The sequence below is a fragment of the Flavobacterium franklandianum genome (assembly GCF_007097365.1).
Classification (GTDB): Bacteria; Bacteroidota; Bacteroidia; order Flavobacteriales; family Flavobacteriaceae; genus Flavobacterium; species Flavobacterium franklandianum.
In genome coordinates this window covers 230,686-318,932 of record NZ_VJZR01000004.1, presented here as the reverse complement: position 1 = coordinate 318,932, position 88,247 = coordinate 230,686, and the positions used below count along the sequence as shown (strand labels likewise).

The following is an 88,247-nucleotide window of genomic DNA, read 5'->3' as shown; positions in this document are numbered from 1 at the left end:
TGTTCGCTCATCAAACAAATGTACTAATCTTTTTTACTTATGACCCCGAGGCAGAGCCTCGAGGAATTCTTTTGATTTACTTATGACCCCGAGGCAGAGCCTCGAGGAATTCTTTTGATTAAAAAGCCCGGTGATTATAAAACCACCGAGCTTCTCCCAACAAAAAACAGTGACTCCAACTATCAAATGAAGTCGCTGTTTTCAAACAAAAAAAACAAGTTAAATCAAAATCTATACGTCACTTTTGCTTTTAAAAAGAAAGGAATTCCCGGTGTAAAGTGAATTTCTTCGACACTTTGGGATTCATTTTTCAGTCTAGATTCGGTTGCAAATTGCGTTTCATTCCATTTAGTATTGAAAATATTTTCGGCAGTAATGCCAATTGTACCCTTTTTATACTCATAATTAATGTTCAAATCAGAAACCATATACCCTTTAGCCACAATCGAATTGTTTTCATTTGCAGGACGTGCTTTTAAATACCGGTAATGAAAACCACCCGAAAATCCTTTGTATTGACTACTATTTAATCCCGCTGTTGCGGTAAAATCTGGAGCCAAAGGAATATAATTTTTCCCATCGGGAGCATCGATACTTCTAGCATAAGTATAATTCAAATCGGTGTCCAAAAACAAATAATAGGATAGTTGATAGCGCAATCCGAAATCAATTCCCATCCTTTTGGTTCGACCCGAAATTTCTACCGTTGCCGCATCGCCTACATAAACCAATTCTTCTTGTAACTGCAAATACCACAAAGCCGTATTTACAACCAATCGTCGAAAGGGTTTAAAAATTGTTCCAAAATCTATCCCAATTGCCGTTGGAAGTATTTGCTTCGCCTGTTCGAGCAAAGCTCTCGGGTCTTTTCCAACATTATCAACCACAACTCGAGTATCGTTAGAATGGAAACCCAATCCTGATTTTAGGTACAATTGAAAATTAGCATTTTGTGAATATATAAAATTCAGCTTTGGAGAAAATTTAACCTTATTTTCAGTTTGTGTTTTATAAGTCGCTACCAATTTATCTTGGTAATTGAACTTGAAATAATCCATTCGAATGGCTGGATTAATTTTCAGTTTCCCAAATTCCAACTCTGCATTCAAATACGAAAAAATATTAGTTTGGTCGATATCGCCTAATTTCATTCTGTCTAATGTTGTACTTCTATTCAGGGTATGCGACAATTCTGTATCGGTTGTTTCATCGGCACGAAAGCCAAATCCCAATTGAAATAAGGCATTAGTTTCATTGAATTTTACTTTTTTGTTGATTTCAGTATTCAACCCATAAATATTTCTATTTTCTTTTTGGCGAATTTGGTCTCCATTTATAGGATCATCCAAGAAAAAGGTAAAATTAGAATACAATTCAAACTGATAATTTGAGTAAAAAACATTCGATTTTATAAAAGTGTTTTCGTCAATGGGTTTTATATGCGCAATATTAAAATTAGTTCTTGAGGTAATTCCGCCCTCGGTATCATAGACTGAACCGAATCTTGAAATAGTTCCGTTATCAATTAGTCGCTGTGGAATTTGTCCAGAAGCATCCCATTTACTACTAAACCGAGATACAATTATGGAAAACTTACTTTTATCACTCAAAATGTTGGTGTATTTCCCAAACAAATTGATTCTTTTAAAATTTTGTGGCGAATCGAACGGACCATCTGTCAAAACATATTCAGTTGCGAAATAGGCATTTTGATTCTTTTTGTTTTCCAATAAATTAAAAATTCCGACAGTTCTAAAGGTATTAAATTGCCCCATTTCAACACTAATGATACTTTTATCTACAGCTTCCTTGGTTTGAAAAGCAACATAACCCGCAGTGGCAAAATCGCCTTTATTTGCATAATAGGTTCCTTTACCAAAATCGATTTTCTCAATGGTTTCTGGTATCACAAAATGTAAATCGGCATAGCCTTGTCCGTGAGCGTGAGAGACCATATTCACAGGTATTCCATCAACAGAAATCGCCAAATCTGTGCCGTGGTCAATATCAAAACCGCGTAGAAAAATTTGCTCTGCCTTTCCTCCTCCTGCGTGCTGACCAATAAATAATCCAGGTATTTTTCGCAATACTTCTTGCGAAGAATTTACGGGAGCTGTTAGTAAATCTATCTTAGAAATCGCATTCATAGCATTCAATTTTGGAAGTATCACAACTTGGTCTAGGCTATAAACATCATTTTCTAGGATGAATATAAAATCATTTGAATTCACAGTAAAATTGGTTTTTTTGAAACCCAATGATGCAATTTCAAATACGTCTCCCGCGTTCGTTTTATCAATAGTAAAGTTTCCAAACTCGTTCGAATGCGCGTGACTTTGAGAATTTGTATTAATAATGTAAGCGTTTTCAATTGGATTTCCCATAACATCTTTGACACTTCCTTTTTGAATTTGGCTATATCCAGAAAATAATGATAATAAAAAACACAGGATCAAAAATATCTTCATTACAAATTGCTTATTTTTTGTTCCAAATTTGGACCTAGTTCATACATACTATTTAGCAATTCCTTTTTGATAGGAACTATTTTTGCCTGTTTGTTGTTGGCTTTATAAATCGTGGCCAAATGATAATTTAACTTGGGTTCGAATGATTTTCCCACCACATATTTTTTAGCTATTTCCAAGGCTTTTTTGGAATCGCCAAGATTGTAATACGACCAAGCTAATAAATCATACGAGTCTGGTGTAGGTCTGTGAGCGATTTCTTTTTTGGCAATTTCCAGCGCTTTTGAGGCCGTACTTTTATCGTCTGCATAAACTAAAATATTGTATTTATTGTACATTGCACCATAGTCAATCGAGTCCAACATTTGGAAATAAGCAGTTAAATATTCATTTTTAGCCACTGTATTATTTTCATATTCTGCAATTTGTGCTTTTAGCAAATAAAAATCTGGGGTGTGATGTCTTTTTGAAATGTTCTCAATAATCCTTTTTGCTTCAACGGTATTTCTTTCGTGTGAAAATGATATCCAAGCAATTCCTTTCAAGGCATAGGAATTATTAGGTTCCAATTCCAAAGTTTTTAAATAGTAATCGTACGATTTTTTAATATTTCCAGCGTGACCGTTCAAGTCTCCCAGATTTGAAAAAGTCCACACCTGCAGGTGTTTGTTTTCATTTAGGATGGCAATATATTTGGCTTTTTCCATTAATGAAATTGCCGTTTTTAAATCGCCCAAATGGTCGTTCCATTTTGAAATTCGAATGAGATAATCAAAATCAGAACTGTCATTTATCGCTTTTAAATTTTGCTCTGCTTGACTATAACTCCCTAATTCCATATTGATGTCAAAAAGCAATTTTTGAGTCTCTTTCATTCCTTCGCCAATAGCCAATGCTTTGTTTGCCAACACCAATGCTTCCTTAAAACGATGTTGCGAGATATAATTTCTTCCTAATGAACGAATCGTTCCTACTACAGAATAGTTGTAGGCTTCATTGGATTTCAACAATAGTTCTTCGGCTTTGTACAAATATTTTACTTTTCCTGTGTTTTCAAAAAGTTTGGAATAATTAGATGCCAAAAGACTTAAATAACTAATCTGATTGGGTGCTGCATCGAATTTTTTTTGCCAAAAATCAATTTCGCTTTGAACAAAATCTCTTGATTTATTGTCTTTAATTTCTAAATATTTAGAATACTCTTTTTGAGAAGTAACTGTATTTGATTTTTGATTACAACTTAGCAACACTGCAGCTGCCAGTAGTAAAGTTGATAGTTTTTTTATAGTTCTCATTTTTTTGTTTTTTTGTTGGTTAAAAATCAGGGCGCATAAAAAAATACGCCCTGAATTCTATTTATATATTACCAAGCCGCAGCCAAGTAAGGAAATGAAGCTGTGAAAGCTTTATCATTGGCGTTTACATTATCTTTTGTCAATCTAGGATTTGAAGTACCCGATGGTCCACCAAAAATCAGTAATAATTCTACATCAATCACATCATCGGCAAGTGCACGACCTGTCAAAACATTTGTTCCATCAAAAAATGTGGTTGTTCCTGTTTTCTTAACTCCTAAAACATCGGTTGCCAATAATCCTGTCAATTGAGCCGCAGTTTGACCTAGAGCATTAGTGGTATATCCAGAATTTAAAGCCAACAATCTAGACTGAAAAACAGATTGGTATGATGCTCCCATTGCGGAAGGAATTGCAGTGTTGAAAGCATCTTTTGGTGCACCTGAAGCAATAAATACTGTGTTTATTGCTGGTCTTGCCATTTGATCTTGCTGTACGTAAGTTCCAGAAAAGTCAAGGCTTGCTGCTGGAGAATCCCCATTGTTATCGCAACTTACAAGTAAAGTTGCAGCAAAAAGTAAAGACATTGTTACTATTGAAATTTTATATGTTTTCATGTTTGTAATGTTTTAAAAATTAAATTATTGTTTTTTCTTAGTTTCTGCCCATACATTAATTGTAGAAGAAGTACCTAATAAAGATTTTGGAACTTCAACAATAGTTGACAAGACGTTTGTACCCGCAAAAGTGTCGGTTCCTGGACTGTTAAAACCTGTTGCAGTACCACCCAAAATAGCTTTGAATTGACCCAAATCAAAGAAAAACGGATCATCTCTTGGACCAGCAAAAAATTTCATTCCGTTTGCAGTTGCAATAATTGGAGTACTTCCGTATTGTGAAATGTCAACACTTCCAGCCATTGCATTAGTTTTAACCATACTGTTAACTCCTGTAGTTCCGGGAGCAACCGGACCAAAGAAATACATCTTGTTGTCTCGTTTGATGGCTTGAATAACCAAATCTTCCACATTATCCCCTGTGTTGTCAATGTTGATTTCTACCATTACATTTTCATTAAATGCAGCCATAGCAGTTGCACCTGGTGTCAACAAACCTTGTGTGTTTACCACAAATACCATATTGTTTGTATCTTGCCCTTGAAAAGCATATACATCTGTAATGTCCGAAGCATTACCTGTTACAGCTGGAGCATCTGCGTGATCCGCTGCCATAAAAACTAGACCTGAAATCGCTACCAGCGACAGACCTACAACCATTCTTGTTTTTTTCATTTGTTTGAAATTTAATTGTTACTGAATGGATTTACGAGAATGGATTTCTTTTGGTTTTAAAAAAAGTTAAAAAAATTAAATATTATTTTTAAAATACTGATTTTAAGTGATTTAAATAATAAGTTTTTTTTGCATTTTATATTTAAACAGAAAAAATAAAACCATTTGAAAAATAAATTACTTTTATAAATCCAAAAATGGAGTTCTGTCGTATATGTTCATAACAAAAACAAAAAAACAATGACACAAGAAGAATTAATTCCGTTAATCCTTAAGAAGGATGAGCGAGCGTTTACGATTATGTATGATATGTATTCGAAAAGTTTATTTTCGGTTATTTCCAATCTTTTAAAAGAAACAGAAGATGCCGAAGATACTTTGCAAGAAGTATTTGTAAAAATCTGGAAAAGCATTGATAGTTATGCTGAAAGTAAAGGAAGATTATACACTTGGATGTTAAACATTGCCCGAAACACAGCCATCGATAAATTGAGATCTAAAGGATATAACAACAGTCAAAAAAACCTATCAGCCGATAATTTCGTACATCTATTGGACGACAGCAATAAAATGACGAATAGAATTGACACCATTGGAATTCTTGAATTTGTAAAGAAGTTAAAACCCAAGTGTATTGCCATTATCGAATTGTTATTCTTTCAAGGTTATACGCAACAAGAAGCCTCAGACGAACTTGCTATACCGCTTGGAACTGTCAAAACACAAAATAGAAATTGCATCAATGATTTAAGAACTTATTTAAAAGTATAATGGATACAAAACAATATATCGAAAGCGGGATTTTAGAACTCTATGTTTATGGTTTGCTCTCAGAAACCGAAAACAGTGAAGTGAGCCAAATGGCGAAAGAACATCAGGAAATCGAAGCCGAAATTATTTCAATTGAAAAAGCAATTGTGAATTTATCGACCAGTTTTTCTCCGTTTTTATCTGCCGATAATTTTGAAAAAATCAAAGCTAAATTAGACTTGAAATATTCAAAAGTGATTGATTTGAAACCACGAAATAATTGGTCGCAATATGTGGGTTGGGCTGCTGCTGTAACTCTTTTGGTGGGTATTGGCTATCAATACACCCAATTATCTGAAACTCAAAATCAGGTGGCAAATGTTGAAAAAGAGAAAACAAACCTGCAAGATACTTTAGTAGGTTTGCAATTGAAAAACAAACAAACATTAACCGCTTTGACTGTTATTCGTGATGCCAAAAACACGGTAATCAACCTAGGTGGTCAAGCCGTTTCTCCTAAATCGTATGCCAAAATTTATTGGAACAAAGAAACCGAAGTGGTTTATGTTGATGCCGCAGGTTTACCAGAACCACCAGAAGGAATGGTGTACCAAATTTGGTCTTTAAAATTACTACCACAATTGACTCCAACAAGTATTGGTTTACTGTCTGACTTTAGCAGCAATACCGAAAAAATATTCGCTGTCGAAAAAACGGGTGATGCAGAAGCTTTTGGTATCACACTGGAACCAGCTGGCGGAAGTAAATCGCCTACAATGGAACAATTGTATACTCTAGGAAAAGTATAAATCAATTCTGTTTTTATATAGAAAAGTCCAACGAAAATGTTGGACTTTTTTTTGTGACTGTATTTTTTTGAGCAAGTATCAACTACATCACCTGTCTTTCAAAATTTAGTTTGATTTTGTAACTTTTAATTCTCCGTTTGCACCTACTCCACTACTGGTACCAATAGCTCCATTTTTATTAACGTAACTAGGATTGGAGTTTGTTTTTTCACCTTTTTTAGTGAAAACTGTAACGGTACTTTCGATTAAATTAGCACCTATACTATTCGCAATAAGCAACTTGTATCGAGATTATATTAAAACATTATTATTTCAAATAACATTATTTTCTAAGGAACTAGAATACAATTGGTTTGAATTATTTGTTGCTGTTGATTTCCATAACCAGTGCCTCCATAAAATATGGTTTCTATCGGAGGCGCTAAACAAACATTCTGCACAATTATTTCTTGTTGGGAACCATAACCAGTGCCTCCATAATAAATGGAAACAATAGGTACAGGAGCACAAATCGTTTGGACTATTGTTTTTTCTTGTTCACCATAACCCATACCTCCAGAATAAATATTTTCAATTGGAGGAAGCAAACATATACTTTGCATCACTACTTGCATATTGGTATTGGATTCAATCCCACCATAATATATAGATTGAATAGTTTCTGGAGTACAAGTCATCTGCGAAATGATTTGATCTATTGCACCATATCCTTTTCCTCCAGAATACATTGTAGTGGGGATTTTAGCACTAAAAACTGCTCTCATACTTGGTAAAACAATTTGAGAATTAACTGTAATAGTTGCTGCAAATAGAATAAAAAGTGTTAGAATTAATTTATTCATCATATTTTTTTTAATTTGAGCGAACACCACGTCCACCTTGGAAAAATCCGTAGTTATCAAAGCTTGTCCAATTTCTAGCTGAAATAGTGGCCCATTCTCCTCCAACCCAATTTGCTCCACCACCTTTTACAATTATTTTATTACTAGCCCAACCTGCAACATCAGCCGAGCCATTATTGCTAGAATCTCCACTTTCAAATAAATTCCCATCTCCATTTGCTGCGGTAAAATCAGAAAAATCATTTCCCCAACCACCAATGCAGGATTCCCATAAGTTTCCAGTCATATCTAATACACCATAATAAGACGCACCAGCAGTACTTCTGTTAGAAGTTGCTTTGGCGTTTATTCCAGCCCTAAAAATTCTATTCGTTCCTAAATTCCCCATTCCTAATCCTGAAGAGGTATTAGAAGCGGAAGGAGAACCATAATTATTAACATTGTATCCATTGTATAAATCGGTTGAGCCCCAAGAATATTCTGATGCAACCGGATTTAAAGGACCTCTACAAACTTTTTCATATTCAAATTCCGTCATTGGTCTAATGGCAGCCCAATCTAAAAAAGCAAAAAAGTTTTTCATGTTTAATGTAATTCCTAATGCAGCTCCATCTTCATCTTCGTTGAAAGTTCCATTTCCGTTTAAATCATTTGCATAAACAGCTGGAGAAATTTGAGTTGTATTTTGACCAGAAGTTGCAATTACAACGTTAGGTGAATTATTTCCACATGGCCAACAATGAAAGATCGTTCCAACAGGAGAATCAGGAGGAGTTGTATTTGGCTGGTTATCTCTTTGCATTCTTATTTGTTGTGCAAAACTTAATGTATTTAAAAAAGCAACATACTGTCCAGCGGTAATTTCATATTTCATGCAATAAAATTTATCGTATCCTAATGGAAAAGTGCCAGGAAGGCTTACTGAGGACCCCAAGTTTTGATTTTGATAATTACTAACAGTCCCCAATCCAGCACTTTGTACTGAAGCATCTATTAATTTAGGATTTGAAGTTGCCCCATCTGTAAAAGCTTTATAATTCGGTGTTCCATCACCTATATAAAATTGTCCTTCTGGAATATTTACCATTTCCATACCATAAACTCCGACGTTATCGCCGTTAATTGCACTTGCAAGGGTTAAGGTGATCGTAGCTTGAGTAATATTTCCCATCCCTGCAGCCGATCTTCTAATAAAGACACCCTTATTATCAGATGCCAAATCTATTTGAAGTTCAGAACCTGTAACCGATTGTCCACTTGCTGCCAATTGACCGTGTATCCAAGGACTTGATCCTCCGCTTACACAGGATTGTCTTTTAACAAAAATCCAAACGGCATCCCAATTTGATGGACCAGTAGTAACGTACCAACTATTATCCCATTTAATAGTAAATGTAAGTGTGTTTCCACTAATTATTGGTGTTCCCACAATTAAATTATTTGCATAGCTTTGAAAACTAAAGGCTAGAAATAGAAACGTAATTAAAGTTGTTTTTTTCATTTTAGTATTGATTTATTGGGTGTGTTATTCTTTTTAAATTTATTTTATTTATTGCATATCTCCAGCAGTAACGATTATACTTCCACCAATATTTACAATAGTGGCAATAGCATAATTCCCTGCTGTAGCAGTAAAGTTATTTCTGTTTTTCATACTTACTCCAGAACCTCCAACAAAATTAATTTTATTGGCATCACTACTTTTTTGGAGTACCATACAATTGAATCCTAATGGTAAATCGTTGCTGAAAGTAATTGTAATTTCATTACTTGGATTACAAATCAATACTTTACCTTTAAACTGTTCCGCATTAGAACTATCAATAGTAAAACCTGATGTTATTTCTGAACTAATTTCTGCATTTGCAGTAATGGAACCGCTAGTATTTACGTTGGTAACCGAAGTGTTTCCTAATTGAATAGTATTACTAGCGCCAACAATTGATCCATTACCAATTGCTGTAGCATTTGTTAAATTACCTGCTGAAACATTTGCGCCATAACCTATACCAGTATTTTGGCTTCCAGTGGTGTTTGAAGCCAATGAATAAAATCCGTTTGCGGTATTTTGAAATCCTGTGGTATTTGAATAAAGTGCTTCACTACCACCACCAGTATTTTCATAACCAGATGAATTGGTATATAATGAATTCAATCCAGTCGCAGTGTTTCCATATCCAACATTATTTAGCCTCAAAGCATAGGCACCAATGCTTGTGTTTCCTTCACCACTTGTGTTTTTAGATAATGCGTTAGTTCCGGTTGCGGTGTTACGACTTCCGCTTTCATTGTAAAAAAGAGAATATCGCCCATTTGCGGTATTTTCTGTTCCTGTTGTATTCATATTAAGAGCTTCGCTACCAACAGCGGTATTGTCAGCACCCGTAGTATTATTATACAAAGAAGATTTTCCAACCGCCGTATTATTACCTCCTGATGAATTACGATATAATGAGCCACGTCCATTTGCCGTATTATCATTTCCGTCTGCGTTATTAGCTAATGCCCCATCTCCATTTGCAGTATTAGAATTCCCTGTAGTGTTGTAATAAAGAGCACTTGAGCCGATCGCCGTATTGTTATTTCCTGAAATATTATTTAATAAAGCCCCTGCCCCATTGGCAGTATTATTATCGCCTGTAGTATTTGTTGTTAAGGCTTCTGCACCACTTGCAGTATTAAAACTACCTGTTATATTGTTTTGGAGAGCCTGTTTACCATTGGCTGTATTTGCATAACCTGTTGTGTTACTCATCAAAGCATTTGCACCATTGGCTGTATTTGATATTATGTTACCCGCTCCTCGACCTATAATTACCCCGTTCACTATTGCATCGGCACTGAAAGTTTTAACGCCTTCTATGTTTTGATTAGTTGACAAATCCACAAAAGAGCCTCCAGAAGAAGGGTTTGCCCAAGTAGGTACGCCACTTGCTAAAGTTAATACTTGTGTATCTGTACCTACAGGCAATCGTGTTCCAGCTCCTGAAGCTTCGCCATAAATTAAATCACCTGCTGCTGTCATAGGCGATAAAGCGTTAAAAGCTGCTGTTTTAGTGGTAGCACCTGTACCGCCGTTAGCCAGAGCTACGGTGCCAGATACATTAGTGGCAGTTGTTGCATTACCGGTTAATGCACCCACAAATTCGGTGGCGTTAACTTTTCCTTGCATGGTCCAGTTTGTTCCATCATTTTGTGCCTTTATATCCCCTACACTGTTTGCTAAAATAATATTGTTGGTAAGCCCTTCGGCTAAACCTGTTACCTCAGCTCCAAGGATAGTGTTGCCTGAACCCGTTGTTATCCCTCTACCTGTATTGTAACCTAAGGCGGTGTTGTTGTTACCTGTGGTGTTGGTAAAAAGGGAAAGAAGACCTAAGGCGGTGTTGCTGTTTCCAGTGGTGTTATTTGGAAGAGCTTGCATTCCGCTGGCGGTGTTTGAGGATCCTGTCGTGTTATTTTGAAGGGCTTGCATTCCGCTGGCGGTGTTTTGGGATCCTGTAGTGTTTTTTTGAAGGGCTTGCTGTCCGCTGGCGGTGTTATAGGATCCTATAATGTTAGAATAAAGCGCAACACTTCCACTGGCGGTGTTGTAGTTTCCTGTGGTGTTGGAGTAAAGGGCAGCAGTGCCATTGGCGGTGTTGTTGCTGCCTGTGGTGTTGGAGAAAAGAGAACTCAATCCGATGGCGGTATTACTTCCAACGCTACCTGTACCTCGGCCTACTGTTATACTATTTATATTCAAATCGGAACTAAAAATTTTAGTTCCAGCAATGGTTTGATCGTTAGTTAAATCAACAAAAATTTGAGTAGCAGAGCCGGTACCGCCATTTGCAATAGGTACAACACCACTTACGGTTGGACTGACCCAATTTAAGTTGCCACTACCGTCAGTTTGTAAAACTTGATTAGCTGTGCCATCTGTATTGGGATAAATTACAGCGCCGGCAGTTAAAGTACCGCTAGTTTGGACATTAGTAATACTTGTATTTCCTAATTGTATGGTGTTCGATTCTGTAACAATAGCATTTGACCCCAGAGCCACAGCATTAGAAATGCCATCAATACTAACATCTGCATTTTGACCGATAGCTATATTTTGAGAGCCAGAAATATTTGTATCTAATGCTTGGCTTCCTATAGCTACATTATCATTGCCACTCATATTATTTACCAATGCAGTATATCCAACACCTGTATTTCCATTGCCATTAATATTTGCTGCTACTGCTGCTCGGCCAATACCTGTGTTTGCATAACCTTCATTGAATTCTAACGGTCCTAGACCGACAGCAGTATTAGAATTTTCATTGAATTTACCCCTTCCTACAGTTATGCCATTAATAATTGCATCAGCAGTGAACGTTTTAATACCACCAATTGTTTGATCGTTAGTCAAGTCTACAAAATTTCCTGCTATGGCAGAATTTAGAGCATTGCTAACAAATTGCGTAGTGGCTAAAGCTGAAGAATTATCACCGTTTATTTGTGTAACAGCAACTGTACTTGTTGGTAATGAAGGTATTCCGGTGAAAGTTGGTGAATTCAATGGCGCTTTTAAATCTAAAGCCGTTTGCATCTCTACTGAAACAGGTTTGTTCACATCACTAGTATTATCCACATTGCTCAATCCAACCATTGTCGCTGTGACACCCGTTACCGTTCCGGTGAATGTTGGGGATGCCAAAGGCGCTTTTAAATCTAAATCTGCATTCGAAGCTTTTGAATTTAATGCTGTTTGTGTATCTGTCGAGACTGGTTTATTCGCGTCGCTGGTATTATCTATATTGCTCAATCCAACCATAGTTTTATCGATTCCAGAAACAGTTCCTGTGAATATAGGCGAAGCTAAATTAGCTTTCAAATTTAAAGCTGTAGTTGTAGCAAAACTACTCAAATCTTGATCGCCTGTATTTGTTCCTATTATCGCAGCTAATTTTGTTTTTTCTGTATTTGTAAAATCATTTGTCGACAGTTCTTTTCCCGATACTTTGTCCACTTTCAAATTTAAGGCCGTTGCTATTGCCGAGGTTGTTGCCAATGCACTCAAATCCTGATCGCCTGTATTTGTTCCCGATTGATTCGAAAGTTTTATTTGCTCGGCAGTGGTGTAGTCATTTGTAGACAAACCTTTACCCGCTTCCTTGTCAACTTTTAAATTTAAGGAGGAATTAAGTGCAGTTTCTACTGTAGTTGCTCTTATTGTTTCTGTAGTTATTGCATTAGTATTAGAAGCTATCTCATTGGCATTTGCCAATTCGGCTGTTCTTGCTGTTGTAGCTTCCGATGAAATTGCATTCGTGTTAGCTGTTTCTGCTGCTGTGGCTCTTACTATTTCTGCTGCCAAATTGGTAGTCAAAGTTGCGTCGGCTGTTCCTCTTGTGCTAGCTTCGGTTGTGATACTTACGGTCAAAACTCCTTCGGCGGCTTTGGCTCTGTTGATTTCTGTGGTTAATCCAGACGAACTGAATGATTCGCTTGCATCCACATAAGTTTTTACTGCTTTTACCGTAGGATACTTGAAATTAGAAGTTCCATCAGTCGCAACATTAACACTTTTATTTACAGCATCCTCTTTCAGGTTTAATGCAGTTTGGGCTGCCAAGCCAATTGGTTTATTCAAATCATTTGTATTGTCAACATTTTCAAGGGCCAAATTTTTCTTTGCCCCAAGAACTGTAATGGCATTAGTACCACCGCTTTCAATTGGCACGACACCTGTAACGTTTTCAGCATTTTGAGCAGAAAAAGCCGAAGGTACCGAAGTAAAAAGTTGGTTGCTAATTTCAACAAAATTGGAGCATTTCCCATTTATGTCCAATGCCACTTTCAGGCTTTTTTGATTGCCCCCCCAATATATATCTGAAAAAGATAAGGCATAACCCGCCGATTGATTTCCAGAACCAATAATGGTATTTACCATTCCAAATTCGTCCGTTGTTGTATTGATGGTTTCTTGGTATTCCGTCTTTGAAGTAGTATCGACAATCGTGAATTGCAAACAAATATTTTTATTTGCCAATGAAGCATTGGTGTTGTTTACTCCCGGTACTTTTTCACCATTAGGATTAAAAATAATTGCTTGATAAGTAATCCCGTTTTTCTGGGAATAAATTGCCGATGAAACCAATAAAAGTAAAAGTAAAGTTATCTTTTTCATAATTAATTTTCATTGATGTTAAAATGGATACCGAACAGAATTTGATTTGTATTAAATGATAATTTTTCTTCGGAAGTGTTGAATGGATTTAGACTTTTAGAAAATGTATATCCAAGACTTAAATAACCCAAGTCATTCAATCGATATCTGGTTTGAATCCCAGCAAAAGGCGAAAGGAATAGCCCCGAAAATTCATCTTGTCCCTTCAAATCATACACAGCTCCATTGATGTTTTGCTTACCGTAAAGTAGTGTCGAAAGATTTACTCCCCCTTTTACAGCCAATTGAAAATTATTTGAAAGAGTAAAATTATAACTTACCGCATTTTGGGCTCCAATATATTTTGTTTCCCACTGATAACTTTCAGACTGGGAACCCGCCACAGCGTTGTAGTCGTTCAAAGTTAGGCCTATCGAATAATAGATTTTTTCGTTCTTGACAGGAAATGAATATCCCATTTCAAAGGCTGAACCGGTGCCGCTTTGAAGTTGAGTGGTCATCACTCCTTCTGAGCTTTTAAAAACATATTTGGTAAAATTATTCCCCACCAAAAAATAGGTCTCTTGGGAAAACAATTGGAAGGAAACGGCGAGAAAGGCAATTAGTAGGTAGTTTTTTATCATTTTTTGATAATTTTAGTATAATAATTGAGGCTGTTGGTTTTTAGATGTATTAGGTATTCTGAAGTGGGTAATCCCATCAAATCGATGGTCAGGATATCGTTGACCGATTTTGTATTTTTTTGAAAAATCAACCTTCCCAAAAAATCAAAAATTGAAATGGATATCATATCAGTGACTGGCCTTGAAAACTGAAAATTGATAGTTTGGGTAAAAGGGTTCGGATAGGTTGTGGTTGTAATCCCTTGGAAAGCATCAACATTATTTGAGGCAATATATTTACCCCACATACTTTGCTGAAATCCTTGCATTACAACATACTCCTTATTTGTGGAAGTTCCCGTCAAACTTTGTTGGCCTACAGTTTGTCTTATTAAAAAGCCATCGGGTGTTTTTGTGGAAATTCCTTGGGAAGAAAGCATTTGATGGTGGAGGACTTGACCTTGAAAAGTTATACTGAAAAGTAAAAGTAAATATTTCATAGGACTCTAGTTTTCAACAATATTAAGCTAAAAAATAGATAATTGAATCATTAAGTCCGACAAACTACACAAAACAGTTAAAATAGTAAGATTTTTTAAGTTTTTAGTAACTATTAAATCTTGAAATAGCACCCTAAAATCAATTTTAAGAATAGGAAAAAGAATTATTCTACTATTGATACTCAAACAAATTAGTTAATTTCCAAATTTTTTGAACCTAAACAGATTGAATTACTAACATATATATCTATATTTTTGTGCTCTGGAAAACTTTGCTGAGAATTGTTTTTTAATTTCTTTCAAAAAACACAACCCTTGATTATTAATTTACTTTTCATCATTACTGGATTATTTGGGTTTTTGACTGTAATTATTACAATGTCAAACTATATTATTAATAGAATGATGAACCGCTATTTAATCTTTATTTTTCTTTTAATTGCAATTCGTTTTTTATTATTTGGTATTTTCCCTTTTGGCTATTTAGGTTTTCTACAAGATTATTATGTTAATTACAGTAAATTTTTAATACTGATTATTCCGAGTTTTTATTTGTGTTTTAAAAATTTGATTGCCGACGAGAAGCTATTCTTAAAATCAGACCTAGCCCATTTTATATTTCCCGTAGTTTTTTTGGCATTAAATATATCCATCGTCAGTACCTATAATTTTCTAACTAACGCCTTTTATTTTTCGTCTTACTCCGTCTTGTTTCTTTACAATATAGTCTACTGTTTTTTGGCTTACGATATGCTTAACAAAAATATATGGGCAAAAAGAGAAGTATCCCAAGTCGTAAATAAACACAATAGATTAATTAAATACTGGACTATTTTATTATTTTCACTATTAATAATCAATTCTTTAAAACTTTTTACGGCTCTTTTTCTAGACGACAATAATCATCACGGTTTTATTGCAGGCGAACGTTTTCAGTGGATCGGTGCCATTGTCTGGATATCCACTTTTATTAAAATTCTAATATCTCCAGAAATACTCTATGGTTATCCGATTTTTAATAATACTCTAAAGGAAGAAAAAAAACCTATTAAGGTAATGGAATCCGATTGGATTGTTGAAATTAATAAAGACTTCATTAATCTTCAAGACCGCAAACTAAAAGAAAAAATAGACAAAAATATTGTGCAATATATTGTTCAAATTGAGAAAGTATCCAAAGAATTTGAATTCTTCAAGGATTCAAGATTTTCAATTTCCGATTTAGCAGTAAAACTAAACATCCCAAAGAGCAATTTAAATTATCTTTTTAAATACCATTCGAAAATCTCGTTTTCGGATTATAAAAAGAAAATTCGAATTCATCATTCCATTCGACTAATTGAATCCAATTATTTAAAAACGAATACTCTGGATACCTTAGCAAAAGAAGTTGGATTTGCCTCCTACAATCCTTTTTTCACGAGTTTTAAAAACATAACTGGGAATTCACCACAAAAACACATTGCCCAACAAAATGAAATTCCATAAAAAAAGGTCCAACATTAAGTTGAACCTTTTTTATGGAATTTATAATTTTCTCTTCGTATAATATTTTCTAGCTTTTGGATAGGTAATAGCACCAATAAGTGTAATTGCTCCCATTGAATACCAAATCCAGTTTAACGAATGTGCTTCGCCACTGGCGTAGGAATGCAATCCAACCAAGTGAAAATTCACTCCAAAGTAAGTAAACAAAATAGACAAGAACGCAAAAACACTCATTAAGCTGAATATCCATTTACCTCTTAGCGCCGGAACAAAACGAGCGTGAATCACAAAAGCATAGACCATAATACTAATCAATGCCCAAGTTTCTTTTGGATCCCAACCCCAGTAACGACCCCAGCTTTCGTTGGCCCATTGTCCACCAAGAAAATTTCCGATCGTAAGCATTATCAATCCAATAGTCAATGACATTTCGTTGATGTATTTTATTTCTTTGATATTCAATTCCATTTTTTCCTTGTTCTTTTCATTGGTAAACAAAATCAGAAGTAAAGAAACCAATCCTAGAATCATTCCCAAGGCAAATGGTCCGTAACTCGCCACGATAATTGCCACGTGAATCATTAACCAATAGGAATTCAAAACGGGTTGTAAATTACCTATTTCTGGATCTATCCAATTCATATAAGCAGCAGTCAAAATCATTGCAGCCACGAAGGCAGAGGAAGCCACAGTAAGTTTGGATTTTCTGTCGAAAGCCAAGCCAAAAAACATCGTTGCCCACGCTACATAAATAATAGATTCATAGGCATTACTCCAAGGTGCGTGACCCGAAATGTACCAACGAGCAATTAATGCGAGCGTATGCAAACCAAAAAGTAAACCGATGATAATGTGCATCGTATTAATAGCATAATCGAGAAATTTTCTTTCTTTGAATATTTTTAGAATAGTGAATAAGAGCATCAAAATGGCCGCATAAATATACCAATACGGTAATTTCTGGAACACATCATATTTGTTATACAAGATTTCAGATGTGATTTTTTGGTCACTTGGCAACACCTTACTACCATATTTCTTTTGGAAACCGTTAATGCTTTCTAATAATCCATCTGCATCTTTGTAATCTTTAGAAATGGATGCTTTTTCTAATGCTGTAAAATACATTTGAAGAATATTTTGAGTATAAGTTGCTGCCATTCCTTTTAACCCCGAATTGGTCAATTCAGGAAAGGAAACCCATTTGTTATTGGGATCATTAGGAATAGGGAAAATTTTCATGATAGTTCCACTCAGCGCCGATTCCATCAAATTTACTTTTTTGTCGGTTTCTATAAAGTCCTTTTCAAATTGGTTCGGATTGGCCGCTTTGTAGGCTGCATCCAGGTAAGGCATCAATTTATAATTTCCCTTACTATCAAAAAAGTCTATAAACGAAGCGTATTTTTTTTCAGCATCGATTCCGATAATCTTACGAATACTATCATTTCCTGATTTTATATAAATCAGGGGCACTTGAATCCAAATGTTTCCTCCTTGCGTCATCGACAAAAACACTTGGTCAGAATTCATTCCTTTGTACGTATTTTGATGGCTTACTTTTCGCAATAATTCAGATGAGAAAGTGTTTATTGGTTTCATTCTACCACCAGCATCCTGAACAATTAATCTTCCGAATTTGGCAGCGTGTTCTTCAGAAACTTTGCGTTTTTCGATAATAGAATCTAATTGTTTTTCGGATAAAAACTGAGCTGAATTATGATTTTGGGCAAATGCACCAAAACTCAAAAATAAAAGTAGTAGCGTTAGAAATTTTGCTTTTTTAGTTTTCACTACTTCTAGTTTTCTTTTTAAATCGGCAAAGCGAGAATGTTTGGTAAACATAATAGCCATTAGTGCAAAATACAACATAAAATATCCAAAATAAGTAATCATAGTTCCCCAATAATCGTGGCTTACAGACAATACCGTTCCCATTTCATCTGGGTCGAACGAGGATTGAAAAAAGCGATAGCCTTCATAATCTAAAATATTATTCATAAAGATTCGAGCATCAAAAACGTCATTTTTGTTTTGAACAGTCACTTTACTTTCATAAGAAGAATAACTACGTTCCGTTCCAGGATATTTCTGAGCAATAAAATCATTCAATTTTATGCTAAAAGGTAAAGTATAGACTTTATTTCCGTAGAAAAAAGTGTAGTCTAATTTTCCAATTTTTACGGTTTGAGATTGTCCAACTAAGCCTTTGGTTCCAATTAATGTTATCGTTTTTTCTTGACCATCCGCGGTTAATTTGACTGTTAGGGCATCGTTATGTTCTTTGGCTTTAAAATCATTTGTCGCATCATATCCAATAACTCCTTTTATGGCTGGCTCTGGAAACACAATTCTCATATCGCCAATGCTGTACAAGGAACGCATCATTAATGGTTGTACAATATCTTTGGCTACTTTGCCTTGCAATTTGTCGGCCATTCGCATATACTCGCCAGCAAATGGGGTTTGAATCGTAGAAATACTATCGTTAATGGTTATATTTATGGCACCTTGTGTGAATTTATTTAAGGCAAAAAGGGTGTTGTGAACGTTTTGAACTTCGCCTTCTTTCAAGAAATGTTCTTCACGTCCCCCTTCGCCAGCTTCGACCAATTTAAAAAGCAAACTGCCTTTGGCATCAGGTTTAATCACTTGTTTGACTCCCATCTGGAAGCTGACATAATCCACGTCAAATTTGGTTTCTGCAAATTGGTCTGAAATAGAAAAATTATTATTGGTTACAGGCGAAAGCAATAATGTTTTTTCGAAAACCCTACGTTTCATTCCACCTTGATACTCTCCATCAACATATACGGAAAGGTACATTTTATCTGAATAAAATACATTTTCGGTATTGCCTTCGCGAATTGGCATCATTCCTTCATAACTAATGTAGCGAGTGATAAAAGCACCAGCAATGATAATAACAAAAGACAAATGTAGCATAAGAGTTGCCCATTTTTCTTTTCTTAATAGATTATAACGCTTGATGTTTCCAATGAAATTGATCATAAAAATCAACATAATTCCCTCGAACCACCAGGCATTATAAACCCAAATTCGAGCTGTGTCGGTATTGTATTTACTTTCTATAAAAGTTCCCGCTCCCATTGCAATTGCAAAAGTCAGGAAGAGTATAGCCATCAACCGTGTGGAAAATAAAATGGAAGTTAATTTATTAATCATCTGTAGGAATTTACGTTTTTTAAAAATCTTGTCAAAAGTAACTAAAATAGTTGAATAGTCCCTTTGAGCATTTGTTAATTTAATCCAAATTTAAGGCATTGATACTTGTATAAAAATGATATTTGACAGGTTTTTATTTAAAAATCAATTGACATAGAATGTATCGACTTTTATTTTTTTTTTGATTAATTTTGCCAAATGATTAAAGTTGTACTAATTGGTTCTGGAAATGTGTCTCATCATTTGATTGAGGCTTTCGCCAAAAGCAAAAAAGTGGAAGTGACACAAGTGTTTTCAAGGCAAAAAGATGCGGTAACTCACCTACTCGATTCCAATAAAATTACGGATGATTATAACAATTTGGCCCAAGCCGATTTATACATTATTGCCGTTTCAGACGATGCTATTGCAAAAGTATTGTCGCAACTTCCTTTCGAGAATCGTCTAGTTGTGCATACTTCGGGCAGTGTTGCATTAGATGCATTGGACAAAAAGAACAGAAAAGGAAGTTTTTATCCCCTACAAACTTTTTCAAAAAACAAAACCGTTAATTTTAGCCAAATCCCCATTTGTTTAGAAAGCGAAAATGAAACCGATTTTGAATTATTGGAAAAAGTGGCACAATCCATTTCTGATACTGTTTTCAAAATCAATTCCGAACAACGAAAAGCGCTACATGTTTCGGCCGTTTTTGTCAATAACTTCGTGAATCATCTGTACCAAATGGGTAATGAAATTTGTGAAGCAAATAAAGTTCCTTTTGAAATTCTAAAGCCCTTAATTTTGGAAACGGCAAACAAGGTTATGAGTCTTTCGCCAAAAGAAGCGCAAACAGGCCCAGCAATCAGAAACGATATGCAAACTATTGCCAGTCATATAGCTTTTTTATTGGACGAAAATCAAAATAATATATATAAAACACTAACCCAATCAATACAAAATAATGGCAAAAAGTTATAAAGAAATAATGAACGAAATCACCACCTTCATTTTTGACATAGATGGTGTTCTGACGGATGGATCTGTTTTTGTGACCAATGAAGGCGAAATGCTACGAACAATGAATATTCGCGATGGTTTTGCCTTGAAAGCTGCCGTAGAAAGTGGTTATAATGTATGTGTGATTTCGGGTGGTAGCAACGAAGGTGTTCGGGTCCGTTTGCGAAATTTGGGTATTACCGATATTCATCTTGGTTGTCCTGATAAAGTCGAAACTTATAAAGAATATATCGAACTTTACAATATAAAACCGGAAACAGTATTGTATATGGGAGATGATATTCCTGATTTTCACGTGATGAAATTAGTTGGATTACCAACTTGTCCGCAAGATGCAAGCCCTGAAATCAAAGCTATTTCTAAATACATTTCTCATAAAAATGGAGGAAAAGGTGCCGCTCGCGAAGTCATTGAACAAGTGATGAAAGTGCACGGAAAATGGAATCTCCATTTTGATGGAAAACTGGATTAGTTTTTAGATAGCAGGTTGCAGATTTCAGGTTGCAGGTTGCAGATTTAAACTCCTAATTTCTATACTCTAACTTCTTAACTTCTAACCTCTAACTTCTAACCTCTAACTTACAATGATACAAACAGTAATTTTTGATATGGACGGCGTAATCGTCGACACGGAACCCGTACACAGCTATGCTTATTTTCAACACTTTGCCGAATTAAATATTGATGTTTCGGCAACTATGTTTACTTCCTTTATGGGAAATTCGACCCGAAATACGTTTCAGAAACTAAAAGAAATATTCCCGATTGATGGTGAAGTAGAAGATTTAATTCAAAGAAAACGCACCCTTTTTAATGATGCTTTCGACAGCAAAGAAGATTTGTATTTGATTGAAGGCGTCGAGCAATTAATTCAGGATTTACACCAAAATGGAATGCAATTAATTCTGGCTTCTTCGGCAGCGAAAGTAACGATTGAAAGAGTCTTCAAGCGATTTAATTTGCATCAATATTTCACGCATATTGTAAGCGGAGAAGATTTTCCCAATTCAAAACCGCATCCAGCCATCTTTGAATATGCAGCTAGCTTATCAACTGCTCCAAAAGAAAATTGCATCGTAATCGAAGATAGTACTAATGGTATTAGGGCTGCAAAAGCGGCTGGTATTTTTTGTGTGGGTTACAATAGCGAAAATTCGAAACTACAAGATTTGTCTTTAGCAGATGTTGTTGTAGAACATTTAAACGAATTGAGTTTTGAAATCATCTCTAAATACAACTATTCGAATTAAGGAATATTTAACATTTTTAAATCCTTGAATTTGTAATTTTGAACAAATCTAAATTAAACACTATGAAAAAGATTATTTTTGTTTTGGCAATGATTATTGCCAATTATGTGACCGAGGCTCAAGTAAAAACACCGCAACCAAGTCCAAAATCGACAGTAATACAAGTAGTTGGTTTGACCAATGTTGAAATCGTTTATTCAAGACCTAGTGCAAAAGGAAGAGATGTATTCAATAACTTAGTTCCTTTTGGTAAATTATGGAGAACTGGAGCTAATGAAAACACCACTATTTCTTTTAGCGACGATGTAGTCATTGAAGGAAAAACATTGGCAAAAGGGAAATATGCTTTATACACTACTCCCAGAGCTGATAATTGGGAAATCATCTTCTACACTGCAACAGACAATTGGGGAAATCCAGAAAATTGGGACGAAACAAAAGTGGCTTTGAAAGCCACTGTAAAGTCAGAGCATATCGATAGGTTAGTCGAAAGTTTTACTATTGGAATTAATAATTTAGACAATAATTTTGCTCATCTTGAATTATCTTGGGAGAAAACGATAGTAGCTGTTAAGTTTGAAGTGCCCTCCGCAAAAATGGCTATGGCGAGTATTGATAAAGTTTTGGCAGGACCAGGAGCTGGTGATTATTTTTCATCAGCGCAGTATTTATTTCAGTCAAATGGAGATTTGACCAAAGCTTTGTCTTATGTAAATAAAGCCTTGGAAATGAGCAAAGACAAACCTTTTTGGTTTAATCGTTTAAAATCGTTGATTCAAGCCAAACAAGGCGACAAAAATGGAGCCATTGAAACGGCTAAAATTTCACTTGCAAGCGCAGAATCCGCCAAGAATCAAGACTATGTAAAAATGAATAAAGATAGTATTGCTGAGTGGAGCAAAAAATAATTATTACAAATTCATTACAAATGAAATCCTGTTTGAATATTCAAACAGGATTTTTTGTTACATTAAATTACCATTAAATTAAACCAAAAAAAAAGGGTTAGATTGCTCAAACCCTAATTCTATTATAAATTATTTAAAGTATTATTTCATTGTTCTCATATAGGCCACTAATTGCCATATTTCAGAATCACTTAATTTTTCTTTATAAGAAGGCATTGGTTTTCTACCAATTTTTGTGTAGTAAAACAATGATCCATCAGATTTAGATTGGAAGTCTTTAGAAGAAAAATCACCACTAGAAATGTCAATTTTTTCTGCTTTAGGACCGTCACCCAATCCTTTTGTACCGTGACATGATTTACAATTGGTTCCCCACAATGCTTTACCAGCAGCAGCCTCAACACCAGCTGGGCTTTTTTTACCAGCATCTGCAGCAGGAACTTTCCATTCTTTTCCTTTTGGTTTTGCTTGAGCATTAGAAGTTTGGGCGAACATAAAGGCTGCCATAATAGCTAGCCCAAAAAAGATTTTTTTCATTTTTTTGAATTTTAATATTAATACTTGTTATAAATGTTACTCTTTAATTTCTTGAATTTTTCCTAATTTTTTTATTTTGAAAACCTGCAAAACTGCAAACAATAAAGTTCCCCATATCAAGCCTAAAATTAACAGTGAAATCGTTATAAAATATATTGGTGCTCTATCTCGTCCTGCAGAAAAAGAACGTTCATCTATATTGGAGTTATCAGTTACAACTACTGTGCCCCAATTCACTTCTCCACTAGTTTCAGAGTTCATATAGTTTTCGTCATCTACTATACTAGCAAATAGGGTTAATTTGCCGTTTTTAGAGGGTATATCATTAGGAAATTCGAAAGTCGCAACCCCTGTAGAATCTGTAGCAATGGCATCTCCAATAGGCAACTTAGCAAACAATCGTTTGACCGATAAATTTACCGGTACTTCAATTACGGGTTGTCCTTCTGAAGTCACAAAAGCTTTGCAAACGTTGACTGAATCTATTTTTTTAAAGGTTAAGGTAATTTTTGCTTCTTTATCTTGTGCGTAGGAAGTTGTAATCGAAAACAAAATTACTAAGCAAGATATTAAGAAATAGGTATGCTTTTTCATCTGTAAATTATTTATAATTAAATATTTCTTCTTTTCCTTCTAATTCACCTTCTGCTACTTCCCATACAGAAATAATAGGAAAATATCTTGAGAACAAAGTCACTATTAATAGTACGCCAGCAAATGTTGCAGCAACAACGGTCATTTCTACCACACTAGGAAAATAATGTGTCCACGATTCAGGTACGTCTTGTATTGGAAGATAAGGATGAAGTAATCCTGGAATTACAATTAAATAAAGTCTAAACCAGCCTGCAATTAATACTACAATTGAAATAATTGTCAAAGGAAGTGGTTTTCGCATTTTTGGAAATAGGGGCAATAAAATGGGTACAATTATACCAAAAATTACTACTGACCAATAAAAAGCGGCTTCTTTGCCTGTAAATAAGTTTAGCAGTGTGTTTTCGTGTAATCCCGACATTTTATAAGCGGGAATCAAATATTCGTTGACATTAAAATAGCCGTGAATTAAAGCCATTAATACCAAAGCTTGTCCCAATTTATCGAAGTGCATTTCGGTTAAATATTTTTCAAAATTATAAGCTTTTCTAAAAACAAAAGTGGCTAAAGTCATTACAGCTACACTCAATAAAAAGGCATTTGAAACAAAATAGGCTCCAAAATTTGTACTATCCCATTCTGGTCTTAGCGTTGTTGCAAACAACCAAGCCGTAATCGTGCAAATCACAACTCCCAACGGAATTACCAAAGCCGTCAATACTTTCATAGTTTTTTTTAATATTTCCCATTGTTCGGGAGTGCCTTGCCATCCAAAAGAAAGCATATTGTACATTTTTAATTGCCATTTAGGTAAATTTTTCAAATGGTTTTTACAGGTCACCAATGAAGGAATTAATGGAATAAAAAGCAAAATAATGCAAGCTGCAAGATCTGTTGAAATTCCGATAACATCCCAAATAATAGGCGACTGAATTCTACCATGAATGAATAAATTTAATAATCTATCGGGTCTTCCCATTGCCACAACAATACTTATCCCACCAAACATTATGGCACCAATAGCAATAACTTCGGCTATTCTGGAAAGGGGTCTGTACCATTCAAAATTAGTAAGTTTAAGTACAGCCGACATTAGCACGCCTACTAAACCGATGGCGACCATAAACAAAAAGTTAGAAATGTATATTCCCCACATTGTATAATCTCTTAAACTAGTAGTAACATATTTGCTTTTAGTTTCTTGTATAATATAGGCAACAATTCCAGCTAATAATACGACCACTAGAAATGCAATCCATATTTTACCGGCTTTTCCAATTTTTGCTATTGGACGAAGCAGGTCGTTTTTCATCACCATATACTCTTCTTGAGTAAAGGTTTCGTGTTTATTTATATTTTTAGACATTTTTTATTTTTTAAAAAGATTACTCCTTTGTATTTTGAGCTTGGGTTGCATCTTCAAACGGAAAATCACGTTTCACTGGTGGTAAATAATAGACCCTTGGTTTTGTTCCCAATTCTTCAAATTGGCGATATCCTGCTCTGTCTTGTAATAATTTTTTTAATCTAACGGTATCTTCTCCGTTAGAGACAACATCTTCTAATTCATCACCGTGATAAATGGCACCGTTTGGACATTCAATAACACAAGCTGGTAATAATCCTTGAGCTGAACGATCTGTGCAGAAATCACATTTTGCCACCGTTCCTTCCTGAGCGTAAGGCGTTCTACAGTGATTTGGATCGGAAGTATCGTTTTTATGTTCTTCGGTAAATTTTACTTGTTCAGGTCTTCCAAAATTGAATGTACGAGCTGAATATGGACAAGCAGCTATACAAAATTTACAACCTATACAACGTTCGTAATCCATAGCCACAATTCCGTCAGAACGTTTGAATGTTGCATCTACAGGGCAAACTTTTGTACAAGGAGGATTGTCGCAATGGTAACACATAGTTGGAAACCAATATGGAGATTCTAAAGGCGAATTTTGCATTTTTTTTACCTTTATATACTCCACTGGTGCTAAAACATTATGTGCTTTTTGACATCCTGTAATACATTTTCTCTCATTGGCACATTTGCCTAAATCGATCACACGAATAAATTTTTTCCCTTCCACTCCTTGACGAAGTTCTGCATTCGAAAAATCATCATTGGATGCGTGGTGATCAACCAGAGAGCTATCAATTTCTACTAATTTTCCATCAGCAGTAAGTACTTTTACTTTTTTTTCTGTAATTTTTGGACTTTCATCAATAACGGCGTTTGCAATTGCAGTTCCTGCCAAAGCTATTCCTCCTAAAGCACCCAATTTTAGAAAATTCCTTCTGGATGAATTGTTATTTTCTTTTTCCATATTGTTATATATTACCTTTTAGAAATTCATAAAACAATAACTATTCTTATAGTATTATTTGTGTTTTGAATTAGAATTCTCTTGTAAATTTCTATCAATTTTATCTTAATTTCAATGATATTTATCATACTTTTAAATTTTTAAACTAAATTCAACTACTTTAAAATCAAATATTTGAATAAAAAAAATTAGCAAAATACCTAAAACTATTCTTTATAAATGCAAAAAAAAGAGGATAAACTTATCCTTTTATGGAGTCAGAATCCTCTTTTTTTATTGAAGTGTTACACAGTATTGTGGTTAACACAAATGGGATTAATAGACTATTACCAAGTTCTTCCTATATTAAATCCAATAGCAAAATCACCTTTGAAGAAGTCATTTTGATTGAACATATTACTAGTTTGATTTATTATTCCTCTGTAATTGCTTACGAAAATTTGAAAGGTATGTCCAACGGTCGAAAATTCTGTTCCAACAGAAAATCCAGATTTAGGCAAAGCTTCTTGAGAACTAATTGGCTGATTCACATCCAATAGAATAGAGATTCCTGATGTCACTTTGGCTCGACCACCAAACTGAATGGCAAATAAATCATTATACATTCCAGCTTCGACTACATTGTAGTGGGAATAACTTGGCCCAATTTGTAACGAAAACATTTTACTCAAACGTTTTGCAATTATGATTTGGTTATAAAATGACCAACGATCTGACGTGTTATAAAAATTCTCTTTTGGCAAAGCACTAAGCGATGCATTTCCATAATAAGTAACACTCACTGGCATTTTTCCATTGACTGTTTGGCGTAAAATAGCTGCTTTCAAACTAAAATCTTGCAATCTAAAGTCTTTGGTAGTTCCGTATCCAACAGTAATTCTATCGGTAATCGAATAATTTACGGCTAAACGAATATTGGCTGGTGCCCAAATTCCAATTAAATCATTTGTTCCGGTCACTAAACCAAAACGGTGATTCATGATCATTTCGATAGTACCCTTTGAATACACACGATTGGTTTGGTTTTCGATCAATGAAGTACTTTCGAAAGCGGCTCGCTCCAATTCTACTTCTATAACTGGTGCAACGCTGTCAACAACAACGGCGGTAGTGTCTTTTTGCTCTTGAGCCAATAACATCGTTGGCAAAGCAAACACAACTATAAATAGTGTTTTTAATAATTTCATGATTTTCAATTTATAGTTAATTATTAAGCGCTCCATTGTTGATCCATTTGTCCACCAAAGCAATTTTTGAATCGCTCCATTTTCCTGCAGTTGGCATAATTGCTGCACCATCTCCAACTAGAGATTTGTGCAAACTACTTGCAGCCGCATTTCCTGGAATAACATATTTGTTATTTTTCGTTAACGCTAAATAGGAATTGGCCGTTATTAAATCAGGGGCAGTCGCTCCCGTTTTATGACAACTTACGCAATCTTGATCCCATAATGGTTGAATATCTTTTGAGTAAGAAACTACTTCTGGAATAACAATTTCAGCTTCTGGTGGCATCTCGTCATAATAACAGGATGTAGCCATCAAAATCACTGTTAACATCATTAAGTATTGAAATATTTTTTTCATCTTTTATTTTTTTATTGAATAATTGCTATAGAGTCTTATGCAACAATTTTCATTGCCAAAAGATTTAAAGTTATGTGAGCAATTGTTGTATTGTTAAAAAATAATTTCTATTCTTTAACAATTTAAAATAAATACCTCTGAGACTAAGCCCAGAGGTATTCTATTTTTTATTTTATAGCTTCAATTGAGTTTTTCAATAAAGCTTTTGCGTAGGCTGGATTATGAACCCCATTACTCTTATCTTGTTTTAACATAACATAATTCCAAGCTGCTTGTGCCACTTTAATAGGAACTGTAGCTGTAGTTAAAGAGTTCGTAGTAGTACTATAAGCTCCTTTTGCAACTAATAACTCTTCTAATGTTGCCATATCAGCAGCATAACCAGTAACAGAAGTTGGAGTACCTCCTGCATGACAAGTAGTACAAGCATTTGGAGTCGGCTTCCATGTATGGGCTCCGTTTGTAGCTTCACTATCTTTACCCATATGACAAGTTACACAAGATGCGCCTGTTCTATGTTTAGCAGACTTAGGTGCTGGATAAGGAGTTGATCCAACAATTAAAGCTCCTTGAATACCTTCTAATAAGGTAGATTGTGGACCATAATGAGGTCCAAAACGATTACTCAATTTAATGTCCCCTGTTGTAGGTACTATAGCTCTTGGTTGGTGACAGTTGACACAAGTATTACTTGTACCCATTTCAATTTTATAAGAAGCATCTGTAGCTAAAACAACTGGGGTAAACCCTTGTCTAAGAGCAAAATCATTACCATCATTTTTAAAATCAAAACTAGAATGTTTATCATGGCATGTTGTACAAGAAATTGCTTGTTTACCTCCTGGATAAGCAGGAAAACCTAAGGCTGTTCCAGTCCCAGTTTTAAGAACATCGCCATTTACTTTATCTATATAACCTTGACTGGTATGACACTGAACACAACCCGTCCTGTTTGTATATTCTGAAGTCTTTAGAGTAATTGTGGCTCCACTTGCATTTGTAGTTTCATGTAAGGTTTCAATTGCATGAACAGACAAAGCATAAGAAGCTTTAATTGGACCTGTGTGTGCTTTAGAGTGACAAGTAGCACATTCTGTAGTTCCATCAATTCCATTTGTTCCATTTGTTCCATCTGCACCCGCTGGACCAGGAACTGGAATATAGTCTTCGTGAGAACACCCTTGTAAGGCGAAAAAAAATAGCCCCAAAACAACTAACATAATTTGTTTAACTGCTTTCATAATTTTGTTTGTTTTTTTTAATTTATTTTATTTTTTTGGAAATCTTAACATAATATTAAGATGTGTTTATGATGTAAATTTATTCGATATTTGAGTCCAATAATATGACAAATATCATATAACGAAATAAAAACACGAATTCATCTTGTTTAATTAAAACACTAAACATTAAACAATTTAAATGTTAATTTTATTAAATTAATGGTTAAATTTGACTCAAATACTAAAAAAAATAATAATTAAAATGAAATAAAAACAGGACTAAAGTGTGTTATTTATTAAAATAAAAAAAAAGAGAATCTTAAAAAGATTCTCTTTTAAAATAAAATTTACAATAGTTTTTCCTATAATTGAATTATAATTGCTTTACAAATTTATTATTCGTGTTGTTTTCCTTCGACCACTCTAAAAATATGCAAAAGAGAGGGAAACAAAGCGTCCATAGATTCCTGAGCTCCTTTGGTTGAACCAGGCAAAGTCATAATTAGTGTTTTGCCTATCATTCCAGCAATCCCACGTGACAACATAGAAAAAGGGGTGCGATCTTGCCCATAATTGCGTGCGGCTTCCATAATACCTGGAATTTCTCTATCTAAAAGCGGTTTTATGGCTTCTGGCGAATTATCTCTTGGCGAAATCCCTGTTCCACCAGTCAATATTATAAGGTCTATATTTTGCGCATACAAATCCAAAACTTTTTCTTGAATCCCAACTGTATCGTCCGAAATAATCGAATAATCGCTAATACTAACATTACAGGTTTCTAATTTTTGGATAATGGCTTTTCCAGCCATGTCAATTTTTTTCCCAGCCGAAATACTGTCGGAACATACAATGACGGCTGCTTTCAAATCGGTGCGGAATTTATCGGTAAAATCGGATTTGCCTCCTCTTTTTTCCAATAATTTTATAGAATGAATTTCGATTCCTTTGTCGATAGGTTTCAGCATATCATACATCGTCAACGCCACAACCGAGGCTCCGTGCATTGCTTCGACTTCAACTCCTGTTTTGTAAATAGTATGTACTTCGATTTCGATAGCGATTTCCAACTCGTTTATAGTATATCGAACAGCGGTAAATTCTACAGGAATGGGATGACAATCCGGAATCATATCACTGGTGCGTTTTACGGCAAAGAGTCCTGCGGTTTTGGCCATCTCGAAAACATCTCCTTTAGGAACTGTTTTATTGACAATGGCATCAATAGTTTCTTTTTTGCTGACTCTTACAACGGCTTGCGCTTTGGCAATCCGAAGGGTATTGGATTTGAATGTTATATTGACCATTTGAGGTTTGAGGTTAGAGGTTAGAGGTTAGAGGTTAGAGGTTAGAGGTTGGAAGTTAGAAGTTAGAAGTTAGAAGTTAGAAGTTAGAAGTTAGAAGTTAGAAGTTAGAGGTTAGAGGTTGGAAGTTAGAAGTTAGAGGTTGGAAGTTGGAAGTTGGAAATAATTGTTTTTGACATTGACATTGACATTGTTATTGACATTGACATTAATATTGTTATTGCCATTGATATTGCCATTACTAAAGTTGATTTTCTTTCCATACAAAAGAATCATCTTCGAAAATTTCTTTTCCCCAGATGGGAGTCATCGCCTTTATTTGTTCGACAATATCCTGACAAGCGTCAAAAGCTTCTTTGCGGTGTTTGGATGAAACAAATACAAACAGGCATATTTCACCCGCTTTTACCGCTCCAAGGCTATGATAAATGTGCATACACACTAAATTGTATTTGGCAAACGCAGCTTCACGGATTTCGTGGAAAAGTTCGTCCGCCATTTCCTGATAGGCTTCGTAGTTGATAGCAACCACTGTTTTGCCTTCAATTATATCGCTTCGGACTTGTCCTAAAAATATATCGTGTGCTCCAATGTCGGTTTTGGTGCTGTGTTTGGCAATGCTATTAGCAATAAACTCGGGCGTTATTGGTCCATTGATAAATACGTTGTGTGTGTTTTTCTCTTTCATTATCTGTTTTTTAAATTTTTTATTTTCCATTCATCGATTCCACCAGCCAAACTATAAGCGCTGCAATTAGGAAATTTTTCTTTTAGTATTTTTACGGCTTTTGCGCTTCGTTGACCCGATTTGCAAAAAACTACTATTCTATTTTGAGTTGAAATGGTCAAAACCCTATTTTCAAATTCACTCAATGGAATTAAAATAAAAGTAAACCCATCTACCACCGGAAGTTCTCCTTTTTCCCGAACATCAATAATGGTTATTTTCTCTTGCTTTCTAAGACTGTCAAATTCTTCAACAGAAAGGCTTTCATTAACTGAATTTGAATTGCAAAAACATTGATAATTATAGTCTAAAAATGCAGCTTTGCTTTTCGGGAAATCGAAGGATTGGTTAGCATTTGCAATAATTTCAAAATCGTAGAAAGAATTTTCTAATGCGTTGTACGAAATTATTTTATTAGCCAATGGCTTGCCAACACCTGTGATAATTTTTAAGGCTTCCGTGGCTTGCATTGTTCCAATAATCCCCGGAATCACGCCAAAAACACCCACATCATTACACGAAATAGCAGAATCCAAACTGGGAGGTTTTGGAAATAAATCACGATAATTGGTTTTGATATTTGTTATTTTATCTGCCAAATTAAAAATCCCAATTTGTCCTTCAAAACGCAAAACAGCCCCATAAATCAGAGGTTTGTTGAGAAGTACACAAGCATCATTAATGAGATATCGTGTGGCAAAATTATCGGAACCATCGATTATAATATCATAGTTTTCCAGAATTTCAAGTGCATTTTCATTAGTAATTTGTAAATTATAAATATCAATTGTAATTTCCGGGTTGAGTAAATTGAGTTTTTTTGAAGCCATAATAGCTTTCGATTGACCAATATCATCCACCGCATACAGAACTTGGCGTTGTAAATTTGACATTTCGACCACATCAAAATCAACAACACCAATCTTCCCCACACCAGCGGCAGCAAGGTATTGCAAAGCAGGGCAACCCAAACCGCCAGCTCCAATTACCAGCACTTTTGCTTGTGCAATTTTGTCCTGACCCTCTTGCCCAATTTCCTTGAGTTGTATTTGTCTTTGGTATCTATTATGACTAACTATTGTCTTCATATATTCTTTACAAGTATCCGTTACTTATTTCAATCATTAAGAAAATTAAGTTTTTTGCTGAATGAACCTTAAATTACTTAATGGTTCATAAGAACATTTTATCCGCCTGAAAATGGGGGAAGCAAAGCTATTGTATCATTCTCGTTAAATATTATATTGTCCTGAATTACTTTTCTATTTACAGCAATAGAAAAACTTGTTGTGGACAATGCAGGGAATTGTGTTTCCAAGTTATTTATCAACTCATTGGTATCTTTTATCCCAGCCATTTTCCACGCTGATTTGCCTGTTATTTCGGCAATTATTCCAAACGCCAGTAAGTTTATGTCCATTTTAAATTAGTTTAGATACGTTGTTAAAATCCTCCTTTGTATTGATGTTTTTGAAAAAGGTTGCTGCAAAAATTTCGTTATTTTCAACTGGAATCGTCTTCAATCTAAAGTGCAAAACCATGTCTTGTAATTTAACCTTTTCTTGCCCGATGAGTTGCAACCAAATCTCCTCACACTCTTTAGAATATATTCCAAACAAGGGTTCTATTTTTCCTTGATTTTCCAATAAAACAATTTGGTTTTCCTGAGCATTTTTTAAAATAAATTCAATCGCTGCTGCAGTCACAAAAGGCATATCGCAACTCACCATAAAATTCAATTGACAATCCGAATGATTTAAAGCGGTGTAAATTCCACCTGCAGGTCCAATCGCTTTTATCAAATCGGGAATCACTTCCAATCCAAATTTTTCGTATTCGAGATTATTAGAAACGATAACTATTTTGTCAAAAATGGGTTGCATTTGCTCCATTACATATTGAATCATTGGTTTTCCTTCAAAGAGAAGCAAACCTTTGTCAGTGCCCATTCTTGAGCTTTTGCCACCTGCCAAAATATAAGCATTTATGTGTTTTATTTTAGTATCCATTATCAGGTAAAAATTAATTTTATGGAAGCTATAATCAAGACGATGGCTAATAATTTATTCAAAAAATCACTTTTAAATTTATTAGCTCCAAAATAAGATCCTGCAATTCCGCCAATTAATGCAAGAACAATCATCCATCCCATTTCTGTTTTAAATTCAAACCCTTTGGTAAAAAGCCCTGCAAATCCAGCAATTGAATTTACAAAAATGAATAAAGACGAAACTGCGGCAGTTTTTTTCATATCTGCCCAATGCATCAGTAAAATAATTGGAGTCAAAATAATGCCACCACCTATTCCTATCATTCCTGAAAATAATCCGATGATTGCCCCTATTAAAAGCGCGAGGAAGACGTTTTGCCTTAGATCGAATGTTGCAGTTTTGAATTTAATTCCCAACAATTTTACCACCGAAAACAGCAAAAGTACCGCTAGAATTTTTTTATACAAACCAACATCAACTGTAATCATTCCACCGATAAATGCCGCTGGAAAAGAAGCAAGTGCAAATGGCCAAAACAAATTCCATTTAAAAAATCCGCCACGATAATATTGAATAAAAGCAATTAATGAAACAAAAATATTCAGCAATAAAGCCGTTGATCGCATTGTCTCGGGGGCAAATGAAAAAAATGCCATTAACGCCAAATAGCCACTTGCTCCACCGTGACCCACAGAAGAATAAAGAAAAGCGACCAGCACCAGCAACACATAAAATAAAATTTCTTGGTACATACGTTTAAATAGTTTTACAGATTTGCTCTTTAAATTCTTCGAAAGCAGCGTTCAATTTGATGTAACAAGCTATCAGTTCCTCACCTTCTTTTGTAACAATAGTACCACCTCCGCTGGAACCGCCCGTGTTTTTTATAACCAGAGGAGCATCTGAAATAGTGTTCATTTTTTTTATCATTTCCCAAGCGTGCCGATAGGAAATTTTCATTTCGATTGCAGCCGCTTTGATAGAACCCGTTTCTTTGATTTTTTCGAGCAATTCTTTTTTTCCCATTCCCATCAAATGGCCTTTGCTATTTTCAATCGAAAGATGTCCTTTGATTATTAAATTTTTCATTTTTTTTAGTTTAAAAAAGCATAACTATTCAGCCTATCAATAATTTTCTATTGCCTTCAGCTTTAGCTGGAGGAATAGGTAATCAATGTAACATTGGCTTTAGCCAAAAACAATACTATTTTGGCTAAAGCCATATTAATCATCTAAATTTTATTCTCCAGCTAAAGCTTGAGGCTATTAATGTTTTGAAAAGAGGCAACAAAATATTATGACAAAAAAGCTTTACAAAATCATTCTAACATTTACCAAATCCCCTTTTTTGAAAATCTCTTTCTCTTCATCAAATTCAATCAGGCAATCCGCCACAGCAAAAGAATTGAGCTTATAACTTTCTTGATTGTTCAAAACAGTCACCGCTTTTTCACCCATTTTTCCTTTCAGAAAAAAGGTTAAACCAGCATTCTTATTAAAATCGTCTGCCAATGGAAATGCCATTTTCTTGAAATATTCTTTCTGTGTAAAACTGCTAATTACCTGAGCCACATATTCATAAAAACAGCTCATTACCGCCGCTGGATTTCCAGGCAAAGCAAATACCAAGGTTTGGTTGTGACGCCCAAAATAAAAGGGTTTTCCTGGTTTTTGTTTGATTTTGTGAAATATTTTTTGAACCCCACATTTTTCTAATGAATCGGGAACTAAATCATAATCACCCACCGAAACTCCACCCGTAAGAATCAGAATATCGGAACTCAATTGATTGGAAATGGCTTTTTCAATTTCTTCTTCGACATCATCGACCACTTCGACGGAAACTGGATTTATTCCTAATTGGTGGAGTGCTGCAATCAGACCAATGGAATTGGATTCGAAAATTTTTCCTTCTGAGATTTCGTCATTTGCAGCAGCAAGTTCTTTGCCCGTTACAATAATACTCACAGTTGGTTTCGAAAAAACATTCACTTTACTGATACCAATTCCTGCTAAAAAAGAAATCGCAACTGGTGTCAACAACTGTCTTTCTTGCAACGCCATTTCTCCTTTTTGTGTCTGAGAACCTTGAGGACGAACATTCGTACCTTTGACCAAAAAAGGATCCAGAATTTGAATCGTATTTCCGTCTTTACTAATTTTTTCCTGCATTACAACAGTATCTGTACCCGGAGGAATTGGAGCTCCAGTATATATCCTTACAACTTCATTCGATTGTACTATTTTGTTTGAATAATTACCCGTTTGAATTTCGCCAATGACCGTTAAATCACTTTTTTTGTCCCAATTTTCAAAGGAAAAAGCATATCCATCCATTGCCGATTGGTGGAACGGTGGCGTGTCTATTACGGCATAAATAGGCTCCGCCAAAATGCTTCCGTTGGCTTCAAGCAAGGTCAAGGTTTCTACTCTCAATGTACAGCAATTCTCTTCGATTAGCTTTTTGGCTTCTTTTACATTTATCATTTTTATATTTATTTTCGATATGCCAAAAAAGGAATAACGGTATTCAAAAAAAAGGGTTATCCTCCAATGTTTATCATGCTTCTGTTGGCGATTTTTGTAGCATCAATTTTTTTATAATCGCCTTGAAATTGTCCGCCCAATGCTTCTTCTTTGCTTGCCACACATTGTTTTATAATTGGAACAATATCTTCTGAATTTCGTAAAGCGGTCAAAATATCGGCTTCGCCTTTTGAAAATAAACAATTCTTCATTTTACCATCGGCGGTTAATCGCATTCGGTTACAATTGCTGCAAAACGGAGCGCTCATTGTGCTGATAACTGCAAAAGTACCTTCGTGACCCAAGGGTTTGAATTTTTTGGCAGTTTCATTCAAACCATCTTTCATTCGGATGAAACTGTATTTTGTTGCCGCAACATCCATAATTTCCTGATAACTAAATACTTTCTGAGTGTTCCATTGGTTTTTATCAAAAGGCATAAACTCAATAAATCTGATGTGAACGGGCTGTTCTTTTGTCCATTGGATAAAATCGAGAATTTCAGAATCATTAAAATCACGCATTACAACTGTATTAATTTTAACATGAAATCCTTCGTCTATAAGTTGCTGAATGTTATCCCAAACTTTATCAAAAACATTGCGCTTGGTAATGGTAAAAAACTGGTCTTTATCTAATGTATCAAGACTGACATTGATCGATTTTATTCCTGCTTTTTTAAAAACATCAATAAACTCATTGGTTCGGAGGCCATTTGTTGTTAAAGTAAGTTCAACAGGATATTTGGAAAGTGCTAATATAATTTTTTCAGCATCTTTTCTGACCAAAGGTTCTCCTCCGGTAAGGCGTATTTTTTTGACCCCCAATTTCACAAATTCTTGGGCTATAGTATCAATTTCATCGACCGTCATCAAACGAGAAGAAGGCATAAAAGAAGTATTTTCGTCTGGAATGCAATACTGACATCTAAAATTGCAAACATCGGTAAGCGAGATCCGAAGATAATCGTGTGCTCTTCCAAAATTATCTTTCAACATAATTTATTATTTTTTGTGTATTTTTCAGTCAATTTATGATTAAAACTAGTTGAGTCTATTTAATTTTATTTCAAAATTAGGCATTCTTTTTAAAATCAGTAGGCGTTTTTATAATTTTTCAAACATATTCAATTTATCCTAAAAAAAAAGCACAAATAAGTAATATTTACTTCTGTTTTTGCAATTTCGATAAAAAAACCAGATAGAAATTTTTAACTTTATGGTTAAAAAGATTGTAAACCAAAAAAGGCAATAACTTTTGTATAGCCATTGCCTTTTAACCAATATTCAATATAAACTAGATAAATATAATCTGGGTTCCTTGACCCTCAGCTCGACCATAAAAATCTCCAACCGTCAGAATATCTTCTACATCATCTATTAAATCCTCTCTTTTCAAATCGAACATTTCCATGGCTAGTTTACAAGCCCATATTTTCACACCCGATGCGACCATTATTTCTAAAAATTCACCTACGGGTGGAATGTCTAATTTTTCCATTTTAGATTTCATCATTTTGGTAGCTAAGGCTTCCATTCCTGGCAAACCTCCTATCATTGTTGGCATATGCATGGCTGGATTACCAACGGTAGCTACATGCAAATGGTCTAATTTATTTTTTTGAATAGCCTCTAATCCAAAAAAAGTAAAAAATATTTCAGATTCTATGCCTTCCATTCTTGCGCCATTGGCCATTATAAAGCAAGCATAAACACTTTCTAAAGTAGCTTTAGAACAAATAAATAATACTTTTTTTACGGGAAATTTACTTTTATCTTCCATGATTAATTAATTTAAATACAGCTTTTAGGTTTTGGAATTCCAGCCATTTTGCTTGCTATTTTTAATGGCCCCTTAGGAAACAATTCATAAAATTGTTTAATGTCAACAACACCACTTTTTCCAATACTTCTTATAGACAACGCCACTTCTTTTCGTTGTTGGTCTTGTAAATAAGAGAGTACTTCAAAATGTTTGGCCGTAAGTTCCACTCCTTCTTCTTTAGCAATTTCCATCGCAATTGCTGCATTCCATTGGGATAAATCTGTCAAATAACCCTCTTTATCTACACCAACAGTTTTTCCTGCATATACTTTTTCCATCTTTTATTTATTTTATATTAAACATTATTTTTAGTTAAAATTTTTTCCTGATTTGCTCATTTTTGGAGTAATAAAAGGCAATTTTCTTGCTGGTAATAGCATATTCCAATAAATCCATCTAAAAGCTAATTTACCCCAATGATTCAAACGGGATTCCGTAAGCAAATTCAAAGGACCAATTCCTGCAAATGGAAATTTCCCTTTAACGGGTTCGAATTCGTAATTAAAATCTATCAAGAGCGCTTTTCCGTGACCAGTTTCAATAAAACAATTGGCGTGACCATCAAAATCAGGTTTTAATTCCTTACCTTTTATATAAAGTAGAATGTTTTCAGTCAATATTTCAGCTTGAAAGTGAGCCACAGAACCTGCTTTGGACGCAGGAACATCAGTACAGTCGCCCAATGCAAAAATGTTTTCCTTCACTTTGGTTTGCAACGTATTTTTATCTGTTGGAACATAATTTAATTCGTTTCCGATTCCAGAACGAGCCATTAATTCATCACCCATATTGGTTGGGATAGTAACCAATAAATCAAAAGGGACTTCCTCTCCCCCATAATCTACAATTTTTCCATTGGCTCCATCGATGTGTTCAACGGCAAAATCAGGTACAATTTTGATGTTTTTATCGTTTAATAAATAGGTTAATGCTGTAGTACATTTTTCTTTTGTAAATGCTCCAGAAAGTGGTGTAACATAAGTAATGTCCACTTTATCACGCATTCCCTTTTTTATAAAGAATGAATCGGCAAGAAAAGCAAATTCTAGCGGAGCAACAGGACATTTAATAGGCATTTCGGTAATATGAACTACTAGTTTTCCGCCTTTCCAAAGTCTTAATTTGTCTCGCAGTGCCAATGCCCCTTCATAAGTATAAAAGTCAAAAATCGATTTGTACCAATACTCTCCTAACATTCCCGCGACTTCTCCGGGAGCAGTCTTTGTTCCTGTGGCTAGGATTAAAATATTGTATTTAAATTTTTTGCCGTCATCTAATACAACAGTATCTGAATCTTTGTCTATAACGTCAATTTTTTCTCGAATCAGTTTCACTCCTTTTGGAATGAATTCGTCAATAGACTTTTTTACATCTTCGGGTTTATAAGTATCAAATGGTAAAAACAAAAATCCCGGTTGATAATAATGGGGCTTGCATTGGTCAATAATCGTTATTTCCCAGTCCGATTTGCTTAATTTTTTTCTCAGGTGACTTGCCATCATAGTTCCAGCGGTTCCTGCTCCAAGTATCACTAACTTTTTCATAAATAAATATTTTAAACTTAACAGCTATGACCTATTTATTAAAATCATAACTATTTATAGCTATTTAACAGGTTAAAGATAGCTAGCAAAAATAATTTCGAAAGTAACAAATGTTACAAAACTCTCTATTTTTGAAAATAATAATTATAATTTTATTAAAAATAGTTACTAAGATAACTTTTACAAAAGAGGATGTTTTTGTCTTGTTTAAAATTGATTCATTTGTAAGAAAAATGAAGTGTCGAAGTATTGAAGTTAATTGTACCTGAAGTTGGTAATTTTTAAAACAAAAAAAACTGCCTTAAAAGACAGTTTAATTATTTTTAAATTCCAAAAAAAATAATTTAAGCAATACTCACTTTTTCCTTTCTAAAAAGCGCCTGCATAATAATTGACAATACAATTGTTAACATTGCACCAATGAAATTGAGCCATAAATACCCTAATTTTTCTTCGCCACTTGGATAAATATATATGGCAAAATAGTAAATAATAAATATGGTAATTTGGCTAATTACAGCACTATAAAAAATAGCCTTGGCGTGAACAAATTTGATGTAAAAACCAACGAGGAAAATCCCCAAAACCGTTCCGTAGAAAATGGAACCCACAATGTTCACCAATTGAATCAAATTTTCAAAAAGAGTTCCAATGCTGGCAAAAAGGATGGCAATTATTCCCCAAAACAAGGTGAAAAATTTAGTAACATTAACATAATGTTTTTCGCTTTTTTCTTCTTTAATATTTCTCTTATATATATCGATCGCCGTGGTCGAAGCGAGTGCATTTAATCCGGAAGCCGTTGATGACATTGCCGCAGAAATAATCACTGCAAGTAGTAAACCTATTAACCCTTTGGGCAAATAATTCAGAATAAAATGAAAGAAAACATAGTCTTTATCATTGGTTTCACTGCGGTCATCTGCCTTTTGAATAAGGTCTTTGGCGTGATCTCTCAAATCTTTTTCTTTACTCGATAGAGCAACTAATTCTTTTCGGAGTATTGGATTGTCATAATCTTGATTGAGCTGGTCTATATACAATAAGTTAATCACTTTCTTATCTTCTGAAAGTGCTTCCAATTTTTTTTCTAATACATGGTATTCATTTTTATATTTGGATTTCTCAATAATGATTTTATTATTGGGGTTAAAATTTAAAGGAACGGGATTGAATTGGAAAAACACAAAAACCATCACTCCAGTAAGCAAAATAAAGAATTGCATGGGTACTTTTAGCAATCCATTCATAATCAAACCCATTTGACTTTCACGAACAGATTTTCCAGATAAATAACGTCCCACCTGTGATTGATCGGTACCAAAATAAGCCAATGCTAAGAAAAAACCTCCCGTTATTCCGCTCCAAAACGTATATTTCTCCTCTGGATTAAACGAAAAATCAACGATATTCATTTTGTCATTTGCCCCTGCAATATGCAAAGCACTAGTAAAAGTCATATCATTGGGCAAATAATTTAAAATCAAGAAAAACGTGATAAACATTCCCGACATAATGACAAACATTTGCTGTTTTTGGGTCACATTTACAGCTTTTGTTCCTCCTGAAAAAGTATAAATTATTACAAGAACACCTATTGCAATATTCATTGCCGTTAAATTCCAACCCAACAAAGCCGACAAAATTATTGCGGGTGCATAAATTGTCAATCCAGTTCCTAAACCTCTTTGAACCAAAAAAAGAATCGCGGCAAGAGAACGCGTTTTTAAATCGAAACGTTTTTCGAGGTATTCATAAGCGGTAAAAACCTTGTATTTGTGGTACAATGGTATAAAAGTCACGCAAATAACTACCATTGCAATGGGCAAACCAAAATAGAATTGTAAAAATCCCATTCCGTCGTGATAGGCCTGACCCGGTGTCGAAAGAAAAGTAATCGCGCTGGCTTGAGTCGCCATAACCGATAGTCCTACAGTGTACCAAGGCGTTTCGTTACTGCCCAAAATATACTCTTCTACATTTTTACTTCCCTTCGTTTTCCATACGCCGTAAATCACTATAAAAAGTAAGGTTACAACAAGAACAATCCAATCAAATAGTTGCATAGGCTAAGAATATAATTTCATTAATAAACAAAAAATCAAAATATAAAAAGCATTCGCTACCAGAACCCAAGTGTAGCTTTTTTTCCAAACTTTATTTTTTTTCGTTTCCATAATTTGAGTAGTTAAGGTTTCACTTTTTCAGCAGGAATAGTCACAGGATTTTGCAAAGAAATGATATTGGCTAACAATTTATAAGCTCCAGAAATTCCTTCGGGTAATTCTCTAAAGAGACTTAAACCAGTGTAAATATAGTATCCTTTTCCGTAGGGAGCGATTAACAAGGCTCCATTTTTAGGTGTTTCCCCTTTATCGTTCGATGATAAAATGGGTGTAAACGCTTTGTCAAAAGTATTGGGATAATACAATCCTTGTTCTTGTTTCCAACCTTGAAAATCTTTGGCAGTAATTTTATTTGGCGAATTTAAAACGGGATGATTAGGCGCTAAAAAACGAACTTCAGCGTTTTCCTCCGTAACTCTGTCACGGGATATTTTCATTGGAAATGGAGCAATATTTTCGGTTACCAAATCATTTGGTGTATTGTATTGTACGAGCATTGTTTTTCCTCCTTTTACAAAATCAAAAAGGAAATTTTGCTTGTTTGCCAATGCTTGCAACGTATTATAAGCGCGAATTCCTGTTATGACCATATCAAAATTAGCCATTTTTTCAGGTGAAATTTCTTCGGGATTGAGCAGAGTTACTTTGTACCCCATTTGCATCAGACTATTGGGAACTTCATCGCCGGCTCCCATAATATACCCAATTCTTTGGTTATTCGTTTTCAAATCCAATCGGATGAACTTGGATTCCGAGGGTTTCAAGACTTGTTGTTTGGTTATATGGTCAAAATCAATGGTAATTTGCTCCTTGTCATAGCGCTTTCCGTCAATAATAGCAACACTTTGGGCTATAGCTTCTTCTTGTGAATTGGGTGGTGTCACCTCAAAATAAAGGGTTTGTTCTAGACCTTTTTTATCTAAATTAAAAGGAATAGATTTGGGTTGAACAATCCAACTATTAGGCAATTCCAATTGTAAATCACCTTTTACAGCCTCTTTTCCGGCCTTGATTTTCACCCCAATATATTTCTTTTTGTTGTCTTTGAAAAGAGAAACTTTATCAAGAATACTTGTCGTTACTTCGGGAACAACATCCAAATAATTATACATTTCGCCCTTAACATCGTCATTGTATTTATAAACTACAATTCTTTCAAAGGGAATTTCGATTTCTTTAATATTAATATTGAAAACCACTTTCGCTTCCCGAATTACATCAGGAATTCCTATGTTTTTCTGGTCGGGAACTGTGTACATTCCTTCGGTTCCTTTGTCTTTAAGCCAATACGGTTGTGTGAATTCGATAGTAGAAGGCAGCTGTAAATCGATAGAACTATTTTGTAAAATATTATTTTTAAGCACTACATTTTGAATGGTATTTTTTTGATCCGGCAAAGTGGTGACACTTAACAATTGCATTTCGATTGGGCTTCTATTAATCGCTTCGAGTTTCAATTTAATAAGACTCCCTGGAGTTGCTTCCTGATTTTGCGCTACAGCTTCAAGATACAATCCTGCGCAAGCGGCAATGACATTTTTTATTTCTTCAGATTTCAGGGTTTTCCAATGATTGTCGTCCAAAGATTGTATCATAGAATAGGCTTTCACCAAATCCGGAATACTTGCAGAAGGATTGATAAAATCAAATTCTGCAGCAATTTTTGAAAGCATTTCGCCAATGGGTTTTCCGCCATTTACTCGATTCCAAGTGGTATCAATACCATCAAAAACATTTGCTTTATCTTTCGGTAATTCTCCGTTTATCAATTCTAAATATTCGGTTTCTTCTCCCCTATTTCCGGTGCTTCCGAAGCCTTGCGACTGATGGCAACTGCGACTCAAGGCAGCGATTTCCTGATTTGATTTCCCTGTAGCGGTGTAATAAACACCCGTTTGCATTGAAATAAAATTGGTTTTATCGGCTGCATCAAATTTTGCTTGACTTCCGTAAAACCACCAAGAAGGATTAAAAAACTGGCGTTTAGTTTGCCAAGGTTTTACTAAACTCAATTGCTCAGGAAAAACCTTTGGATCATTAGTTTTATTAAAACTTTCGGCACTCAAAATAGCAGATGCAGAATGATGGCCGTGGGTGTTTCCTGATGTTCGATGGTCAAAACGGTTGATAATAATATCCGGTTGAAATTTTCGAATGGCAAAAACAATATCCGATAGAACCTTCTCTTTGTCCCAAATTTGAACTGTTTCCTCAGCATTTTTGGAATAGCCAAAATCATTGGCACGGGTAAATAATTGTTCACTACCATCAATTTTTCGAGCTTCAATCAATTCTTGAGTTCTGATAACCCCTAATAATTCTCGAAGTTGTGGGCCAATTAAATTTTGTCCGCCATCGCCACGAGTTAAGGATAAATAAGCAGTTCTTGCTTTAGTTTCATTAGAGAAATAGGAAATTAATCGAGTATTTTCGTCATCGGGATGCGCTGCAATATAAAGCACTGAACCCAAGAAACTCAATTTCTGAATTTGATTGTAAATTGCTACCGAATTTGGTTTATGGGGTTGTTGTGCATTAATAATTGAAGAGAAAAGAAGGAAAATTATAAAATATGAAGTTAAAGCTTTCTGCATTTTTCTGTAGTTTGTTTTGCTATAAGTCCAAATGTAGTAATTTATTGAATTTCTAAATAGTATTTTATATTTTCTTTGGGAAAATGAAATGATTAACAATAAACCCAATAATAAAAATAATTCAAAATGAGGAAAACCGTAAGGAATCGATTTTTATTATTTGTAAGTTTGGAGTTTTATATTAAACACCTATGAAGAAGCTTTATAAGATTCTGTTTTTATTGGTTTTAGCGCATTTTAGTTGTTTTTTGAATGCTAAAAACAATAGTGGAGACATTAATTTGCTATTACCAACGGCTACTATTTCTGGGACAGCGACAGTATGCCAAAATGCAACGGCTCCACAAATCACTTTTTCAGGTTCGGGAGGAACTGCTCCATATACTTTTGTTTATAAAATAGGAACGGGTGCAAATATTAATATTGTTTCGACAGGTGATATTGCTAAAGTTAATGTACCAACAACTACTGCTGGAGTTTATGTTTATACATTAGTAAGTGTTACAGATTCATCAGGAACGCAAACCCAAACTGGTAGTGCAACGGTTACGGTAAATTCTTTGCCAACAATCACAGGAAGTTTAAATACTTGTATTGGTTCAACTTCAAACTTGAATGGCTCTGGAACGGCAAATTCGTGGGTTTCTTCAAATACCTCTGTTGCAACTGTTGACAACACAGGATTAGTAAAAGGGATTACCGAAGGCACATCCAATATTACCTATAAAGATAGTAACGGATGTGAAAAAACAATCCTATTTAAAGTCAACCCACTTCCTATTATTGATTTTTCAACAAATGCAACCGCTTCTACCTGTTCAGGAAGCCCAATTCAATTTACATCAAATATCACAATAGGTACAGCTCCTTATACTTATGCTTGGGATTTTGGAGATGGAACAACTTCAACAATTGCGAATCCAATCCATTCACTAACCTCTTTGGGATGTGGAACTGGCAGTATTACAGTAAAATTGACTGTTACAGATTCTAATGGTTGTACTTCTTCTCAGGTGAGTCATACACTAACAGTCAATCAAAAACCTGATATTAATTTTCAAGATACAAATCCTAGTGCTACACCATCAACTCAATTTAATAATTGTGCTACAGCATCAATTTCAAATACTTCTTATACAATAACTGTTGGCAATCTTTCTGTTACACCGTGTATTACTTCTTATTCTATAAACTGGGGAGATGGCTCAACCGAAAATAATGTTAGTTTTCCCAAATCACATACTTATCCACAATTAGGTGTATATAATATGGTAATTAGTGCTTCAGGTAATGGATGTAGTAATTCTAAAACATATATTGTAAAAAACGTATCAAATCCATCTGGAGGGATTCTTAACCCAGGCGGATCTAAAGATATGTGTATTCCTAGTCCTACTATTCAATATACTATTGGAAATTGGGCTTTAAACTCTCCAGGAACAACTTATGCTATAGATTATGGAGATGGTTCTGCTATATTAAATTTGAATCAGGACGATATGATAAAAACTACATATTATAAACCTTTAAACCCTATATCTTCCGAAAATTATCCAGTACCTTATTCTTATAAAACAAACAGTTGCCCAAATAAAAATTTCATCATAAAGTTGACGGTATCAAATGCTTGCGATTCTACTGAAGGCACAGTTGATGGAGGGAATACAATATCTACTGCAAAACCAAATTTCACAGCTCCTTCATCAGCCTGTAGTACAACAAATGTTTTATTTACCAATACTTCTATTTTAGGCTATTCTGCTAATTGCGCTAGAGATACGAAATTTACTTGGGACTTTGGAGACCCGGCAAGTGGAGCTTCAAACACCATTAATTCTGGATTTGTAACAACTACTCCAAATGTTAATCATATCTTTTCTGGACCAGGTATCTACACAGTTACAATGACAGCTAATACAGGAGGGAGTTGTAGTATTTCATCACCAAAAAATCAACAAATCTGCATAGAAGCCCCACTAGTTCCAAATTTCACCTTGAACAACAGCTCTGGTTGCTCACCGCAAGCTATTACCGCAACGAATACCACTGTTACGACCAATTCTTGTTCTCCACCCACTTATGTTTGGAATGTTACCTATGTTCCTGCTTATTGCGGAACAAGTATTGCAACAATTCCAAATCAAACCACAACAAACGCATCGTATAATTTTACAGAACCCGGAACTTACACCATTACACTTACGGCAACTAATTCTTGTGGAAGTTTCCCCTCTTCGCAAATCGTTACGATAAAGAAACCGCCAACGGTAACCCTAAATCCGATTGCATCTCTTTGTCAAATTTTGCCCAGTACCACCATTAGTCCAACGGCAGTTGTTACAAATTGCGGAACACAATCGCCTCTGACTTATGAATGGAGTTTCCCTGGTGGAACACCACCAACATCAACAGCTATCAATCCATCCGTAAGTTATAGTGCCTCTGGAACTATCTCTTATTCATTAAAAGTTACCAATGAATGTGGCCCTACTACTGTAAATGGTTCGTTTATAATCAAACCCACACCACAGGTAAATGATGTCCTGAGTCAACAAAAATGTAAAGGTCAGTTGTCTAATCTCATAACTTTTGTAGGGTCTGAATCTGGTACAATTTTTAGTTGGAAAAATTCAAATATAAGTATCGGGCTTCCTGCCACAGGTTCTGGCAACATTAATCCATTTACACTTACAAATACAGGAACTACTATTTTAACAGCAACTATAGAAGTAATACCTTCTCTAAATGGTTGTTCTGGAACTCCAAAAACATTTACTATTACCGTAAATCCAGAAGCAACTGTAAATGCTGTAAGTAACTTATCGTTATGCCATAATGCTATACAAAATGGGATAGCTTTTGCAAGTGCAACTGCAGGAACTACTTTTTCGTGGAACAACGACAATCCTTCCATTGGATTGGCTGCAAGCGGAACAGGTAATATCCCAATTTTTACAGCAATAAATACTGGGAATTCTCCTGTTGTGGCTACCGTAACGGTTACCCCATCAAATGCATTGGGCTGCAATGGAGTTCCAAAAACATTTTCTATCACTGTCAATCCTACGCCAAGTGCTGTGGTAGTGACCAATAAAGATTATTGTAATGAAGTGATAACAACTCCCATTATCTTCAGTAATACAGTTGTGGGAACTACTTATTTGTGGACAAATTCAAATTCTGCTATTGGTTTAGCCCTTAACGGAACGGGGAATATACCAGCATTTACACCAAAAAACACAACTACAGCACCGATTACGGCAACAATAAGTGTCACTCCAACAGCCAATGGATGTCCAGGAGCAACCCAAACTTTTATGATTACTGTAAACCCAACTCCAGTAGTAAGCTTTTCACCTATTAATCAAACCATTTGTTCTGGAGATACTTCGACTGTAGTTACCTTAAGCAGTGTTGCGGGAGCTACTTTTAATTGGACAGCCGTTCAGCCCGCTGGAATATCTGGAGTTGTAACAAGTGGAAATAATAATACAATCCCTGCCCAAACTTTAACAAATAGCACCAATTCCAACATCGTTGTAACCTACAATGCTACGGCAACATTGGCCAGTGGTACTACTTGTTCAGGAGCAGTATTTCCTTATACCATAACCGTAAAACCGAAACCATTTATTGCCGCAAATATGACTGCAACTAGTTGTAGTGGTGTCTTATTTACAGTTACACCAACGAATGGTTCTGGAAATTTGATCCCTACAGGAACTACTTATTCTTGGAGTAATCCTACAGTAACGGGAGGTTTGACCAATGGAAATACAGGTTTAGATCAAACCACTATATCTGGCACTTTGACCAATCCAACCAATGTTGTTCAAACAGCAACTTACACTGTTACCCCATCATTCAATGGTTGTTCTGGTTCGCCATTTGATGTGGTTGTATCGGTAAATCCAAAACCCGATGTCAATGCAACTACAAACGTTGTTCTTTGTGCTGGAGAAACAAGTTCACAAATCGATTTTACTGGATCTATTTTGGGCACCACTTATACTTGGTCGTCTAGTATTACAAGCATAGGAGTTGCAGCTTCTGGAGCCAATTCAATTCCAAGCTTTACTGCTATAAATTCAGGAACGACACCCGTGATTGCTACAATTACTGTAACACCATCGGCTAATAGTTGTCCCGGTTCATCCAAAACATTTACCATCACCGTCAATCCAAAACCAACGATAAACACGATATCTAATCTCGTCAGATGCAATGGTGTTGCGAGTAGTATTATAACATTTACCGGAAGCGTTACCGGAACTACTTTTGATTGGACAAATGATACTACTTCAATAGGTCTAGCAGCAACAGGAAGTGGAAACATACCCAGTTTTACTACAACCAATATTGGAACATCGCCAATAATAGCGAACATAACCGTTACGCCAAAAGCAAATGGTTGTATTGGAACACCCACAAATTTTACGATCACCGTTAATCCATCACCAACAGTGGATGTCCTTTCGAATCAAACGGTTTGCAACGGACAATCTACTAGCGCTATTGTATTTTCGGGAGCAATTCCAAATACAATTTATAACTGGACTAACACTAATTCGACCATTGGATTAGGAGCCAATGGTGTAGGCGATATTCCAGCATTTACAGCTATCAATAATGGAAACAGTCCTATTGTTGCCACTATCACAGTAACTCCAAATTTGAATGGTTGCTCAGGATTATCAAAAACGCTTACCATCACGATAAACCCATCACCATCTGTCAGCTTTACACCAACAAATCAAACTTTATGTTCCGGTTCATCCTCTAATTTAGTTACTTTAAGTAGTACAGCTACAGGAGCAACTTTTGCTTGGACAGCAGTGCAAACAGCAGGAATTTCAGGAGTTATTGCGAGTGGCACCAATACAATTCCAGTTCAAACATTAATCAATACGACCAATCTTCCCATCGTGGTTACCTATTTGGCAACAGCCGAATCGAATAGTGGCGTTAGCTGTCAAGGAATTACATATCCTTATACGATAACGGTTAATCCAGTTCCATCAATTACCACTGCCCAGTTGCAAACTATTTGTTCCAACACCTCTTTTTCGATAATTCCTTTGGACGGAGGTGGAAATATCGTCCCGACAGGAACCACTTATTCTTGGGGAATTCCAGTGGTTACAGGAGGAGTTTTGGGTGGTGCAGCATTAACAAACCAAACTACAATTAAAGGAACACTAACTAATCCAACCGATTCGGTTCAAAGTGCCACCTATACCGTTACCCCTAAATCAGGAAGTTGTACAGGAAATACATTTACCGTCGTTGTTACTGTCAATCCATCACCAAAAGTTGTTTTTTCGGGAGCCAATCAAACACTATGTTCTGGTAGCAACAGTTTGCCAATTTCATTATCAAGTCTAACTACTGGAAATGTTACTTTCAAATGGATAGCAACTATTCCTTCGGGAATTACGGGTGCAGCTGCTTCGGGAACGGACACCATTTTAGCGCAAACATTAACCAATACTACCACTAGCCCACTTACAATAATTTATACTGCGACTGCTACTTTCGATAATAATGGTGTTTCGTGTACGGGTCAGCCTTTCGATTATAAAATAACGGTGAATCCAGCCATTATAACTTCCAGTATTTTATCGAATTATAGTGGTTTTAATGTGAGTTCTGTTGGAGCCAATGATGGTTCCATTAATGTTACAGTAACAGGCGGATCGGGTATTTACAATTATTTGTGGTCAGGACCGAATAGTTTTTCGGCTACGAGCCAAGGTATTGCAAATGTTCCTGCCGGAAATTATTCGCTCACTATCAATGATGGACTTTGTAGTCCAATAGTATTAGATTTTACTTTGACTTCGCCTTTACCGTTGATTATCCAAGAGGATTTGGTAGCACACAGTGATATTAAATGTTTTGGTTATTCGACTGGAGTTATTAAAGTGGATATTACCCAGCAATCTGTTGGTCCTTATGATTATGTACTGACCTTGCAAGGAGGAGGAATGATAAGTACTATGACTGATTCAGCTGCTACAAATCATACTTTTACAGCCTTAGCAGCAGGCACTTATGACATCAAAGTTACGGATGCCAATGGGAGTGTTAAGACGCTACTTGGAATAATTATTACACAGCCAAGTGGCATAACGGCAACTATATCATCTCAAACGAATGTGAGTTGTGCTGGTGATGCAACGGGATCGGCAACGGTAACAGCAACTGGTGGAATTGGAACTTTAACCTATTCTTGGAATACCATTCCCGTTCAAACCACGGCCACAGCCACAGGATTGAAAGCAGGAACTTATACTGTCACCATTACCGATGCCAATACTTGTTCGATACAAAAACAAGCTATAATTACGGAACCAAACGCGATTGTGACATCAATTGCTTCTCAAACGAATGTATTGTGTTTTGGAAATAATACGGGTTCGGCTACAGTTTTTGTTAGTGGAGGCACAGGAATTTTAAGCTATTCTTGGGATACCGTTCCTGTTCAAACAACAGCCACTGCTACTGGATTAGTAGCCGGTACTTTTACTTTAACCGTAACCGATGCGAATGGGTGTTCCAAAGTGCAACAAGTAATTATTACGCAACCTTCAGGAGGATTGAGCTCGACCATTTCCAATTCGACAAATGTGAGTTGTTTTGGCGGAAATAACGGAAGTGCCACTGTAACAGTAATCGGAGGAACAGCGCCTTACTCCTATTCTTGGAATACGGTTCCGGTTCAAACATCGGCAACAGCCACAGGATTAAAAGCGGGTAATTATAGTGTTTTGATTTCTGATCTAAATGGTTGTAGCACCTCGACAGCTGTTACTATCACCGAACCTATTGGGATGACGGCAAGCATTACGGCGCAAACGAATGTTTTTTGTTCTGGAAACAGTACTGGTTCGGCAACAGTCACTGCAAATGGAGGAACATTTCCTTATACTTATTCTTGGAACACAACACCTGTTCAAACTTCGGATGTTGCCGTAAATTTACCCACAGGAACTTATACTGTTACTATTACAGATGCCAAAGGTTGTTCTACCACAACCCAAGCCACCATAACAGAACCCAATGGAATTGTCACTTCAATAGCTTCTCAAACCAATGTAGATTGTTTTGGAAATAGCACCGGAGCTGTAACTATTTTAGCCAGTGGTGGAGCGGGAACTTTGAATTATTCTTGGGATACAATACCAGTACAAACCACGCCATCATTAACAGGATTGATTACAGGAACGTATCATTTGACGGTAACCGATTCTAATAATTGTACCAAAGTTCAAACAGTAACCATCACACAACCCGCCGAAATTATCATCACCACCGATTTAGAAAAAGATATTTCGTGTTTTAATGCTGCCAATGGCGAAATTAAAATCACAGTAGCTGGCGGCACTTTAAATTATAAAATCGCTTGGACAAAAAATGGAATTCCGTATGCCACCACCGAAGATTTATCTAATTTAAGTCCCGGAACTTATGTAGTTTCTGTTTCTGACGCCAATAATTGTGGTCCCAAAACGGCGACTTTTACCATAACCGAGCCTCCTATTTTGGCGGTAACTTTGGGAAGTAAAACCAACATTTTTTGTTTTGGAGATTCAACGGGAATGATAAACGTAAATGTTGTTGGAGGAACTGCTCCTTATACTTTTGCTTGGACAGGGGCAAATGGTTTCACTAGTTCCAATCAAAACTTAACGAATCTTTTTGCCGGAACTTATACTTTAATCGTTACTGATAATTTGGGTTGTGTCAAAAACTTGTCTGTAATCCTAACACAAAATTCAGAAATAAAAATAACTGCAACCACGACTCCTATTGTTTGTTATGGCGACAATAATGCATCCATAAACCTTGTAGTTACTGGTGGTGTTTCGCCTTATCAAATTACTTGGAGCAATTTGGGAACTGGCACTTCTCAAAGCAATCTTTCGGCTGGTGACTACACCATTACCGTTACCGATGCCTTGAATTGTACCAAAACAGTAACCGTCAACATTCCCGAAGCTCCCATTTTTACTGTTAATCCAGTGGTAAAAAACATCAGTTGTTTTGGAGCGAATAATGGCAGTATAACGCTCAATTTTGTTGGAGGAATTGCACCTGTAACCTTGACTTGGAGTGATGGAGCTGTAACAGGAACGACTCGAAATAATCTAAAACCAGGTTCTTACACTGTAACCATTGTTGATAGCAAGCCTTGTACAATTACCCGAACTTTTATCATTCTCGAACCGCAACAATTAGTACTTTCAGCCAATTTGACTAATGCTTTGGACTGTAATAATGCCAATACCGGAGCCATCAATCTCCTCGTTTCTGGTGGTTCTGCTCCTTTTACTTATGCTTGGTCAAACGGAGCAACAACCGAGGATTTAGTCAACATTCCCGCAGGAAATTATTTGGTTACTGTAACCGATGTCAACGGTTGTTCCAAACAAGCGCAATACAGCATCAATCGTCCACCACCTATTGTGACTGGAGTGGTTACCAAAACAGATTTTGACTGTGATACTAAATCCGTAAAACAAACTTTTGTAGCTCAAGTTTCGGGTGGAGTTCCGCCTTATCAATTGGTTTGGTCCAGCGGAACGGTTAGCGGTGCCAATAATGAAATGATGAATACTACCCAAAACGGAACGGTGATTCTGACTGCTACCGATGCCATTGGATGTAAATCGAATTATACTTTTACTGTTGCAATTCCAACGCTTGGATCTCCTTCTTTTACTGTTAGTTCTTATGCCTATTCGACCTATGGTACTTATTCCATCAATGATCCCATACAGTTTACCAATACGGCAACTGGCGATTACATCGGTGTGGTTTGGGATTTTGGTGATGGAACTTTTTCTACAGAACTCAATCCGATGCATACTTTTGTGAATCCAAAAGACTATGTAGTGACACAAACGGTCACTTATCCTTTTGGATGCGTTTATATTCAAAAAATTACTCTAATTGTTGGAAAAGGCTATGTATTGGTCGTTCCCAATGCTTTCACTCCCAACAATGATACCCTGAATGATACTTTTAGACCGGTAACCAAGGCTTTGAAAAACGTCAGAATGGACATTTACGATACTTGGGGTTCGATGATTTATTCCGAATCAGGAGATGTTTTGCGAGGTTGGGACGGGAAAATAAAAGACATCAATGCTGAAAATGGTAATTACTATTGTAAAGTGAGCGGAGAAACCTTTTATGGCACTGTTGTCAATGACAATCACCCTTTTGTATTAATAAAATAAGAAACTAAATAATGAAACTAAAACTTGTTTTATACATACTATTAACCACCTTATCAATTGCTGAGGTTAAAGCGCAAGACCCCATATTTACGCAATATTTTTTGGTTCCTGAATCTTTAAATCCTGCCTTTACGGGAACTTTGGTCACAGGATACACAGGGCTAATCCACCGATCACAATGGCCTAATGAAAATAGAAGAATTGACACCGAATATGCTTTTGTCAATAGTCCCATTGGTCGTGAAAGAGAAATGGGTTTGGGTTTAACGATTTTAAATCAAAGAGAAGTTTTTACCAAATACAACTACACTCAAATCAACGGCGTGTATTCGTATAATGTCAATTTGAATGATGAATGGCGATTCCGATTGGGCATAGAAGCGGGTTATGGACACAAAAATTTCAACTTTAGCAATCTTTTATTGGAAGATCAAATTAATCCCAATGACGGCTCAATTAATGGCGAAACTACCGATCCGGGAGTTTTGAACGCTAACGACAAAATTGGTTTTTTTGACTTTTCATCGGGTATATTATTATACAGTGACAAAGCTTGGTTTGGTGCTTCTTTGAAACACCTGAACAAACCCAATATTGCCTTTACGGATTATGCAGCCGTTCCGTTGGAATTATTTTTAAGTGTTCACAGCGGCTATTCCTTGAGCTTGGATGACAGTCCAATGTCCTTTTTTCCAGAGGAAACCAATGTGTTAGTGACAGCCAATTATATCCGTCAAGCTCAATACAATCGCTTGGATTTTGGCACCGCTTTAGAGTTAAAACCTTTTATCGTTGGAATCCTCGCAGCGACTAATCCGGAAGAAAAAAGCAACAATAGTCATTTATTAACTTCCCTCAATCTTTTTGGATCCATCCAGTTGGATCGCTTTGTTTTTGGTTATTCCTATGACATCAATACTTCAAAAATGGGCAATACCCAAGGTGTTCACGAAATTTCGCTTACTTGGCAAATAGGTCGCGAATGCGAAAGCTGTAATAATTATTTGGTGAAACATCCTTGGGGAAGGAATTATTAACCAGATTCAATTCTAATTGATTATTGATATACATTTTTGCTTGACTTGACAAAAAATTTAGGATTGATAGATGCTCATTTTATAAATCTGTTAAATAATTTCAATTTCTAAAATTGTAAAACCTTATTTATAAATCACGGTTCTTGGTTTGTCTAATCCAAAATCTTGAAACCCAAAATCAGAAGTTTCAAAAGAATTTGTTTTTAAAACATTATTGCCATTGCTTGGAATTGTAGGATAATATGCTAGCGAAATCTGGAAAGTACGAAACACCAAATAATCATTTGTGATTTGGAATCCAATACCAATTTTTGAAAAAACTTGATTATCTCGCAAGCTAGTTTTTTCATTTCCAAGCATGGCGATGGTGTAATTAAAATATGGATTTAATCGAAAACCAAAAACTTTCCAAGGGGAATAAGTTTGCGTTTGAAAAGTCAATATCATTTTTTGATTGCCATAAATAGCACTTTTGAAACCTTTAATACCATTATTTTCGTTGATGGTGAGTTGGTCTCCAATAGAATTCTGTCTGTTAATCCCAATAGTCAATTGTGGTTTAATGAACTGTCGTACTTTCCATTTTCCAATATCAATCAAATTGGTAAAATAATTGGCCTGGAAAGAAAATGCTGTCTGATTGGTAACCAATTTGTTAAAGAATGTTCCCAGTTCAAAGTTGAGACTTAAAAATCCCCATTTAAAATAATTTCCAAAAGATGCTTGTCCACCCAAATAAAAACGTTGATTATTATTTTTAGATTGATACCCCGCTGTTATTCCATATATTTTTCCAATGGGAACATCCTCGATAATTCCGTTCTTAAAAACATACCTATCTTCAACGTATTTCCTAGTTGAAATCCCAATTCCGGAAAGAAAAAATTGTTCTGACGAATAAAAATCGATGGGATCATAGGCGATAGTTGGGCTTTCTATATAGTTGACATTAAAAAACCTGCCCGAGACAATTAAGTTTGTAATCCTACTATTTTCGGTACTATCTTTAGAAATTCTAAAAGCATAACCACCCCAAAATTCCTGCGAATTGTATTTGAAACGTTGCTTGGCATACACTAAATTAGAGTCTGTGAGAGTATCACTTCTAAATTGTTGATTCAAATTTATTCCTCCAGCCCACTTTGCAAAAGGCGAATAAAAAGGACGATCGATGGTTATGGATTTTCCATAATTATCATCCAAATCCTTATTATAAAGTACTGCCGTTTTAATGAAGGTGTTTTTGATATTTGGGATAATATATTCTAGATTAGAGGCATTATTACCATCATCATATCTTTTTTGATATTGACTGTTTAGTGTATGACCTAAACCAAAAAAATTTCGCTCATTCAATTGAATTTTCCCCTTTGAATTCGAGAACGAAGCCTTTGGAAGAAAACTCCAAGTATCTAAAACTCGAATATAAATATCAACTGAATCTCCATTTTTAGTAATTAATTGGGGTGTAATGACAACTCTGTTAATATAACTTTGTGTTCTTATCAAACGAACCGATTCTTTTACTAATAAGGAATCAAAAGGTTTGTTTTCTCGAATAAGCAATACATTTTGTATGGCTAATTTTTTGGTTTTTATGTGAATGGAATTTCCGTTTTTTTCGACCCAATTTCGAGGTTTTTTGGTTGAATCAATCTCGGAATAACCAAAAGGGTCCAGTGTTATAATATTGATATTTCGAATAATCTTACCCTCAAAGGCTTGATAATTTTGCCTAACAACTTTTTTTCTAAGTATTTGTTTGGGATTGATGGGTTTAAAAACCAACTTGTGCACAAACTTAGTGAATTTGTGTTTTTTTGAATAGTTTTGTATGTTCTTGTATACTTCTAAACTATCTTTTTGGGCAACTTTTTCTTGAGAAAAAGACAGTTGAAAGCAAAAAATTATAAAAATTAGGCAATTCGTTTTTTGTATTTGAAGCATTCAAAAAGATTAATAGGAGCTGTTTAAAATTAATAAATAAGCAAATTGGTGGAACAAGTAAATATTAGATTCATATACTTCCAAAGTGCTGTATTATTCTTTGAAATTCTTATATGATTAACACTAAAAACTAATCCGTAAACTCTTTTTCTTCATCAGGATGTTTTAAAATTGTTATTCCTATTTGCAACATTAAATTATTAGGATAGACCATAATTTCACCTTTTGGGGTTTTCAAATACACGTGAAATGCGCCAATGTCTTCGATTTCGGCTTCGATGGGAAAATCTTTGTCATGAATGAAAATATAATCCCCAATTTTATACGGAAATGAAAAGAACAAGATAATTCCTGAAGTGATATTACTCAAAATCGACCATTGTGCAAACATTGCTACTCCAACAACCGTTGCAATAGAAGAAAATACTATAAAAATATCTTTTGTCTGAACTCCCCAAATTATAATTAAACCTATCACTGCAATTATATTCATCAGCAAATGAATGTATTTGAGTACTAATCGGGTTCGTTTTTCTATAGTTTGACTTCTTTTGGCAAAACTCCTTATCAATTTTGAAACGATTAGACGCGACAAAATAACCAAGATTAATAAAATTCCAGTTGCAATTAATTCTTTTGTAAAATCATTTAGGTAGTCCATAACTCTATTTTTATGCTAAATTACTCAAATATTCATAAACTTTATCCGTAGGCATTCCCATTACATTCGCATACGAACCTTCAATTTTTGAAACGCCCACAAAACCAATCCATTCCTGAATGCCATAAGCTCCCGCTTTGTCGAAGGGTTTGTAGTTTTCTATGTAATAGTGAATAGCTTCATCACTCAATTCATTAAAAGTTACTTTGGTCACTTCAAACATTATAGTTGAATCTACATTGGTTTTAAAACAAACCGAGGTAATTACTTCGTGAGTCGCATTCGATAATGATTTTAGAATATCAAAGGCATCTTGTGCATCTTTTGGTTTACCCAAAGCTATATTTTCGTGCCAAACAATCGTATCGCTGGTAATCAGGATTTCGTTGTCGTTCAATTCTCCTTCGAAAGCGCTGGCTTTGAGTACTGCCAAATAATTGGTGATTTCTTCGGCTTTTAGTTCTGGTGGAAAAATTTCTTCGATTTCTTTCAATCGAATTTCAAAATCGAGGTCTAAATCTTTGAAGAATTGCTGACGTCTTGGCGAACCCGAAGCCAAAATCAGTTTGTATTTTTGTAATTTATTTTTAAGCATTGTATTTAATGTTTAGGCTGATAACCACAATTGAAAGGATTCCGAAAAACAGAATCCATTTTAGAACGGTACTCAAATGATGAAAATCTTGTGTTGTTGTTGCTAACCAAATTTTTACTATAAAGTATAGTAACGGAGCCAATATAAAAACCAATCCGTAAAGCGTTCCAAAAAGCAATTCCGACGAAAATAAGTTGGTATTAATATAATTCAGGATTAAAATTACTGGAATAAAACTCAATACAAAAACCAATTTTGCTGTTCTATTTATGCCCAAAACAATGGGCAAAGTACTCATTTCTTGAATCGAATCGCCTTCAACATCTTGTAAATCTTTAACAATTTCTCGGATGAAATTAATGATGAAAGCAAAGATTGCATAATCCAAAAGAATACCAAAAAGCAATCCCATAACAGGTCGATTTTCTTCATTGGTTAGAGGAAATAAATCGAAAATACCAATGATAATCACGCTAAACGCAAGCAATAATGCCACAATAAAATTGCCTATGAGCAAGCTTTGTTTCAAACTCGTGGCATAAAAATAAAGCGTAGCAGCAATGACTATAAAAATGGATGCAAAACTGGGTTTGCCAATTACATTCGACAAATAAAAGCCCATCGCCACACCAATTACGGTAAAACCAATATACAGATTATATGCCTTGGTTTCAGAAATAAACTTGCTAACAACCACATTTTCGGGTTTATTTTCCGTGTCGGTTTCCACATCAAATATATTATTGATAATGTAACCCCCAGCTGCAATACACGCCGTTGCCAAAACCAATAATATATATTGCCAATCGGCCAAAGCCAACGGAATATTTTGCAATTCGAGAAAACCATACCTAAAAATAAGCTGCATCAAGGCCAGCATTAACAGGTTTTGGTAACGGATGAGTTTTAGGTAATTCATTTTAGATTTTAGATTGCAGATTTTTTAATTTCTTTTTAGATTCCTTCCTAGAAGCTCAGCTCAGTATTTTTTTGCCACAGATTCACAGATTAAAAAAGATTCTTAAAATCTGTGAATCAGTGGCTATTATTTCCCAACTACCACTGGCAATTTGCCTCGAGTTATTTATTAGGAAACTACTTTTTAAGTAAATAGCGAATCACAGTTTCAGCAGCATACAATCCAAATAATCCTGGCATATAGCTGTTAGTTCCGTAAAAAGATTTCTTGAAATTAGAACCATCGGTCATTTTTAAACTGGAATCATCTTGAATTTCCGACGAAAAAACGACTTTCAATTTATCAATTTTAAATTCTTTCAATCGACGACGAACGGTTTTTGCCAAGAAACAATTCATTGTGTTATTAATATCGGCGACCTTCACTTTTGATGCTTCCATCTTTCCTCCTGCTCCCATCGAAGAAATAATTTTGACTCTTTTTCGCTTGGCGCCAATGATTAAATTCAATTTAGGAGTGATGCTGTCAATGCAATCCAAAACATAATCATATTCGGCTGAAACAATTTCGAAAGCTCGTTCTGGCGATAAAAATTCTTTAATTTTAGTCAATTTCAATTCGGGATTTATATCCATCAATCGATCGCCAACAATAGTTACTTTGGGTTGCCCTACTGTGGAATGCAAAGCTGGCAATTGTCGATTAATATTAGTTATATCTACAATATCACCATCCACAATAGTCATTGTTCCGACTCCGGCTCTTGCCAAAAATTCGGCTGCAAAGGAACCAACTCCACCCAATCCTACTACCAAAACATTGGCGTTTCTTAAATTATCCAATCCTTCTGCTTTAAATAAGAGCTCCGCTCTTTCTGTCCATTCTGCCATAATTTATTGTTTCAAGTTTAATGTTTAAAGTTCCTGAAAATCAAAAATCGTTAATCTACAATCTAAAATCAAAAACTTGATTATAATTTCTATTTACAATTTCTTGTAATTCGTTTAATCCTAATTCTTTATATTTCGCCGCCAAGGCGTAAACATCCTGAATTCCTTCCTCGACCATATCGGTTTCTAATAAGAATCTATCGTTTGGAATACTTTTAAAAACGGATTCTAATTCGGTCCCGACGCTTCGGGATCGCAACAAGTTTTTACCAAACGAAAGATAAAATCCATTGTCAATCAATTGTTTGGCGAGTTCTACTTTCTTTGAAAATCCGTGAACTAGCATTGGAACGCTAACCTTCAATCTTTTCTTGATTTCGATAAGTTCCTGAAAAGAGGCAACACAATGAATCACAACTGGTTTTTGATATTTTTCGGCTAGAGCCAATTGCCTTTCAAAAACGGATAGCTGCAATTCAAACGGAGTTTCGCTTCTTTTATCTAATCCGCATTCGCCAAGAGCCAAACATTCGGGCAAAGCCAATTTTTCGTCCAAAATTTTAAAATCGCTTTCCAATCGGTTTTCGTCAATATATAATGGATGAATTCCGATGGAATAAAACGGAATCGAGGCATCAAATTCCTGTGGATATTGATTGACCAATTCCAACACCTCGGGTTGATTGGTGAATTGATGCGTATGTAGATTAAAGTATTTCATTAGTCATGGAATTTTTTAACACCTGCCTTAATTTCTATGTTCAAATCGTTTTCTAATGGTACTTTAGGGCAGGAATATTTATGATTATAAGCACATAGAGGATTGTATGACGTATTGAAATCAATAACTATTGTGTCTCCTTTTGGGGTTTTCATATCGATATATTTTCCGCCAATATAACTTTCCTTTCCGCAAGTTAAATCGGAAAAAGGCAAGAACAAATAGTCTTTATATTCCTCTTTTTTGGATAATTCAATGTTTTGGTAAATGTTCAATTGTAATGATTTTCCATCCATTTCAAAATGCGCTTCACCGAATTTTACATACATTGGTTTTCTTTCGGTCGAAGTTTTCATTTCGAACGGTTTTTCGTTCTCGGTTCTAACAAATATTGCAGTAACAAAAAACTTTTCGCTTATAGGATAAAAACCCAAGCTTTTGAATGTTGCCAAATCTTCTACTGTCAATGGACTTGTTTTGGCATCGGCATATTCGGAATTTAACTCTTTTTGAAATTTTTCGGCAGCCGCCACATCAAATTTTTCTTGGGCAAAACCAAAATTGAATAGTGTTAAAAATACAAAAGGTAGAATCGTTCTCATCGTATAAATTTTAGCAAAAATAGTTTAAAAGTTAGAAAGCCACAACGTTTATATTTTAGAGAAAATACTATTCCAAGGCATTTCATTTAAAAAAAGTTAGCCACGAATTTACTGCTTGTGGGCGGAACTTGTCAAGCTGTATTTTTTGCCACAGATTACGACAGATTAAAAAAAATTAGCCACGAATTGCACAAATTCACACAAATTACATTCTGTTAATTTTTAAAAAGCAAAATGAATTTCATTTTGAAAGTTATAAAATTAGTACTAATTCTTGAAATTCGTGGTTGAAAATTTTAAATGCGAATGTCTTGTGGAAAAAGCTCCTGAAAATCTTTGTAGCTTTGCCAACAAGAAATTTCCCAATGCTTAGAACAGGACTCCGCAGTTACATCAATAATTTTAGAGGCTTCCGGCGTGAAGTTTGGATTCTGGCGCTCATCACTTTTATCAATCGTGCGGGAACGATGGTTTTGCCTTTTTTATCCCGATATTTAAAGGAAAATCTGCATTTTACCTACGGTCAAGTGGGATGGATTATGGTTGCTTTTGGATTAGGTTCAATGCTTGGTTCGTGGCTTGGCGGCAAATTGACCGATAAAATTGGGTTTTATAAAATAATGGTTTTCAGTCTTTTTACGAGTGGAATTCTATTTTTTATTCTGCAATACATCACTAGTTTTTGGGGTTTGTGTTTGGGAATGTTTGGGATTATGACCATTGCCGATATGTTTCGACCGGCAATGTTTGTGTCATTGAGTGTGTATGCCAAACCCGAAAACAGAGTTCGTGCCCTGTCGTTGGTGCGTTTGTCGGTAAATCTTGGTTTTGCTGCTGGTCCCACTTTGGGCGGTTTAATTATTTTAGGAATGGGCTATCAAGGTTTGTTTTGGGTTGATGGTAGTTCTTGTATCATTGCCATTCTGATTTTTGCTTTGACAGTCAAAGAGAAAAAAAGAATTCCTCTAGCGATAGGCGAAATACCAACGCTAATCAACCGAAAGTCCATTTATAAAGACAAACCATTCTGGTTGTTATTGTTTATTATTTTTATCATTGCGATGGTGTTTTTTCAAATTTTCACCACTCTTCCTTTGTATCATAACGAAAAATTTGGCTTGACCGAGTTTCAAACCGGAATGCTCCTTTCCCTGAACGGACTTTTAGTTTTCTTATTAGAAATGCCTATTGTAAGCCGAATAGAAAGAAAAAAAATCAATAAAATTAAAATCATTGGTTATGGTGCTTTGTGCGTTGCATTAGGATATTATATTTTACTACTCGATTCTTGGGTGTTTATCTTATTAATAAGTATTGTTTTACTATCTCTTGGAGAAATTTTTGCTTTCCCTTTGACAAATGCTGTTGCACTGAACCGAGCTCCAAAAGGGCAAGAAGGACAATATATGGGACTATTTACGATGAGTTTTAGCCTAGCTCACATTGCTTGTTCAAAAACTGGATTGGATATTATTGCACATTTTGGGTATCAAATCAATTGGGTTGTTATGGGAACTTTAGGAATGTTGGCGGCAATTAGCTGCCTTTGGCTGAATCGAATGTTGCGAACTGAAAATAATTAAGCATCTCAAAACCAAATCATTCCACTTAAAACTTAAAATATAGTTAAATAACTATAAAAACAGTTTGATAACTATAAATATAGTTGTACGTTTGTTTCAAGAAAGATAAAAACGATACAATTATGCAAAAACTCACCAACAAAGAAGAGGAAATTATGCAAATTTTATGGAAGCTAGAAAAAGCTTTTGTAAAAGAAGTTCTAGCTGAAATTACTGAAGAACAACCTCATTACAACACACTTTCGACGATTATCAGAAACTTGGAAGAAAAAGGTTTTGTGTCGCACAATGCTTTTGGCAACACCCACCAATACTTCCCTATCGTAAAAATGGAAGACTACAGAAAGCGGTTTATGAACACAGCTATCGATACGTATTTTGATAGTTCTTATAAAAATATGGTATCGTTTTTTGCCAAAGAAGAAAAGATTTCAGCCGAGGAATTACGTGAGATTTTAGAGATGATCGAAAATAAATAATCGTATGGAAACGCTATTTATATACCTCTTCAAATCTAGTGGATTAATAGGCCTATTTTATTTGTCCTATCATATTTTGTTGCGAAAAGAAACTTTTTTCAACAGCAATCGTTGGTTTTTATTGGCGGGATTAATCACATCGGTAGAATTGCCGTTGGTTGTTTTTACAAAAATAGTTTGGGTTGATCCAAGTCCTACAACTATTGATTGGTCGAATATTCCGATGACAACTCCCGTCGAAAATGAAGCGTTTGAAATCAATTGGTATCTTGTTTTAGCTATTGTTTATTCAATTGGAATTCTGGCATTCTTAGTGAAATTCGCTTTTGATTTTTTCAGTCTTTCTATGATTCTCAAAGGAAAAACCATCCAGCATCAAGCCGATTTCAAGTTTATTGACGTCTCCGAAAATGTTTCTCCTTTTTCCTATTTCAATTCTATTGTGTATAATTCATCACTATACAGCGAGACGGAATTGGAAAATATTTTGGAACACGAAAAAGTGCATAGCGCTCAAAATCATACCATTGACGTTTTGATTTCAAGGCTGTTTTGTGTCGTTTTTTGGTTCAATCCGATAGTGTGGTTGTACAAAAATGCCATTGCTCAAAATCTAGAATTCATCGCCGACAGTGAAGCTTCTAAAACCATATCCGACAAAAAAGCCTATCAATTGACGCTTTTAAAAATAACAACACAGGAAAATTGTGTTGCCATTACCAATCATTTTTATCAATCATTAATCAAAAAACGAATCGTTATGTTAAACAAAAATCAATCAAACAAAAGGAATTCTTGGAAGTATGCTTTAATACTTCCAATATTAGGTGCATTTGTGTTCTTCTTTCAGGTGAAAGTCGTTGCGCAAGAAAAAGAACCAGAACTTACAACTATTGATCATGTAAAATCAATTGAAAATGCGGTAGATGTTTACAAAATAAACAAGAATACCACCGATGCTGAATTAAAAGAAAAAACTAAGGCTTTAAAAGAGAATTACGCAATTATTGCTACTTTTTCTAGTATGGAAAGAAATTCAGAAAACGAATTGATTGCCATCAAAGTGAATTTAAAAAAAGGCAAAGATATTTCAAAGAAAATGGCAACCAAAGGAACAGAAGCCATAAAAACATTTGGAATTATAGTTTCTAAAAATATAAACGGAGAACTATCCGCCGATTTCGGAACAGATGATAGAGCGGTTATCAACCAAAAAAGTGTCTTGATTTCACCTAATGCACCTTTAGTATTCACTGAAAAAGAAATTTTTATCGATGGAGCCAAAGTGAGTCAGGAGGATTTAGATAAATTAGATCCAAATGAAATTGAAAGCATCGATGTTAACAAAAAATCAGATATAGGAACTATTAGAGTTGTCACTAAGAAATTCTCTAAAACCATCAATGAAAATGATATTTACATTAATGACGAAAAAGTTGATAAAAACGAACTCTTACTTCTAGATCAGAATACTATTCAGAAAATGGATGTAAATAAAACTGGAAAAACAATAAGAATTACTACCAAAACAATCCATCAATCAGCGGATAATATTGATATTCCTTCGCCACCAACACCTCCAACACCACCTGCATTTACCTTAAAAAACCCAAAACCTCCCGTTTTTCCAAAGGCTCCAAAAGCTCCAAAAGGAGATCCAATAAATGGAGACAAAAAAGCGTGGAAAGAGTTCGAAATCAAAATGGAGGATTTCAATAAAAAAATGGAAGCTTTAGAACCACAAATGAAAGAATTTGATAAACAAATGGAGGAATTTGATAAACAAATGGAACCTTTTAATACCGCAATGGAGGCTTTTGAAAAAAAAATGAAAACCTACGAGTTGCAAATGGAAGAATACGAAACTAAAATGAAAGCGCAAATAGGAAAATAATTTTTCAACTATTACCCTAAAGACGGTCCTTAATCAAGACCGTCTTTTTTTATATCTTTGAAAAAAAAACAGATATGTTCAAAATTCTAGCCAAAATAAACAAGCTTATTCTGCCGAGTTTCACTAAAAGCGGACTGGATTTGTCCAAAACCAAGAAATGGCAAATGGCTATCATTGGTTATAGATATTATGTAACTACAAGAGCATTAGATTGATGAATCCAGATTCTTGATTTGAGAATTTTGATTTAAAAAAAAATCAATATAATTTCATATTTAGGTTTGCAAGATTGCAAAAAATACCTATATTTGCACTCACAAAAATGGCCACGTGGCGCAACTGAATAGCGCACTTGATTACGGCTCAAGAGGTTGCTGGTTTGAATCCAGCCGCGGTCACTAGACGGGACAAAGAAGAAATTTTCTTCCTTGTCCCGTTCTTATTTAATCCTATATCCCAGTTTATTAGATAGATAATACCACTATTTAATTGACTCAAACGGTTTGGAAATCAACACCGTCCGCTTCGACACACATCCAACGCCAAACAGCGTTTAGAACAAGCACACGAAGTAATGGGAATATCCAATATGTGGTCACAGGCTATATTCAAAACGTCCGTTAAGAAGGACATCGAAGCAAAGTTAACCTCTCTTTTGATAAGTGGTATCAGACATTTTCGCGCACATTCTGCATTCAATCTGTGCTTTGATTTTTATCTTAATATTAAGATACACTAACATTAAATTAAGCTCTAAAGACAAGCACTACTCCTGCCGGTATTTTTAAAAATCATACACCATGATAAAGACGGTAAAGAAATTACCGTTACCAATAAAAGAAGCATTGAAACGAGTAGAGTTTCAGACAATCCTTTCACAATGACAAAACTTTTGAAAATTTTGATATGTAACAACAAGTCTATTGGTAAAACCTCTTCGCAAAGTTCAAAAAAACGAACTGATGAGAATCAACCTAAACTTTAAAATAGTGGAAACAAATTTATTTCAATCCATTGTAGCCTTGCAGGTAGCAGGGAACTGAAAAATAAACATAGCCAAATAAACCGCAAGTAGACAATACTTTACTTTTCACTACTTCAGCTTTTTTCTCAACCAAGCTCTTACCGGTTCATCATATAACTTCAAACTTGCATAAGCCAAAACTATGGCTCCTGAAAATGTGAGCAGCGCATACGGCCAAGCCTGAGATAATGTAATACCCTTGTGATTGCTAACCCATGCCACATAAAAATAGTCCAACACATAATGAGTTATATAAAGTGGATAGGAAATGTTGCCGAGGAATTTACAAATTTTATTTTCCGTTTGGTTATGCACCACACCGCTGGCACCGATATATACAATTAGCTGAAACACAATGATAATGCAAAAAACTTCATACAAGCCATTCATCCATAGATGTTCTGAACTACCTATTCTTGGTATAAACAACACCGCAGCTTTGTCACAAATTACTATATTAATTTTTGAGAGCCGAGATTCTAACATTTTTGATCCCAGTTTTTTCAGACCTAAGCAATAGCTTTTCAACTTTCAGGTTTGGCCGGAACACAATCATGGTACGCTGACCTGCAATTTCTGTATCGATCAGTGACCCACCAAATTTATCTACATACTTGACAATCATGCGAACCTTGAAAGGTTTATCTGTACCTGCCATATTATCAATTGCATAATTGCGTGCAGCATTTGTAGACCCGCCCTCCCGCAAGGATTTCTCTGCACCCGAAAAATTTCTGGTCTGCCCGTTACCGTATTGAGCTTTTTTGACGCTGGGACTGATTTGTACTTCACAGGCCTGATCTTCAGCATTCGCACCCAATAAAAGCGCAGCCATTTTTCCGTTTAGATCAGTTCCTGGCTCCACATCAAAGGTTAGCAAAAAAGAAGAAGAAGACCCTGTTGCAAAAGTGGAAGTCTCTTTAATTTCTATCGACAATGATCTTTCTTTTTGTGTCGCAGGTATGATTTCTTCCATCCATTTGGTTCCAATCCTTCCCTCAGGAGACTGAATCATTTCATGGATCGTCAATGCTCCACCCCAACCAGCCATCGGAATCCAGCCCGCCAGTAAGAAACGGCCGTCGTTTATCTCCGTTACCGCTGGCACGTTCATTCCATTGTAAAAGTCTAAACCTGCTTTAACACCATCTACGAATTTGTCTTCAGAGGCACTTGCCAGTTTTGACCAAAAACCGGTAAAACCACCAATCACGTAATCGTAATTCCCCCAGCGGAAGAAGAATGTACAGTCTCCACCCGGCGGAAATGCCTCATTTACAGATTTCCAGCCCCCATCAATGGATTTAGATTCCCAGGTTCCTTTCGCTCCATAGTTGGCCAACATCCGTAAGTGTCCTTCGGGATTGGTATAAACACTTGGGTTTTCACATGGATGAAACAGAATCTTAGTTTTCTTAAACTTGCTGATGCCATCTTCACTGATCGAATAAGTGGATCCGGCAGGATAGCCGGGAATGGTATCATATCGGAAGGAGCCTGTAACGCCATGTTTATTGTAATAATCCCATTGTAAAGGTAACATGGTTTGTTCCTTCGGATAAATTCTTGTCGTATGCAGTCCGTAGCTGAGACAAAGTTTGTTGTCAAAAAGAAAGGGTGTGCCAGTTCCGAATGTTTCCCACTGTTCCTCAATGGGGGTTGCGGCATCATGTTCGGTCCATGTTTTGAAGTCAATTGTTGACAGGTGCTCGAAATAATGTGCCCCTTTTCCAAATTTGCTCTCATGACCCCTGCGGTCAAATAAATAAAAAATATGATAACGTCCCTGATGATAGAAGGTAGCTACATCGCCAACCCATGTATTATGTCCAGCAGGGGTCCAATACTGTATCTCAGGGGATATGCGGGGTGTTTCCAATACTACTTTTTGTGGTTCGATTCCCGGGAAGAAGATTTCAGCTTTAGAAACCAGGGAAGAATCTATTTCCCATGTATTTTGTTTGCCCCATTTAGGGTAGCCCAGGGCAAAATCATTGTCAAGTAGCTCGTTGTCTACATATAAAGTCCATCGAACACCCGAAAAATGAAGAACGACCTCATGCACTCCTTCAGGTTTTTCCAGCATCCCCAGAGGAATGCCTACTGGCATGTCCTTGCCCTGCGGCTCGGCAGGAAAATAAAGCCGCAAAGTAGCTTCCAGTACAGGAACAGAACCATCGGGCATTGGATAAGCCGGATAATTTTGATACTTCCGATCCTTCGCATTGTGTTGAAACGACTTCACACTTAGTATTCCTGGGATGTTGAGTATGGACCTGGCAGACTTTTGGGTTTTGAAATTAACTTTTAGTTTGATCGTAAAACTGCTGCTGTCCGAAGCCCCACTAAACGTAGCTTTTTGATTTTCCGGTGAAAGTGTACTAAGCGCAGGCATTTCCGCAAACTTCCACGGTGATGCGCCTAACAGCAGGTGCGTAGCCTGTCGTTTTTCAGCGCATCCTGTAAATAACATGATGCTGACGATGGTCACAAGTGACAGGGTATAATTGACTATTTTACTTTTCACTACTTCAGCTTTTTTCTCAACCAAGCTCTTACCGGTTCATCGTATAACTTCAAACTTGCATTAGCCAAAACTATGGCTCCTGAAAATGTGAGCAGCGCATACGGCCAAGCCTGAGATAATGTAATACCCTTGTGATTGCTTACCCATGCCACATAAAAATAGACCAATACATAATGAGTTATATAAAGTGGATAGGAAATATTGCCGAGGAATTTACAAATTTTATTTTCCCTTTGGTTATGCACCACACCGCTGGCACCGATATATACAATTAGTGGAAACACAATGATAATGCAAAAAGCTTCATACAAACCATTCATCCAAAGATGTTCTGCACTGCCTATTCTTGGCATAAACAACACTGCAGCAACCAGCAGGCTACACCATAAAAAAGCATTTTTTATATAGGTTGGCCGTGCAACCCGCAATAAAAGCAAACCAGCAAAAAATGGAAATATTGTACGCGTTATCCCCACGCGCATATGTAAAGCATTCAGTGTCCAGCCACCAGCCACATCGCCGTTAGGGTTTGTAACAGCAAAATGCAAAAGTACTGCACCTGCCAATACTACAAAACAAGCTAATGCTTTATTAGATAATTTCCTTATTCCCAGCGCATAAAGAATATTGGCGATGTACTCGAAAAATAATGACCAACCAACACTATTGAGCGGGTGCATTTCTTCCCATCCACGTATATCCAAAGAAAGTGGTATGGGCAAAATTGTATAACCTATCAGCATTACCACAATCAGCTTCCATAAAGGAACCATATGAATAAGCGGCCATATGGTTGAGTCAGTAAAGTAAAAACCGATGGCGCCAAGCGTCATGCCCAATACAACCAATGGTTGCAACCGCTCGAACCGGCGCCTAAGAAAACTGCCTATGGTTAATTTGTTCCATCTGTCATCGTACGCATAACCAATTACATAACCGGATATAAGGAAGAAAAAATCAACAGCCAGGTAACCATGGTTTACAACATTGTCAAAGCGGCTGATGGCAAGTGGCTCAGCAAGATGAAAGAACACCACGATAATAGCTGCTAAACCCCGAAGTCCATCTAAAATTTGATAATGCGGCTTTGTGTAAAGTGTATTATTGTCCATTAATTTAATTCATTATATACAGGTCTTTCTGTTTTTAATTTTCTTCGTACTCTGTATTACGTTGAAAGAAATAGGTCTTTATGTAACCAAAATTTTAGATTGATAAAATGATAAAAAATATAATTTTTTTTATTTTTCGGTTGAAAGAGAATATGGAAAATCTTTTTTTGCAGTTCCTCTATTTTTATTTGGCGTGTTGCTCATTTCAAAATCAATTGTTGCTCCTTTTAATAATTCTGAATGGCTTAACCAGTTATTGGCATCCGCTTTTCCGTTGAATTTCATACTTTTAATGTATTTATTTGCAGCATTATTTTGAGGTGCATTAATAGAAACTTCTTTTCCGTTTTGCAATTTTATTTTAACAGTTTTAAATAAAGGCGTACCAATAACGTACTGATCACTAGCAGGAGTTACGGGATAAAACCCAATAGCAGAGAATACATACCAAGCCGAAGTTTGACCGTTATCCTCGTCTCCACAATAACCATCAGGAGTTGGTTTGTACATTCTGTTCATGGTTTCTCTTACCCAATATTGCGTTTTCCAAGGTTCTCCAGCATAATCGTACAAATACGTCATGTGCTGAATTGGCTGATTTCCATGCGCATATTGTCCCATATTGGCAATTTGCATTTCTCTAATTTCGTGAATCACACTCCCGTAATAACTTTCGTCAAAAACAGGCGCTAACGAAAATACTTTATCCAACTGACTTACAAAAACATCTTTTCCTCCCATCAAATCAATTAAACCCTGCATATCATGAAAAACCGACCAGGAATAATGCCAGCTGTTTCCTTCTGTAAATGCATCACCCCATTTAAAAGGACTAAAAGGAGTTTGAAATTTACCGTCTTTATTTTTTCCTCTCATCAAGTTGTTTTCAGAATCAAACAAATTCTTATAATTCAAACTGCGTTTCTTATACAGATCAGTTTCTGATTTTGGCTTATTTAATGCCAATCCTAATTTATAAATAGCGAAATCGTCGTATGCATACTCTAATGTTCTGGCAGCATTTTCGTTGATTCCTGCATCATAAGGAACATATCCTAAAGAATTATAATAATCAACGCCCAAACGCCCAACTGCTCTTAAAGGACCTTGATTATTCGCTCCGTGAATCAAGGCTTTATATAAATTTTCAATTTCAGGATTCTTTTTGGTTTCGCTTTTTAAATACGCTTCTGCGACAACCGATGCCGAATTATTCCCCACCATAACATCTCTTAAACCAGGACTTGCCCATTCCGGCAACCAGCCGCTTTCATTATAAGCATTTGACAAACCTTCCTGCATTTGCTGATTTAATTCAGGATACATTAAATTTAAAAAAGGAAACAAAGCTCTGAAAGTATCCCAAAAGCCTGTATCTGTAAACATATATCCGGGCAAAACTTTTCCGTTATAAGGACTATAGTGAACTACTTTTCCTTTAGCATCAAACTCATAAAATTTTCTTGGAAAAAGAAGCGAACGGTATAAACTGGAGTAAAAAGTAGTGAATTGCTCTGCTGTTCCTCCCCCTACTTTAATACGGCTTAATTCAGTGTTCCATACGTTTTTACCTTTTTCTTTTATTTGGTCAAAATCATTTTTACCAAGTTCGTTCAAGTTTCTTTCGGCTTGTTCATAACTGATAAATGATGAAGCTACTTTTGCATTTACCTTTTCTCCTTTTACAGTTTTAAAACCAATTATAGCACCAGAATGATCTGCTTGAGTTTCTATTGCATCTAAAAGTTTATCGCCATCAAAAGTTTTGGTTACTGTAAAACTTTTATCAAAAACAATCACAAAATAATTCTTGAAATTATCAGGAACGCCACCACTATTTTTAGTGGTATAACCAATGATTTTATTTTCAGATGGGATGATTTTTACATACGAACCTTTGTCAAAAGCATCAATAACCACATAAGCATCATCTGTTTGTGGGAACGTAAATCTAAATCTTGCGGCTCTTTCTGTTGGCGCAATTTCAGTCGTTACATCATGATCTGCCAGATAAACGCTGTAATAATAAGGCGTTACGGTTTCTGATTTATGCGAAAACCAACTTTCTCTTTCGTCTTCCTTAAAACGCAATTTACCTGTAACCGGCATAATTGAAAATTGTCCGTAATCATTCATCCACGGCGATGGCTGGTGTGTTTGTTTGAATCCTTTTATTTTTTTTGCGCTATAAGTATAAGCCCAGCCGTCTCCCATTTTTCCCGTTTGCGGTGTCCAGAAATTCATAGCCCAGGGCATGGCTATGGCTGGATATGTATTTCCGTTAGAAAGTGTATGATCAGAATCACTACCAATTAAAGGATTTACCCAATCGATAGGTTTTTCAACATTGTTTATAATACCTTCTTGTGCAGTTGTGCATTGAAAGACAAAAAAGAGAGCAACTGATTTAATAAAGAAATTTTTCATGTGCATGATTACTGTTTTACTGAAGATTTAGACACTTTTACGCCTCACGAAAAGAGTCTTGGATATTAATAATAAAAGGGTTTATTTTGAATTAGTCAGAATTTTTAATATATATTTAAGCATCTATATAAATAGAAAAAACAAACATACTAAAACGTTTTAGTTTTACCAAAAATATTTTACTTTTTTATCTTAATTCAATAAAAATCTGAATAATGTTATTTTAACTAAAAAAACATATAGAAAGTTTAACATTCAGAACGAAAATTAAAAACAAACCTATAATTGTTTTACAGAAACGTTTTCGAAAATAATAGTTTCTCCACCATAACCCCTCAAACCAATTAAACCAGTTTGAAAAGCGGTATCAACTGCCTCTAATTTTGCACTATTCATATCATCAACATACACTTTGATTTTTGATCCTTTCGCCACAACTCTTAGATGATAGGCAGTTGCTTTTTTAATTACAGCGTTTTCACTTTTTATCTCAGTCCAGTTATTATCTGATTTTCCCAAAATAATTTGTCCGCTCGTATTCAATCCAACATAATAACCCTGATAAATATCTGCTCCGTCTGATGAATTGCTGATTCTGAACAAAATTCCTGCTTGAGCATTATCATCTAAAATCGAAATTGTAGCATCAAATGTTAAATCTGAAAACTCAGTCGATGTGACAATTGATTTTATACCTTTAATTCCGGAAGAGTGTGCGTAATATTTGCCATTTTGTTGTTGCCAGCTTCCGCCAAAATTAACCCAGTTATTGGCTTCATTGGTTTTAAAGTCATCTTTGAAAGCGTCCGTAATTCTGGCTTTTGGTTTCCCGATAACCGGAAAATAAGTCAACCGAATCCTTTCAGCACCAAACGGAACCAAAGTAATTTCTTCTTCAGGTTCGTTAGACAATAAAGGACTTAAAGGAGGTTCAGAAGCGTGAATTCCGTTTGCATCTAATCCCCAGGATGGTATTTTTTTGGCGCCTATTTTTAAATGAATTGGTGTTTTATCCTGTTCAAAAGGATTTTCGGGCATGGCACTTTTCACAACTTTAAAGGATTTATTCGGGTTTTTGGTATCCAATAATAAACCGTAATTCCAGGCATTTTTAGGGAAAACCTCAAATTCACTAAAATCCTTTCCGTCAAAAATATGCTTGTTGATCTGCTTCCAGTTTTCATCCATTTGAAGAGAATAAACTAAAGGTCCTCTTTCTACTCCAACCGAATTATGAACCCAATTTGAAATTTTAATTTCCATAGGAAGATTAAGCGTTACGGAATCTCCGTTTTTCCACTTACGTGAAATGGAATAATACGTTCCTGCAATTACTTTTTTCTGAACAACGCCATTTACCTTAATAATTGGTTTAGAACACCAAGCAGGAATTCTAAGTTTCAAAGGAAAAATCACTTCGTTTTTAGTTGAAATCGTAAACCTGATTTGCTCTTCAAAAGGATAATTCGTTTCCTCATTGATGGTAATATTTTCACCATTTGCCACTTTTGCATGTACAACCGATGGTGCAAATGCAGTAGCAACAAGACCATTATCAGAAGTTGCCATCCAGCTATATTGTACATATTTTGGCCAACCCATATGCAAATTAAATCTACAACAAGCAAAACCCGAATATGGTCCCGGTAAAATTCCGCTATCATAATCCTGCGCAAATTGATTTCCACCTTTTTTACTCTGAACCTGATTTGGAACCGAGTAATATTGATGCTGATGAATATCATCGCTCAAAGTTCCCGGCAATTGGTTAAAAGCAATTTTTTCGAGTTCATCACCAATACTTGCTTCGCCCAAAATTCTTGTTGCAATTTCATTTGAAAACATTCTTTCTACTGTAGCACAAAGTTCAACTCCCTGAATAGAAGCATTTCCAGATAGCATTTCGGTTCCCGATTCCATTCCCGTAATTTGAGTATGATACGGTTTTAAATTCTTTACACCTTTCAAGAAAGCATCTTTATCTTTTGCGTCGTTTGATTTCTGATAAAACACTGGCGCATATTTGTAAGCCTGAGCCACATTCACACTATGCTTTGGAAGAAAATTATTGGTAAAACCGCTTATAAAAGTATTATTTGTAAAAATATCAGTAAAATCATAAGCTTGACTTTTTATTTTATCTACCAAGTCTAAAAGAAAAGCATCTCCCGTTCTATTGTAAAGCCAAATAATTACATCAACATTATCAGCCGCTCTTGTTTTTGCCCATTCAACTAATGGTTGCTTGTCCAATGCTTCATACTGATAATGAAAATAATGTGTTAGAAACAGAATCACCCTTACATCATTTGTTGCCTCATAATAATCTGCTAGAGCAGTTAACATTGGCATTCTTGGCCACCAATCATTATTGGTTTCAGGTCCAAAACTACCATTTTTTTGCTGACTGTTTAAGGTCCAATCAATCCATTTTTGAGCTTTGGATTTTAACTCATTATCATTCAAAGTATAGGCTAAACCAATTAATCCCTTTACATAGTACGGAGGTCTTTCCCAATTAGAATCTGGCGCATTTCCCCCCAACCAAGCCGAATTACTTCCTAATTCGCTATAAATTATTTCAGAATTGCCTGTAAGTCCTTCTTTTTGCAATTTTAACTGAGTCTCTAACCATCCTTTAGACTGAATTGCCCCTAATGGCAAAGCAATAAAAGGTGTACTCACAAGAGGTTCTTTATTTGATATATAATTAGAATTTTGTGCCGTCAAAGGAATTATATAAATTCCAAGCATTAGAATCAACAATAAATTTCGAAATTGAATTGTGCCTTTTTTAAAAGGATTATTTTGGTATTTCATTTTAATAAGTGTTAGTCGATTTAGAAATATTTATTAAGAATTTATTAGTAAAAAATATAGTATAGAAAAGTTGATATTATTAACCCATTATCCATTTCGCTTTTGATGGCAACAATTTATAAATAAAAACTGTAAACAGCCAAGCAAAACCAAAAGTCATACTTGCAGCCACAGGGATTTGTATAGGAATTGGTATATGCAATAAATCAATAATCATAAAACTAGGCCCCACTAAGAAGTAGTGTACCATATAGATTCCAAAACCACATTTAGTTAAGTTTGCAAATATATTTATCCAAAAGGGACTATCTATTTTAATTTTCTGAGAAATCATGAAAACCGCAATTGTCATCAAAAATACGTTTGGTGTACAATAAAGAAAAAATAATTCGATTTGCTCTTCGGTTGATCTTGGGTCAGCAACCCTATTACCAAAGCCCACATAAGTTACAAAATAACCAATAGCAAACAGAAATGCGCTTATAAGTAATGTTTTAAGAACACTCCAACTATTTCCTTTCGACAAATAATGACCTAAAAGTAAATAACCATTAAATCCCGCGAAATAGTAAAACAAATCGAATCTACCATTCCACGGACAAGCACCGAAAATATAATTAGAGACATATTCATGAATATAGGGCAAAAAGAGCGTGATACCCCAAAAATAAAGATACATTCTTTTCTGTTTGTCAGTAGCCTCTTTTACCCAGGCGGAAAAAATAGGCATAAAAAGATAAAGTCCAATTAGCAAATAAATATACCACATATGCGTACAAAATGCCGTGAAGGTAAAAGGAATCATTATAATATTATGCAGACTATCCTTAAAAGCCTGCGACGGAGCATCTCCAGCATATACAAAGAACTTAGTTATAATTGACGAATCATAGCCCATTACCCCCGTAAACCAAGGAAACAAATTATAAAGAACTGACCAAATTAGAAAAGGAAAAACAACTCTGGTTAACTTTTTCTTATAAAAAAGCCCAATTTCTTGTTTAACAGGAAGTAGCAACATTCCTGTTAACATAACAAATAAGGGGACACAGGGACGCAATATAGATCCATAAATTGTCCCCCAGAAATTATATTCAGGATTCAATCTAGCGGCAGGCGAAATATTAAACGGATCCGTACAATGTACACTAATTACCATAAACATAGCAACAAAACGAAGAACATCAGCCCAAACAATACGTTCTTGATTTACAAAAGAAGAAGATTTCATAAAATAATTTAGTATTTTAAAAATCTGCTTATTAGCCGGAGACAATTCACATGCAGATTTTGATTAATTAAAGTAAATTTGATTTTTTACTTAAGAATAGAAAATTTATACTCAGAAACTGTTTGATATTTTTGTCTTGGTTTTAAAGTAATTTGAGCAAAATTGGAATGATTTGGTGCATCAAGGAAAATGTTGCGTTTCTAAAGCAAAAGCAGTTCTGAAATCATCTTTTACCTCTGATTTTAAAGTGTTTTTACTTTGTATAAAATTCCCGCTATAAAATTGAAGTCCTGAAAACCTCGAAAGTTTTTTGCTTCCGAGGTTACTATTTAATATAATTTTAAATCCTAATTCTTGACAACTTATTTCATGATTAGACAACGAAGTTATTATCTGATAAATTTTTGACTATATATTTTCCCATTTATATTGCATTTTGCAATATAAACTCCTTTTTGAAGATAACTAATTTCAATTTCTTTTTTATCTGATTTATCTGTAAAGTTCTTAGAATTAACAAGCCTTCCTTCAATTGAAAACAACTCAACTTTACTAACATCTTTAGCTCCATAAAAAATTATTTTATTAAAAATATAATCATTGATCATTTTGATATTTGAACTTTTAAAATCTTCAAATCCTAAATTATTTTGATCAATTACAGAAACATTTTCAAAAATAACAGTTTCGCCACCATAGCCTCGTAAACCAATTGAACCTTTTTGAAAAGTGTTATCCGTTGCTTCTAATTTTGGCACATCCATATTATCCAAATAAACCTTTATGTTCGACCCATTTACAACAACTCGCAAATGATAAGGTGTTGCTTTTCTAATTATGGCACTAGTACTTTTAATTTGTGTCCAAGCATTATTGGATTTCCCTAAAACAATTTGACCACTTGTATTGAGCCCTACATAATAACCTTGATACGTATCAGCGCCATCCGAAGGATTATTAACTCTGAAAATCAGCCCTCCTTGGGCATTATCATCAAGAATTGTTATTGTAGCATCAAAAGTTAAATCAGCAAAATTAGTCGCTTTTGCAACCGATTTTACACCTCTGACTCCAGTGGAATGTACGTGGTATTTGCCGTTTTGTTGTTGCCAGCTTCCTCCAAAATTAATCCACTTATTAGTCTCATTGGTTAGGAATTCGTCCTTAAAAGAACGATTTTCTTGAGCATTGGGTTCTCCAATTACAGGAAAATAAGTGACGCGTACTCTTTCTGAACCAAAGGGAACCAAAGTTATTTCTACTTCAGGCTCAGCAGACAATAAAGGACTTAGTGGAGGTTCCGAAGCATGGATTCCGTTAGCATCCAATCCCCATGAATTAATTTTTTTAGCTTTTAATTTTAACTGAATTGGTGTTACATCTTGAACAAATGGATTTGTTGGCATCACACTTTTCACCACTTTAAATGAAGTATTTGGATTGTTCGCATCGATAATTACGCCATAATTCCAAGAATTATTAGGGAAGATTTCAAATTCACTAAAGTCTTTTGAATTAAAAGAATGGCGGTTTAATTGTTGCCAATTTTCATCCATTTTTAGAGAATATACCAAAGGTCCCCTTTCGATTCCTACTGAATTATTTACCCAATGCGACACTTTGATGTCCATTGGAACATCAAGCGTAACTACATCTCCATTTCTCCAATTCCTAGAAATAGAATAATAAGTCCCTACAACAACATTCTCCTGAATATTGCCATTTATTTTGACAACTGGATTGGAACACCAAGCTGGTATTCGGAGTTTAAATGGGAATATTACTTCATTGTTAGTGGCAATTGTAAATCTAATTTGCTCTTCAAAAGGATAATTGGTATCTTCAGTAATGGTAATGTTTTCTCCATTTGCCACTTTAGCCTTTACAACTGATGGTGCATACGCCGTTGCAACGATCCCATTATCCGATGTAGCCATCCAACAATATTGTGCAAATTTAGGCCATCCCATATGCATATTAAATCGACAACACGGGAAACCTGAATAAGGTCCAGGCAAGACTCCATTATCATAATCCTGTGCAAATTGATTGCCTCCTCTTTTGCTCTGAACTTGGTTAGGGAGTGAATAATATTGATGTTGGTGAATATCATCACTTAAAGTACCTGGCAATTGGTTAAAAGCAATTTTTTCGAGTTCATCCCCAATGCTTGCATCTCCCAAAATTCGGGTAGCAATTTCGTTGGAAAACATTCTCTCAACTGTTGCGCAAAGTTCTACTCCTTGAATAGAGGCATTTCCAGATAGCATTTCGCTACCCGAATTCATTCCTGTAATTTGAGTATGATAGGGATTCAAATTGCTGACTCCTTTCAGGTAAGCATCTCTATCCTTGACATCTTTTGTTTTTTGATAAAAAACAGGTCCATATTTGTAGGCTTGAGCCACATTTACACTGTGTTTTGGGAAAAAATTATTTGTAAAACCAGTTATAAAAGTATTATTCGTAAAAATATCAGTAAAATCATAGCTTTGATCTTTTATTACATCAATCAAATCTAACAAGAAAGCATCTCCTGTTCGATTGTACAACCAAATAATAACATCTGCATTATCAGCTGCTCTCGCTTTTCCCCAATCAAATAAAGGCTGACTGCCCAGAGTATCAAATTGATATTGAAAATAACGCGTTAAAAATGGAATTACTCTAGCATCATTTGTTGCTTCATAATAATCGACAAGAGCATTCAACATAGGCATTCGGGGCCACCAGTCTGCATTTGTCGCGGGACCAAAACTACCATTTGATTTTTGACTATTTAGTGTCCAATTGATCCATTTTTGAGCTTTAGTTTTTAAACTACTATCGTTCAAAGTGTAAGCTAAGCCCACCAATCCTTTTACATAATATGGAGGTCTTTCCCAATCAGAATCAGGAGCATTCCCACCAAGCCAAGCTGAATTATTTCCTAACTCGCTATAAATAAGCTCGGATTCGCCTGTAAGTCCTTCTTTTTGTAATACTAATTGATTAGCTAACCAACCTTTTGGCTCAATTGTACCCAATGGCAATGCTACGAAAGGTGTGTTTGCAAGTGGTGTTTTATTTGAAACGTAATTGGTGTTTTGTGCTTTTAAATACACACTAAAACAGCCAGAAAACAAAACAAATAAACAAAATGTAAGATTTTTATAAGAATAACCCATATATTTCATTATTATTTAAGAATAGAAAATTTATACTCAGAAACTGTTTGATATTTTTGTCCTGGTTTTAAAGTAATTTGAGCAAAATTGGAATGATTTGGTGCATCAGGAAAATGTTGTGTTTCTAAAGCAAAAGAAGTTCTAAAATCATCTTTGATACCCGATTTTAAAGTATTCTTACTTTGCATAAAGTTGCCACTGTAAAACTGTAAACCTGGTTCTTGCGTATAAACATCCAGAACAATTCCCGATTTATCACCTAAAACACTTGCTGCATGAATCATTTCACCTGTTTTTGAATCATTAAGAGCGTAGTTGTGATCATATCCTTTTCCGAATATTAACTGCTCATTTTCAACATCGATTCGCTCACCAATGGTATGCACTTCGGTAAAATCAAAGGGAGTTTGAGCAACGGATTTTAATTCTCCTGTTGGAATCAAACCTGAGTCAACAGGCGTAAATTGATTTGCAAAAATCTGCATCTGGTGATTTAAAATAGTTCCACTTCCTTCACCATTTAAATTAAAAAAAGCATGATTGGTCAAGTTTACAACGGTCGTTTTATCAGTTGTAGCTTCATATTCCATCTTAAGGCCTTTATCTGCAGTAAGTGTATAAATCACTTTTACTTTTAGAGTTCCAGGAAATCCCTGCTCCATATCTGGCGAAGTATAGGTAAATACCAAAGTATTATCATTTGTTTTAACTGCATCCCAAACAACGTCCTGAAAGCCTTTTATTCCTCCGTGTAAAGTATTTCCGTTATTGTTAAGCGGAATACTATATTGTTTTCCTTCTATAGTAAATTTGCCCTTTGCAATTCTATTTCCAACCCTGCCAATTGTTGCTCCAAAATAGGGCTCTGTAGATTTTTGAAAACCAGAAACACTATTCATTCCAATTACGATATCAGTCAGCTTTCCGTTTTTATCCTTCATCCATAACCCAACTAATCTACCTCCATAATTGGTAAAAGCAGCTTTTATTCCGTTGTTTTCTATCCAATATAAATGGGTTACTTTTTTGTCGATTGTAGCTTCAAAATCCTTTGCTTTTAGGAGAGTGGAATCAACTACAATCACTTCATTTACTTTAGGTGCGGCTACATTTTTAGTATTTTCTTTTTTACATGAAACTTGAAAAAAAGCCATAACAAGTGCTATTAAAATTATTTTTTTATTCATAAGAATTATTTTTTTGGTTAAATACCGTTAAATAAATTATTTAAGTAAATGGGCTTTTACACCTTCATTTGTGATTGTAACGGGCTTAATAAAACCGTTTTCGTCAAAGTGCATTTCTTCGATACAGGTTTCTCTAGATTCTGCCTTCGTCTCTGTGAGCGGCCTGCGGTGGTAAACGATAAAATATTTGTCCGACTTAGGGTCTTTAATTACAGAATGATGACCAGCTCCCCTAGCAATTTTAGGATCTTGTTCTAATATTTTTCCAATCCTTTTAAAAGGTCCCATTGGAGAATCTGCAATAGCATAAGCCACACAATAATCTGGTCCTGTCCAGCCTCCTTCAGACCACATAAAATAATATTTGTTGTTTCGGATAAACATAAAAGGTCCTTCAACATAATTTTCCGGCGTGATTTCCTTAAATATTGTCTTATCCTTAAACGGCACAAAACCACTGAAATCAGCTTTAAGTTTCGCAATATTACAATGTTTCCATCCTCCATAAATTAAATAACACTGTCCATCTTTATCTCTAAAAACAAACTGATCAATTGGTTGCGCGCCATTATGAAATTTATCTACAAGAGGTTTGCCTAAATGATCCTTGTAGGGTCCTTCAGGTTTAGAAGCTACTGCAACTCCGATACCTCCAATCTCATTATCATTCTGAATATCATTTGCTCCAAAAAACATAAAATATTTGTTTTTATTTTTGATAATTGATGGCGCCCACATTGCTTTTTTTGCCCATTTTACATTGGCAGAATCTAAAACTTTTGGGTGTTTTGTCCATGTAACTAAATCTTTAGAAGAAAAAGCATCTATAAAAACCTGATCTTCGTAAGGTGCCGAAAAAGTGGGATATACCCAATATGTTTTATCAAAAATAATTCCTTCAGGATCGGCATACCAACCATTAAAAATAGGATTGTTATTTTTCTTTATTTCTGAACTTATAGTTTGCGAAAAACTTTTTGCACAGCAAATTATAAGAAAGAAGAATGTGATTTGTTTCATTTTTAGCTTCTTTTTTGATTAGAATCATAGTACTTTAAAAAGTAATTTATTATTTTTAAAAATTGCCTTAAGAACTCAAAAAGTTCTTAAGGCAATTAAATAATTATTTTTTCTCGTTGAACTTATCTTCTAACATTTTTAAGTAATACCCTCCAACTACTGAACGAGCTTGGAATCCTACTTTCTTTTTTGAATCTGTATTGTACCAATCCGACATAGGAACTCGATCAGTAGTTACATTCATAAATGAATGAATAGGTTTTATGAATTTCTCAAATGTTGATTGATCATTAGAAAGAACTCCTGTCCACATAATCCAATCGGATTTTGTGTATTTTGCACGGCTATCCAATGGTAATCCATACTCATTTTGTTTTGTCAAATAGTACTTCACTTCTGTTTCATATACTGAACTTGGGAAAAGGTTTAATTTTAATAATTTGTCCCAAACCAAGTTATACTTCTGGCTCCAAGTTCCTTTATCATTAAAAGTTAATGCATAATGATCACCATCTTTTGCCATTTCCATCCATTTTCGTACCATTTCTTTTGCAATTAGAGCATATTTATCAGCTTCAGTTTTATCACCCAATTCATTTGCCATTTGTACATAAGCACCTAAGGCAACAATTGCTTTCATAGAAAGATTGGTATTTCTAGCAAGATGTCCAGCAAAATCATCTGTACACAATTGGTTTGCAGGATCAAAACCTTCACGACTTAAAAATTCAGCCCATATTTTTAATGTATTCCAATGTTTTTTAGCATAATTAGCATTACCCTCAGCTTTTGCAATTGCAGCAGTCAATATCACAACATTACCACACTCTTCTACTGGCATATCCTCGCCATAAACTTGTCCGTTTGCTATTGGATAAGTTCCTAGATCATGTGCTGGATAAGGTTTTGCCCATTTACCACTTTCGCTGTAATAATAAATTCCGTTTAACATTCCTTTCAATAATTCAGGATTGTAATAAAGATATAATGGTGCTGATGGATATGTAACATCTACAGTGTTAATAAAACCTCCACTAAAATTTTCTTTAGACATAAACAATAATTCTCCATTTGGAGCATTAACTAATTTGTGTGCCGAAATTGACTGACGATATGCTAAAACACATAATTCGGCGTACTCTTTGCCACCTGTTTTTACAGCATCTGACATCAATTTATCATCAAATTTATTGCATTCAGACTTGAGAGTCGCATATTCAGTATTTGCTTCTTCAAAAGCAGTTTCTATCGTTTTATTTCCTTTATCATTCCAATACGGTCTTAGGTTTTCTCCAAAATACTGTAAAGAGTAAATATCATCATAACCTAACATTATTTTACCAGATGTTGCTTTTGACACTTTTCCTAATGACTCAGAAATAGCAATATTTCCGTTTTTCGCTTGTTTATCAAGAACGACGTTACCGTTTTTCACGAATGAACTTCTTAATTCAAAAGGATTACCAACAGCATTTTTTACCTTATTCTTTTCTCCAGAAAGGTAAAAATACCCCCAGTCGATACGAACATCATCACTTTTCTTATCTAATAATTTTTGAGAAACGCTTCCTGTTTTTACATAAGCAAGATTTCCCTTTTCAAAACTTGTGCTTGTACTTAGCTGAGAAGGCTCATCTAAAGCCCAGTTTGGAGCTGCTTCAAAATAAATAGCAACATCGTGAGTTTTTCCATCATTAGAAGTTACTGTATAATCGATGTAGTTTACCGGACGAGAAATCAAATTGAGGTTATTCATCAACAAAGGAGCCATAAATGTTAGATCTAAATCTACATTTCCGCAAGTAAATTTATAATGTGTTTGTGTTGCCTGTACATCTACCGATTTTTGTATTGCAGTTGTATTTAAATGTCTCACAATTGGAACTTCGATATTAATTCCGAAATCAAGTAATCCTCCGCCCACTCTGTTTTTACAATGTGCCGTTATAATATTTTTACCTTTTTTAAGCGTCTTCGCAACATTTTGTGGAATTTCGATCAATACATTTTTTTTGCAAGCATTTCCAGTATTTACGACTTCCAATCCATTGATATAGATCTCTGTATCATCATCATGAGAATATTTCAAATATAATTTTTTATTTTTGTAATCTTCTTTTAATGTGATTTCTCTGCGAACCCAGATATCCTCAGTTTCCCAAAGTGTTTTTACATTACTTTCCCCTTTTGTACCAAAAGCGCCTTTACTTTGTTTCCAGTTTTTAGCATCATAAGAAGTTGATGTCCAGTTTTTTTCTGGTGTTTGAAAAGTATAACTTCCAATCCATTCTTCCGAAGAACCCATTCCTATAATTGGCATCAAAGGCACATCTTCAGTACCCATAAATCTATAAACAGCTCCATCAACACGTAAAGCACCAACTAGCGGAAAATCTTTTCCTGTCCAGTGTTTCACAGAAGAATCATATAAATTATCGGTCATTGACCAACCACTAGTATAAGTATCTATGTTTATTAAAGGATAAGCGGGGGCCCTTAATTCATTTTTTACCCCCCCCACTTTTACATTGCTTTGAGCGAACCCCTCTAAAGAAATCGCTGTAAAAAATAGAACAGCGAAAAAGCTTATTGTTTTTTTCATTTTTGTTTTTTTATAATTTATGTTGCATTCTTTTTTATTCAAACCTAAGTAAAAATACTAAATCGTTTTAGTAAAAATTCGAAAAAAAAACTAAAATTGTCTTTTTTAAAAATTTATCGTTGTTTTTGTCTTATCAAAAGTATTAAAAAGTCAGATAGTTTTAAAATAACGAAAAGTATTTTCCCTCATAGTACTTTTCGTTTTAGCATTTCCTTTTTTCTTTTGTTAGTATTAATTTTTTGTTTTGTAATAGATTACAAATATACTAAAACGATTTATTAAAATAATATTTTTTTTATTATAAATAATTATAAAGTTAATAAAATACGATTAGTTTAAAAAGAAACTATTTTAACAGCAAAACAATTATCGAAAAAAACCAAATAATCTAAACAAATTTATTTTTTTGAAACAGAGGACTCTCCTATTATTAATTCTGCTTTTAGCAAAATATTTTGAGTAGATTCTTTGACGTATTCGTATTTTAGCATTAGTAATAAAAGATCCATTAATTATTGCTAATTGCTCTCAAAGCTTGAGAAACTGCCGTTATGCTAGCTGTATAGATTTAAAAAAGGTTATGATCATCAAAGGTTATGATTCCTATGTCCTGAATTAAATATGCTAATTTTTCTTCAAGCTCTTCCAGTTCTGTTTGCGTAAGGTAGTTTGTTGCAAAAAAAAGTGCATCCAGATTCTTTGATTTTTTTAGAAAATTTGAAATAAATTCCTTTGATTTACCATCCCTAGTTTCGTTAAATGGAATCTTAAGGATTTGTGCTTTTAACTTATATTCCAAAACAGCTTTTTCGTATCCATGTCGACGATCAAGCATTTGCATTTGTCCCGAATCTGTCGTTTTATAATCACTATTTTTGAAATGATTTTTAACTAAATGATTTGTGGCATTGTAAGTTGCCTCTTCATTATCTATAGTCACACTATTACAATCTAGACCTAAAAAATACCTGTCTAATAATACAACGGGAACATTTACTTCAATTAATTCTTCTATAGTCTTTTTAAGACCCGGAGATGGAACTATTATAAAACTATAAACCTGAACATACTAATTAACTCAATTTATTTTTCGTCGTCATTTTTATTACAAAAAATAACTTTATATCCTTTTATATTATAATAGTCCTTAATTTAGAGAAGTAACTATTTGAAATATCCTAAACGATAAAAACCAATATTTACTTTTCCGGTTCTCAACTTTGTGGAATTTGGTTTGACTTATAGGTTACTTATTTTGCATAATCTAGCACTTTCTAAGTAAGTTTTTTGGATATATGTTTTTCTTCTGCTTTCGCATTCAATACAAAAAAACAGTTGTAACAGCTATATTAAGTTCAGGTGCAATATCTTCTTAATTGAGAAAACCCTTTTTTTTAATTTGTAAAAGTTATAAAGTTGTTTGCTCAATATCTTTCGAAACAACGAAACATTGAGCAAATAACTGCATCAAATAAAACAAAAGTAGATTAGGCACAAAAATACAATAATTACTATCTAGAAAAGATTTTAGAATCTCAAAAATTATCTCCCAAAATCGTCTTGCAAACGAACAATATCATCTTCATCAGATGGGTTATTAGTATCTGTATGTTGCCATATTTCTGCAACTATCCCCCAAGAATCCAGACCAATTAAGCGGTGACGTTCTCCTTTATCCATTTGAATAAAACTATTAGCTACCAATTCTCTTAGTTCTCCTTCTTCATCAGTATCGCTAATTTTCACTCCAACCGGCCCTACTAATACTTTCCAGATCTCAGCTCTTCTAAAGTGATATTGCCAAGACAAACGTTGGTCAGGAGCTACAATTAATATTTTAGGACTTAATTTATTTGTAATTTGAATATCTGACAAATTTAATTGCGAAAAAAAAATATTCGCAAAAGCACTTGCTTGATTTTCTTCGATTACAAAAAAACCTCCCCACGGTCTGGTTTGATCTTGCTTTATCACGTTAAAATTTTCTGCATCCAGAAATCTTGCAATTTCTTCAAATACTTCTTTTTTATTTTTCTCTTTTGAAATACTAATGTTCATATTATATTTATTAATATTTATACATGCCTGTCCATTTAATCACCTAGAATTCATTTTATTGATGATTGAATCCAGCAATGATTAGTCTTTCTATTGTTTTATCTTTTAAGCATCTTCGATTAAATTTATAACAAAATTAATTTAGATAATTTTCCAGAAAATCAACATCAATTGCTTTTCTTAGTGGCTGTTAATAAATGCATAGGTATAAACCAATAGTAAAATGGCAATTTGCTTGATTGCATTACCGTGCCTGATCTAAATCAAATTCTGTATTTGCATAGTTTGCACTCATAACTCCATTTCTCTTTTTTCAAATAATACTTCGTGCATACAGACATTCCCATCCTTATACTGTATCGATTTGAACTTGAGTTAACAACTCAAGTTCAAATCGATACTTTTTATAAAATCTAATATACTCATCTCAATTCTGCTTAGATTTTAAGTAAAAAAATAATTAGGTATCAATACGGATATGCCTATTATTTAAAAACTAGGAAGTTCTTCTTTTATCTTACTCCAAAAAACCTCATTAAACATATAACCTGATCCAAGAATACTAGATTCTTCAGTATTATCAAGAATAGTTATCGAAATATCAAGTCCTTTATCTTTCCAAATCTGAGTTATTTTTGGCAAAAACAATTGGTGGCATTTTGCAATATTGCCTCCTAACACTAAAGAATCAGCTTCAAATTTAGTTAAATAAGGAAAAAGAAAATCACTGATATTATTAGCAAACTCTTCAAATACTCTTGCCGAATATTCGCTGTTTTTAGAAGCAATTTCTTTTACTCCATCATTAACTTTTTCACCACTATACTGTTCATATTTAGTGATGAACCATCTCGTCGAAAAATAATCATCTGCTATACTATCTTGAAAAGGTTTGTCCCAAAGACAACCATTTTCAGGAACATTATCGCCACATATTACCGGAATAACATCGTTTAAAAATGAAGCTCCAAAACCAGTTCCAAGTGTTATTGCAACGACTTTTTGATTAGCACCTCCTCCTTTTTGATTTAAAGCGCTTCCGATTCCAAAAGAAGTTGCATCATTCAAAAATCTAAAAGTAAAATTTTTCTTATCTAAAAAATTTGCTAATTCTACAGGGATATTCACTTTGTACAAAGACTCATACTTTTCGTTTCCTTCAAACATTGCAATTCCAGATTCGTATTGAAATGGCCCAGGCATTGAGAACGCAATCCCAATTGTCTCAACTGTATCAATTTTGCCAAGTGTCTGATTGATTATTTCAGCCCATTTTTTCAAAATCACATATTTAGAAGCCTTACTATCAACAGCTCCTCTAAACAAAGTATCAGCAATTATCTCGAGAGTTTCATTATTTACAGCTGCACTACTAATGTGGCTTCCTCCTATATCTATTCCTATTATCATTTACATTTTCTTAATTAATAATGTTTTTATTATTTGTTTTCTTCGGCAACAAAACGCCTTTCAAAAGCACAACCCAAACCAACAAAAACCAATTATTTTTACTTTTAAAAGTATTGTTTTTGTTATCCATTGCTAACAGAGGAATTTCAGAATCTTTTTAATTAATCTTTTTTTATTTTTACTTTTTTGTTAGAGAAAACGGGCGATCGTCTGCGCTTATTCCTCTTGTTTTATTAGGCGTATTATTCATCTCCATTTCAAACACACCTCCATTAGTTAAATCACTATATTTCAAATAGTTAGTCGTGTATTTTTTACCATTTAATGTCGCTGATTGAATATAAACGTTCCCTTTATTATTGTTTTTTGCTTCAATGACAAACTTTTTTCCGTTCTCTAAATTGATAGTTGTTTTTGCAAAAACAGGACTTCCTAAAACATATTGGTCAGTTCCTGGGCAAACACTATAAAAACCTAATGCACTTAATACATACCAAGAAGAAGTTTGCCCTTGATCTTCATCACCCGGATAACCATTTTCTGTAGAGTTGTACAATTTCTCCATTACCTCACGAACCTGGTACTGAGCTTTCCAAGGTTGACCTGCATAATTGTACAAATAAATCATGTGTTGAATAGGTTGATTTCCGTGAGCATATTGGCCCATATTACTTACTTCCATTTCTGTCATTTCATGAATTTTTCCTCCATAAGTACCAACATTTACTATATTTGGACTAGAGAAAACAGCGTCTAATTTCTGAACAAATTTGTCTTCACCACCAATCAAGTTAATCAACCCCTGTGGATCATGAAAAACAGACCATAAGTAATGCCAAGCGTTTCCTTCGGTAAAAGGACCTCCCCATTCGTAAGGGTCAAAATTTGTTTTCCAATCACCATTTTTGTTTCTACCTTCCATAAAACCATCTTTGGTGTTGTACACATTTTTGTAATTGTACATCTGTCTAGAAAAAACATCTTGATAAAACTGGTTATCGGTCATTCTTGCCAATTCATAACCACAAAAATCATCATAAGCATACTCTAAAGTTTTAGCCGTAGCTTCTCCATATTCTGGATAAGGGACATATCCTAAAGTAAAATATTCTTTCCAGCCGTGTCTGCCGTTTGATGGACCTTGAGGGCCTTTGTTTGTAGCTTCGTGATAATATGCTTTTAATGCTTTTTTAGGATCAAAAGTTCTAAATCCTTTTGCCCAAGCATCTGTCAAAAGTGAGATTCCGTGATTACCAATCATACTTCCGGCTTCTGCAGGAAAAGACCATGAAGGCAACCAACCCATTTGATCGTAAGCGTCTACCAAAGCACCAACATATCTACCGTGCATTTCTGGAGACAACAAAGCATTCAAAGGAAATTGTGCCCTAAAAGTATCCCAAAAACCAGTATCGGTATACATATAACCATCATGCACTTTTACATCGTAAGGGCTAAAATAGATTGGACTTCCATCAGCTTTTTCTTCGTAGAATTTTCTTGAAAAAAGACTCGCTCTAAAAAAACAAGAGTAGAACGTTTTCATTTGTTCATCTGTTCCACCTTCTACAACAACTTTACTTAATTGCTTGTTCCAAACTTTTCTAGCGGCTTCTTTAGTATCTTCTAGTTTTTTGAA

General features: G+C 34.9%; 65 protein-coding genes, 1 tRNA gene and 1 pseudogene (1 of these 67 running past the window's edge). 14 read left to right on the top strand and 53 right to left on the bottom strand.

Annotated features, from left to right (window positions below):
- Window positions 1–224: 224 nt before the first annotated feature.
- The 4 genes from FNW17_RS07595 to FNW17_RS07580 all read right to left on the bottom strand — a co-directional run bounded on the left by FNW17_RS07595 (window position 225) and on the right by FNW17_RS07580 (window position 5,055).
- Entirely contained in the window at window positions 225–2,468 is a 2,244-nt protein-coding gene (locus FNW17_RS07595; protein WP_144071329.1) for a TonB-dependent receptor, read from the bottom strand.
- Complete coding sequence (locus tag FNW17_RS07590) at window positions 2,468–3,763, bottom strand: tetratricopeptide repeat protein (RefSeq protein ID WP_144071328.1); 1,296 nt, start codon at window positions 3,761–3,763, stop codon at window positions 2,468–2,470. The genes FNW17_RS07595 and FNW17_RS07590 overlap by 1 nt, the downstream gene beginning before the upstream one ends.
- A gap of 68 nt (window positions 3,764–3,831) precedes the next feature.
- The gene (locus FNW17_RS07585) at window positions 3,832–4,380 is read right to left on the bottom strand and encodes a DUF4331 family protein (protein ID WP_144071327.1); all 549 of its coding nucleotides are present in this window, start codon (window positions 4,378–4,380) and stop codon (window positions 3,832–3,834) included.
- Between the two features lie 24 nt (window positions 4,381–4,404).
- A complete protein-coding gene (locus tag FNW17_RS07580; protein WP_144071326.1) occupies window positions 4,405–5,055 on the bottom strand; it encodes a DUF4331 family protein in 651 nt (216 codons plus the stop codon).
- A gap of 240 nt (window positions 5,056–5,295) precedes the next feature.
- Here FNW17_RS07580 and FNW17_RS07575 point away from each other — a divergent pair, with 240 nt between their 5' ends.
- Window positions 5,296–5,826 carry an RNA polymerase sigma factor gene (locus FNW17_RS07575; RefSeq protein WP_144071325.1) on the top strand — a complete coding sequence of 177 codons (531 nt, stop codon included), beginning with the start codon at window positions 5,296–5,298 and terminating at the stop codon, window positions 5,824–5,826.
- Entirely contained in the window at window positions 5,826–6,614 is a 789-nt protein-coding gene (locus FNW17_RS07570; RefSeq protein ID WP_144071324.1) for an anti-sigma factor, read from the top strand. Before FNW17_RS07575 ends, FNW17_RS07570 begins: the two co-directional genes overlap by 1 nt.
- Window positions 6,615–6,943: 329 nt before the next feature.
- Here FNW17_RS07570 and FNW17_RS07565 read toward each other — a convergent pair whose 3' ends face one another.
- The 5 genes from FNW17_RS07565 to FNW17_RS07545 are packed head-to-tail and all read right to left on the bottom strand — an operon-like array spanning window position 6,944 to window position 14,718.
- The gene (locus FNW17_RS07565; RefSeq protein ID WP_143390180.1) at window positions 6,944–7,459 is read right to left on the bottom strand and encodes a hypothetical protein; all 516 of its coding nucleotides are present in this window, start codon (window positions 7,457–7,459) and stop codon (window positions 6,944–6,946) included.
- 7 nt (window positions 7,460–7,466) lie between these two features.
- Window positions 7,467–8,957: an SUMF1/EgtB/PvdO family nonheme iron enzyme gene (locus FNW17_RS07560; RefSeq protein ID WP_143390181.1), complete on the bottom strand. Its 1,491-nt coding sequence runs from the start codon at window positions 8,955–8,957 to the stop codon at window positions 7,467–7,469.
- A 48-nt stretch (window positions 8,958–9,005) separates the two neighbouring features.
- Complete coding sequence (locus FNW17_RS07555) at window positions 9,006–13,616, bottom strand: beta strand repeat-containing protein (protein WP_143390182.1); 4,611 nt, start codon at window positions 13,614–13,616, stop codon at window positions 9,006–9,008.
- 2 nt (window positions 13,617–13,618) lie between these two features.
- Window positions 13,619–14,239 carry a hypothetical protein gene (locus FNW17_RS07550; protein WP_144071323.1) on the bottom strand — a complete coding sequence of 207 codons (621 nt, stop codon included), beginning with the start codon at window positions 14,237–14,239 and terminating at the stop codon, window positions 13,619–13,621.
- Window positions 14,236–14,718 (bottom strand): T9SS type A sorting domain-containing protein, encoded by a 483-nt coding sequence (locus tag FNW17_RS07545; protein ID WP_144071322.1) that lies wholly within the window; start codon window positions 14,716–14,718, stop codon window positions 14,236–14,238. Before FNW17_RS07545 ends, FNW17_RS07550 begins: the two co-directional genes overlap by 4 nt.
- A 315-nt stretch (window positions 14,719–15,033) precedes the next feature.
- On the opposite strand from FNW17_RS07545, the gene FNW17_RS07540 reads away from it, so the two are divergent.
- Complete coding sequence (locus tag FNW17_RS07540; RefSeq protein ID WP_144071321.1) at window positions 15,034–16,206, top strand: helix-turn-helix domain-containing protein; 1,173 nt, start codon at window positions 15,034–15,036, stop codon at window positions 16,204–16,206.
- 39 nt (window positions 16,207–16,245) lie between these two features.
- Here FNW17_RS07540 and ccsA read toward each other — a convergent pair whose 3' ends face one another.
- Entirely contained in the window at window positions 16,246–19,392 is a 3,147-nt protein-coding gene (gene ccsA, locus FNW17_RS07535; protein WP_143390186.1) for a cytochrome c biogenesis protein, read from the bottom strand.
- A gap of 198 nt (window positions 19,393–19,590) precedes the next feature.
- Between ccsA and FNW17_RS07530 the strand changes: the two genes are divergently transcribed.
- From FNW17_RS07530 to FNW17_RS07515, 4 genes are all read left to right on the top strand, one after another.
- Window positions 19,591–20,352, top strand: coding sequence for a Rossmann-like and DUF2520 domain-containing protein (locus FNW17_RS07530; protein WP_144071320.1), 762 nt, complete (start codon window positions 19,591–19,593; stop codon window positions 20,350–20,352).
- On the top strand, window positions 20,336–20,863 hold the full coding sequence (locus FNW17_RS07525) for a KdsC family phosphatase (protein ID WP_143390188.1): 528 nt from the start codon (window positions 20,336–20,338) through the stop codon (window positions 20,861–20,863). The genes FNW17_RS07530 and FNW17_RS07525 overlap by 17 nt, the downstream gene beginning before the upstream one ends.
- A gap of 112 nt (window positions 20,864–20,975) precedes the next feature.
- A complete protein-coding gene (locus FNW17_RS07520; RefSeq protein ID WP_144071319.1) occupies window positions 20,976–21,641 on the top strand; it encodes an HAD family hydrolase in 666 nt (221 codons plus the stop codon).
- 62 nt (window positions 21,642–21,703) lie between these two features.
- A complete protein-coding gene (locus FNW17_RS07515; protein WP_144071318.1) occupies window positions 21,704–22,549 on the top strand; it encodes a DUF2911 domain-containing protein in 846 nt (281 codons plus the stop codon).
- A 141-nt stretch (window positions 22,550–22,690) separates the two neighbouring features.
- Here the strand turns inward: FNW17_RS07515 and FNW17_RS07510 are convergent, their stop codons facing one another.
- From FNW17_RS07510 to FNW17_RS07410, 21 genes are all read right to left on the bottom strand, one after another.
- Window positions 22,691–23,086 (bottom strand): c-type cytochrome, encoded by a 396-nt coding sequence (locus FNW17_RS07510; protein WP_143390191.1) that lies wholly within the window; start codon window positions 23,084–23,086, stop codon window positions 22,691–22,693.
- A 36-nt stretch (window positions 23,087–23,122) separates the two neighbouring features.
- Complete coding sequence (locus FNW17_RS07505) at window positions 23,123–23,680, bottom strand: hypothetical protein (protein ID WP_144071317.1); 558 nt, start codon at window positions 23,678–23,680, stop codon at window positions 23,123–23,125.
- A gap of 7 nt (window positions 23,681–23,687) precedes the next feature.
- Window positions 23,688–25,049, bottom strand: a complete 1,362-nt coding sequence (gene nrfD, locus FNW17_RS07500; RefSeq protein WP_144071316.1) for an NrfD/PsrC family molybdoenzyme membrane anchor subunit — start codon at window positions 25,047–25,049, stop codon at window positions 23,688–23,690.
- Between the two features lie 19 nt (window positions 25,050–25,068).
- Window positions 25,069–26,004, bottom strand: a complete 936-nt coding sequence (locus tag FNW17_RS07495; RefSeq protein ID WP_144071338.1) for a 4Fe-4S dicluster domain-containing protein — start codon at window positions 26,002–26,004, stop codon at window positions 25,069–25,071.
- 326 nt (window positions 26,005–26,330) lie between these two features.
- Complete coding sequence (locus tag FNW17_RS07490; protein ID WP_235893258.1) at window positions 26,331–27,191, bottom strand: DUF5777 family beta-barrel protein; 861 nt, start codon at window positions 27,189–27,191, stop codon at window positions 26,331–26,333.
- A 16-nt stretch (window positions 27,192–27,207) separates the two neighbouring features.
- Window positions 27,208–27,591: a c-type cytochrome gene (locus tag FNW17_RS07485; RefSeq protein WP_143390194.1), complete on the bottom strand. Its 384-nt coding sequence runs from the start codon at window positions 27,589–27,591 to the stop codon at window positions 27,208–27,210.
- Between the two features lie 167 nt (window positions 27,592–27,758).
- Window positions 27,759–28,832, bottom strand: coding sequence for a multiheme c-type cytochrome (locus FNW17_RS07480; protein WP_143390195.1), 1,074 nt, complete (start codon window positions 28,830–28,832; stop codon window positions 27,759–27,761).
- Window positions 28,833–29,209: 377 nt separating this feature from the next.
- The gene (gene moaCB / locus FNW17_RS07475; RefSeq protein WP_144071315.1) at window positions 29,210–30,121 is read right to left on the bottom strand and encodes a bifunctional molybdenum cofactor biosynthesis protein MoaC/MoaB; all 912 of its coding nucleotides are present in this window, start codon (window positions 30,119–30,121) and stop codon (window positions 29,210–29,212) included.
- A 238-nt stretch (window positions 30,122–30,359) separates the two neighbouring features.
- Window positions 30,360–30,806, bottom strand: a complete 447-nt coding sequence (locus FNW17_RS07470; RefSeq protein WP_185965277.1) for a molybdenum cofactor biosynthesis protein MoaE — start codon at window positions 30,804–30,806, stop codon at window positions 30,360–30,362.
- Window positions 30,806–31,933 (bottom strand): HesA/MoeB/ThiF family protein, encoded by a 1,128-nt coding sequence (moeB, locus tag FNW17_RS07465; RefSeq protein WP_144071314.1) that lies wholly within the window; start codon window positions 31,931–31,933, stop codon window positions 30,806–30,808. Before moeB ends, FNW17_RS07470 begins: the two co-directional genes overlap by 1 nt.
- 98 nt (window positions 31,934–32,031) lie before the next feature.
- Window positions 32,032–32,265 (bottom strand): MoaD/ThiS family protein, encoded by a 234-nt coding sequence (locus FNW17_RS07460; RefSeq protein WP_143390199.1) that lies wholly within the window; start codon window positions 32,263–32,265, stop codon window positions 32,032–32,034.
- A gap of 1 nt (window position 32,266) precedes the next feature.
- Entirely contained in the window at window positions 32,267–32,854 is a 588-nt protein-coding gene (locus FNW17_RS07455) for a molybdenum cofactor guanylyltransferase (RefSeq protein ID WP_144071313.1), read from the bottom strand.
- Between the two features lie 2 nt (window positions 32,855–32,856).
- Complete coding sequence (locus FNW17_RS07450; RefSeq protein WP_144071312.1) at window positions 32,857–33,588, bottom strand: sulfite exporter TauE/SafE family protein; 732 nt, start codon at window positions 33,586–33,588, stop codon at window positions 32,857–32,859.
- 4 nt (window positions 33,589–33,592) lie between these two features.
- Window positions 33,593–33,925 carry a winged helix-turn-helix domain-containing protein gene (locus tag FNW17_RS07445; protein WP_235892949.1) on the bottom strand — a complete coding sequence of 111 codons (333 nt, stop codon included), beginning with the start codon at window positions 33,923–33,925 and terminating at the stop codon, window positions 33,593–33,595.
- A 222-nt stretch (window positions 33,926–34,147) separates the two neighbouring features.
- Entirely contained in the window at window positions 34,148–35,323 is a 1,176-nt protein-coding gene (locus FNW17_RS07440; RefSeq protein WP_143390202.1) for a molybdopterin molybdotransferase MoeA, read from the bottom strand.
- Between the two features lie 56 nt (window positions 35,324–35,379).
- Entirely contained in the window at window positions 35,380–36,360 is a 981-nt protein-coding gene (gene moaA / locus FNW17_RS07435) for a GTP 3',8-cyclase MoaA (protein ID WP_144071311.1), read from the bottom strand.
- Window positions 36,361–36,658: 298 nt separating this feature from the next.
- Window positions 36,659–37,144 (bottom strand): DsrE/DsrF/DrsH-like family protein, encoded by a 486-nt coding sequence (locus tag FNW17_RS07430; protein WP_143390204.1) that lies wholly within the window; start codon window positions 37,142–37,144, stop codon window positions 36,659–36,661.
- Between the two features lie 11 nt (window positions 37,145–37,155).
- Window positions 37,156–37,464 carry a TusE/DsrC/DsvC family sulfur relay protein gene (locus FNW17_RS07425; protein WP_143390205.1) on the bottom strand — a complete coding sequence of 103 codons (309 nt, stop codon included), beginning with the start codon at window positions 37,462–37,464 and terminating at the stop codon, window positions 37,156–37,158.
- A 30-nt stretch (window positions 37,465–37,494) separates the two neighbouring features.
- Complete coding sequence (gene sqr / locus FNW17_RS07420; RefSeq protein WP_144071310.1) at window positions 37,495–38,730, bottom strand: type III sulfide quinone reductase, selenoprotein subtype; 1,236 nt, start codon at window positions 38,728–38,730, stop codon at window positions 37,495–37,497.
- Window positions 38,731–39,074: 344 nt separating this feature from the next.
- A complete protein-coding gene (locus FNW17_RS07415) occupies window positions 39,075–40,796 on the bottom strand; it encodes a sodium:solute symporter family transporter (protein ID WP_143390207.1) in 1,722 nt (573 codons plus the stop codon).
- A gap of 122 nt (window positions 40,797–40,918) precedes the next feature.
- The gene (locus tag FNW17_RS07410; protein WP_144071309.1) at window positions 40,919–43,450 is read right to left on the bottom strand and encodes a PIG-L family deacetylase; all 2,532 of its coding nucleotides are present in this window, start codon (window positions 43,448–43,450) and stop codon (window positions 40,919–40,921) included.
- Window positions 43,451–43,641: 191 nt separating this feature from the next.
- Here FNW17_RS07410 and FNW17_RS07405 point away from each other — a divergent pair, with 191 nt between their 5' ends.
- Both FNW17_RS07405 and FNW17_RS07400 read left to right on the top strand, forming a co-directional pair.
- A complete protein-coding gene (locus tag FNW17_RS07405; RefSeq protein WP_144071308.1) occupies window positions 43,642–52,695 on the top strand; it encodes a PKD-like domain-containing protein in 9,054 nt (3,017 codons plus the stop codon).
- 11 nt (window positions 52,696–52,706) lie between these two features.
- Window positions 52,707–53,732, top strand: coding sequence for a PorP/SprF family type IX secretion system membrane protein (locus tag FNW17_RS07400; protein WP_143390210.1), 1,026 nt, complete (start codon window positions 52,707–52,709; stop codon window positions 53,730–53,732).
- A gap of 123 nt (window positions 53,733–53,855) precedes the next feature.
- On the opposite strand, the gene FNW17_RS07395 is transcribed toward FNW17_RS07400, so the two are convergent.
- The 7 genes from FNW17_RS07395 to FNW17_RS07365 all read right to left on the bottom strand — a co-directional run bounded on the left by FNW17_RS07395 (window position 53,856) and on the right by FNW17_RS07365 (window position 60,067).
- On the bottom strand, window positions 53,856–55,529 hold the full coding sequence (locus FNW17_RS07395; RefSeq protein WP_235893257.1) for a BamA/TamA family outer membrane protein: 1,674 nt from the start codon (window positions 55,527–55,529) through the stop codon (window positions 53,856–53,858).
- 280 nt (window positions 55,530–55,809) lie between these two features.
- Window positions 55,810–56,340 (bottom strand): mechanosensitive ion channel family protein, encoded by a 531-nt coding sequence (locus FNW17_RS07390; RefSeq protein WP_143390212.1) that lies wholly within the window; start codon window positions 56,338–56,340, stop codon window positions 55,810–55,812.
- 10 nt (window positions 56,341–56,350) lie between these two features.
- Window positions 56,351–56,935, bottom strand: a complete 585-nt coding sequence (locus FNW17_RS07385; protein WP_143390213.1) for a Maf-like protein — start codon at window positions 56,933–56,935, stop codon at window positions 56,351–56,353.
- Entirely contained in the window at window positions 56,928–57,854 is a 927-nt protein-coding gene (locus FNW17_RS07380; RefSeq protein ID WP_144071306.1) for a geranylgeranylglycerol-phosphate geranylgeranyltransferase, read from the bottom strand. The genes FNW17_RS07385 and FNW17_RS07380 overlap by 8 nt, the downstream gene beginning before the upstream one ends.
- A gap of 176 nt (window positions 57,855–58,030) precedes the next feature.
- On the bottom strand, window positions 58,031–58,744 hold the full coding sequence (locus FNW17_RS07375; protein WP_144071305.1) for a tRNA threonylcarbamoyladenosine dehydratase: 714 nt from the start codon (window positions 58,742–58,744) through the stop codon (window positions 58,031–58,033).
- 55 nt (window positions 58,745–58,799) lie between these two features.
- Window positions 58,800–59,465, bottom strand: a complete 666-nt coding sequence (locus FNW17_RS07370) for a TatD family hydrolase (RefSeq protein WP_144071304.1) — start codon at window positions 59,463–59,465, stop codon at window positions 58,800–58,802.
- Window positions 59,465–60,067, bottom strand: coding sequence for a DUF1684 domain-containing protein (locus tag FNW17_RS07365; RefSeq protein WP_144071303.1), 603 nt, complete (start codon window positions 60,065–60,067; stop codon window positions 59,465–59,467). Before FNW17_RS07365 ends, FNW17_RS07370 begins: the two co-directional genes overlap by 1 nt.
- A 365-nt stretch (window positions 60,068–60,432) precedes the next feature.
- Here FNW17_RS07365 and FNW17_RS07360 point away from each other — a divergent pair, with 365 nt between their 5' ends.
- From FNW17_RS07360 to FNW17_RS07340, 5 genes are all read left to right on the top strand, one after another.
- Complete coding sequence (locus FNW17_RS07360; RefSeq protein ID WP_144071335.1) at window positions 60,433–61,650, top strand: MDR family MFS transporter; 1,218 nt, start codon at window positions 60,433–60,435, stop codon at window positions 61,648–61,650.
- 122 nt (window positions 61,651–61,772) lie between these two features.
- Window positions 61,773–62,129 carry a BlaI/MecI/CopY family transcriptional regulator gene (locus tag FNW17_RS07355; protein ID WP_144071302.1) on the top strand — a complete coding sequence of 119 codons (357 nt, stop codon included), beginning with the start codon at window positions 61,773–61,775 and terminating at the stop codon, window positions 62,127–62,129.
- Window positions 62,130–62,133: 4 nt separating this feature from the next.
- Complete coding sequence (locus FNW17_RS07350; protein ID WP_144071301.1) at window positions 62,134–64,023, top strand: M56 family metallopeptidase; 1,890 nt, start codon at window positions 62,134–62,136, stop codon at window positions 64,021–64,023.
- A gap of 74 nt (window positions 64,024–64,097) precedes the next feature.
- Window positions 64,098–64,238, top strand: a complete 141-nt coding sequence (locus FNW17_RS07345; RefSeq protein WP_144071300.1) for an SsrA-binding protein — start codon at window positions 64,098–64,100, stop codon at window positions 64,236–64,238.
- 109 nt (window positions 64,239–64,347) lie between these two features.
- Window positions 64,348–64,421: transfer RNA gene (locus FNW17_RS07340), tRNA-Arg, on the top strand.
- Between the two features lie 695 nt (window positions 64,422–65,116).
- Here FNW17_RS07340 and FNW17_RS07330 read toward each other — a convergent pair.
- From FNW17_RS07330 to FNW17_RS07260, 15 genes and pseudogenes are all read right to left on the bottom strand, one after another.
- Window positions 65,117–65,533 carry an acyltransferase family protein gene (locus FNW17_RS07330; RefSeq protein ID WP_218043862.1) on the bottom strand — a complete coding sequence of 139 codons (417 nt, stop codon included), beginning with the start codon at window positions 65,531–65,533 and terminating at the stop codon, window positions 65,117–65,119.
- A complete protein-coding gene (locus FNW17_RS07325) occupies window positions 65,505–67,574 on the bottom strand; it encodes a glycoside hydrolase family protein (protein ID WP_218043861.1) in 2,070 nt (689 codons plus the stop codon). Before FNW17_RS07325 ends, FNW17_RS07330 begins: the two co-directional genes overlap by 29 nt.
- The gene (locus FNW17_RS07320) at window positions 67,574–68,686 is read right to left on the bottom strand and encodes an acyltransferase family protein (RefSeq protein ID WP_144071299.1); all 1,113 of its coding nucleotides are present in this window, start codon (window positions 68,684–68,686) and stop codon (window positions 67,574–67,576) included. The genes FNW17_RS07325 and FNW17_RS07320 overlap by 1 nt, the downstream gene beginning before the upstream one ends.
- 129 nt (window positions 68,687–68,815) lie before the next feature.
- On the bottom strand, window positions 68,816–71,113 hold the full coding sequence (locus FNW17_RS07315) for a GH92 family glycosyl hydrolase (RefSeq protein WP_144071298.1): 2,298 nt from the start codon (window positions 71,111–71,113) through the stop codon (window positions 68,816–68,818).
- Between the two features lie 279 nt (window positions 71,114–71,392).
- Window positions 71,393–73,933: a beta-L-arabinofuranosidase domain-containing protein gene (locus tag FNW17_RS07310; protein WP_144071297.1), complete on the bottom strand. Its 2,541-nt coding sequence runs from the start codon at window positions 73,931–73,933 to the stop codon at window positions 71,393–71,395.
- 79 nt (window positions 73,934–74,012) lie between these two features.
- Window positions 74,013–75,164, bottom strand: a complete 1,152-nt coding sequence (locus FNW17_RS07305; protein ID WP_144071296.1) for an acyltransferase — start codon at window positions 75,162–75,164, stop codon at window positions 74,013–74,015.
- 389 nt (window positions 75,165–75,553) lie between these two features.
- Window positions 75,554–78,331: a beta-L-arabinofuranosidase domain-containing protein gene (locus FNW17_RS07295; RefSeq protein ID WP_185965276.1), complete on the bottom strand. Its 2,778-nt coding sequence runs from the start codon at window positions 78,329–78,331 to the stop codon at window positions 75,554–75,556.
- 11 nt (window positions 78,332–78,342) lie between these two features.
- A complete protein-coding gene (locus FNW17_RS07290; RefSeq protein ID WP_144071294.1) occupies window positions 78,343–79,518 on the bottom strand; it encodes an aldose epimerase family protein in 1,176 nt (391 codons plus the stop codon).
- Between the two features lie 36 nt (window positions 79,519–79,554).
- Window positions 79,555–80,538, bottom strand: a complete 984-nt coding sequence (locus tag FNW17_RS07285) for a glycoside hydrolase family 43 protein (protein WP_144071293.1) — start codon at window positions 80,536–80,538, stop codon at window positions 79,555–79,557.
- A 103-nt stretch (window positions 80,539–80,641) separates the two neighbouring features.
- Window positions 80,642–83,140: a glutaminase domain-containing protein gene (locus FNW17_RS07280; protein ID WP_144071292.1), complete on the bottom strand. Its 2,499-nt coding sequence runs from the start codon at window positions 83,138–83,140 to the stop codon at window positions 80,642–80,644.
- Between the two features lie 568 nt (window positions 83,141–83,708).
- The gene (locus FNW17_RS16505; RefSeq protein ID WP_235893256.1) at window positions 83,709–84,080 is read right to left on the bottom strand and encodes a type 1 periplasmic-binding domain-containing protein; all 372 of its coding nucleotides are present in this window, start codon (window positions 84,078–84,080) and stop codon (window positions 83,709–83,711) included.
- 602 nt (window positions 84,081–84,682) lie between these two features.
- Window positions 84,683–85,198, bottom strand: coding sequence for a cupin domain-containing protein (locus FNW17_RS07270; RefSeq protein WP_143390231.1), 516 nt, complete (start codon window positions 85,196–85,198; stop codon window positions 84,683–84,685).
- Between the two features lie 173 nt (window positions 85,199–85,371).
- Window positions 85,372–85,503: pseudogene (locus FNW17_RS16775) on the bottom strand (IS1595 family transposase); the annotation flags it as partial.
- Window positions 85,504–85,687: 184 nt separating this feature from the next.
- Window positions 85,688–86,608, bottom strand: coding sequence for an ROK family protein (locus FNW17_RS07265; RefSeq protein ID WP_235892952.1), 921 nt, complete (start codon window positions 86,606–86,608; stop codon window positions 85,688–85,690).
- A gap of 178 nt (window positions 86,609–86,786) precedes the next feature.
- Window positions 86,787–88,247, bottom strand: the 3' portion of a protein-coding gene (locus FNW17_RS07260; RefSeq protein ID WP_143390232.1) for a GH92 family glycosyl hydrolase. It continues 825 nt past the right edge of the window; the window shows 1,461 of its 2,286 coding nt (coding positions 826–2,286); the start codon falls outside the window, past its right edge; it ends in the stop codon at window positions 86,787–86,789.

Coding starts and splice junctions, on each gene's coding strand:
- FNW17_RS07440 (WP_143390202.1), bottom strand. CDS start 35,323: ATGATAAATGTAAAAGAAGCCAAAAAGCTAATCGAAGAGAATTGCTGT.
- FNW17_RS07525 (WP_143390188.1), top strand. CDS start 20,336: ATGGCAAAAAGTTATAAAGAAATAATGAACGAAATCACCACCTTCATT.
- FNW17_RS07460 (WP_143390199.1), bottom strand. CDS start 32,265: ATGGACATAAACTTACTGGCGTTTGGAATAATTGCCGAAATAACAGGC.
- FNW17_RS07295 (WP_185965276.1), bottom strand. CDS start 78,331: ATGGGTTATTCTTATAAAAATCTTACATTTTGTTTATTTGTTTTGTTT.
- FNW17_RS07595 (WP_144071329.1), bottom strand. CDS start 2,468: ATGAAGATATTTTTGATCCTGTGTTTTTTATTATCATTATTTTCTGGA.
- ccsA (WP_143390186.1), bottom strand. CDS start 19,392: ATGATTAATAAATTAACTTCCATTTTATTTTCCACACGGTTGATGGCT.
- FNW17_RS07330 (WP_218043862.1), bottom strand. CDS start 65,533: ATGTTAGAATCTCGGCTCTCAAAAATTAATATAGTAATTTGTGACAAA.
- FNW17_RS07400 (WP_143390210.1), top strand. CDS start 52,707: ATGAAACTAAAACTTGTTTTATACATACTATTAACCACCTTATCAATT.
- FNW17_RS07505 (WP_144071317.1), bottom strand. CDS start 23,680: ATGAAAAAGCATACCTATTTCTTAATATCTTGCTTAGTAATTTTGTTT.
- FNW17_RS07490 (WP_235893258.1), bottom strand. CDS start 27,191: ATGAAATTATTAAAAACACTATTTATAGTTGTGTTTGCTTTGCCAACG.
- FNW17_RS07350 (WP_144071301.1), top strand. CDS start 62,134: ATGGAAACGCTATTTATATACCTCTTCAAATCTAGTGGATTAATAGGC.
- FNW17_RS07455 (WP_144071313.1), bottom strand. CDS start 32,854: ATGGATACTAAAATAAAACACATAAATGCTTATATTTTGGCAGGTGGC.
- FNW17_RS07485 (WP_143390194.1), bottom strand. CDS start 27,591: ATGAAAAAAATATTTCAATACTTAATGATGTTAACAGTGATTTTGATG.
- FNW17_RS07565 (WP_143390180.1), bottom strand. CDS start 7,459: ATGATGAATAAATTAATTCTAACACTTTTTATTCTATTTGCAGCAACT.
- FNW17_RS07585 (WP_144071327.1), bottom strand. CDS start 4,380: ATGAAAACATATAAAATTTCAATAGTAACAATGTCTTTACTTTTTGCT.
- FNW17_RS07470 (WP_185965277.1), bottom strand. CDS start 30,806: ATGAAAGAGAAAAACACACACAACGTATTTATCAATGGACCAATAACG.
- FNW17_RS07375 (WP_144071305.1), bottom strand. CDS start 58,744: ATGGCAGAATGGACAGAAAGAGCGGAGCTCTTATTTAAAGCAGAAGGA.
- FNW17_RS07320 (WP_144071299.1), bottom strand. CDS start 68,686: ATGGACAATAATACACTTTACACAAAGCCGCATTATCAAATTTTAGAT.
- FNW17_RS07555 (WP_143390182.1), bottom strand. CDS start 13,616: ATGAAAAAGATAACTTTACTTTTACTTTTATTGGTTTCATCGGCAATT.
- FNW17_RS07390 (WP_143390212.1), bottom strand. CDS start 56,340: ATGGACTACCTAAATGATTTTACAAAAGAATTAATTGCAACTGGAATT.
- FNW17_RS07550 (WP_144071323.1), bottom strand. CDS start 14,239: ATGATAAAAAACTACCTACTAATTGCCTTTCTCGCCGTTTCCTTCCAA.
- FNW17_RS07570 (WP_144071324.1), top strand. CDS start 5,826: ATGGATACAAAACAATATATCGAAAGCGGGATTTTAGAACTCTATGTT.
- sqr (WP_144071310.1), bottom strand. CDS start 38,730: ATGAAAAAGTTAGTGATACTTGGAGCAGGAACCGCTGGAACTATGATG.
- FNW17_RS07510 (WP_143390191.1), bottom strand. CDS start 23,086: ATGAAAAAAATCTTTTTTGGGCTAGCTATTATGGCAGCCTTTATGTTC.
- FNW17_RS07370 (WP_144071304.1), bottom strand. CDS start 59,465: ATGAAATACTTTAATCTACATACGCATCAATTCACCAATCAACCCGAG.
- FNW17_RS07290 (WP_144071294.1), bottom strand. CDS start 79,518: ATGAATAAAAAAATAATTTTAATAGCACTTGTTATGGCTTTTTTTCAA.
- FNW17_RS07380 (WP_144071306.1), bottom strand. CDS start 57,854: ATGAATTACCTAAAACTCATCCGTTACCAAAACCTGTTAATGCTGGCC.
- FNW17_RS07305 (WP_144071296.1), bottom strand. CDS start 75,164: ATGAAATCTTCTTCTTTTGTAAATCAAGAACGTATTGTTTGGGCTGAT.
- FNW17_RS07560 (WP_143390181.1), bottom strand. CDS start 8,957: ATGAAAAAAACAACTTTAATTACGTTTCTATTTCTAGCCTTTAGTTTT.
- FNW17_RS07450 (WP_144071312.1), bottom strand. CDS start 33,588: ATGTACCAAGAAATTTTATTTTATGTGTTGCTGGTGCTGGTCGCTTTT.
- FNW17_RS07590 (WP_144071328.1), bottom strand. CDS start 3,763: ATGAGAACTATAAAAAAACTATCAACTTTACTACTGGCAGCTGCAGTG.
- FNW17_RS07345 (WP_144071300.1), top strand. CDS start 64,098: ATGTTCAAAATTCTAGCCAAAATAAACAAGCTTATTCTGCCGAGTTTC.
- FNW17_RS07575 (WP_144071325.1), top strand. CDS start 5,296: ATGACACAAGAAGAATTAATTCCGTTAATCCTTAAGAAGGATGAGCGA.
- moaCB (WP_144071315.1), bottom strand. CDS start 30,121: ATGGTCAATATAACATTCAAATCCAATACCCTTCGGATTGCCAAAGCG.
- FNW17_RS07415 (WP_143390207.1), bottom strand. CDS start 40,796: ATGCAACTATTTGATTGGATTGTTCTTGTTGTAACCTTACTTTTTATA.
- moaA (WP_144071311.1), bottom strand. CDS start 36,360: ATGTTGAAAGATAATTTTGGAAGAGCACACGATTATCTTCGGATCTCG.
- FNW17_RS07430 (WP_143390204.1), bottom strand. CDS start 37,144: ATGGAAGATAAAAGTAAATTTCCCGTAAAAAAAGTATTATTTATTTGT.
- FNW17_RS07530 (WP_144071320.1), top strand. CDS start 19,591: ATGATTAAAGTTGTACTAATTGGTTCTGGAAATGTGTCTCATCATTTG.
- FNW17_RS07265 (WP_235892952.1), bottom strand. CDS start 86,608: ATGATAATAGGAATAGATATAGGAGGAAGCCACATTAGTAGTGCAGCT.
- FNW17_RS07315 (WP_144071298.1), bottom strand. CDS start 71,113: ATGAAAAATTTCTTTATTAAATCAGTTGCTCTCTTTTTTGTCTTTCAA.
- FNW17_RS07285 (WP_144071293.1), bottom strand. CDS start 80,538: ATGAAACAAATCACATTCTTCTTTCTTATAATTTGCTGTGCAAAAAGT.
- FNW17_RS07515 (WP_144071318.1), top strand. CDS start 21,704: ATGAAAAAGATTATTTTTGTTTTGGCAATGATTATTGCCAATTATGTG.
- FNW17_RS07360 (WP_144071335.1), top strand. CDS start 60,433: ATGCTTAGAACAGGACTCCGCAGTTACATCAATAATTTTAGAGGCTTC.
- moeB (WP_144071314.1), bottom strand. CDS start 31,933: ATGAAGACAATAGTTAGTCATAATAGATACCAAAGACAAATACAACTC.
- FNW17_RS07480 (WP_143390195.1), bottom strand. CDS start 28,832: ATGAAAGCAGTTAAACAAATTATGTTAGTTGTTTTGGGGCTATTTTTT.
- FNW17_RS07355 (WP_144071302.1), top strand. CDS start 61,773: ATGCAAAAACTCACCAACAAAGAAGAGGAAATTATGCAAATTTTATGG.
- FNW17_RS07545 (WP_144071322.1), bottom strand. CDS start 14,718: ATGAAATATTTACTTTTACTTTTCAGTATAACTTTTCAAGGTCAAGTC.
- FNW17_RS07365 (WP_144071303.1), bottom strand. CDS start 60,067: ATGAGAACGATTCTACCTTTTGTATTTTTAACACTATTCAATTTTGGT.
- FNW17_RS07410 (WP_144071309.1), bottom strand. CDS start 43,450: ATGCAGAAAGCTTTAACTTCATATTTTATAATTTTCCTTCTTTTCTCT.
- FNW17_RS07425 (WP_143390205.1), bottom strand. CDS start 37,464: ATGGAAAAAGTATATGCAGGAAAAACTGTTGGTGTAGATAAAGAGGGT.
- FNW17_RS07520 (WP_144071319.1), top strand. CDS start 20,976: ATGATACAAACAGTAATTTTTGATATGGACGGCGTAATCGTCGACACG.
- nrfD (WP_144071316.1), bottom strand. CDS start 25,049: ATGTCTAAAAATATAAATAAACACGAAACCTTTACTCAAGAAGAGTAT.
- FNW17_RS07270 (WP_143390231.1), bottom strand. CDS start 85,198: ATGAACATTAGTATTTCAAAAGAGAAAAATAAAAAAGAAGTATTTGAA.
- FNW17_RS07445 (WP_235892949.1), bottom strand. CDS start 33,925: ATGAAAAATTTAATAATCAAAGGACATCTTTCGATTGAAAATAGCAAA.
- FNW17_RS07280 (WP_144071292.1), bottom strand. CDS start 83,140: ATGAAAAAAACAATAAGCTTTTTCGCTGTTCTATTTTTTACAGCGATT.
- FNW17_RS07405 (WP_144071308.1), top strand. CDS start 43,642: ATGAAGAAGCTTTATAAGATTCTGTTTTTATTGGTTTTAGCGCATTTT.
- FNW17_RS07385 (WP_143390213.1), bottom strand. CDS start 56,935: ATGCTTAAAAATAAATTACAAAAATACAAACTGATTTTGGCTTCGGGT.
- FNW17_RS07580 (WP_144071326.1), bottom strand. CDS start 5,055: ATGAAAAAAACAAGAATGGTTGTAGGTCTGTCGCTGGTAGCGATTTCA.
- FNW17_RS07310 (WP_144071297.1), bottom strand. CDS start 73,933: ATGAAATACCAAAATAATCCTTTTAAAAAAGGCACAATTCAATTTCGA.
- FNW17_RS07495 (WP_144071338.1), bottom strand. CDS start 26,004: ATGGAAAAAGAAAATAACAATTCATCCAGAAGGAATTTTCTAAAATTG.